110 protein-coding genes (2 of these 110 running past the window's edge) are annotated in these 115343 nt (G+C 50.8%); 45 read left to right on the forward strand and 65 right to left on the reverse strand.

Features of this window, described 5'->3' with window-relative positions; genetic code table 11:
- The 4 genes from AC5SV9_RS09845 to AC5SV9_RS09860 form a co-directional block, all read right to left on the reverse strand.
- Positions 1 to 539: the 5' portion of an LLM class flavin-dependent oxidoreductase gene (locus tag AC5SV9_RS09845; protein ID WP_475152036.1), read on the reverse strand. The gene continues 448 nt to the left of window position 1, outside the view; only the first 539 of its 987 coding nucleotides appear in the window; the start codon lies at positions 537 to 539; the stop codon falls past the left edge of the window.
- 163 nt (positions 540 to 702) lie between these two features.
- A complete protein-coding gene (gene ssb / locus AC5SV9_RS09850) occupies positions 703 to 1317 on the reverse strand; it encodes a single-stranded DNA-binding protein (protein ID WP_475152038.1) in 615 nt (204 codons plus the stop codon).
- Positions 1318 to 1338: 21 nt separating this feature from the next.
- On the reverse strand, positions 1339 to 2721 hold the full coding sequence (locus AC5SV9_RS09855; RefSeq protein ID WP_475152041.1) for an MFS transporter: 1383 nt from the start codon (positions 2719 to 2721) through the stop codon (positions 1339 to 1341).
- Positions 2722 to 2788: 67 nt separating this feature from the next.
- Positions 2789 to 4018 carry an MFS transporter gene (locus AC5SV9_RS09860; RefSeq protein WP_475152043.1) on the reverse strand — a complete coding sequence of 410 codons (1230 nt, stop codon included), beginning with the start codon at positions 4016 to 4018 and terminating at the stop codon, positions 2789 to 2791.
- 164 nt (positions 4019 to 4182) lie between these two features.
- Here AC5SV9_RS09860 and AC5SV9_RS09865 point away from each other — a divergent pair, with 164 nt between their 5' ends.
- On the forward strand, positions 4183 to 6516 hold the full coding sequence (locus AC5SV9_RS09865) for a glycoside hydrolase family 65 protein (RefSeq protein ID WP_475152046.1): 2334 nt from the start codon (positions 4183 to 4185) through the stop codon (positions 6514 to 6516).
- Positions 6513 to 7160: a beta-phosphoglucomutase gene (pgmB, locus tag AC5SV9_RS09870; RefSeq protein WP_475152049.1), complete on the forward strand. Its 648-nt coding sequence runs from the start codon at positions 6513 to 6515 to the stop codon at positions 7158 to 7160. The genes AC5SV9_RS09865 and pgmB overlap by 4 nt, the downstream gene beginning before the upstream one ends.
- A gap of 166 nt (positions 7161 to 7326) precedes the next feature.
- On the opposite strand, the gene AC5SV9_RS09875 is transcribed toward pgmB, so the two are convergent.
- Entirely contained in the window at positions 7327 to 8334 is a 1008-nt protein-coding gene (locus AC5SV9_RS09875; RefSeq protein ID WP_475152051.1) for a LacI family DNA-binding transcriptional regulator, read from the reverse strand.
- Between the two features lie 296 nt (positions 8335 to 8630).
- On the opposite strand from AC5SV9_RS09875, the gene AC5SV9_RS09880 reads away from it, so the two are divergent.
- From AC5SV9_RS09880 to AC5SV9_RS09895, 4 genes are all read left to right on the forward strand, one after another.
- A complete protein-coding gene (locus AC5SV9_RS09880) occupies positions 8631 to 10907 on the forward strand; it encodes a TonB-dependent receptor (protein WP_475152053.1) in 2277 nt (758 codons plus the stop codon).
- Between the two features lie 171 nt (positions 10908 to 11078).
- The gene (uvrA, locus tag AC5SV9_RS09885) at positions 11079 to 13901 is read left to right on the forward strand and encodes an excinuclease ABC subunit UvrA (RefSeq protein WP_475152055.1); all 2823 of its coding nucleotides are present in this window, start codon (positions 11079 to 11081) and stop codon (positions 13899 to 13901) included.
- A 160-nt stretch (positions 13902 to 14061) separates the two neighbouring features.
- Positions 14062 to 14289: a type II toxin-antitoxin system RelE/ParE family toxin gene (locus AC5SV9_RS09890; protein WP_475152058.1), complete on the forward strand. Its 228-nt coding sequence runs from the start codon at positions 14062 to 14064 to the stop codon at positions 14287 to 14289.
- The gene (locus tag AC5SV9_RS09895) at positions 14286 to 14576 is read left to right on the forward strand and encodes a helix-turn-helix domain-containing protein (protein WP_475152060.1); all 291 of its coding nucleotides are present in this window, start codon (positions 14286 to 14288) and stop codon (positions 14574 to 14576) included. The genes AC5SV9_RS09890 and AC5SV9_RS09895 overlap by 4 nt, the downstream gene beginning before the upstream one ends.
- An 18-nt stretch (positions 14577 to 14594) precedes the next feature.
- Here AC5SV9_RS09895 and AC5SV9_RS09900 read toward each other — a convergent pair whose 3' ends face one another.
- The 5 genes from AC5SV9_RS09900 to AC5SV9_RS09920 form a co-directional block, all read right to left on the reverse strand.
- Positions 14595 to 15056, reverse strand: coding sequence for a methyltransferase family protein (locus tag AC5SV9_RS09900; protein WP_475152061.1), 462 nt, complete (start codon positions 15054 to 15056; stop codon positions 14595 to 14597).
- Positions 15057 to 15162: 106 nt separating this feature from the next.
- Entirely contained in the window at positions 15163 to 15912 is a 750-nt protein-coding gene (locus tag AC5SV9_RS09905) for an HNH endonuclease (RefSeq protein ID WP_475152063.1), read from the reverse strand.
- A gap of 115 nt (positions 15913 to 16027) precedes the next feature.
- Positions 16028 to 16813, reverse strand: coding sequence for a putative porin (locus tag AC5SV9_RS09910; RefSeq protein WP_475152065.1), 786 nt, complete (start codon positions 16811 to 16813; stop codon positions 16028 to 16030).
- 195 nt (positions 16814 to 17008) lie between these two features.
- On the reverse strand, positions 17009 to 17398 hold the full coding sequence (locus tag AC5SV9_RS09915; protein ID WP_475152068.1) for a hypothetical protein: 390 nt from the start codon (positions 17396 to 17398) through the stop codon (positions 17009 to 17011).
- Positions 17398 to 17997, reverse strand: coding sequence for a peptidoglycan recognition protein family protein (locus tag AC5SV9_RS09920; protein WP_273023110.1), 600 nt, complete (start codon positions 17995 to 17997; stop codon positions 17398 to 17400). Before AC5SV9_RS09920 ends, AC5SV9_RS09915 begins: the two co-directional genes overlap by 1 nt.
- A gap of 124 nt (positions 17998 to 18121) precedes the next feature.
- Between AC5SV9_RS09920 and AC5SV9_RS09925 the strand changes: the two genes are divergently transcribed.
- Positions 18122 to 18508: a DUF4920 domain-containing protein gene (locus AC5SV9_RS09925; protein WP_475152072.1), complete on the forward strand. Its 387-nt coding sequence runs from the start codon at positions 18122 to 18124 to the stop codon at positions 18506 to 18508.
- Positions 18509 to 18531: 23 nt separating this feature from the next.
- On the opposite strand, the gene AC5SV9_RS09930 is transcribed toward AC5SV9_RS09925, so the two are convergent.
- Entirely contained in the window at positions 18532 to 19965 is a 1434-nt protein-coding gene (locus tag AC5SV9_RS09930) for an amidohydrolase family protein (protein WP_475152075.1), read from the reverse strand.
- A 195-nt stretch (positions 19966 to 20160) separates the two neighbouring features.
- On the opposite strand from AC5SV9_RS09930, the gene AC5SV9_RS09935 reads away from it, so the two are divergent.
- Genes AC5SV9_RS09935 through AC5SV9_RS09950 form a run of 4 tightly spaced genes read left to right on the forward strand, consistent with a single transcriptional unit; the run spans position 20161 to position 24491 of the window.
- Positions 20161 to 22434, forward strand: a complete 2274-nt coding sequence (locus tag AC5SV9_RS09935; protein WP_475152077.1) for a TonB-dependent receptor — start codon at positions 20161 to 20163, stop codon at positions 22432 to 22434.
- A gap of 7 nt (positions 22435 to 22441) precedes the next feature.
- Positions 22442 to 22708, forward strand: coding sequence for a hypothetical protein (locus AC5SV9_RS09940; RefSeq protein WP_475152079.1), 267 nt, complete (start codon positions 22442 to 22444; stop codon positions 22706 to 22708).
- Entirely contained in the window at positions 22698 to 22961 is a 264-nt protein-coding gene (locus AC5SV9_RS09945) for a hypothetical protein (RefSeq protein WP_475152081.1), read from the forward strand. The genes AC5SV9_RS09940 and AC5SV9_RS09945 overlap by 11 nt, the downstream gene beginning before the upstream one ends.
- A complete protein-coding gene (locus AC5SV9_RS09950) occupies positions 22962 to 24491 on the forward strand; it encodes a PepSY-associated TM helix domain-containing protein (protein ID WP_475152083.1) in 1530 nt (509 codons plus the stop codon).
- Positions 24492 to 24496: 5 nt separating this feature from the next.
- Here the strand turns inward: AC5SV9_RS09950 and AC5SV9_RS09955 are convergent, their stop codons facing one another.
- Complete coding sequence (locus tag AC5SV9_RS09955; protein ID WP_475152085.1) at positions 24497 to 24976, reverse strand: hypothetical protein; 480 nt, start codon at positions 24974 to 24976, stop codon at positions 24497 to 24499.
- The gene (locus AC5SV9_RS09960; RefSeq protein WP_475152087.1) at positions 24963 to 25508 is read right to left on the reverse strand and encodes a DUF6942 family protein; all 546 of its coding nucleotides are present in this window, start codon (positions 25506 to 25508) and stop codon (positions 24963 to 24965) included. Before AC5SV9_RS09960 ends, AC5SV9_RS09955 begins: the two co-directional genes overlap by 14 nt.
- Before the next feature lie 116 nt (positions 25509 to 25624).
- On the opposite strand from AC5SV9_RS09960, the gene AC5SV9_RS09965 reads away from it, so the two are divergent.
- Positions 25625 to 26488 carry a DUF817 domain-containing protein gene (locus tag AC5SV9_RS09965; protein ID WP_475152088.1) on the forward strand — a complete coding sequence of 288 codons (864 nt, stop codon included), beginning with the start codon at positions 25625 to 25627 and terminating at the stop codon, positions 26486 to 26488.
- A 46-nt stretch (positions 26489 to 26534) separates the two neighbouring features.
- Here the strand turns inward: AC5SV9_RS09965 and AC5SV9_RS09970 are convergent, their stop codons facing one another.
- The 4 genes from AC5SV9_RS09970 to ccoG are packed head-to-tail and all read right to left on the reverse strand — an operon-like array spanning position 26535 to position 30295.
- Entirely contained in the window at positions 26535 to 27170 is a 636-nt protein-coding gene (locus AC5SV9_RS09970; protein WP_475152090.1) for a thiol:disulfide interchange protein DsbA/DsbL, read from the reverse strand.
- A 13-nt stretch (positions 27171 to 27183) separates the two neighbouring features.
- Positions 27184 to 27822 carry a thiol:disulfide interchange protein DsbA/DsbL gene (locus AC5SV9_RS09975; protein ID WP_417704649.1) on the reverse strand — a complete coding sequence of 213 codons (639 nt, stop codon included), beginning with the start codon at positions 27820 to 27822 and terminating at the stop codon, positions 27184 to 27186.
- 50 nt (positions 27823 to 27872) lie between these two features.
- Positions 27873 to 28868 carry a serine/threonine protein kinase gene (locus AC5SV9_RS09980; protein WP_475152093.1) on the reverse strand — a complete coding sequence of 332 codons (996 nt, stop codon included), beginning with the start codon at positions 28866 to 28868 and terminating at the stop codon, positions 27873 to 27875.
- Positions 28865 to 30295 carry a cytochrome c oxidase accessory protein CcoG gene (ccoG, locus tag AC5SV9_RS09985; RefSeq protein ID WP_475152094.1) on the reverse strand — a complete coding sequence of 477 codons (1431 nt, stop codon included), beginning with the start codon at positions 30293 to 30295 and terminating at the stop codon, positions 28865 to 28867. Before ccoG ends, AC5SV9_RS09980 begins: the two co-directional genes overlap by 4 nt.
- A gap of 266 nt (positions 30296 to 30561) precedes the next feature.
- Between ccoG and AC5SV9_RS09990 the strand changes: the two genes are divergently transcribed.
- Both AC5SV9_RS09990 and AC5SV9_RS09995 read left to right on the forward strand, forming a co-directional pair.
- A complete protein-coding gene (locus AC5SV9_RS09990) occupies positions 30562 to 30924 on the forward strand; it encodes a hypothetical protein (RefSeq protein WP_273023070.1) in 363 nt (120 codons plus the stop codon).
- Between the two features lie 15 nt (positions 30925 to 30939).
- Positions 30940 to 31362, forward strand: coding sequence for a DUF3010 family protein (locus AC5SV9_RS09995; protein WP_134053276.1), 423 nt, complete (start codon positions 30940 to 30942; stop codon positions 31360 to 31362).
- 13 nt (positions 31363 to 31375) lie between these two features.
- On the opposite strand, the gene AC5SV9_RS10000 is transcribed toward AC5SV9_RS09995, so the two are convergent.
- The 4 genes from AC5SV9_RS10000 to AC5SV9_RS10015 form a co-directional block, all read right to left on the reverse strand.
- On the reverse strand, positions 31376 to 31696 hold the full coding sequence (locus AC5SV9_RS10000; protein ID WP_134053278.1) for a replication protein RepA: 321 nt from the start codon (positions 31694 to 31696) through the stop codon (positions 31376 to 31378).
- On the reverse strand, positions 31653 to 32351 hold the full coding sequence (locus tag AC5SV9_RS10005) for a nucleotide-binding protein (protein WP_475152097.1): 699 nt from the start codon (positions 32349 to 32351) through the stop codon (positions 31653 to 31655). The genes AC5SV9_RS10000 and AC5SV9_RS10005 overlap by 44 nt, the downstream gene beginning before the upstream one ends.
- A gap of 197 nt (positions 32352 to 32548) precedes the next feature.
- Positions 32549 to 33322, reverse strand: coding sequence for a peptidylprolyl isomerase (locus tag AC5SV9_RS10010; protein WP_475152099.1), 774 nt, complete (start codon positions 33320 to 33322; stop codon positions 32549 to 32551).
- A 67-nt stretch (positions 33323 to 33389) separates the two neighbouring features.
- Positions 33390 to 35393: a DNA topoisomerase III gene (locus AC5SV9_RS10015; RefSeq protein WP_475152100.1), complete on the reverse strand. Its 2004-nt coding sequence runs from the start codon at positions 35391 to 35393 to the stop codon at positions 33390 to 33392.
- A 165-nt stretch (positions 35394 to 35558) separates the two neighbouring features.
- Between AC5SV9_RS10015 and AC5SV9_RS10020 the strand changes: the two genes are divergently transcribed.
- On the forward strand, positions 35559 to 37361 hold the full coding sequence (locus tag AC5SV9_RS10020; RefSeq protein ID WP_475152102.1) for a coiled-coil domain-containing protein: 1803 nt from the start codon (positions 35559 to 35561) through the stop codon (positions 37359 to 37361).
- 23 nt (positions 37362 to 37384) lie between these two features.
- Here the strand turns inward: AC5SV9_RS10020 and AC5SV9_RS10025 are convergent, their stop codons facing one another.
- Complete coding sequence (locus AC5SV9_RS10025; RefSeq protein WP_475152104.1) at positions 37385 to 38704, reverse strand: sensor histidine kinase; 1320 nt, start codon at positions 38702 to 38704, stop codon at positions 37385 to 37387.
- Positions 38694 to 40049, reverse strand: coding sequence for a sigma-54-dependent transcriptional regulator (locus AC5SV9_RS10030; protein WP_475152106.1), 1356 nt, complete (start codon positions 40047 to 40049; stop codon positions 38694 to 38696). Before AC5SV9_RS10030 ends, AC5SV9_RS10025 begins: the two co-directional genes overlap by 11 nt.
- Positions 40050 to 40284: 235 nt before the next feature.
- Here AC5SV9_RS10030 and AC5SV9_RS10035 point away from each other — a divergent pair, with 235 nt between their 5' ends.
- From AC5SV9_RS10035 to AC5SV9_RS10050, 4 genes are read left to right on the forward strand one after another with little or no spacing between them, the layout of a single operon-like run.
- The gene (locus tag AC5SV9_RS10035; protein WP_475152108.1) at positions 40285 to 41535 is read left to right on the forward strand and encodes an efflux RND transporter periplasmic adaptor subunit; all 1251 of its coding nucleotides are present in this window, start codon (positions 40285 to 40287) and stop codon (positions 41533 to 41535) included.
- A 10-nt stretch (positions 41536 to 41545) separates the two neighbouring features.
- Positions 41546 to 42235 (forward strand): ABC transporter ATP-binding protein, encoded by a 690-nt coding sequence (locus AC5SV9_RS10040; protein WP_475152110.1) that lies wholly within the window; start codon positions 41546 to 41548, stop codon positions 42233 to 42235.
- Complete coding sequence (locus tag AC5SV9_RS10045) at positions 42228 to 44645, forward strand: ABC transporter permease (RefSeq protein WP_475152113.1); 2418 nt, start codon at positions 42228 to 42230, stop codon at positions 44643 to 44645. Before AC5SV9_RS10040 ends, AC5SV9_RS10045 begins: the two co-directional genes overlap by 8 nt.
- A 33-nt stretch (positions 44646 to 44678) precedes the next feature.
- A complete protein-coding gene (locus AC5SV9_RS10050) occupies positions 44679 to 45767 on the forward strand; it encodes an MBL fold metallo-hydrolase (RefSeq protein WP_475152115.1) in 1089 nt (362 codons plus the stop codon).
- Positions 45768 to 45771: 4 nt separating this feature from the next.
- On the opposite strand, the gene AC5SV9_RS10055 is transcribed toward AC5SV9_RS10050, so the two are convergent.
- Genes AC5SV9_RS10055 through AC5SV9_RS10065 form a run of 3 tightly spaced genes read right to left on the reverse strand, consistent with a single transcriptional unit; the run spans position 45772 to position 47727 of the window.
- Positions 45772 to 46050: a superinfection immunity protein gene (locus tag AC5SV9_RS10055; protein ID WP_475152116.1), complete on the reverse strand. Its 279-nt coding sequence runs from the start codon at positions 46048 to 46050 to the stop codon at positions 45772 to 45774.
- A 3-nt stretch (positions 46051 to 46053) separates the two neighbouring features.
- A complete protein-coding gene (locus tag AC5SV9_RS10060; RefSeq protein ID WP_475152119.1) occupies positions 46054 to 46209 on the reverse strand; it encodes a hypothetical protein in 156 nt (51 codons plus the stop codon).
- 42 nt (positions 46210 to 46251) lie between these two features.
- On the reverse strand, positions 46252 to 47727 hold the full coding sequence (locus AC5SV9_RS10065) for an amidohydrolase family protein (RefSeq protein ID WP_475152121.1): 1476 nt from the start codon (positions 47725 to 47727) through the stop codon (positions 46252 to 46254).
- Between the two features lie 176 nt (positions 47728 to 47903).
- Here AC5SV9_RS10065 and AC5SV9_RS10070 point away from each other — a divergent pair, with 176 nt between their 5' ends.
- Together AC5SV9_RS10070 and AC5SV9_RS10075 are read left to right on the forward strand one after the other, a co-directional pair.
- On the forward strand, positions 47904 to 48428 hold the full coding sequence (locus tag AC5SV9_RS10070) for an RNA polymerase sigma factor (protein ID WP_475152123.1): 525 nt from the start codon (positions 47904 to 47906) through the stop codon (positions 48426 to 48428).
- Positions 48418 to 49002 carry a hypothetical protein gene (locus AC5SV9_RS10075; protein WP_475152126.1) on the forward strand — a complete coding sequence of 195 codons (585 nt, stop codon included), beginning with the start codon at positions 48418 to 48420 and terminating at the stop codon, positions 49000 to 49002. The genes AC5SV9_RS10070 and AC5SV9_RS10075 overlap by 11 nt, the downstream gene beginning before the upstream one ends.
- Positions 49003 to 49126: 124 nt before the next feature.
- Here AC5SV9_RS10075 and AC5SV9_RS10080 read toward each other — a convergent pair whose 3' ends face one another.
- From AC5SV9_RS10080 to AC5SV9_RS10095, 4 genes are all read right to left on the reverse strand, one after another.
- A complete protein-coding gene (locus AC5SV9_RS10080; RefSeq protein ID WP_475152128.1) occupies positions 49127 to 50230 on the reverse strand; it encodes an SLC13 family permease in 1104 nt (367 codons plus the stop codon).
- A gap of 3 nt (positions 50231 to 50233) precedes the next feature.
- Positions 50234 to 50770, reverse strand: a complete 537-nt coding sequence (locus AC5SV9_RS10085) for a hypothetical protein (RefSeq protein ID WP_475152131.1) — start codon at positions 50768 to 50770, stop codon at positions 50234 to 50236.
- A gap of 126 nt (positions 50771 to 50896) precedes the next feature.
- Positions 50897 to 51847 (reverse strand): glycoside hydrolase family 16 protein, encoded by a 951-nt coding sequence (locus AC5SV9_RS10090; protein WP_475152134.1) that lies wholly within the window; start codon positions 51845 to 51847, stop codon positions 50897 to 50899.
- Between the two features lie 97 nt (positions 51848 to 51944).
- Positions 51945 to 52745, reverse strand: a complete 801-nt coding sequence (locus AC5SV9_RS10095) for a kinase (protein WP_475152136.1) — start codon at positions 52743 to 52745, stop codon at positions 51945 to 51947.
- A gap of 35 nt (positions 52746 to 52780) precedes the next feature.
- On the opposite strand from AC5SV9_RS10095, the gene AC5SV9_RS10100 reads away from it, so the two are divergent.
- The 6 genes from AC5SV9_RS10100 (at position 52781) to AC5SV9_RS10125 (ending at position 59954) form a co-directional block, all read left to right on the forward strand.
- Positions 52781 to 54088, forward strand: coding sequence for a short-chain fatty acid transporter (locus AC5SV9_RS10100; RefSeq protein ID WP_475152137.1), 1308 nt, complete (start codon positions 52781 to 52783; stop codon positions 54086 to 54088).
- Positions 54089 to 54295: 207 nt separating this feature from the next.
- Entirely contained in the window at positions 54296 to 56452 is a 2157-nt protein-coding gene (locus tag AC5SV9_RS10105; RefSeq protein WP_475152140.1) for a TonB-dependent siderophore receptor, read from the forward strand.
- Positions 56453 to 56595: 143 nt separating this feature from the next.
- Entirely contained in the window at positions 56596 to 57747 is a 1152-nt protein-coding gene (locus tag AC5SV9_RS10110) for a PepSY-associated TM helix domain-containing protein (protein WP_475152141.1), read from the forward strand.
- On the forward strand, positions 57734 to 58204 hold the full coding sequence (locus AC5SV9_RS10115) for a PA2404 family protein (protein WP_475152142.1): 471 nt from the start codon (positions 57734 to 57736) through the stop codon (positions 58202 to 58204). Before AC5SV9_RS10110 ends, AC5SV9_RS10115 begins: the two co-directional genes overlap by 14 nt.
- A 68-nt stretch (positions 58205 to 58272) precedes the next feature.
- Positions 58273 to 59250 carry an NAD(P)/FAD-dependent oxidoreductase gene (locus tag AC5SV9_RS10120; RefSeq protein WP_475152144.1) on the forward strand — a complete coding sequence of 326 codons (978 nt, stop codon included), beginning with the start codon at positions 58273 to 58275 and terminating at the stop codon, positions 59248 to 59250.
- Positions 59247 to 59954: an SDR family NAD(P)-dependent oxidoreductase gene (locus AC5SV9_RS10125; RefSeq protein WP_475152146.1), complete on the forward strand. Its 708-nt coding sequence runs from the start codon at positions 59247 to 59249 to the stop codon at positions 59952 to 59954. The genes AC5SV9_RS10120 and AC5SV9_RS10125 overlap by 4 nt, the downstream gene beginning before the upstream one ends.
- A 19-nt stretch (positions 59955 to 59973) precedes the next feature.
- Here AC5SV9_RS10125 and AC5SV9_RS10130 read toward each other — a convergent pair whose 3' ends face one another.
- Positions 59974 to 61635, reverse strand: a complete 1662-nt coding sequence (locus AC5SV9_RS10130; RefSeq protein WP_475152147.1) for an isovaleryl-CoA dehydrogenase — start codon at positions 61633 to 61635, stop codon at positions 59974 to 59976.
- A 178-nt stretch (positions 61636 to 61813) separates the two neighbouring features.
- Between AC5SV9_RS10130 and AC5SV9_RS10135 the strand changes: the two genes are divergently transcribed.
- Both AC5SV9_RS10135 and AC5SV9_RS10140 read left to right on the forward strand, forming a co-directional pair.
- Positions 61814 to 62125 (forward strand): hypothetical protein, encoded by a 312-nt coding sequence (locus AC5SV9_RS10135; RefSeq protein ID WP_475152148.1) that lies wholly within the window; start codon positions 61814 to 61816, stop codon positions 62123 to 62125.
- A 130-nt stretch (positions 62126 to 62255) separates the two neighbouring features.
- Positions 62256 to 63527 carry a T6SS phospholipase effector Tle1-like catalytic domain-containing protein gene (locus AC5SV9_RS10140; RefSeq protein WP_475152150.1) on the forward strand — a complete coding sequence of 424 codons (1272 nt, stop codon included), beginning with the start codon at positions 62256 to 62258 and terminating at the stop codon, positions 63525 to 63527.
- 10 nt (positions 63528 to 63537) lie between these two features.
- On the opposite strand, the gene AC5SV9_RS10145 is transcribed toward AC5SV9_RS10140, so the two are convergent.
- From AC5SV9_RS10145 to AC5SV9_RS10155, 3 genes are read right to left on the reverse strand one after another with little or no spacing between them, the layout of a single operon-like run.
- Positions 63538 to 64266 (reverse strand): ABC transporter permease, encoded by a 729-nt coding sequence (locus AC5SV9_RS10145; RefSeq protein ID WP_475152152.1) that lies wholly within the window; start codon positions 64264 to 64266, stop codon positions 63538 to 63540.
- Positions 64263 to 65180, reverse strand: a complete 918-nt coding sequence (locus tag AC5SV9_RS10150) for an ABC transporter ATP-binding protein (RefSeq protein WP_475152154.1) — start codon at positions 65178 to 65180, stop codon at positions 64263 to 64265. Before AC5SV9_RS10150 ends, AC5SV9_RS10145 begins: the two co-directional genes overlap by 4 nt.
- Positions 65181 to 65187: 7 nt before the next feature.
- Positions 65188 to 66102 carry an alpha/beta fold hydrolase gene (locus tag AC5SV9_RS10155; protein WP_475152156.1) on the reverse strand — a complete coding sequence of 305 codons (915 nt, stop codon included), beginning with the start codon at positions 66100 to 66102 and terminating at the stop codon, positions 65188 to 65190.
- A gap of 197 nt (positions 66103 to 66299) precedes the next feature.
- Here AC5SV9_RS10155 and AC5SV9_RS10160 point away from each other — a divergent pair, with 197 nt between their 5' ends.
- The 4 genes from AC5SV9_RS10160 (at position 66300) to AC5SV9_RS10175 (ending at position 70686) form a co-directional block, all read left to right on the forward strand.
- Complete coding sequence (locus tag AC5SV9_RS10160; RefSeq protein ID WP_475152159.1) at positions 66300 to 67373, forward strand: sensor histidine kinase; 1074 nt, start codon at positions 66300 to 66302, stop codon at positions 67371 to 67373.
- Positions 67370 to 67966 carry a response regulator gene (locus AC5SV9_RS10165; protein WP_475152160.1) on the forward strand — a complete coding sequence of 199 codons (597 nt, stop codon included), beginning with the start codon at positions 67370 to 67372 and terminating at the stop codon, positions 67964 to 67966. The genes AC5SV9_RS10160 and AC5SV9_RS10165 overlap by 4 nt, the downstream gene beginning before the upstream one ends.
- Positions 67967 to 68230: 264 nt before the next feature.
- Positions 68231 to 69685: a dGTPase gene (gene dgt, locus AC5SV9_RS10170; protein ID WP_475152161.1), complete on the forward strand. Its 1455-nt coding sequence runs from the start codon at positions 68231 to 68233 to the stop codon at positions 69683 to 69685.
- A 23-nt stretch (positions 69686 to 69708) separates the two neighbouring features.
- Positions 69709 to 70686 (forward strand): aldo/keto reductase, encoded by a 978-nt coding sequence (locus AC5SV9_RS10175; protein WP_475152164.1) that lies wholly within the window; start codon positions 69709 to 69711, stop codon positions 70684 to 70686.
- Position 70687: 1 nt separating this feature from the next.
- On the opposite strand, the gene AC5SV9_RS10180 is transcribed toward AC5SV9_RS10175, so the two are convergent.
- On the reverse strand, positions 70688 to 71335 hold the full coding sequence (locus tag AC5SV9_RS10180; RefSeq protein WP_475152165.1) for a TetR/AcrR family transcriptional regulator: 648 nt from the start codon (positions 71333 to 71335) through the stop codon (positions 70688 to 70690).
- Positions 71336 to 71337: 2 nt separating this feature from the next.
- Positions 71338 to 72807 carry a coniferyl aldehyde dehydrogenase gene (locus AC5SV9_RS10185; RefSeq protein WP_475152166.1) on the reverse strand — a complete coding sequence of 490 codons (1470 nt, stop codon included), beginning with the start codon at positions 72805 to 72807 and terminating at the stop codon, positions 71338 to 71340.
- 156 nt (positions 72808 to 72963) lie between these two features.
- Here AC5SV9_RS10185 and AC5SV9_RS10190 point away from each other — a divergent pair, with 156 nt between their 5' ends.
- A complete protein-coding gene (locus AC5SV9_RS10190) occupies positions 72964 to 74166 on the forward strand; it encodes an MFS transporter (RefSeq protein WP_475152168.1) in 1203 nt (400 codons plus the stop codon).
- Positions 74167 to 74284: 118 nt separating this feature from the next.
- On the opposite strand, the gene AC5SV9_RS10195 is transcribed toward AC5SV9_RS10190, so the two are convergent.
- From AC5SV9_RS10195 to AC5SV9_RS10205, 3 genes are read right to left on the reverse strand one after another with little or no spacing between them, the layout of a single operon-like run.
- Positions 74285 to 75283: a LacI family DNA-binding transcriptional regulator gene (locus AC5SV9_RS10195; protein WP_475152170.1), complete on the reverse strand. Its 999-nt coding sequence runs from the start codon at positions 75281 to 75283 to the stop codon at positions 74285 to 74287.
- Between the two features lie 21 nt (positions 75284 to 75304).
- The gene (locus AC5SV9_RS10200; protein ID WP_475152171.1) at positions 75305 to 76666 is read right to left on the reverse strand and encodes a glycoside-pentoside-hexuronide (GPH):cation symporter; all 1362 of its coding nucleotides are present in this window, start codon (positions 76664 to 76666) and stop codon (positions 75305 to 75307) included.
- A 44-nt stretch (positions 76667 to 76710) separates the two neighbouring features.
- Entirely contained in the window at positions 76711 to 78048 is a 1338-nt protein-coding gene (locus AC5SV9_RS10205; protein WP_475152174.1) for a GH1 family beta-glucosidase, read from the reverse strand.
- 154 nt (positions 78049 to 78202) lie between these two features.
- On the opposite strand from AC5SV9_RS10205, the gene AC5SV9_RS10210 reads away from it, so the two are divergent.
- Genes AC5SV9_RS10210 through AC5SV9_RS10220 form a run of 3 tightly spaced genes read left to right on the forward strand, consistent with a single transcriptional unit; the run spans position 78203 to position 82958 of the window.
- Positions 78203 to 79450: a sugar MFS transporter gene (locus AC5SV9_RS10210; protein ID WP_475152175.1), complete on the forward strand. Its 1248-nt coding sequence runs from the start codon at positions 78203 to 78205 to the stop codon at positions 79448 to 79450.
- A gap of 10 nt (positions 79451 to 79460) precedes the next feature.
- Positions 79461 to 81986 carry a glycoside hydrolase family 3 protein gene (locus tag AC5SV9_RS10215; protein ID WP_475152177.1) on the forward strand — a complete coding sequence of 842 codons (2526 nt, stop codon included), beginning with the start codon at positions 79461 to 79463 and terminating at the stop codon, positions 81984 to 81986.
- 3 nt (positions 81987 to 81989) lie between these two features.
- Entirely contained in the window at positions 81990 to 82958 is a 969-nt protein-coding gene (locus AC5SV9_RS10220) for a glycoside hydrolase family 16 protein (protein ID WP_475152179.1), read from the forward strand.
- On the opposite strand, the gene AC5SV9_RS10225 is transcribed toward AC5SV9_RS10220, so the two are convergent.
- The 3 genes from AC5SV9_RS10225 to AC5SV9_RS10235 form a co-directional block, all read right to left on the reverse strand.
- Entirely contained in the window at positions 82955 to 83956 is a 1002-nt protein-coding gene (locus tag AC5SV9_RS10225; protein WP_475152181.1) for a cupin-like domain-containing protein, read from the reverse strand. The genes AC5SV9_RS10220 and AC5SV9_RS10225 overlap by 4 nt on opposite strands.
- A gap of 30 nt (positions 83957 to 83986) precedes the next feature.
- Complete coding sequence (locus AC5SV9_RS10230; RefSeq protein ID WP_475152183.1) at positions 83987 to 84709, reverse strand: SapC family protein; 723 nt, start codon at positions 84707 to 84709, stop codon at positions 83987 to 83989.
- An 86-nt stretch (positions 84710 to 84795) separates the two neighbouring features.
- Complete coding sequence (locus AC5SV9_RS10235) at positions 84796 to 87747, reverse strand: TonB-dependent receptor (protein WP_475152185.1); 2952 nt, start codon at positions 87745 to 87747, stop codon at positions 84796 to 84798.
- A gap of 349 nt (positions 87748 to 88096) precedes the next feature.
- Between AC5SV9_RS10235 and AC5SV9_RS10240 the strand changes: the two genes are divergently transcribed.
- Together AC5SV9_RS10240 and AC5SV9_RS10245 are read left to right on the forward strand one after the other, a co-directional pair.
- Positions 88097 to 88438 (forward strand): FKBP-type peptidyl-prolyl cis-trans isomerase, encoded by a 342-nt coding sequence (locus AC5SV9_RS10240; protein WP_134053370.1) that lies wholly within the window; start codon positions 88097 to 88099, stop codon positions 88436 to 88438.
- A gap of 80 nt (positions 88439 to 88518) precedes the next feature.
- A complete protein-coding gene (locus AC5SV9_RS10245) occupies positions 88519 to 88710 on the forward strand; it encodes a hypothetical protein (protein WP_475152186.1) in 192 nt (63 codons plus the stop codon).
- A gap of 8 nt (positions 88711 to 88718) precedes the next feature.
- Here the strand turns inward: AC5SV9_RS10245 and AC5SV9_RS10250 are convergent, their stop codons facing one another.
- Complete coding sequence (locus AC5SV9_RS10250; RefSeq protein WP_273023963.1) at positions 88719 to 88892, reverse strand: hypothetical protein; 174 nt, start codon at positions 88890 to 88892, stop codon at positions 88719 to 88721.
- Between the two features lie 2 nt (positions 88893 to 88894).
- Positions 88895 to 89320: a Tse2 family ADP-ribosyltransferase toxin gene (locus AC5SV9_RS10255; RefSeq protein ID WP_475152189.1), complete on the reverse strand. Its 426-nt coding sequence runs from the start codon at positions 89318 to 89320 to the stop codon at positions 88895 to 88897.
- Positions 89321 to 89483: 163 nt separating this feature from the next.
- Here AC5SV9_RS10255 and AC5SV9_RS10260 point away from each other — a divergent pair, with 163 nt between their 5' ends.
- From AC5SV9_RS10260 to AC5SV9_RS10270, 3 genes are all read left to right on the forward strand, one after another.
- On the forward strand, positions 89484 to 89993 hold the full coding sequence (locus tag AC5SV9_RS10260) for a hypothetical protein (protein WP_475152191.1): 510 nt from the start codon (positions 89484 to 89486) through the stop codon (positions 89991 to 89993).
- A 71-nt stretch (positions 89994 to 90064) separates the two neighbouring features.
- Positions 90065 to 90715: a hypothetical protein gene (locus AC5SV9_RS10265; protein ID WP_475152193.1), complete on the forward strand. Its 651-nt coding sequence runs from the start codon at positions 90065 to 90067 to the stop codon at positions 90713 to 90715.
- Entirely contained in the window at positions 90699 to 91184 is a 486-nt protein-coding gene (locus AC5SV9_RS10270; protein WP_475152196.1) for a DUF2269 family protein, read from the forward strand. Before AC5SV9_RS10265 ends, AC5SV9_RS10270 begins: the two co-directional genes overlap by 17 nt.
- A 147-nt stretch (positions 91185 to 91331) precedes the next feature.
- Here the strand turns inward: AC5SV9_RS10270 and AC5SV9_RS10275 are convergent, their stop codons facing one another.
- The 5 genes from AC5SV9_RS10275 to AC5SV9_RS10295 all read right to left on the reverse strand — a co-directional run bounded on the left by AC5SV9_RS10275 (position 91332) and on the right by AC5SV9_RS10295 (position 96522).
- Positions 91332 to 91922, reverse strand: coding sequence for a hypothetical protein (locus AC5SV9_RS10275; protein WP_475152197.1), 591 nt, complete (start codon positions 91920 to 91922; stop codon positions 91332 to 91334).
- A 256-nt stretch (positions 91923 to 92178) separates the two neighbouring features.
- Entirely contained in the window at positions 92179 to 93015 is an 837-nt protein-coding gene (locus AC5SV9_RS10280; protein WP_475152199.1) for a DUF3037 domain-containing protein, read from the reverse strand.
- Complete coding sequence (locus AC5SV9_RS10285; protein WP_475152200.1) at positions 93012 to 93731, reverse strand: HipA family kinase; 720 nt, start codon at positions 93729 to 93731, stop codon at positions 93012 to 93014. Before AC5SV9_RS10285 ends, AC5SV9_RS10280 begins: the two co-directional genes overlap by 4 nt.
- 142 nt (positions 93732 to 93873) lie before the next feature.
- Positions 93874 to 95703 (reverse strand): glutamine--fructose-6-phosphate transaminase (isomerizing), encoded by a 1830-nt coding sequence (gene glmS, locus AC5SV9_RS10290; RefSeq protein ID WP_475152202.1) that lies wholly within the window; start codon positions 95701 to 95703, stop codon positions 93874 to 93876.
- Between the two features lie 51 nt (positions 95704 to 95754).
- Positions 95755 to 96522 (reverse strand): DeoR/GlpR family DNA-binding transcription regulator, encoded by a 768-nt coding sequence (locus AC5SV9_RS10295; protein ID WP_475152203.1) that lies wholly within the window; start codon positions 96520 to 96522, stop codon positions 95755 to 95757.
- Positions 96523 to 96766: 244 nt separating this feature from the next.
- On the opposite strand from AC5SV9_RS10295, the gene AC5SV9_RS10300 reads away from it, so the two are divergent.
- Positions 96767 to 98557 (forward strand): flavodoxin domain-containing protein, encoded by a 1791-nt coding sequence (locus AC5SV9_RS10300; protein WP_475152205.1) that lies wholly within the window; start codon positions 96767 to 96769, stop codon positions 98555 to 98557.
- On the opposite strand, the gene AC5SV9_RS10305 is transcribed toward AC5SV9_RS10300, so the two are convergent.
- Positions 98554 to 99114, reverse strand: coding sequence for a YceB family lipoprotein (locus AC5SV9_RS10305; RefSeq protein WP_475152208.1), 561 nt, complete (start codon positions 99112 to 99114; stop codon positions 98554 to 98556). The genes AC5SV9_RS10300 and AC5SV9_RS10305 overlap by 4 nt on opposite strands.
- Positions 99115 to 99351: 237 nt before the next feature.
- Here AC5SV9_RS10305 and AC5SV9_RS10310 point away from each other — a divergent pair, with 237 nt between their 5' ends.
- Positions 99352 to 100491, forward strand: coding sequence for a dicarboxylate/amino acid:cation symporter (locus AC5SV9_RS10310; RefSeq protein WP_475152210.1), 1140 nt, complete (start codon positions 99352 to 99354; stop codon positions 100489 to 100491).
- A gap of 177 nt (positions 100492 to 100668) precedes the next feature.
- On the opposite strand, the gene glmU is transcribed toward AC5SV9_RS10310, so the two are convergent.
- The 15 genes from glmU to mioC form a co-directional block, all read right to left on the reverse strand.
- The gene (gene glmU / locus AC5SV9_RS10315; RefSeq protein ID WP_475152212.1) at positions 100669 to 102033 is read right to left on the reverse strand and encodes a bifunctional UDP-N-acetylglucosamine diphosphorylase/glucosamine-1-phosphate N-acetyltransferase GlmU; all 1365 of its coding nucleotides are present in this window, start codon (positions 102031 to 102033) and stop codon (positions 100669 to 100671) included.
- A gap of 191 nt (positions 102034 to 102224) precedes the next feature.
- Positions 102225 to 102641, reverse strand: coding sequence for a F0F1 ATP synthase subunit epsilon (locus AC5SV9_RS10320; RefSeq protein WP_027670541.1), 417 nt, complete (start codon positions 102639 to 102641; stop codon positions 102225 to 102227).
- A 22-nt stretch (positions 102642 to 102663) separates the two neighbouring features.
- Positions 102664 to 104049, reverse strand: a complete 1386-nt coding sequence (gene atpD, locus AC5SV9_RS10325; RefSeq protein ID WP_166838269.1) for a F0F1 ATP synthase subunit beta — start codon at positions 104047 to 104049, stop codon at positions 102664 to 102666.
- Positions 104050 to 104082: 33 nt separating this feature from the next.
- Positions 104083 to 104946 (reverse strand): F0F1 ATP synthase subunit gamma, encoded by an 864-nt coding sequence (gene atpG, locus AC5SV9_RS10330; RefSeq protein WP_475152216.1) that lies wholly within the window; start codon positions 104944 to 104946, stop codon positions 104083 to 104085.
- A 52-nt stretch (positions 104947 to 104998) separates the two neighbouring features.
- Complete coding sequence (gene atpA, locus AC5SV9_RS10335) at positions 104999 to 106540, reverse strand: F0F1 ATP synthase subunit alpha (RefSeq protein ID WP_475152217.1); 1542 nt, start codon at positions 106538 to 106540, stop codon at positions 104999 to 105001.
- A gap of 14 nt (positions 106541 to 106554) precedes the next feature.
- Positions 106555 to 107088, reverse strand: a complete 534-nt coding sequence (gene atpH, locus AC5SV9_RS10340; RefSeq protein ID WP_134053428.1) for a F0F1 ATP synthase subunit delta — start codon at positions 107086 to 107088, stop codon at positions 106555 to 106557.
- Between the two features lie 12 nt (positions 107089 to 107100).
- Positions 107101 to 107571, reverse strand: a complete 471-nt coding sequence (gene atpF / locus AC5SV9_RS10345; RefSeq protein WP_134053430.1) for a F0F1 ATP synthase subunit B — start codon at positions 107569 to 107571, stop codon at positions 107101 to 107103.
- Positions 107572 to 107620: 49 nt separating this feature from the next.
- Positions 107621 to 107854 carry a F0F1 ATP synthase subunit C gene (gene atpE, locus AC5SV9_RS10350; RefSeq protein WP_134053432.1) on the reverse strand — a complete coding sequence of 78 codons (234 nt, stop codon included), beginning with the start codon at positions 107852 to 107854 and terminating at the stop codon, positions 107621 to 107623.
- Positions 107855 to 107899: 45 nt separating this feature from the next.
- Positions 107900 to 108760, reverse strand: coding sequence for a F0F1 ATP synthase subunit A (gene atpB, locus AC5SV9_RS10355; protein ID WP_475152221.1), 861 nt, complete (start codon positions 108758 to 108760; stop codon positions 107900 to 107902).
- A gap of 14 nt (positions 108761 to 108774) precedes the next feature.
- Complete coding sequence (locus AC5SV9_RS10360; RefSeq protein WP_134053436.1) at positions 108775 to 109155, reverse strand: ATP synthase subunit I; 381 nt, start codon at positions 109153 to 109155, stop codon at positions 108775 to 108777.
- A gap of 132 nt (positions 109156 to 109287) precedes the next feature.
- On the reverse strand, positions 109288 to 110163 hold the full coding sequence (locus tag AC5SV9_RS10365; RefSeq protein ID WP_475152223.1) for a ParB/RepB/Spo0J family partition protein: 876 nt from the start codon (positions 110161 to 110163) through the stop codon (positions 109288 to 109290).
- Positions 110164 to 110192: 29 nt separating this feature from the next.
- Positions 110193 to 110987, reverse strand: a complete 795-nt coding sequence (locus tag AC5SV9_RS10370) for a ParA family protein (protein WP_134053440.1) — start codon at positions 110985 to 110987, stop codon at positions 110193 to 110195.
- A 19-nt stretch (positions 110988 to 111006) separates the two neighbouring features.
- The gene (rsmG, locus tag AC5SV9_RS10375) at positions 111007 to 111624 is read right to left on the reverse strand and encodes a 16S rRNA (guanine(527)-N(7))-methyltransferase RsmG (RefSeq protein ID WP_475152225.1); all 618 of its coding nucleotides are present in this window, start codon (positions 111622 to 111624) and stop codon (positions 111007 to 111009) included.
- Positions 111625 to 111643: 19 nt separating this feature from the next.
- Positions 111644 to 113533: a tRNA uridine-5-carboxymethylaminomethyl(34) synthesis enzyme MnmG gene (gene mnmG / locus AC5SV9_RS10380; RefSeq protein WP_475152227.1), complete on the reverse strand. Its 1890-nt coding sequence runs from the start codon at positions 113531 to 113533 to the stop codon at positions 111644 to 111646.
- A 581-nt stretch (positions 113534 to 114114) separates the two neighbouring features.
- The gene (gene mioC / locus AC5SV9_RS10385; RefSeq protein ID WP_475152228.1) at positions 114115 to 114552 is read right to left on the reverse strand and encodes an FMN-binding protein MioC; all 438 of its coding nucleotides are present in this window, start codon (positions 114550 to 114552) and stop codon (positions 114115 to 114117) included.
- Positions 114553 to 114715: 163 nt separating this feature from the next.
- Between mioC and AC5SV9_RS10390 the strand changes: the two genes are divergently transcribed.
- Positions 114716 to 115343, forward strand: the start of a protein-coding gene (locus tag AC5SV9_RS10390) for a DEAD/DEAH box helicase (protein ID WP_475152230.1). 1142 nt of this gene lie beyond the right edge of the window; only the first 628 of its 1770 coding nucleotides appear in the window; its start codon is at positions 114716 to 114718; its stop codon lies off the right edge, out of view.

Consider the following 115343-nt stretch of genomic DNA (forward strand, 5'->3'; position numbering starts at 1 on the left):
CCCAACTGCGCCGCTAATTGGGCACCATACAGGCTGGAGCCTAAAATCCACAGCGGCACATGCAGCCCCTGGCCGGGCACCGCCTGTACCAGTTGACCCGGTTGTACCTCAGCAAAATATTGCTGCAATTGGGCGATATCGGCCGGAAACTGAGCTTCCGTTTCAACCTGATTACGCCGCAGTGCCCGGGCTGTTACCTGGTCGCTACCCGGTGCTCTGCCCAAGCCTAAGTCGATACGGTTCGGGTATAAAGTTGCCAGAGTGCCAAACTGCTCGGCAATCACCAGCGGCGAATGATTCGGCAGCATAATGCCACCGGCTCCCAAGCGGATACGTGAGGTTGCCGCCGCTAAATGACTAATCAGCAACGACGTGGCGGCACTGGCGATGCCTGGCATATTGTGGTGCTCAGCCAGCCAGTAGCGATGGTAACCCAGCGTTTCAGCCAGTTGTGCCAGCGCCTTGCTGGCGGCAAAGCTGTCGGCCACAGTGCTGCCCGCTGATACAGGCGCCAGGTCCAGAATAGATAAAGGGATCATGAATTCTCCGCATTGCTGTACACAGTTTAATTACTTACCATGTGGTATAAAACTATAAAGGCAATGGGGGCCAGCTTGGGCAGTTTCAAGATTGACAGATGCGGAAATAAAAAAGACCCGTAAAAACAGGTCTTTGCAGATAATACTTTTAGAACTGTAAACTCTAGAAGGGAATATCGTCATCAAAGTCGATTGGCGGTTCCATCGGCGCGCGTTGCTGCGGCTGTGCCGGCTGCTGGTAACCACCTTGCGGCTGGGCCGGACGCTGCTGATAACCACCGCCTTGTTGCTGTGGTGCCGCTTGCTGATAACCACCTTGTGCCGGTGCCTGGTAAGCCTGCTGTGGTGCCGCTTGCTGGTAACCACCTTGCTGCGCGGCTGGTTTCTGGTAACCGCCTTGCTGGCCGCCCCCCATACCACCCCCTTGTTGCTGGCCTTCACCACGGCCATCTAACATTTGTAGCTCGTTAGCAATAATTTCAGTGGTGTAACGCTCTACACCATCTTTATCCTGCCATTTGCGGGTTTTCAGTTTACCTTCAATATAAACTTTGCTGCCTTTACGCAGGTATTCACCGGCAATTTCGGCCAAACGCTGGTAAATCACCACACGGTGCCATTCAGTTTGCTCTTTACGTTCGTTCGTCGCTTTATCTGTCCAGCTTTCTGATGTCGCCACCGTTAAGTTAGCCACAGCACCACCTTGCGGCATATAGCGTACTTCCGGGTCAGTGCCCAGATTACCAATCAGAATGACTTTATTAATGCCACGCGCCATGCGAATTCTCCTAAAAAATAATTAAGCCCCGGCAGCGGCGATCACCGCCTGCGCCTGCGCTGTGTCAAATTGTGCTGAACTGACTTTCAGATAACAGCGCTGCTCTGCCAGTAGCAATGTCACTTCCTGCACCCCGGCTAACGCCGTTAGTTGCGCAGCTAACTGATTAGCCTGATGTTCCGTCTGTACCGATACCGCCAAAGATAAGCGCTGCGCGCGTGGCGGAATAGAAAGGGTGCTGGCCACTGCCAGCCATATTAAACCAATAACCGCCAGTACAGCAAACAGAGCTTGGTAGCCAAAATGTTGCACGACGGCACCACCGGCCGCGCCGCCTAAAAAGGCACCGAAAAACTGGCTGCTGGAATAAATGCCCATAGCGCTGCCACGCTGCCCGGCCGGCGCTATGCGCGATACCAACGCCGGTAAACTGGCTTCCAGAAAGTTAAAACCAATAAAAAATAACAATACTGCCAGCGTCAGCGCCATAAAACCCGGCAATACCAAAACCATCAGCATGGAGCTTACCAGCAAGGCTACCGCCAGCAGAAAAAAGCCTTTTTCCTGTGACTTGCGCATAGCAATAATCATCATCGGGATCATCAGCACAAAAGAGCCCAGCAACACCGGCAGATAAAATTGCCAGTGTTTTACCGGCTGCACCCCGTAGTTCTGTAGAAGCGACGGTAATACCACAAACATTGCGGTCAGCATTAAATGCAGCAGCATGACGCCCATGTCCAGTTGCAGCAGCTGGCGGTGTTTTAGCATAGCGCCGAGGCTTTGCGGCAACGCCAGCGTTTCTGCCATCGGCGCTTTACTGACACTTTTCGGCACCACAAAAGCCACCAGTAACATAGCCGCACAGGCCAGCACGGCTGTCGCCCAGAACACACCGCTTAAACCGGCCCATTTCGCCAGCAGTGGCCCCAGTACCATAGCCAGCGCAAAGCTTAAGCCAATACTGGCACCGATAATCGCCATCACTTTAGGCCGCTGTTCATCGCGGGTAAGATCTGCCGCCAATGCCAGCACGGCACCGGCAATAGCACCAGCCCCCTGCAGCACCCGGCCCAACGTCACCAGGTACACCGAGTCAGCCAGTGCCGCTACCACAGAGCCACAAGCGAACAACGCCAGGCCACCCAGCATCACTTTATGCCGGCCTATGCGATCAGATAACCAGCCGAGCGGAATTTGCAGTATTGCCTGAGTAAGGCCATAAGCACCAATGGCCAGGCCAATCCATAAAGGTGAAAAACCGGTTAGCTCGCGGCCATACAACGCAAACACCGGTAGCAACATAAACAGCCCCAGCATGCGGCTGGAAAACACCAGCGCCAGTGCAACCGCAGAGCGTTTTTCTAACGAATTCAAATGATGCATCAGATAAGAATTAACCACTGAAATAAGCGCGCCAGTGTAGCACAGAACACACTGGCTTTAAGCGTATTTCCATCGCATTTAACCGCTAGCAGGGCGTAGCAAGTTTGCTCTGGCGATGAAATAAACCAACTGATAACAGCAGCAAGGTTAAGGGTAACAAACATAAATAAAATGCCGTCTGACCATTAAAATGCGCAAAGGTATAGCCGGTTACCATTGAACCGGTGGTGCCGCCAAGGGCAGAGAACACCACAATAAGGCCAGTCATAGCGGCATGCTGCGCCTTGGGCAGCGCGCTTAAGATAACCGAGTTAATTACCGGGTACACAGGTGCCATAAATAATCCAATCAGCGGGAACAGATAGGCTGCCAGTGGCGCGCTGAGCAGGCTGACATCAGCATCGACGTGAATATCGTGCGTCAGCGGCAATGTCAGTATGATCAATAATGCCATTGCCAGCAGGCAGCAATTTAACAGGCTGTACCAGGATATTTTTTTTAACACCACCCCGGCCAGAATCCGGCCAAGCGCCAGGCTGGCGGCAAAAATACTGGTCAGTTGCACACTCAACTGATTGGGCAGCGCCAGCACTTCATTGTTAAAGGTTGGCAGCCAACTGCCAATACCCTGTTCAATCAACACATACAAGAACGCCGACAACACAAACACAAACACCAGCGGTTTATATACCAGCTGCAGCATGGCGATAAAATCCTGCCGAAACGGCTGCACTGCAGGTAACTCCGGCGTTGGAAAGGAGGTACTGCTTAGCAATACCAAATTAGCCACGCACAGCAAGGCCAGCAGCCAATATACCTGCAGCCAACCGCTGGATTGCGGCGCAGCAGGGTCCATAAAAGCCGAAAACAGCCAGTAGCCGGATAGTACTCCCAGCATAAAGCCGCCTTCGATAAAGTTCAGCAGCGATGCATGTTCGGCCTTACTACGGGTTACTACGCCAATGCTGGCGTATACCGACACTTTAACCAGCGCAAAACTGGCACCAACAGTAAAGAACAGTAGCTTGGTGGTCCAGAATGCCGGCACCAGCGGCATAAGCACACAGGCCAGTGTCACGAATAACAGCGCACCTTGCAGTGCCCGCTTGTAGCCGAGACGGGGCAAATAAGCTGCAATAAGAAAAGACACAACGGCAATCGGAATATCTTTAAAACCTTCCAGTACGCTGGCGGCAGATTTACTGATCTGATAGGTATGGATAACCTGCAATATCACAGTGCCGACACTGTTTAGCAAAATAGCAAACACAAAATACGTCAGTAGCAAAGACAAGCGGATACGCAAAGTGGCCATAGTCTGGTTCTCGTTTTATGCCGTTGATACAGCTATTGTTGTTTTACCCTGTTGTCAGTCTTTCTGCTGACATTTTGCACTATACAACGGTTTTATTGCATATTGCAATCGATTGCAAAAACTGTATATTAGACGTATTTACTGCAATTTATCAGGTGTGCTTTATGTCGTTACATCCTGTCGCTACAGTGCGGCCTCTGACCGTTGCCCCCTGGACGCTGACCGACAGCCATTATCAGCCGCAGCATCTGTTGCTGCAGGAAACCCTGCTTAGCCTGGCGAATGGCTATATCGGCAGCCGTGGCACACTGGAAGAAGGCGCGCCAGAGGGCGTCGCCAGCTGCGAAGGCACTTATTTAAACGGGGTATTCAGTAGCGAGCCAATCCACTATGGCGAGTCAGCATACGGTTTTGCCCGCAATAATCATAAAATGCTGCAGGTCGCTAACGGTAAAGTGCTGCAACTGCAGCTGGATGGTGAAACTGTCAGCGTTGCCACAGCAAGCTCACATCAGCGTACGCTGGATATGCAGCAGGGTGTGCTGCAGCGCGACATGCACTGGCGTAGCAAAAGCGGCAAGCAGCTGCATGTACAGAGCCGCCGTTTCGTGTCACAAGCCAATACACACCTGATGGCAATTGAACTGACGATCACGGCCCTGAATTTTTCCGGTGATATAACGCTGATAAGCAAGCTGGACGCCGCTTACCCGGGCTTTTATAAAAAAGATGACCCGCGCGTGGGTGAAATGTCGATTGCCGACAGTTTAACGCTGCTAAGCCAGCAGTTTCAGCAGCAACATGGCCTGATGTTACACCGTGCTAAAGGCGCCGATTTTCTTGTTGCGGCGGCAACAACACACTTGCTGCCCGCCGGTGCTACGTTAATCGGTCAGGATCAACAGCAGGCGAATACACTGACACAGCAATTTAGCTTGTCACTTGAGCAAAACGTTGCCCAAAGTGTGCATAAGCTGGTGATTTACTGCCACAGTGCCGGCACTGATGAAAACACGTTAAGCCAGCAGGCGCTGACTTTACTGGATGCGGCAAAGCAGCAAGGCTTTGGCGCTTTATTAACCGCACACCAAAACTGGTGGCAACAGTTCTGGCAGCAAGCCGATGTACAGATCAGCGGTGACATCGCGCTGCAGCAGGCCATTCGTTTTAATCTGTTTAGCCTGGCGCAATCGGCTGGCCGTAACGGCAGCAGCAATATCGGCGCCAAAGGCTTAACCGGGCCGGGATACGATGGCCATTATTTCTGGGACACTGAAATTTATGTCGTGCCGGTGATGAGCCTGACCCGGCCGGACATTGCCAGGCAGCTACTAACACAGCGCTACAGCCAACTGGATGCCGCCCGTGAGCGGGCCAGGCAAATGTCGCACAACCAGGGCGCACTGTACCCGTGGCGTACTATTGGCGGAGAAGAATGCTCGGCCTATTTCCCGGCTGGCACCGCGCAGTACCATATCAACGCCGCCATAGCCTACGCGATACGCAGTTACTACCTGGCGACAGACGATTGGGCTTTTATGCAGCAGATGGGCGCCGAAATGCTAATCGAAACGGCCCGTTTATGGCTGCAGCTCGGCTTTTTCTCTGCCAGCAGTGGTAAGTTTGAAATTCATATGGTGACAGGGCCGGATGAATATTCGGCACTGGTGAATAACAACTTCTACACCAATGCGATGGTACAGTTACAGCTGCGTTTTACACTGCAAATTATGCAGCAGTTGCAACAGGAAAACAGCCCGTTGCTGGCACAGCTTGGCGTAACCACGTCAGAGCTGCAGCAATGGCAACAGGCCGCAGATAACATGCATCTGCCATTTGACGACAGACTGCAGGTGCACCCGCAGGACGACAGCTTTCTGCACCGTAAGCCCTGGGATTTCGCAAATACACCGGCCGACAAATATCCGCTACTGCTGCACTACCACCCACTGGTGATCTATCGTCATCAGGTATTAAAACAAGCCGACGTGGTACTGGCGTTAATGCTGCTGGATGATGCTATTCCGACTGTGCAGAAACAGCGCGATCTGGCTTACTATGAACCGCTGACCACGCATGACTCCAGCTTATCCAGCTGTATTCACAGCATTATGTTCGCCGAAACCGGAGATACCGGCCGGGCGCATGAGTTTTTTGGCGACAGCGCACGGATGGATCTGGATAACCACCACGCCAACACCGAATTTGGCGTACACATTGCCTGTATGGCTGGTAGCTGGATGTCGTTGGTGATGGGCTTTGCCGGTGTACGCTCACGGCCGTCAGGTTTGTATTTCAAGCCGCAGCTACCGCCACAGCTACCTGGCCTCAGCTTCCGCTTATGTTACCGCGGCCGGGTGCTGCAATTCAGCGCCGACAGCCGTCAGGCCAGCTATCAGCTACTCAGTGGCGAACCGTTAACGCTGCACCACGGCGCAGAAGCCATTACGCTTAACCAGGGCGATAGTATCAGCCGCGTAATAGGAGCATCCACATGAGCTGCCGGGCCGTTATTTTTGATTTAGACGGCGTGCTGACCGACACCGCCATTTACCATTTTTACGCCTGGAAGGCCTTAGCCGACAAGTTAGGCATTGCCTTTGACGAGCATGACAACGAGCAGTTAAAAGGCGTTGACCGCTTAGGCTCACTGCGCTGGATCCTGCAAAAAGGCGGCGTAAGCCTGAGCAGCGCCGATGAAAACCGGCTAATGCAGCAAAAGAACGCGCATTATCTTCAGCTGATTGACCATATTACGCCGGACAACCTGTACCCGGGCGTACAGCCATTGTTTACTGCATTACGGCAAAGCGGTATTAAAATTGGCCTCGCCTCAGCCAGTAAGAATGCCGCCTTTGTCGTTGAGCGTTTAGGTATAGCGGCACAGTTTGACTATATTGCCGACGCCAATAAGGTCATAAACAGCAAACCCGACCCCGAGGTGTTTTTACTGGCAGCGAAGGGGCTGGGTGTCGCGCCACCGCATTGTATTGGTGTCGAAGATGCTCAGGCTGGCATCGAAGCCATTAACCGTGCCGGTATGAAGGCCATAGCTATTGGTGATGCCGCAGTATTAAACGGGGCATTAAAGATTTACCCGGACGTAGCTGCAATTACACTGACAGATTTGCTGAATGTTTAGTGTGCTCCTAAGCAGTGGCGGTTAGCACTGCTGACGGGGCGACACAGAGTGTCTGAGCCCTGCCGTAGGCATAAGGGCGAGTTGCTGTGGCGGGCCCGACGGCAATGGTAACGCAAGCCACGGCAAAGTTTAGCTCTCCATCTGGCTTCATAACCTGTAAGAAAAGCTAACTTTTCCGCAAGCTGGACTGGCGCTGTATCAACTTCACCGGCAATAACTGCGAAGCCGCTTTGTTGCCATTGATCCGCTGTAGCAGCTGCGCCACCAGCAATTTACCGCCGGCATGGGTATCCTGCTTTACCGTACTCAGCGACGGTGTACAGTACGCCGACATCGCAATATCGTCAAAGCCGGCAATCGCCACCTGCTGTGGCACCTTAATACCATGCTCCAGTAAGGCTTTCATCGCCCCCATTGCAATAGCGTCACTGGCAGCAAAAATGCCATCGAGATTGTTAAGCTCTTTAAACAGCGCCTGCTGTGTCTGCAAATAACCGTCCTGCGCGGTAAAATCGGTATTCAGTTGCAGTGCTGGCTCGGGTTTAATACCGGCCGCTGCAAGCGCATCCTGATAGCCTAAATAACGCATTTCAATTTCGCTGTGCCGTATGTCACCCAGAAAAGCAATACGCTTACAACCCTGCGCCAGCAGATGCGCAACGGCTAGCTGTGCGCCCTGACGGTTATCGCTGCCAATAACCGGAAACGGCTCGTTACCCGTTGCAGCGCCCCAAACCACAAAAGGCACACCTGCGGCACTTAATTGCTCAACCCGCTCGTCGTGCTCGCCCTGGCCTATCACAATCAGGCCATCAGCGCGTTTAGAATCAAAGTAGTAACTGCGCCAGTCTTTGTCGGTGGTTTTGCTGGTGCTGAGCAGCATGTCATAGCCCTGATGCGTCAGCTCATCAGCAATCACGCCGAGGATATCGAGTAAAAACGGGTCAGTTATTGCCTGCTGGGTTTTGGCATCAAACAAAATGATAACAGCGATGGTATAGCTTTTTTGCGTACGTAAGCTGCGGGCCGTGGCATTAACTTTAAACTGATGCTCAGCCGCTATCTGCTGTACTTTCTGCCTCGTTTGGGCATTGATCACCGGGTTATCGCGAAGTGCACGCGATGCCGTCGATTCAGATACGCCGGCCAATCTGGCGATATCGGATAAAGTCATAGCTTTTGCTGGTGTAATAGCCACAATACCTGCTTTTTTAACGCTGATTCATTGTCGGCCCTTAATAATGCCCGAACAGACTGCACACGGCAATGTTAAGCGGCGCTTTACCTTTCCCATAAGACAAACCCACTTTGCAATCGTATGCAAAAACATCAATCACACTATTGCAATCGATTGCAATATCACCTATGTTTAGTTTCGCACGGTATCAGGCACGCCAGACAGAGCATTAAAATGCCCGGCAAATAACAATAGACCGTGCCATCATCGACAGGATAGCAGGAGAAGAATAAATGAACGCACGACTCAATAAGATCAGTGCCGCGCTGGCATTGCTCTGTAGCATGCCGCTTATTGCCCAGACCAGTACCGAACAAGCCAGCGACACCCAACCGCAGGGTGATATTGAACAGATCGTTGTGACCGGTAAAGCCAGCGGTATGTCTGGCTTTAAGGTAGATACCAGTTACGCCATTACCAATGTGTCGGCCGAAAACATCGGCCGGCTGGCACCGAAAAGCACAGCAGAGCTGTTTACCGTGGTGCCCGGCGTCTGGGCTGAAAGCTCGGGCGGTATTGCCGGTGCTAACGTCTTTGTGCGTGGTTTTCCCAGTACCGGTGACGCACCATTCTTAACCATACAATTAAACGGCGCCCCTATATTTCCGCCGCCAACCTTATCGTTTTTAGAAAACTCATCTATTTTCCGGCTGGATGAAACCGTGCATTTTATGGAAGCCCTGCGCGGCGGCTCTACGCCGGTGTTGTCCAACGGTCAGCCCGGTCTAACCACCAACTTCCTGTTAAAAGAAGGCAGTGAAGTAACCGAAGGCCTGGTGAAATTCTCTACCTCCAGCTACGGCCTGCGCCGGGTAGACGGCGTAGTGAGCGGCGAAATTGCCGACCGGCTATATGTGATGGCAGGCGGCTATATCAGCCGTTCTGAAGGGCCACGTGAAACCGGCTTCAACTCGGAAAAAGGCCACCAGTTCACCATTAACGTTACCAAAGAGCTGGATAACGGCAGCATTAATGTTTATACCCGCCAAACCGACGACCACGGTGTCTGGCATTTACCGGTTGCGCTGAACGTGGCCGGGGTTGATAACAGCTACAGCCAGATTGGCCCGAATAACCGCTTCGGTGAGATAGCCTATGGCCCGGATAACGAGCGGCAAAGCTATGACTTTGGCGATGGCCGCGGCTGGAAAGGCGGCATTACCGGCGGCACTGTCGATTTAGACCTAACCGACAGCTGGCGCTTAATGTACCGCTTCAGCCATATTGATGGCGAAGCCAATACACTGGGACTGGTGCCGGAAGGCGGCGCCACCACCCTGGGTAACGTGGCTGGTGTTAATGGCCCGGTAACCGGCGTCACCACCGGCACAGTGTACGATGACGATACCGCAGTGCAGCAAATTGGCCGCTGGGTAGTCTTAAAAGATATCGATGCCTTTACCAATGATCTGTCAGTCAGTAAAACCACTGACAACGCCGTCTTTACACTCGGTTATTACGCGACCAATTTCTCAGTGCAGGATTGGTGGTCTATCGGTAACCAATCCTGGTTTGTTGTAGAAAAAGGCGGCGAAACGCTAAGCGGCATCGACTGTAACGACAGCCTAACCACTTGCGGTTGGGACTATGATATTGACGCCACCGGCGACGGTGACACCAGTGCGGTGTATGCCGCGGTAGAGTATCAGCTGAACGAGCAATGGCGGGTAGACGTTGGCGCCCGGCGCGAAAACCACAAAATAACCTATGTGGTAGACGAAGGCTTAACCGGCGATATCAGCAAAGCTGTTGACTACGATGAAAGCAAAACCGCCTGGACTGCCGGTGTAAACTGGATGTGGCAGCGCAACATGGGCGTATTCGCGCGCGTTAACAAAGGCAATAAAATGCCGTTTTTCGACGATTTTCGCGACAATTTCGGCGCCTTTGAAAGCGGTGACAAGTTAATTAAAGAAGTCACCCAGTATGAGTTCGGCTACAAATGGGCCGAGCAAAACTACAGCATGTACCTGACCGCGTTTTACAACGAAGTCGACGGTGAGCTGTTTGTACCCCGTCCTGGCGGACCGGTTGAGGTGTTAACCACCGAAGCCAAGGGTATCGAGTTTGATACCAACTACCGTGCTGATAATGGCTTTGCGGTAAACCTGAACGCTACCGTGCAGGATACTGAAATCACGGAAGTTTCCAATGAACCAGACTCTCCGATTATAGGTAAGCAGGTATTACGTCAGCCCAAATGGATGCTGCGGATAACACCAAGCTACGGTTTTGACGTCGGTGATATGTTTGCCACGCTATATGGCACAGTGTCAGCAGTAGGCGACCGCTATGGCGATAATGCCAACGGCGTCACACTGGATGGTTACAGCAAAATTGATCTGGGTGTGCAGCTGGATATTACCGAGCAGTTAAAAGCCCAGTTATCTGTCGCTAACCTGACCGATAAAGATGGCATTACCGAAGGCGATCCGCGTAATTCGGGCAGCCCGAATGGCCGTTACATTATGCCGCGTAGTATCGAGCTCAGTATCAGTTATACCTTTTAAACCTTACTCCCTCTCTTCACCCATATTGCCTCCGACCCGTTCGGAGGCTTTTTTTCGCTAAAAATAAATGTTAGCCGCCAATCAGAACCCGTACGGGTGGTTTTTTATTAACCTTATGTAGTGTATATTTGTACAGCCTCAAAGCCTTCGTTGTCATAACCGGAAATCACAATGGATAAAATCGATATTCGCGGTGCCCGCACCCACAACCTGAAAAACATCTCGCTGACGATACCGCGTGATAAGTTGATTGTGATCACCGGTTTATCCGGCTCGGGTAAATCGTCACTGGCATTTGATACGCTGTATGCTGAAGGCCAGCGCCGTTATGTTGAATCCCTGTCGGCCTATGCGCGGCAGTTTTTGAGTTTGATGGAGAAGCCCGACGTCGATCATATCGAAGGCTTATCGCCGGCGATTTCAATCGAGCAAAAATCTACCTCGCACAATCCGCGCTCGACTGTCGGTACCATTACCGAAATTTACGACTATCTGCGTCTGCTGTTTGCCCGTGTAGGCGAGCCGCGCTGCCCAACACACGATTTACCACTGGCAGCGCAAACTATCAGTGAAATGGTTGATAAGGTTACCGCCTTCCCCGAAGGCACCAAACTGATGGTGCTGGCACCGGTGGTGCAAGAGCGCAAAGGCGAGCACGTTAAAACGCTGGAAACCTTAGCCGCACAGGGTTATATCCGCGCCCGCATCGATGGCGAAGTGTGTGACTTATCTGATCCGCCAAAGCTGGACTTACATAAAAAACATACTATTGAAGTGGTGATCGACCGCATTAAAGTGCGCGACGATATTAAAACCCGCCTCGCTGAATCGTTTGAAACCGCGCTCGGTTTATCCGGCGGTGTGGCGCGGGTGGCGCTGATGGACGAGCCAAACGCTGAAGAGCTGGTATTCTCGGCCAATTTCGCCTGCCCCAGCTGCGGCTATTCAATGGTCGAGCTGGAACCGCGGCTGTTTTCCTTTAACAACCCGGCCGGCGCCTGCCCCAGCTGTGACGGTTTAGGCGTAAAACAATATTTTGACCCGAATAAAGTGATTGTCAGCGACGAACTGAGCCTGGCCGGCGGGGCCATTCGCGGTTGGGATAAGCGCAACTTCTATTATTTTCAGATGTTAAAATCGTTAGCTGATCACTACGGTTTTGCGCTCGATGTGCCCTTTAACAGCCTGAGCAAAAAGCAGCAGGACGCCATTTTGCGCGGCAGCGGCAACACGGTAATCGACTTCAAGTACTTAAACGACCGTGGCGACATCGTGCAGCGCAGCCACCCGTTTGAAGGCATTTTGCCGAATATGGAGCGGCGCTACCGCGAAACCGAATCGAATGCAGTGCGCGAAGAGCTGAGCAAATACCTGGCGCATCAGGCCTGCCCCAGCTGCCACGGCACGCGCTTACGCGAAGAAGCGCGGCATGTGTTTATCGGTAAGGTTAACCTGCCCGAAGTGGTCGAGCTGTCTATCGGCGACTGTATGGCGTTCTTCCGGCAGCTAACCTTAACCGGGCAGAAGGCACAGATAGCAGAAAAGGTGCTGAAAGAAATTCAGGATCGGCTGAGTTTTCTGGTTAACGTTGGCCTGAACTACCTTAACCTGTCGCGCAGTGCTGAAACCCTGTCCGGCGGCGAAGCGCAGCGTATCCGGTTGGCCAGCCAGATTGGCGCAGGTTTGGTGGGCGTGATGTACGTGCTGGATGAGCCCTCTATCGGTCTGCACCAGCGCGATAATGACCGTTTACTTGGCACCTTAACCCATCTGCGCGATCTCGGTAACACCGTGATCGTAGTAGAGCATGATGAAGACGCGGTACGCCTTGCTGATCATATTATCGACATCGGCCCGGGCGCCGGTGTGCACGGCGGTAATGTGGTGGCACAGGGTACGCTGGAACAAGTGATGGCGTCGCCGGAATCACTGACCGGCCAATACTTATCGGGCAGCCGTAAAATTGAAGTACCACAAAAGCGGCATAAACCCGGCAAAAAGTGGCTGGAGGTATTAGGCGCCAGCGGCAATAACTTAAAAGATGTCGATATTGCCATTCCGTTTGGCTTAATGACCTGTATTACCGGTGTATCCGGCTCGGGTAAATCCACGCTGATTAACGACACCCTGTTTCGGGTGGCACACCGTGTGCTGAACAAAGGCGAGGGCGACGACCCGGCCCCGCACCGCGAAATTAAAGGCCTGGATCATTTCGATAAGGTGATCGACATCGACCAGAGCCCGATTGGCCGTACACCGCGTTCGAACGCCGCCACCTACACCGGTATTTTTACTGCGGTGCGCGAACTGTTTGCCGGTACGCAGGAAGCCCGTTCCCGTGGGTATCAGGTCGGCCGTTTTAGCTTTAACGTTAAAGGCGGGCGCTGCGAAGCCTGCCAGGGTGATGGCGTAATTAAGGTAGAAATGCATTTTTTACCCGATGTGTATGTACCGTGTGATGTGTGTAAAGGCAAACGCTACAACCGTGAAACGCTGGAGATAAAGTACAAAGGCAAAAATATTCACGAAGTGCTGGATATGACAGTAGAAGATGCGCTCGACTTCTTCGAAGCCATACCGGCTATTAAACGCAAAGTACAAACACTGATGGACGTGGGCCTGACGTACATTAAGCTAGGCCAGTCGGCTACCACGCTTTCCGGCGGTGAAGCACAGCGGGTGAAACTCGCGCGCGAGTTAAGTAAACGCGATACCGGTAAAACGCTGTACATACTGGATGAGCCTACTACCGGCCTGCATTTTTACGATATTCAGCAACTGCTGAACGTACTGCACCGCCTGCGTGACCACGGCAATACGATAGTGGTCATAGAACACAACCTGGATGTGATTAAAACCGGCGACTGGATTATTGATCTCGGCCCGGAAGGCGGCAGCGGCGGCGGGGAAATTCTGATCGCCGGCACACCAGAGCAGGTAGCAGATTGTGAAAAATCGCATACCGGCAAATACTTAAAACCGTTGCTCAGTTAACAGAACAATAATTCGACAGCCCGAAGCTGGAGAGTTATCATATAAAGCAACTCAAGAGTCATCTATGAACTGGAAAATCGACTTTTACAAAGGCGTAGATGAACAGATCCTGGCCATGCCGCCAAAGATTCAGGCGAGAATGCTGAAATTGCTTGAGTGAATGGAGAAACATGGTGCGAACTTAGGGCCGCCACATACCGAGTCTATGGGTAGCGACCTGTTCGAAATAAGGGCTAAAGCAGCGGAAGGTATCGGCCGGGGGTTGTTTTGTTATTTAAAGGGCAGGCATATATTTGTGTTACATGCCTTTATTAAAAAGTCGCAGAAAACGCCAAAAGCGGATCTGGAATTAGCCAGACAGCGGCAAAACGAGGTACAGAAGTTATGAGCCTGCAAAAATTTAAGCAACGCGCTTTAGCTAATGCGGAAGTAAAGGCTGAGTACGATTTACTTGAAAATGAATTTGCCTTTATTGACCAACTACTGTCAATGCGAACTCAGGCAGGGCTGACTCAGGCGCAAGTCGCTGAAAAAATGCAAACACAGAAAAGCAATGTAAGCCGTTTGGAGCGGGGAAACGCAAACCCCAGCTGGTCGACCTTACTCAAGTACGCTCATGCCTGTGGCTTCGAGTTAACCATTAAACCAGTAAAAGCACAGAGCCATAATCACTAGTTATAGGCTGCAGAGTTTTTATACCCAGCGCCGCACTCTTTCGCAGTAAACCTGATACTCAGCGCCAAACTTTTGCAGTAAAAAGCGCTCTTCCGGCGCTATCTGAAACCGGTTCATATACAGCACAAACAGCGGCAGCAGTGCAATAGCTGCCACATTCATCAAATAACACGCTAACGCCAACAGCAGCAATAAAAAACCTAAATACATAGGGTTGCGGCTAAAACGGTAAATACCACGAATCACCAGGCTGGAGCTTTGCTGCGGCACGCGCGGGTCTACCGTGGTATTGGCGCGGCGAAACGCCAGTACACCCGACAGCGCAATAACGGTACCGGTAACAGTAAAGATACCAGCCAATACCTGCCGCCATAATAGTGGTACTGCAAAAGACGGCGTTAGCTGTGCCAGCAGCCACATAGCCAGCGCAAATAACACTGCCAGAGCCACTGGTGGAATTTTAAGTTCAAGTGCTAGCATTGCTGTTATCCATTGATTTTTTGTAGTTGCATCATAATGCTTAGAGCTGAAATTTTTTGTGATTGCGCTTCTAGGTGCATATTAAAGGGTCGAGCAGCCGTTCGGATTACTGAAAAATATGCTCACGGTGAAACGCCAGGAACTGTGCTGCTGGATAAAACTTTTCAGGCAATGTTATAGGTTTGCCATGAAAGCTGGCGATTGCAGCAGTATAAAACTGGTCGCTTTTATCAGTATTTCGACTGGACACGACGACTCGATAGTCTTCATCAACAGTAATCAAACCCAAATCAAAAGCCTTATCATGCAAAGCCGATAAGGCTAACCCGTTATGTGGATTTAACCTATTTTGTTCATCTGTCTTCCACGGCACTATATGGCTGGCCACCAGTAGTTTTGGATTAGCCAAGCCACTGATACAACAGCGCTGGTTGTAGGCACTTAGTACTGCACTGCGAAAAAACTGCTGACCAATTCGTACTTTCACTGATGCCAATTTAGTTGTCTCTGCATTGTCCGCTGTATTCACACAATCAGTAAAATTATCTGCACCCAACTCTTGTTCAGCTTGCGCCATAGCGACAGAAAATGCTGCCCAGTCTTGCTGCATTTCTTGCCACATCGCTTTATCCGCACTAGAAGCCCCAGTCAGACCAGAGCGACCACTTTGAGTGATAGCAGGGTCAAGACTTGCGATATTAGACAGTTTCATCGCAACAGCTGAAGGAGTCCGGCCAATCAAATTAGCATATTGAATAACGTCAGGATTGCGGGAATGAAACCGGCCAAAAGGTAAACGGAAATAAAGACTAAACACGACTAAGCTTTGTTGTCTCGTCCAGCGTACTGTTGCCATATTATATTTACATATCTCAGCCTTCCTTTATAACCAACATAATGTCATTGAAATTACAAATAAAAAAGGGGCAACAACTGTTGCCCCAAAACGCTAGTGTAACTCCCCGTTAAACTTAGAACTGGCCGGTGACGCTTAAGCTGTATACCTTGGCATCAGACGTATCGGTGTTGCTACCAAAGCCGGCTTCAAGTGCCCAATTCTGGTTAAAGAAGTGCTTGGCATTCAGGCTGTAGTTATCATCTTTGTTGTAAGACACGCCAACCGATGTCATTTTACTGAAGTAGTAATCAGCATTGGTTGCCCATGTTGAACGGTCGAATTCTTCTTTCAGTGATACACCTAAGGCAACAAAACGGTCTGAACCCAAACTGGCGAAGTATTTGCTGCTGATTCCATACTGATCAAACTCATCATCGGTGTGGGCAGTAAAACCAATGTAGTCGTTACCCTGCAGCTGGTGATTATAGCTGGCAGAGAACAGGTAGCGTGTATCACCTTCTTCAGGCTTTGCGGCTTGCGCACGGATAATAAAGTCATCTGAAACCAGGTAACCTATACCCACTGTTGTGGCGTGAAAGCCAGCATTTTCGGTATAGCGGGCTGAAACCACCAGATTGTTTTCAGCAAAATATTCGCCGCCAACCGCCCAGAAATTTTCATCATCAAACCGGCTAAATGCTGCATTTACATTAGTTACTTTATTAATGTATTCAAACTGGTCTAACGGGCCTAAGGTTTGTTTCTTATCGAAGAAGTAAGAGCCGTTTACAGACCATGTATTATCGCTGCTGTAGTCGATATGGCTGGCGCGAAGTTCAGTAAACAACTGATACTCTTCAGCAGTAACAGCGGCAGAGCCTGCCAGCGCAATCGCAGGTAATAAGTACTTGAACATCATTGTTAAATTTCCCTAAGTTGGTAATAACGGCGCGCATAGTACAGACAGCAGAAACAAATGTAAAACAAAAGATAATTAATTTATCAATAAAAACACCTTTGCTTTACTTTGTGAGCTATGTAACGGAAGTGTAGAACGCAGGCAAAGAACAACAGCATCATTTGATGCTGTTGTCAGGCGTGGAAATAACCCGTGTTATTTTTGTACAGAGGAATTAAACAGCTGTTCGCAGCTATCGCAGGCGAAGTAATGATAGTCGCCGGCGCATTGAATATAACCTGTGCCGCCGGCGCGGACCTGCCAGTTACAACTTTGTTTCTGATACGTCAGCGTGCCTTCAATGGCACAGGGGGCATAGTTGTAATGATCATGCAGTGTTTTATGTTCCACTTCTGACGCCTGCTGAAAGAACTGCTTTACCTGAATATTACTTAAATCGACATCGGTCGGTTTACATTGTTGCGGCGCGTCTGAAACAAAATCGGCGATATAAACATTGTTGATATCTGCCCAGTTAAATGTCTGCGGCTGACTGCCGCACGCCTGCAAGACAATACAGACACTGGCTAGAATAATACTGCGCATTACCAACTGGCTCCTTTAGCTTCGCCCGGGTTTTTATACGATACCTCGGGGTGGCGGTAAATATCAGCTTTGGTTAGCGAAAAGTGACTGTATAACTCACCAAGCAGCCATTGCAGTGACGTATTTTGTGCCGGGGTTACGGCTTCATACTGAGTGTCATCCAGGTGCTTACCGACAATTTCGATACCCAGCGCATCGGAGTTTACCGGGTAACGATCCGGGTAAGCTTTTTGCCGCTCATGTGCATCCAGCGCTTTTATCTGATTGCTCCAGGATTTGGCCAGAATGACGGCCATTTCAGCGCTGTCGCAACTGTTCTTGTCCAGCGTAAGGCACTTGGACTTAATCAGCCGCCCGACATGATAACAGCGCTTTTGTGTGCTGGCGGTCTGGTAAATGTCCCCATTCTTCGCGATCAGAAAATGTGCACCATTACCTCCGGCGTTGTAACCGTTAAAGGTATGCTGCGCCGTTGGTGCATCGGTCTGATGCACCACCACAGCTTTTACCGCGGATAAATTGCCGTGCTCAATACTGGTGTAACGCTTTAGTGTGATTTTGGCATCGATCAGCATGCCGTCTTTATCTACTGTAGACATTGCGCTTTCCAAACCTGTTAAGCTAAATACCGTATCAGGTATAGCGTAAAACACTTAAAAGGTAAACTTTATGTTTATTTTTTGTATATTAAAGATGCAGATGGCTGCTTCCAGGAGAAATGCTATGTTGAAAACCCTTTATGCTTTGCTGTTAACCAGCCTGCTGTTATCAGCACAAGCCGCGACACTGTTTGGTGAAACGGTAGACAAAACGGCGGTGCTGCCGGTAAGCCAGCTGCTACAGCAGCCCGCTGACTATCTCGATAAAACAGTAACCATCAGCGGTACTGTTGATTCAGTCTGCAGCAAGCAGGGCTGCTGGATGAAGTTCAGCACTGACAATGCGACGCTGCCGTTTCGGATAAAAGTGCGCGATGGCGATATGGTATTTCCACTCAGCGCAAAAGGTAAAACCGCTTATGCCACGGGCACGGTAAGGTTATGGCCACAGGGAGAAGAAGAGCCGGACGCTTACCAGCTGTACCCCACTGCAGTGGAGATCAGTGAATAACAGCGGTAAGCAGGGTGTTGATGTTACCGGTGCTGGCCGGTAAGCTGCTGCCGGCGCTCGGCGGCTTTTTTCAGCAATGCATCAAGTTGTTGCCGGTCATACACTGTGCCCTGATAAATCAGCATAGCTGGCTGGCGCACTGCGCTGATGTCCTGCAACGGGTTTTGCTGCAACAGCACCAAATCGGCCATTTTACCGGCAGTTATGCTGCCGTAATCCTGCTCCAGCTGCATAAAGCGGGCACCGTTTAGCGTGGCACTTTGCAGTATCTGCGCTGGCGTTAAACCGGCTTGTTGAAATAACTCCATTTCATCATGCAGTGCCTGTGCCGGGTAAACATAAGTATTTAGCGCGGCAGAGTCACTGCCAGCGAGTAGCAACACACCCGCCTGTTGCAAATAAGGCAGTTGGCTGGCAATTAACTGATAACGCTGTTTGCGTGCAGCACTTTGCTCTGCGGTTTCGTCCGCCATCCGGTTTATGCGCCATTGGTAGTTATCGGTAAACTGCGGTGTCAGATACTGCAGAAAGCTGTCATGACTGTGATCCGTATCAGCCAGATGCGCCAGCTGCCGCCCGCCAATTAATGTGGGCGTTACCGCTACCTGCTTTTCTGCCAGCATTTTATAGCCGGCCAGCGCCTGCTGCTGGTCAAAACCATCGGCGTAATGTGCGCTGGCGTCGGCATTACTCATTTTGCCCTGCCGCACAGCAGTGGCAACGGTTTGTTCATCGGCAAAACCTAAACGCAGCAGATAAGATGCATGTTCAATGCTACTCAAACCGGCATCAGCCAGCTCGGCAATGCTGGTGCTATACGGTACATGGCTGGACACCAGCATACCTCTGCGGCGTGCTTCTTTAATGGTTTTCAGGTACAGATCGGCGGCCAACGCATTTTCAGTGATTTTAATAAAATCTACCTGTTGCTGCTGCAGCATATCCATGCCGGCTAACATGTCCTGCTCATTGGCAATTTCCAGATCGCCATCCCATATCGACCCGACACCTTCAAACTTTTGGCCTGCAGTGAAAATTCGCGGCCCCAGGCGCTCGCCGTTGGCGACTTCGCTGCGCCACTTCAGCACCACAGGGGCAAGGTTGCTGGCAGCTTCACGCACCGCCGTAATGCCATAAGCCAGATACACCGGCAGCAATAACGCGTTGTCTTCTATCAGGTCCCGGCCTTCAAAATGTACATGCATATCCCACAGCGCAGGGATCAGGTAGCGGCCCTGTCCATCGACTAAGGTAGCAGCACTGTATTCAGTGAGGCGGGAAACTGGCAGCACGGCACTGATGCGGTTTTTCTCAATCAGCACCATCTGATCAGGCACTAAGGTGCCGCGTTCTACATCAACTAATTGTATGTTGTGCAGTAACACTGGCTTTGCCTGCAATGTAAACACCGTAGATAGCAATAATGCGAGTAGCAAAAAACGGAACGATAACAACATAGCTATTCTCTGTTTATTCAATTCTGTAGCAGTGTCGCCGTTGCACAGTCAGTCGGCCAGTGCTGTTATCGAGTCAGATATCCGTTCTATCGCGTTTTATAATCAGAAACAGTATATTTCTTTTTGAAGCATTATTGAGATCCATTATCATTCGCGTTATTGTTTGCGTAGTTGAAATAAATACATGGAGCTGTAATGTTGTTCCCATCCCGTTTCAGGCTATCTGCCGTCGCTGTCGCTTTAAGTTGTTTACCCGTATATGCACAAACTACTGCTGATATCAGCGCAGAGCGGCAGATTGAAACCATTACTGTCAGGGGTGAAAAAACTGACCGATCGATACAGGACACCACCAGCAGTGTGGCGGTAACCACAGCACTTAAAATTGAGCAGGAAAACCTGCAAAGCCTGGACGATATTTTAAACCGCACCGCCAATGTGTCGGCCATGTATGGCAGCCGTGGTTTTACTATCCGCGGTATTGCCGATGAAGCCGGCGCCTCTAATCCGCTGGCGACCATTTATTTAGACGGTGCCGCACTGCCAAGCCAGATTGCCGATGCCGGCCCGACTGACCTTTGGGACATTGCCCAGGTAGAAGTAATGCGTGGGCCGCAGTCGACCATTCAGGGTGAAAACGCGCTGGCCGGTGCCATTGTGATGCGCTCAGCCGAGCCGACAATGGATTGGGCAGCTAAGGCCAGAGTACAGTTTTCCGACCCGTCTGATCGCCGTATTGCCTTTGCCGGTGGCGGCCCGCTGATTGAAGACGAGCTGGCATTTCGTGTTGCGCTGGAAAAGCGCGATTTTGACGGTTACGTACACAACATTACCCGTAACGAGCCAGAAGATGAAGTAGATGCGCTGTCGGCACGGATAAAACTGCTGTGGACACCCAAAGCACTGCCCGGTTTCAGTGCCAGACTTACCCATTTACGCGACGATTCTGAAGGGCCTTATATGTATGTATACAGCGCCATTGACCAGGATGATTACTACAACAACCGTATCAACCGCTCAGATGCAGAAAGCAAAACCGATATTGTTACCGATGTCACCACGCTGGAGCTGGATTACCAGCTGAATGATATATGGTCTGTTTCGGCAACTACTGCTAAAACGCGCTCTGATGCGTTTCGTAGCTACGACAACGACCAGACTGAGCAAAACCTGGCCTATGGCCTGACCGACGGTGTTTTCGATACTTTATCGCAGGAACTGCGGCTGCACTACAGCGGCGACAGCTTGCGGGCGCTGGCGGGCCTTTACTGGTCACGCCGCGAAATGGACAGCAAGACATCTACTCTGACCAATGTTGTCACGCCTCTGCCAACCATTGCCGCCGTGCTACAGGGCAGCGGGCTGGATGCCACCACAGCGCAGCAACTCGCCGCGTTATACGGACAGGCGCTGCCGGTGATCCCGGTGGACTACAACAATATCAGCCCGACACAATCAGAAAACCTGGCAGCTTTTTTTGACCTGGAATATCAATTATCAGCGCAGTGGACTTTGCTGGCCGGCGCCCGTTTTGATACCGAGCAATACGATTATCAGTCAAACACTACTGCGGTTTTTGCTGGCACCCTGCCAGACCCGGCCAGTTTTGGCGCACCGGGAACGGCACTGTACGCCGCCTTTACCGGCATCAATAACGCCGTACTTGGCATGGTTAACGATGCGGCCAGCAGCGTACCGGCCAGCAGCCGTGATTTTAATGCCTTTTTACCCAAACTGGGTGCGCGCTGGCAGTATAGTGCTGAGCAATCGCTGGCATTTACCGTGCAGCGCGGCTACCGCTCGGGTGGCAGTTCGTACAACATTGCCCGTGGCGAAGTATTTGGCTATGAGCCAGAATTTACCACTAACTACGAGCTGGCGTGGCGCAGTAACTGGCCGGATCAAAACCTGACGATTAATAGCAACCTGTACTACATCGACTGGACAGACAAACAGGTTATTGCCAATTTTGGTATCAACAGCTTTGACTCGCATACAGTTAATGCCGGTAAATCACACTTGTACGGCGCCGAGTTTGAGTTACGCCAGCGCATCAATAATCAGCTTGACTGGTACGGCTCTTATGCCTATTCCAAAACCCAGTATGACGAATTTGACGCCATTGCCGGTGCGATGATCAGCAACTTTTCCGGCCAGCCATTTGCTTATGCGCCGCGCCATACCGCCGCACTGGGTGCAAACTGGTACCTGGCAGACAACTGGGCGCTAAACGTTAACAGCAACTTCAGAAGCAAAGTCAGTACCGGCCCGCGTGATAGCACCTTGTGGCTATCGTCCCGGGCGCTGTTTAATGCCCGGATAAGTTACGACAGCACTAACTGGTCGGCGTATCTGTTCGTTAACAACATATTCGATAAAGGCTATACGCAGTATCACTGGGCCGGTGAACAGGTGGCTATTTTCGGCGCACCACGTGTAGTTGGCGCTGGTTTACAGTGGCAATGGTAACCGGCTTATGATGCTACTTCTGGCCGCTATCTGCCTGGTTGTTTGTGCGCTTGCGGTGTACTTGCTGGCACCGCAGCAACAGCTGCTGCAAAAGAAACTGCCTGGGCCAGCGCTGCTGATTGTCGCGATAACCACTTTGCTGATAGCCCTATGGTTACTAACCCCGGGCTATGGTTTCTGGCCAGCGGTTTACCTCACGCTGACATTACTGATGCTGTACTGGGTAGTGCTGCCGTTTCTGATCCGGCGTAAAGGAGTGAAACATGGCCGCTAAACACTGGGCGGCACTGTTATTCGGCCTGCCGCTTACCATAGCGCTGATTGGCATACTGGCGCTGCTGTTTCCGGGTGAAGCACAGCGCTCTGTGATGCCGTGGTTGCTGTTCACCTTTCCGGTATGGGTGCTGATCATGGCGCTGATGTACTTAAGCCGCAGCAACAAAAAACTGTGGCTGTTACTTACCGTGTTAACCGTGTTTAGCTACAGCCTGTTATGGCTGATCAAAACTTATGTCGTGGCGGGATAAATGAAAGTCAGCACCCAGAAAAGCTTCCGTAATCTGCATACCTGGACCGGCTTACTGACCGGCTTGCTGCTGTTTATTGCCTTTTATGCCGGGGCTATCTCGGTATTTGTGCATGAGTTACAGCAATGGCATGGCACCGTACAACAGCGCAGTGCCCCGGCATCGCTGGCTCAGGCCCAGCCGCTGATCGATCAGGTATTGCAACAGCATCCACATGCAGCGCACGGCTTTAACCTGCTGTTGCCCGGCGCGCACGGCCCTGAGCTGGCGCTGCTGTGGTACGACGCAGAAAGTGGCAAGCAGTATAAATTTATCGCCGATGCTCAGCCTGACGCCACACCACAGCTTGCCCGGCAGGACTTTATCAGCCTGATTTACGATCTGCACTTTACTGCCGGCTTGCCAAGGCAGACCGGTTTGTACCTGTTTGGCATAGCCTGCATTTTATATGGCCTGGCGCTGCTAAGCGGTATCGTGATTTATGCACCGGTGTTTCTTAAAGACTTATTTGCCTTCCGCTCTGATCAAGGTACCAAACGCAAATGGCTGGATATGCACAATGTCATCGGCGTGTTATCACTGCCGTTTCACATTATTTTCGCCTGGAGCGGCGCGGTGCTCACCATTGGTTTTTTAATGCTGGCGCCATTTCAGTTTCTGGTGTTTGACGGCAAGCTGCTGGAGATTTTAGAACCGGATTTTGATGTGGTTGCGCATGTTGAACCATCAGGCGTGCAGGCAAAAATGTTACCGCCAGATCAATTATTGGCGCTAGCCGCTGAACATATGCCAGCCATGCAGCCGGAAATGCTGTATTACCACGATGCAGACGATACCAACGGCACCGTAACTATTTATGGCCACCTGCCATCGGCTACCTTAACCCAAAATGCCGCCGTAGTGCTTAACAGTGCCAGTGGTGAACTGGCCGGAATGTTAAGCCCGCAGCAATTCCGGCCAGGTACAACTTTTCTGCGTGGTTTACAAAACCTGCACTACGGCGACTTTGCCGGTTATGCCTCAAAATGGCTGTACTTTGTACTGGGTCTGGCGGGTGCGCTGCTGTTTTACAGCGGCAACCTGCTGTGGCTGGAAGTACGGCGGCGCAACAGCGGCGCACAGCCAGCCAAAGTACGCCTGATGGCATCACTTACGCTGGGTGTTTGCCTGGGCTCTGTGGCGGGCGTTTCTGCGCTGTTTATTGCTGGTTCTGTATTGGCTGAAGCCTGGCACAGCACAGTGTATTTCAGCGTATTCTGTGCCGCTTTAGTCTGGGCTTTTATCCGCCAGCCAGCCAAAGCCGGTGCAGAACTGCTGTATGTGTGTGCGCTATTAACAATGCTGGTACCTGTTGCGGCCTGGTATAGCAGCGGTGCGTTTTTTCTAACCCCGCTGCTGCAAGGCGCTCTGCTGCGGCCCGCGGTGGAAGGCACGGCGGTGTTGCTGGCGGTGTTATTCTGCTTACTGGCCCGTGCCAGCCAGCGCCGGGCCAATCGGCAGGACAACAGCATCTGGGCAAAAACAGCCTGAAGCCGCTAGCTGTTATTCAGGCTTTGCAGCGTTAACTCCAGCAGGTAACGCTTTAACTGCGCTACCCGCTGTGGCCGGTTAAACAACTGATACAGCTGCAGCCAGTCGGCCGGTGGCATCCAGCAGATCTGGTTTTGCCAATGGCATTGCCTGGGCTTAAATGCCCAGTGCACAAGCTCATCGTGCTGCTTCACCGCAATACCGGCCATCAGTTCAATATCCGGCCAGCCTTTTTGGCTGAAACGACAAAAATGTGCCGACTTATACTGCGGGTGAGGCGCTGCATTTTGTGCCGTAAAGCCATCCGCCTTAAGTGCATCGCAGATAGCGGGAAAATCTGCTTCTGTACAGACAATATCAATATCATTGGGTGAAGCTTCCAGCCCCAGTTGCCACAGCAGACAACTGCCGCCGATGCCAAACTGAAACCGTTGCAGCGTTGTACAAAGCTGTTGCAGCTGCGTTTGTAACTCAGGGTGTCTCATTAAGATCCTTAATCAGCTGCGCCAGAAAGAGCAGCTTTTCATTGTTAAGCTGACGATAGTCAAAGTAAGGGCATACTAACAACCGGTGATAGCTATCGACCGCGAACTCGTTATTCAACCAGTTCAGCTGAGCGCTCAGGCCCGCATCCAGCAAAGCTTTAGCATAAGTGCGGCCAGCAATAATATGAATTTTCTGCCGGCAGCCGTCCAACAACGGGGCACTAAACCACAGAGCTGTATTACTTTGCGCCTGCAGTAAATACTGGTCGCGAAACAACTGCCAGCTTTTTGCCTGTGCAGTAAATGAAAACTGCTTAGCATCCAGTGCAAACAACAGTTTAGCGTAAACATTAAACACCTTGCGCCAGCCGTTACCACAAGCGCGGTTAATCAGCTCAATTTCACCGCTCTGCAACGGCTCAACTGCCGCTAAATCGGCGTATTCAGCCATTGGCGGCCTGTTGGCGATATAAACATTAACCTGTGCATGCGCATCACCAAAGCCTGCGCCACATTGTGAAAAAGATATCATTGCACGCGAATCCGGATATGCACTCAGCTTTAATTCAGCTGGCTACTTTAGCATAAGCAGTTGCTCTGTTTCTGATTGCAGGGTAATTTTGACCGCTACTTTGCCAGGGAATGCTTATGTCATCTGTTGCTACCGCGGCCGTTAACCGGCTTGATAACTGGTTAATGCAGGTTACCCCGCCTGCAAATACTGAAGGTTTTCGCCGCTTTTGCTGGGAATTTTGGTTTTTCGGCCTGAAGCAGGCCAGGGCCTGTTTGTTCGTTGCATTGTTTTTTGCGTCCGTGTTGCTGGTGCCTCGCAGTGGTATTCTGGCGATTCCGCGCTATGACGTGCTGCTTATACTGGCGCTATTGATCCAATTCTGGATGGTGTGGAGCAAACTGGAAACCTTAGATGAGCTTAAAGCCATCTGCCTGTTTCATTTGGTTGGTTTTGCGCTGGAGGTGTTTAAAACCTCAGGCAGTATACAGTCGTGGAGCTACCCGGATTTTGCCTACAGCAAAGTATTCGGCGTGCCGCTATTTGCCGGTTTTATGTATGCCGCGGTGGGCAGTTATATTATTCAGAGCTGGCGTCTGATGCAGCAGCGGGTCGTACATCACCCGCCATACTGGATGGCAGTGCTGGTGGCGCTGCTTATTTACGCTAACTTTTTTACTCACCATTATATCGGCGACTACCGCTGGTATATCGCCGCCGCGACACTGGGGTTATATGCCCGTACCGTGGTGTATTTTACGCCGCTGGATCGCGAACGCAGTATGCCGCTATTACTCGGTTTTGTGCTGGTCGGCTTTTTTATCTGGCTGGCGGAAAACATCAGCACCTTTATGGGGCTGTGGAGTTACCCGAATCAGCTCGGCGCCTGGTCGGTGGTGCATTTGGGTAAGTGGAGTTCGTGGTCGCTGCTGGTGATCATGACATTTACCATAGTGGCGCAGCTAAAGTACGTAAAACAGCGTATTGATGTGCCGCGCTAGCCATAAAAAAGGCTACCCTCAGGTAGCCTTTTTCGTAACGATAACTTTATGCATCTTTGTCCAGCAGAAAGGTAATTAACTGCTGCAGCTCTGCTTCCATATTTTTTGCGCTCAGCGCTGCATTATTAATCTTGTACTTACCGTTCACAATCAGCATCGGTACACCTGTCAGTACCCGGCGGTTAGACAAATCATCCTGCTCTTTCTTCATCTGATTTGCTGCACCACGAATAGAAAAGCTCTTCATCGCTTTATCGTAGGTGTCGCCGTCGATGTCATGCAACAGCACCAGGCTGCGAATATCATTCTCGTTGGCAAAAGGCGCACGGTTACGGTGGATCTGATTAAAGAACGCGCTGGCCACCGCATCACCTTTACCCAAACCTTTCGCGACCAGATAGGCCCGGGCCAGCGTATTTTGCAGCTCGGGCGACGCGGCACGGATAAAATCGACATGCGATTTTTTAAACTCAACACCGGCAGGTAACTTCTTTGCCACGCTTTGAGCTATGGGTTCAAATGCATTACAACCACCACAGTAGAATGAAAAGTACTCTTTCACCTCAGGTTTGGCGGTACCTTGCTCGGCAATAACGTCGTAATGCTTGCCTTCTTCAAACTGTGCGGCTTGCGCCACAGGCAACAACAGTGTCAGTGCCAATACAGCAAATAGCTTCTTCATCAGTAACGTGCCCTTACGCGTCTTTTGCCAGCAGGAAAGCGATCAAGTTCTGCAGATCCTGCTCAACATTTTTTCTGTCCAGTTCTGCCAGGTTGATCCGGTATTTACCATTGACCAACAGCATAGGCACGCCAGTTAAAATACGACGATCGCTCAGTTCGGTTTGCTCTTTTTTCATCTGCTTCACGGCAGCGTTTACCGAAAAGCTTTTCAGCGCTTTATCGTATGTGGCTGCATCAAAATCATTAATCAGCATCAACTGGCGGATATCGTCAGCATTGGCGAAACCGGCACGGTCGCGGTGGATACGGTTGAAAAACGCCATCGCGATTTTATCACCCTGATGCTGAAAATCGGCGACCACATAAGCCCGTGTCAGCGCTTCCTGCAATTCAGGTGATGCGGCACGTAAAAAATCGACATGCATTTTTTTAAAACTGGTACCTTCAGGCAGCTTATGCTCCACGCTCTGCATTATCGGTTCAAACTGGTAGCAATGCGGACAGTAAAACGAGAAAAACTCTTTCACTTCCGGTTTGCTGGTAGCGACATCAGCCACCACATCGTATTGCTTGCCTTGCTCATACTTCGCTTCGGCGCAGGCCGTCAGCGGCAGCAGTAAAGCCATTGCTAACACAAACAGTTTTTTCATGCTCAGTAATATCCTCTGATGCGGTAAGTTGGACACAGCTTAACAAAAACTCAGTAGTCTGGCACTAATGAAAGCGGCGGCTGCTGTAACAGAAATAATTGCTCTTTTAATGCCAGCACCTGTTGTTCCCAGTATTTGTCTGTACCGAACCATGGAAAGTTCATCGGGAAAGCCGGATCCTGCCAACGTCTGGCCAACCAGGCCATGTAATGTATCATTCGCATTGCCCGTAAAGGCTCGATCAGCTTAAGCTCGGCCGGGTCAAACTCACAGTACTGCTCATACTCTTCCAGCATCATTTCCAATGTATCGCGCTGCTGCTGTCGATCACCGGATAACATCATCCATAAATCCTGAATTGCCGGGCCCGAGCGGCAGTCATCCAAATCAACAAAAAAAGGCCCCTGCTCGATGTAGAACAGGTTGCCGGCGTGGCAGTCGCCGTGCAGCCGGATCATATTAGTGGGTTGGTATTGTTCTGCGCACAATGCAATGACCTGATCCAATACACTATCAAATGCCGGACGCAGGTAGCCGGGGATCAGCGACAGTTCAGCCAGCAGTTGCCGGCTCTGGAGTAAATGACTATCGATACTGAATGCCGGACGATGCACAAAAGCGGTTGCTTTACCGACCTGATGTAAACGGCCGAGAAAACGCCCCAGCATGGCCAGTTGCTCGTCATTGTCGATCTCGAGCGTGCGGCCACCACGGCTTGGAAATAATGCAAAAGAGTAACCGGCAAACTGTAGCAGGCTGTTACCCTTTACTGCTAAAGGCGCAACAACCGGCACATCGGCCGCTGCCAGCTCTGCTGCGAACTGATGCTCTTCCAGCAATTGCGCTTGTGTCCAGCGCTGTGGCCGGTAAAACTTGGCGACAAACTTCTGCAGCCTGTCATTGCCGGCCTGATACGCGCTGAACTGGTAAACGCGGTTTTCATAACTGTTCAATGCCAGCAGGCCTGAACATACGTCCAGGCCTTGCTCGGTCAGCGCATCCAGGATCAGATCCGGCTGCAGTGTACTGTAGTCAAATGTGGTCATCGGTTGCCCAGGAAAAACTTCGTCGCCTGCTGCAGCTGGACTTCAGCGTTATCCTGCTGCTGAACGGTAAACGTAATTTCCAGTGAGCGCTCTTTCGTGCTGTAGGGATCCAGTGCCAGACTGATTGGCACACTACCGGTTTCACCACCATTTAAACTGACCTGATGCGGGCCTATCCAGTTAAAGCTGGCATCTGCCGACACGCTTAAATCAAACACCACTGTATGCTGGGATTTATTGGAAATACTCAGCGTATAGGTATTTTCGACCAGGCCATCATTGTTGGTGCGGAACAACGCACCACGGTCACGGATAATATTCATCTCCAGCGGCACCCGGCTATATAGCGTCCAGGCGAACGCAGTACATACCGCCAGCAACACCAGCAGATAACCTAACAGCTTAGGCCGTAACACCCGGGTAGGCTTGCCATTTAAACTGTGCTCAGTGGTGTAACTGATAAGCCCCGGCGGATAGCCCATTTTACTCATGGTATCGTCACAGGCATCAATACAGGCGCCGCAGTTAATACACTCATATTGCAGGCCGTTACGAATATCAATGCCGGTAGGGCACACATGTACACACAAGTTACAATCGATGCAGTCACCTAAGCCTTTTTGTTTGTAGTCTTTATCTTTGCGGCTACGCGGGCCGCGGTTTTCACCGCGTTTTTCATCATAGGTCACGGTGAAAGTATCTTTATCAAACATGGCTGACTGAAAACGGGCGTACGGACAAATATGCGTACACATGATTTCCCGCATCCAGCCGGCATTACCGTAGGTGCACAGCGTAAAAAACAACACCGATGTTACTGCCCAGAAACTGGCTTCCAGCGTAAAAAACTGCATAAACAAATCGGCCACAGGTGTGAAATAGCCAACAAAAATCAGCGACGTCAGTAGTGAAAATGCCAGCCAGCAAAAATGTGTGGCGGCTTTTTTAAAGAATTTAACGCCCGACCAGGGCTCGGCATCCAGCTTCATCCGCTGGTTGCGCGTACCCTGAATTTTTTCTTCAAACCAGATAAAAATAAAGGTCCACACTGTTTGTGGGCAAAGATAGCCACACCAGACCCGGCCATAAAAGGCGGTAATAAAAAACAGTGCATAAGCGGCAATAATAAAAATCCACGCCAGAATGGTGAAGTCCTGTGGCCATAATGTCAGCGCGAAAATATTGAATTTCTGCTCGGTGATATCAAGCAAAATGGCCTGATGCCCTTCGTACTGTAACCAGGGCAACAGCATAAACAAGCCCATGAATACAAAACCCATATAACGGCGAACCGCCTGATGTAGCCCTTTTACCGCCCGCACATAAATGCGGTTACGCGGTGCATACTCTGGTGCCTTGTTTGCGCTGGGTGTATGCACTTCAACATGCACCGGAATATTTTTAATATCTATCTTTTGCTGATCCACTACCGACCCCGATACTGCTGTCTGCACTTGCCGCTGATTATAACAGCTTACACGCTGAATTCTTTGACCTGTGACAAAGCAAATTCTGTGCCTGTTGCTGATACCTTGCCAAATCGCGCTTTATAGCAAAAACCGACAACGTGGTTTACAGTTACAGCTGAATATTGTCATTCAGGTTTACGATTTTCAGATATCAGCACAGTGCCGATGCATGCGCCGCTGCAATCCGATACAATAGCGGCGTGTATTACCGGAGTTCAGACGTAATGAAAAAGTTTTTCTGGTTAGTGGTGATAGTGCTGTTAGTGATTACCTTTTCGGATCACGAAAAGATTAAGCCGTATAAAGAGCAATTGTTTGAAGCGATTTTAGATAAGGCCGCGATAGCGGGTGACAGCAAAGAAGGCGCCCTGCGTAAAACCCGCAAGCAATTACTTGAGTTGTCAGAACAATGGGGCGAAAGCCAGCGCGCTCAGCTGGAAAAAGCAACCAGTAGTATCGACAGCCTGAAACGTTTTCGTCTTAATTACTGCGTAAATAAAGACTTCAGCCCCATCTTGTATGGTGAGCCGTTACAGCAGACCTGTGCAGTCATTGAAAATAACTATCATAATTTAACCCAACCTTAAGCAGAGGGCTGTGCTATGCGTACTTGTGGAATCGAGATCAAAGGTAGTGAAGCCATCGTCTGCCTGATGACGTTAAAAAATGGCTTGTTCGAACTGGCCGACTGCCGGCAGAACCGCTTTGCATTAAGTAAGGATGCCGACCAGCAACAGATGCGTCAGTTTCAGTTTACGTTTGCCAAATTTATTGAGGATTACCAGATAAGTCAGCTGGTGATCAAAGAAAGACCGCAGAAAGGCAAATTTGCCGGTGGCGCAGTAGGGTTTAAAATAGAAGCCGCGTTACAGCTTATTGCCGGCTGCAACTGTACCATTATCAGCGCCACGGAATTAAAAGAAAAACTAAAGCGCCACCCGTTACCAATCGACTTTAAAGATACCGGTTTAAAAGTGTTTCAGGAAACGGCGTTCCTGGCCGGCTATGCCTTTTTAATGAAATAGCCGGTTTCACCCACTATTTTTTCTTTCTGGCCAGCTGCCGTTTTACCGGCTTGCTGGCCTGTAAAATCAATTTGCGGATTAACTTGGATTTGGCTTCACCGGTTGCCTGGCTTAGTTCGTTTAACGCATCTATCGCTTCCTGACTTAACGTGAAGGTGGCATGACGCATCGGCAGCCGGGTAGTGTCGTCAGTATCATCCGCATCCGGCAGCCGTAAACTCACGATACGCGGCATGCCCATCGCATAATTATTAGCATCGTCAATAAATTCGTCTGCCGTAAAACCGGATTTACCGTGCGGCTGCGACTTTTTCTTCAGATCGGTCAGCGCCATCTTCTTGTATCGCCTTCATTGCCAGTAACTCGGTCACTATATCACGGATCTCCTGCGCTGCTTTACCGTCAGGCTCTACATCCATTACAGACAAACCTTTTTCTTCGCTGTCATCATAAGCATTGCGATTGTAAGTAATAGCATCCAGCACCCGGATGTTAAACGACTTACACACTTCTTTTGCATCCAGAATGCGGCTCGCCTGATTTGGCAGCGACGGGCACTGCGTAATGACGCAACCAACAATCATGTCCGGATTTACCACGTTGCAGGCACTGACCAAATCTTCGAGGTGCTCCAACGTTTTCAGGTCGCGCCGCTTAGGCCGTAATGGAAACAGCACATGAGATGCCACCACCATCGCGGAGCGCAGTGCGACGCTGTCCTGCCCACCACAATCGACGATGACCACATCGTAATGCATTTCAAGGCTTTTCAATTCATAACGGATTTTGCCATACATTTGCACGCAGTTTATCCAGGGTAAAGCAGCATCGAGGTGCCGCTCCTGCACCCAATCGGACGAGGTGCGTTGCGGGTCGCAATCAACCAGCATGACATTGGCCTTCTTCTCACGGGAAAAGTACACCGCAATATTCTGTGCCAGACAGCTTTTTCCGCTGCCACCTTTTTCTCCACCCACTAACAAGATCATCAGGCTACCCTCATTTACACCAATTAGCTGTCATAATTTCAGACAGGGCTGTGGCATAAGTGTAGATGACATCACTGACTTGACCAGCGACACAGTAGAAAGATTTCTGCTAAGCGGATGCTTTAAAACATAATAGTGCCCGGTTAAAACAAAAAGCGGAGCTGTTGCTCCGCTTTTATACTGTGATTTTTCGGCTTTTAACCGCGACGACGTCGCAGCGCCAATAAACTTAGTGGTAACAGCAACCAACCAAAGCTGCCGCCACTGCTGCCACTATCACCACCAGAGCCGCCAGAACCACCGGTATTGGTGGTAGGAACCAGCGTCAGGCCAGAAACGGTATTAGTGCGGTTATCCACAACCACGACCGACTCAACAACTACAAAGTTATCTAGAACCAGTGGCTTGTTATCATCGCGATCACTAGAACTATAGTTGCGCAGCGGTACGTTACTTAGTCCGGTAAAGTTATAGCGAGGCAAACCGGCAATTGCATCAATCACATCCATATCAGTGCTACTAATCTGACCAAATACGGTAAAACCATTGTTTTGAAAGTCCAGATTAGACGCATTGTTTCTCAGGTTGATGAACCACTGGTTAGTCGCACTATTCGGGTTGTTGGCTTGCTTAGCCATTGCAATGGTAGCGCGTACATTAGACCATTTCGGTTCATTAACAATCGCAGGGTTTGTTGCGGTTGCTTTAAGTGGCAACGCCTGATCAAACACAAAACCACCGCCCTGAATCACAAAATTAGCCTCTGAACGATGAATAACAGTGCCATCATAGCGACCGGAACTCACATAATTTAAAAAGTTCTGCACTGTTACCGGCGTACTTTCATCGTACAGGTTAATTTCAAACTTACCCACATTGGTAGTCACCTCAACGATAGTGGCCTGCGCCAGGCCACTGCAGCCTAGCACTGCGGTCGCTAATAAGGCTTTAAAGCGTTTTGTTGCTGTCATTATTGTTCTCCGTAATTTGTGCTGCAGCTTAAATCAGGCTACAAAACAAAATCCAGCAGGATAACAATTAATTACGTTTAGCTTTTGCCACTGCCGCGCCAGTGGTCTTACGCCGGTAGCGGCGGTTTGCCTGAGCGCCTTTTACCGCAGCGTTTTTTCTACCGCGCCAGCGTTGCGCGGGCTGCGTTGGCAAACCAACAGGAGTTGCATTGGCCGCTCCCTGAATTAACAGCTGTAGCTGCTGCAACAGCGGTTGCATAAAAGCCTGATAACTTTGCTGACGCTGGCAGATAGCATTGAGGGCGGCCTCCCAGCGCGCTGTCATATCCGGCGTCACCGCTTCAGCAGGCAGCGCGTTAATCAATGCAACACCTGTTGCAGTGGCATGGATTTGTTTGCCGCTGCGCTGCAGAAAGCCACGTTTAAACAGCAATTCAATAATGCCGGCCCGCGTTGCTTCAGTACCAAGCCCATCGGTATCGCGCAGGATTTTGCGTACTTCTTCATTGGTCACATAACGGCTAATCCCCGTCATTGCAGCTAAAAGTGTGGCGTCAGTAAATGGCTGCGGTGGGCTGGTATTTTTGTCCAGCACCTTTGCCGCAATACATAACAAAGGTTGACCAATCACCAGAGCGGGTAAAGTAGTCTGTAACTGGCTTTGCTCGGCTTCATCAGCGGTAAGCGCTACTTTATCGCCGCTATTATGCTGTCTGAACAGCTTCTTCCAGCCTGCACTGCGCTCCACTCGTGCTTTGGCAACAAAACAGCCACCGGCAATAGTGACTTCTGCCAGCGTATCGCGGTAGCAAAATGGTGGATAAAACTGCGCCAGATACTGGCGGGCTATCATCTGATATAAACGCTGCTCAGCAACACTGAGCCGCCCGGCTGGCATGCGTTTTTCAGTCGGAATAATGGCATGATGCGCATCTACCTTGCCATCATTCCACGCTCTGCTGATTAACGCAGTATCTGCTTGCTGCGCGGCCAGCGCTAACTCAGGTTCATTCACTGCAACAGCCTGAGATACCGCTTTAACCTGCTTCAAATGTTCTTTTGGCAGATAACGGCAGTCAGAGCGGGGGTAAGTAATAAGCTTGTGCTTTTCATACAACTGCTGACAACTATCCAACACCTGCTGTGCCGTCATGCTATAACGCTTCGCCGCCTCTATTTGCAGAGTTGACAGGTTATAAGGTAACGGCGGTGCCTGCTTAGCCTCTTTGTGTTCAAGCTTGCTGACCACGGCCGGTTGCTGACAGATTTTCTGCTGCACTTTCTCAGCAAGCGCCTTTACCAACACCCGGCCTTCGTCATCCTGCCAGGGCGCACAAGCACTGCTCGGTTGCCATAGCGCAGTGAAGCGCTCCTGTTGCTCTGTTTCCAACTCAGCCAGTACCTGATAAAAAGGTTTGGTAACAAAGTTTGCAATGTCCTGATCGCGTTTTACCACTAGACCTAATAGCGGCGTCTGTACCCTGCCCACTGATAACACGCCCTGATAGCCGGCTTTCTGCCCCTGCAGGGTATAGGCTCTGGTCATATTCAGCCCATACAACCAATCTGCCCGGCTGCGCGCCAGAGCCGACGTCGACAACGGGATAAAATCACGGTTTGGCTTTAACTGGGTAAGCGATCGCTTTACCGCAGCCGGATTCAAATCGCTGATTAACAGCCGCTGGGTGCCCGCCAGCTTGCTTTCACTGACACCACAATATGCCAGCACTTCATCTACCAACAACTGGCCTTCGCGATCCGGATCACCGGCATGAACCAGGCTATCAGCCTGTTTTAACAATTTTTTAATTACGTTAAGCTGCTGTTCAGCTGACTTTCGTACCTTTAACAGCCATTTGTCCGGTACTATCGGTAATTGTGCCGCTTGCCAGCGTTTGTAGTCAGGGTTGTAATCCTGTGGTTCAGCCTGTTCCAACAGGTGCCCGATGCACCAACTGACCACATCACCGTTGGCCAGGCGGATAAAACCTTTGTCTTTATACTGAGGTTTGGGCAATACCGCAGCAATAGCCCGGGCGAGGCTGGGTTTTTCAGCAATATACAAGATCATAGCGACACCAAACTGTTTTTATATACAGTATATTAGGCGGCAAGATAGCGGGTTGCAAAGAAAATGTAATTAAAATTTGGTTTTAATAAAAAAGTGCTTAGAATGAGGGCGTAGTAGTACTCTGTATTTGACAGTCATTCCACCCGGTCAGTTGGATAAATAGCAATGCAATATAGTGAAGTTAAGAAGATCTGTGATGAATTGCACAAAACAGGCAAACCTGTTTCATTAGATTATTTAATTTCTAAAGTGCCCGGTGCACAGGCCAGCCTGGTCGTGCATTATCAAAAATGGCGAAACGAACAAGCAAACAGAGCACCTGCCCCTGTCAGTACAGACAGTTTTTTTAGTGAAGACTTTGTCTCTGCCTTTCAGCGTGAATCTGAGCAACATGCGAAAAAGCTAACAGATCAGCTAAATCAGCAGCTGCAACAAGCGATGCAGGCCGAAGTGCTGGCAGCAGAACATAACCGAGAGCTGCAACTGGAACTGGAGCAACTGCAACAGCGCAAAGCCGAGCTGGAAAACAGTTTGCAGCAGCAACAACAACAGCTTTCAACTCAGGCAGAGAAATATGCCAGCCTGGTCAGCGAGCGGGATCAGGTTCAGACTCAAAACCGCGACCAGCAAACCAAGCTGGAACAATACAGTGCAGAACTAGAGCAGCTAAAATCTGAACTGGCGCTGGCAGATCAAGAAGTAAACGACAGTAAAACGAAACTTGCTCAGCTGGAAAAAGCACTGGAAACAGCCACTCAGCAGGCCACAGATGCCAAGAGCCAACTTGGCGAAGCCAAAGCAGACGCCGAACAGCTCCAGCTGAAACTGATTGCTTCCCAGCAAGCACAGGACGAACTGGAAGAACAACTGCAAAACGAGCAGCAACTAAATCAACAGAAATTGCAGCAGCTGCAGTCTGAGCTTGCTGCGGCAGAGCAGGAATTAGAGCCACTGCAACAAAAAGCAAAGTTAGCAGAGCAGGCCGAGCAACAAATACAGGTACTACAGCAGGCTGAAGCCAGTATTAAAGCAGAACTCGACAAAGCGCGTCAGGAAAGTAAGAAGGCTCTGCAGGATTTGCAAACCCGCGATCACGATGTTACTGAGCTTGAAGCGATGCTAAGCGAGTTTGAGTCGAAGTTGCAGCAGGCTACCAAAACAGAGACTCAAGCAGTAGCACTGAATAAACGCTTACAAGCTCAGTTGGAACAGGCACAGAAAGCCCAGTCAGGCGGTGAGCAGGTTACTGTTGTTGATCAGCAGGCAATCGCCGAAGTGGAAGCCAAACTGACGGCAGAAATCGAAGCCGTGCAACAGCAACTGGAACAAACAAAGCAGTTAACTGAAGAACTGACAGCTGAGCGGGATGATGCGCTGGCAAAGCTTGAACAAGCGTTGCAGCAGCAGAATGAAGTAGCAGAGCAGGTACCTGCAGAACAAAATGCATTAAATCAGCAAGCGGAAGAAACCATTTCGCGGCAGGAAAAAGAGCTGGAAGCGCTTAGCAAACAACTTAGCGAACTGAATAAAGAGCTGGATCACAGCCGGCGTGAAGCAGATGTGCAGCGTGATAATGCATTTAAAGCGCAGGAACAGCTTGATGCAATGGAGAAAGCGCAACACACCGCCGATATCGACGATTCACAGGATATACAGGCAACGCTCGAACAGCTCAAAGCCAATAACGCTATGCTGAAAGAGCAAAGTGCCATCACTGCTAATCATCAGGCAGAGCAACGTGAAGTTATCCGTCAGCTGCGGGAAGAATTGCAGCAGCAACGCGATCTGGTTGCCGATCTGCAGCTGGAGAAAGACAAATTCCAGAAACAAAAAGCCCAGCTGGAACAGCAGGTTAGCTTTGTTAAAGATAACGCTGCAGCCACCATTGAGCGCTTAACCCGCTACCGTGAGCAGGCACAGGAAAAAATTGAGAAACTGGAGAAGAAGCTAAGCAAAGCCTCTGACTAGCCCTCGCCGTTAGTTACCTGACGCTACGTTTTAAATGTTATTCTGAAGCAACAGCCGGGCGCAGCGCCCGGCACATACTGCAGCTGCGCATCCTGAGCCTGCAGCAAAGCCCGCGACAAACTTAAGCCAATACCAGAACCCTGTGTTTTAGTTGTAAAAAACGGAATAAATATCTGTTTGGCAACCTGCTCACTGAGCCCCGGCCCATTATCGCAAATATCCAGCTGCCAGCCATGTTGGCGGTGTTGCTGTAATGAGATGTCTAATTGCCTGTCGGTGGTTTGCTGCAGCGCATCCATCGCGTTTTGTAACAGGTTGATAAGGACCTGCTCGGTTAACGCTTCATCCAGCCACAGCTTAGCCTGGTCGGGTAACGCAAGCTTCAGCTGAATATTGTGTTGGGCAAGCGCAGATCGCTGTAACACCAGGCAATTGTTGATAATGGTAACGAGGTCGGTCAACTCTAAGCTGGCTTTCACCGGTTGACTAAGCTGTTTAAATGACAGAATAAAAGTGGAAAGATGCTGACCTCTGCGGTCTATAGTCGCCATAGCTTCTGCTAAATCGGCATGTTCATCCGTGCTCAGTACATGACCAGCCTGCGGCAGAATATGCAGACAACTTTGCGCCAGCGACGCCATCGGTGTCACTGAGTTGGCAATTTCGTGTGTCAGCACCCGTGTCATTTGCTGATACGACTGCACTTCTTGCTGTAACAATGCCTGATTAATACTCTGCAACGTCACCAGCTTACGAACCTGCCCCTGCAACCTGGTACATACTACGCTAACGGCAAATCGGTCAGCGCAGCCGGGCTGCGTCCATTGTAGCTGCCCCTGATAATGCCCAGTTGTCGTTTGCAGCATACTGATAAGCGCCTGCAAATCTGTACTGCTGATCCGGCCTAGCTGCAATTCAGTATATTGCGCGCCCGACAACAACCGCGCCGCTGCCGGGTTAGCTTGTAATAAGCGGTTATCTGAACTGAACTCGAATACCGCTACATCGAGCTGGCTAAGCAGTGTTTGCAGATATTGAGCCCGCGCCTCAGCCTGCTGCCGGCTGCGGCTAAGCTGCTGTTGGGCGTCAGCCAGTAGAGCGCTGAGCTGCGGCTGCCCCACTAATGTCAGCGAGGTATCCTGATTGACCAGCGCTCTGAGCACCAACGCTGCCTGCCGTTGCTGTACCCGGCCCAACTGCCAGATCATTACAGTTACAAGCACTGCAGCCAGCGTAATTGTGACTGCCAGAGCAGACGGCCCTTGCTGCCATTGCAGGCAAGCCAGCACCAGCAGCACAGTGAAGCTCTGCAGTAAAAGTGGCAAACGCAGATTAGAGACCATATTTTTCCAACCGCCTGTATAGCGCTCCGCGGGTCAGCCCCAGAGCTTTGGCTGCCTGACTGACGTTACCCTGATAGTATTGCAGTGCCTGACGGATGGTTTTCTCTTCAACAAACTCCAGCATAAAATCAGCCGCTGCATCAGTTGGTGCCGATGTCGTTGCAGTTGCAGATACGGCGCTGTCTGGCTGGCTGAAATCCAGCGTATTGTTATCCGCCAGCACGACAGCACGCTCTACCACATGCGCCAGTTGCCGGACATTCCCCGGCCAGTCATAGTGCTGCAGATAACGCAAATCTGACGGGCTGATTTTCAGCCCCTCACGCTGATAATGTTCACTGAATTTCTGCAAATACCAGTTCAGCAACAATGGTATATCCTGCTGACGCTCCCGCAGCGGCGGCAACACAATTTCTACCGTATTGATCCGGTACAGCAAGTCTTGGCGGAATCGTCCCTGCGCCACCGCCTGGTGCAGGTTGTCGTTGGTAGCACAAATCAGCCGGATATCTATGGCAATACTCTGGCTGGCACCTACAGGCACCACAGTGCGCTGCTGCAATGCAGTGAGCAGTTTGGCTTGCTGCGGCAAACCAAGGTTCGCCAGCTCATCGAGAAACAGGGTGCCGCCACTGGCCTGGACAAAACGGCCACTGTAATCGGCTTTGGCATCGGTAAAAGCGCCTTTTTTGTGGCCAAACAATTCACTCTCAAGCAGGCTGTCACTGAGGCTGCCCATATCAACCGTCACCAAAGCCGCACCAGCACGGGCCGACGCCTGGTGTATCGCCTGTGCAACCAAGGCTTTACCGGTACCACTTTCCCCCAACAGCAGCACGTTGGCTTGTGTTGGCGCCACCTTCTCAATGGTGCGCAGCACCTGCTGCATTGCCGGACTATCTCCGAGTAAGGGTGTGCTGTCTGTGTGTGTTGCCGCGTGGACCGGCGCCTGTGCAGCAGGCGGGTGCTGTGATGCCTGACGCAGCGTGTCTAGCAGTTGCTCATTCTGCCAGGGTTTGGCAATAAAGCTCGCCGCGCCCAGTTGCATTGCTCGCACAGCGAGGGGCAGCGCAGCATAGGCTGTCATCATCACGACTTTCAGTGTGGGCTGAGCTGCCAATGCCTGCTTTAAATAAAACAGCCCTTCTTCACCGCTTTGCGTATCGCGGCTGAAATTCATATCGAGCAACAGCAGATCAAATGTCTGACTGGCCAGAGTGCCGACTAATAATGCCGGTTCATGCAAAGTCACGACACTGGCAAAATGCTGTTTCAGGAAAATACGGCTGGCGGTGAGGATATCCTGGTTGTCATCCAGTACCAGCACGCTAAGTGGCTGCTTCATGCTTTAATCCCCGCGTGTATTGCAGCACCCTACCTAAAACCACGCGACGAGGCAACAAGCTTTTAAATCCAATAAGTTACCGGCTTTTAACACTGTCCGTTAATGGACACCCTGTTGTACCGCCAGCGGACACCTTCCAGCTTAACAAAAGCATATGTCTCTGAATCTAAACAAATAAAAATCCGGCACGCTGATTGCGTTAGTTGCAGATATGACTATTGCAGGAGCTCACAATATGGATAAGAAAATTGCCCCCTCTGCCAGGCATCGCCTGACCAAACCCGCGGTACTGCTCGTTACGGTAGCACTCACCGCCTGGCTTGGCGTGAACTGGCAGGCCAGTGCCCGTACCTCTGTATTATTGCCGCTTAGCTCGGTCAGTACCGCCATAGTGCAACAACAGAACCTGCAGGAGAGCATTGCAATACGAGCCAATGCATTGCCGCAGCAGACGGTGTTTCTCGACGTGATTGAAGGTGGCCGGGTAGAAGAAAAGTTGGCAGAGCAAGGGCAGTTTGTTACTCAGGGCCAACCCTTGGTGAAACTAAGCAATACCGCACTGCAACTGGATTTAATCAGCCGCGAAGCTCAGGTAACCGAACAAATGAACTTTCTGCGCAACACCCAGATGACGATTGAAACCAACCGGCTGAACCTGAAACGGGACGTACTGGATATCGAGCATCAAATTGCAACGCTCAGCCGCAATCTGGCGCAAAGTGAGCCACTGGTAAAAACTGGCGTTCTGGCCAAAGAGCATTTACTGAACCTGCAGCAAGATCTGCAATATCAGCAGCAGCGGTTAGCCCTGACTAAGCAACAACAACGGCAGGAGGAGGCGATTCGCCAGCAACAGCTAAACCAGCTCAGCGACAGCGTAGCTATGCTGACAAAGAACCTCGAATTTGCAAGACAGAATGTGCAAAATCTGCTGGTAAAAGCTCCCGTTAGCGGTTACCTGAGTGAGTTTAACGTCGAAGCGGGTGAGTCGCGTTCACCAGGCAGCCGCATGGGGCAGATTGACATTCCGGACCAGTACAAACTGGTAGCAAGCGTTGATGAGTTTTACTTAAGTCGGGTTGCCGTTGGCATGCCGGCAATCGCCAGCCTGAACCAGCAGCCATTATCGTTAACGGTAAACCGCGTAGACAGCCGGGTAGTCAACAACCAGTTTCAACTCGAATTTAACCTGCCTGGCGAGCACAACGTTACACGTGGCCAGTCGGTGAATTTAACCCTGCAACTTGAAACACAGCAACGCCAGGCTCTGGTGCTGCCACGCGGCGCCTATTTAGCTGATAGCGGCGGCCAATATGTGTATGTGCTGGACAGCGATAGCGCTATAGCACGTAAGCAAGCCGTCACGATCGGCAAACAAAGTACCAATCAAATAGAAGTTATCAGCGGCCTTAAGGCTGGTGACAAAGTGATTATTTCCGGCTATCGCGATTTCGACCAAGCCGATACTATTCAATTACAACAATAAGGACTGCAGCATGATCCAGTTACAACAATTAAACCGGGTGTTCCGCACTGCCGAGCTGGAAACCACAGCACTTAATCATATTGATTTACATATTGAACAGGGTGATTTCGTTGCCATTATGGGGCCTTCCGGCTGCGGTAAGTCTACGTTGCTCAGCATCCTGGGGATGCTGGACAGCCCCACCTCAGGCGCTTATCTGTTCGAAGGCACGGATATTGCCAACTACAGTGAAAAACAACTGGCGCAGCTGCGTAAATCCAAACTTGGCTTTGTATTTCAGAGCTTTAACCTGATCGACGAGTTGACAGTATTTCAGAATGTTGAGTTGCCACTGCAATATCAGGGAGTCGCAGCCACTGAGCGTAAAAGACGGGTTGATGCAATTTTGCAACGGATGCAGATAGACCATCGCGCTGATCATTTGCCACTGCAATTATCCGGCGGTCAGCAACAGCGGGTAGCTGTCGCCAGGGCTCTGGTAATTAACCCGGCACTGATATTAGCAGACGAACCTACCGGTAATCTCGATTCGAAGAACAGTGAAGAAGTAATGCAGATGCTGCGCCAGTTAAACCGCGAAGGCACGACGGTAGTCATGGTGACGCATTCCGAGCACGAGTCGCGCTACGCCAGCCGCATTGTACGCATGCTGGATGGTCAGATCATTGCCGAGCGGGCGCTGGAGGCAAAATATGCATAACTCACTGACCATGTTAAGTAATTATCTTACTACCGGCGTGCGCGCGGTGCTCAGACATAAAACCCATTTAGCGCTGAATTTAATGGGCTTAACGGTTGGCCTCGCTTCGGCGCTGCTGATTTTGTTGTATGCCAGTTATGAGCTGGGCTTTGATAAAATGCACCCCGATTCAGCCCATACTTATCGCTTGGAGCAGCATTTTGCTTCAATGAATCAACGTTTCCCGGTATCGAGCCCGGCAATGAAAGCTCTGCTGCAAGACTATGACAAGCGTATCCGGGTAACACGCTTCAGCCCGGGGGCGCCAGCAGTTAAGTTGGCAGAAAACAGCCAGCAACTGTCGCTGGAATGGCCACTATCAGTTGACAGTAACATCACAGAATTTTTTACCATTCAGGTACTACAAGGCGATCTTGCTGCAACTTTGGCACAGCCAAACCAGATTGCGCTGGCAGAACACGAGGCGCAGCGCTTATTTGGCAGCACTGATATTATCAACCGGCAATTTCAGCTTGGCGAGCAGCGTTATACCGTAACAGCGGTATTCCGCTTACCGCAGCAAAGCCATCTTCGGGCGGGGTCGTTACGCCGTATCAGTGACAGCGCTGCCTCCAACAGCATAAGAATAAACAACGTTTACAGCTATATTCACTTACCAGATGACATTGATAAAACAACTCTGCTTGGCCAACTTACATCCACACTGAACCAGCAAGCGTATGACGGTCAGCAAATGAGCACACTGGAACTGCGGGCCCTGACCGACATTCACCTGCATTCGGCATTAGCTTATGAGTTCAAGGTGAATGGTTCAGCCAGTACGGTACGTATTTGCCTGCTGCTGGCCGCTTTGTTACTGCTGATTGCTGCCATTAACTTTATTAATATGAGTACAGCACGCGCTGGTATGCGGGCAAAAGAAGTAGGTGTTCGTAAAGCCTTAGGCGCCAGTCGCAGCCAGTTATTTTTGCAGTTTATGCTGGAATCGCTGCTGATAGCCGTTAGTGCTGGCTTACTGGCGGCCGTTGCCGTGGAGCTGGCGTTACCTCAGTTTAATCAGCTGATTAACCGTCCACTTGAGCTACACTATGCCGGCAACTTTGGTGTAATTTTAGTTAGCTGTGTAGTGGTAGTCGGCTGTCTGGCTGGTATCTACCCGGCTGTGTTTATTTCTGCTTTTGATGCCAAAAAAGTATTAAGTGGAGATTTTCAGCGCGGTAATACGGCTATCTGGCTACGCAAAGGCTTGCTGGTATTGCAAGGAGCCATTACTGTTGGATTACTGGTGGCCAGCATAGTATTACAGCAACAACTGCAACTGTTACAAAATCAGCCCACCGGTTATCTTCGGGACAGCCGGTTATTAATTAAAGGCATAAATAATCAGCATTTATTCTGGGCCGGCAACCAGGACTTACTGCAAAGCCTTGCCAAGCTAGACGGTGTCAATGCGGTGTCAATAATGGATATGCAGCTCACTGAAACGGTGTCCCAGGCGATGGATATCCAGCTACCTGGTCAGACGCAGGACAATACATTACCACCGGTATCACAGATAGGTGTCGGTTTTAATGTTGCTAAAGCCGCAGGCTTAACCTTGTTAGCTGGCCGTGATTTCAGCGAGAACTATCAAAGTGATTGGTATCAGACGCATGACGACCATGCTACCGCTTCAGTCATCATCACGGCTTCATTAGCAAAAAAAGCCGGCGTAACTAACCTGAACGATGTGATAGGCCAGCAGTGGTTATTGCCAGGTGATGAACCTGTGCTGCGTATGACTGTGGTCGGGGTGGTAGCCGATATTCAGGTCGGCTCAGCGCTGAAACAGGCCGAGCCGCTGATACTGATTTGTGGTCGCTCTCCCATGAATTACAGTAACATCATACTGGACTTACAGCCTGAATTTGCCATTGGCACTCAGAGCAAAGTACAGCAATTGCTGGCTGACCGGCTGCAACGGCAGGATCTGAGGCTGAGCTGGTTAAACGATGATTACAACGCCATGTACCATAACCAGAGACGTCAGAGCAAAGTGATCGCTATTTTTGCCAGCCTGGCCATTGCGCTAACCTGTATCGGCTTATTTGGCCTTGCTGCTTTCAGCGCAGAGCAGCGTTCACGTGAAGTTGCCATGCGTAAAGTACTGGGCGCAGGTCGCTTCAACCTGGTTAATCTGCTGGCCAGCGAGTACCTGAAACTTATGGCAGTCAGCAGCATGCTGGCTATTCCAGCAACCTACTGGACATTAAACAATTGGCTAAACGAGTTTAGTGTTCGCATCAGTCAAAGCCCATTCTGGTATCTATTGGCGGCAGCAGCAACCTTTGCCATTTGCTGGTGTACCGTTGCTACGCTGGCCTGGCAGGTTGCAGGGCGCAAGCCAGCCATGGTATTAAGACAGCAGTAACAGTATAAGCAGATGATGAATAAAGGAATATTAATGAGGCTGTCGTTTACTTCAACCGCGGTTATCCTTGGCATTGCCATAATATTGACCGCCTGCTCTGTGCCTAATACTGTGCAGCGGCAGGTGGGTGCCAACGCTATGATAGAGCAGGTTACAGAAGGTGACGAGCAAGGCCGCTACCGTAACCTGTACCGTGGCGAACGCCAGTACCCCACAACCTGCGAAGCCAACTGTTACCCGGCACACCCGCAGGTGAGCTGTCAAAGCCCGGCGCAGAATTGCCGCTATACCGGCCCTCAGCCAGTACCAGCGCTCAACACTGGCTTTAGCGTGCAGTGGCTGGGACATGCCAGCTTTATTATCCATACGCCGGATCAGCAGCAATTGCTGCTCGACCCGGTGCTGGGCCAGTTTGATTGGCCGGTAAGTTGGGCGCAGCATCTGGTTGGTATTATTCAGCGGCCCTATTTGCCAGAAATAACAGCCGGGCAATTAGCACAAACCGACGCTGTGCTGTATTCACATCTGCATTACGACCATTTCAGCCATGCCACTATTGCAAAAATTGGTACAGGCCCGACTTACTATATGCCGCTTGATATGGCTAGCTATATGCCCAGCGCTGGGTATAAGGTGGTGGAGCAGGCCTGGTACAGCCAGAGTCAGCTGGGTGAGGTGACGCTGCATATGGTGCCAGCGCACCACTTTAACAGCCGTAAACTGTTTGATGACTTTAACCGTGCACTCTGGGGCGCCTGGTTGATAGAACATAACGGTAAGAAGCTGTTTTTTGCCGGTGATACCGGCTATTCCGCGCATTTTAGCGACATTCACCAAAGGTATGGCGACATAGATATTTGTCTGCTGCCCATCGCTTCGTACTACCATGAAACCGACGGTGCCTGGTATCGCTATGTCCACACCACACCGGAAGACGCATTAACGGCAGCCACAGAGCTCAATTGCAAAGTGATGATCCCCTGGGGCTACGGCAATGGCAGCTGGCAGATGGGCGATCACAGCTCGCACTCACCATTACTGCGTTTATTGCATATGCAGCAGCAACTGCAAAGTACAGTGCCGCTGCTGATTTTAAATGAAGGTGATAGCGTAGCCTTGTAACGTATCAGGCTACCGGCTTCAACCGGGCTTTAGCGGCCAGTTTGTTGCTGAGTTTGCCTGTAACGGCCCATACCAGTAAGGCTACCCAGGCAATCCAGGAAAAGCCTGCCGGGATGTTCAACAGGGCAATTTTACCGGCATGCCGGCGGTTAAATGCCAGCGCCAGCAGGCTGGGTAAAAACCATACCGCTAAAAACAGCAGGCCAAAGCCCAGCAAAAACAACAGATCGGCTTGTTGCCAGGCTTCAGTAAACGCCACGATAAATTGATTGATAGTTTCCATATTTTAGTCCTCCCTGGAGGCTTTTTTAACCGCAGCTTCAATCACCACAGCAATCAACCACATGGCCGCAAAGAAGATGCAAAAAGAGACGAGCTGGTAGCTATCAGCCTGGTGCCAGGCAGTCGTAAAAGGTGTTATCAGGTGTTGTAAAGTTTCCATGGTTATTTCCTCGCTATGTTTAAACTCAGTTTTCAGTCAGATTTACAGTTCAACCTTGGTTAGTTTGGCTAGTTCAGCTTTAAGGGCATCAACCCGGTGGGCTTTGCCCTGCTGCACCACGGTATGCACGGTGGTCAGCGCATTAAGATCAGTTACCGGGTTAGTGGTTAGCACGATAAAGTCGGCAACATAGCCTGCTGCCAGCTGACCGGTTTCGGGCAAGTCCAGGTGGCGGGCGCCGCCTACGGTGGCCAGTTGCAGTACTTGCCAGTTGCTCAAACCGGCAGCTTTGGTAAGTTGAAGTTCGCGCAGGTAAAACGGGCCGCTGGCACTAAGATCGGTGCCTATTGCTAAAGGCACGCCAGCGTCATGCAAACGCTTAAACAACTGCAGCACCTTCGGCATTTGCTGCTGCGCGGCGGCAACATCTGCTTCAGTCCAGTTATAACTGGGTGCCGCCATCAGCGCCCGCCAGCTATTGCGCATTTGCGGGTGAAAAACCCACATTTGATCTTCCGGGTACAGTTCTTCTAACTCGCGGGCACAATAAAACAACTCGTTAACTACCAGTGTCAGGTCAACGCGGGTTTGCTGCTGCACCAAAGTACCGATTAGTTGCTGCACCGGCTCACTGTCGTAGTCGACATGCTGAAACCAGCGGTAAATAAAGCGCTGGTCAAACGGGTTTTTACGCTCAGCCAGGTAGGCAGACTTCCCCTCGCCAGTTAACAGCTCAGCGCTGGTGGGTAAAGCGTGGGTTAATCTGTCGATACCCAATTCGGCAGCGTAAAGCCAGCTGACGCTATCAAGGTGTGCAACCGTCTTTAAACCGGCCTGTTTTGCCAGACGCACACCAAGGGCGACCTCGTTCTTGCTCAGGCCAGCATAAAGTTTGATGTACTCGACCCCCTGAGCTTTTTGCCGGCTGATTTCAGCCTGCCAGCCAGCTTCATCCTGCGGATGCACAGAGCCACCAATAATGGGCGTAGGTTCAAAGATAAAGCCTGCATAGCTCAGTTTTGGCCCAACCCAGTGACCAGCCTGCTGCTGACGTACATACTCAGCATTGGCTTCTGGCTCACCGGCAGGGCTAAACGCTGTTGTTACGCCGGTTGCCAGCGTACTGATAGCATGATAGCGGGTGAGCTCACTGTGGCCTTTCACTGTCATCACCGGTTTGCCATCTTGCATCTCCACCCGATGCGGCCCGGCAGTCAGGTGCAGATGCACATCAATCAAACCAGGCATCACGTACTGGTCCTGTAAATCAACCGTCTGTGATGCCTCGGGCAATGCGGCAGTATCCTGCTGCTGGCCTATTTGAACAATGCGGCCATCTTTTACCAGCAACCAACCATCGTTAAGCTGTTGCTCAGTGGCAGGGTTTATCAGCGTTGCGTTGTGGTACAGCACAGTGTTGGCTGCAGCGTAATGTGGTTCTTCCGCACCTGCTAAACCTGCAGTGGCTGTCAGGTTCAACAAGGTTGCGATCAGTGTTAGCGAAAATGTGTGTTTCATCGAAGTGCTCCGGCATTATCAGGTTGTTGTCAGGTAAGTCGTTGATTTTTTGTTAGGTGTTACAGATTATTTTTTTATTTTTTTGTGTAACACTTGGCAAAGTTCAACAGACTGAACAGGTGAGCGCGGTAAAAGCGGCGCCCCCAGACAACCACTTAACAGCAGGGCAGCAGCGTTTGATAACAGGACCCAACAGCACGCAAAGCGCGATCCATTTCGTATTGCAGCTATGGCAGCAGTACCAGGGCGCTATCAGCCGCACCTTATTGGCCAGCGAAGCCGATCCGGCGGCGCGGCAGGATTTAAAACAGGATATTTTTCTTGCGCTGCACCAGGCGGCAGAACGGTTGCAAGCGGCGGAATTGCCACGGGCCTATTTGTTTCGCATTGTGCACAACGTGACGGTAGACCATATTGCCCGGGCACAGCGCCACAAATGGCAACCTTTGGATGATGAGGTACAGCAACATATGCTGGACGATTGCCCGTCAGAGCAGCTGGGCGAGCAACAGCAAAGTCAGCTGTTAATGCAGGCTGTAAGGCGCTTGTCGCCAGCTAACCGCCAGGTGATTTTGCTGGCGATGGAAGATTTACCGGCGCCGGAGATCGCAGACATTCTGCAGATCAGCCATGGGGCCGTTAGGGTGCGCATCAACCGCGCCAAAACCGAACTGATGGAGTTAATGCAAGATGGCCGATAACTTTGACTTTGCCGCCCTGACTAAAAGTTGGCAGCAGCAGCCGGTCACGGAGGAAGTGCTACCCAGCGCGAACGATTTAGCACAGGCCAGTCAGCGTCAGCGTGAGCAGAAATGGCTGATGTACAGCGAATGGCTGGGTGCGGTGATTATGGCCGTTACTGCGTTGTGGCTGCTGTTTAACCTGCCCGGTTGGCTGGGCGGCATTTCCGCGCTGTTTCTGACAGTGGGGGCGCTAAGTACCGCTTATATCAGCTGGCATATACACCGGCCAATATTAGCTTATGACAACTGGAGCAGCGGTGGGCTGTTGCAATTTCGCTACCGTGCTTGCCAGCTTAGCTTGCGCTATTATCGCTATACCCAGCTAAGCTGTGCGGCGCTTATGCTGTTTACGCTGGTGTTGTGGTTATTACACCTGTGGCAACTGGACAACACGCCTATAACAATGTTGTTGTTTTATAGCCTGATTGCATCGCCAGCCTGTCTGTTTGCTATTTACCGGTTGCAGCAGAAAGTACGGGTAAAAACGGCTGAACTGGCGCAGCTGCATGCTCTGGCAGAAGATTTTGAGTAAAGCGAGTCATCCAGTGCCGTTTAGGGGTATTGGATTCGACATAAGTCAGGTTGGAAACCCGATAGCGCAGACACTCTGTGGCGAGCATAGCGGGAATTGCAACCGATCTGATATTGCGCAAACTTTACAATAATATCCAACCCAGCAATAAGCTGCCGGCAAACACCGGCAGCGACCAAAGATGAAACTCGCGCCACAGGCCGGGTTGCTTACTGAGCCTGAGCGCAATTAAATTCGCCAGTGAGCCGATGGCTAAACCAAAACCGCCAACACTGACACCCCAGCTAAGTGCACGCCAGTCGGTAGTGAAATTTTGCAGAAAAATCGCCGCTGGCACGTTGGAAATCAGCTGCGATAACAGTGCCGAACCGATATAACCCCCTTCAGGTAAGGCCATTAGCTGTGCGCCCAGTTGCTGTAGCAGCGGCAGCTGCGCCAGTAACCCAAGGTCGATAAACATCAGCATAAATACCAGCAGTAGCAGCCAGTCAATACCTGTTACCACGCTACGCTTTAGCATCACATAGCCTGCCAGCACGACCAAAGCCGCAACGGGTGCCAGCTGATATTCCATTGCCAGGATAAACAACGGATAACCGGCCAGCGACCAGCTGAATAAATGACGACTGTCAGCACTGCTATTGTGCGCCACGGTAATGGTTAATTGAGTTCGGGTAAAAGCGATGCAACTTAACAGCAGGATCATTAACAGTAAACTGAGCGCTAAAGGCGCCATCACCAGCGTAAATTGCCAGAAGCTGTAACCGGAGGCCTGCCATAGCAACAGGTTTTGTGGGTTACCTATAGCCGTTAAGCTGGAACCGGCATTCACTGCCAGCGCCAGAAAAATAATCAGCCTTCCCACTGGCAAGCCGGTTAACCGCCTAATGCTTAACGTTATAGGCAGCAAAATGAATAGCGCTACATCATTAGTGACCAGCGCCGAAAGCAATGCCGCAAATAGCACCAGCAGTAGCGCTAACTGCCGTTCAGAATGACAGCGCGTTAACAACCACGCCGCAAAGCGGGCTAAATACCCGCTATCTTCCAGTGCCCGGCTCAGTAGCATTAAGCCAGCTAAAGCGGCCACGGTATGCCAGTCGATGAATACAGCTAGACCAAGCAGTTGCGTTGGCTGCAGCCACAATAACGGCGGCAGCAACAGTAGCAGCACCAGTAGCAGATAGTCTTCGGTAACACGGGACAGCAGATGGCGCAGCCGCTGCATGGCTTACTGCAAAAACCGTTGGCTGTCGTCTATGTGGCACTGTTCCACAGGCTGCGGCTGGTTTTCACGATCGACCAGCCAGCACTCTTCGTAGATAGAGCAGTAGCACAACTCTATGCCTATTAAATGATCCTGAGCGTAGTGTTTACTGAAGAAAGCGGTGTTATTGATTTCTACCGGATTAATTTGCTTTTGTGCCGGTAACACCGTAGTACCAATATGCGACTGCACCATACCTTCGTTTTCTAAGCCATATTTGCTAAACAAGGTTTGCCAGGTTGGGATGGTTTCACCGTCATAGGTTACGCGGGCATACTGAATAAGCGCAGGGCCGGTGCCGTTATTAGATACAATGTAGCGAAAAGAACTCTTCGTATCATGACCCCTGGCAAGTTCTATCCGCGGCCATACAGAAGAGCGGGCATAGGCCCGGTCAATAAAAGCCGAGTAAATACTGACAAAAGCGGTAATTAAGCTGACGATCAGTGCCGAGGCAGCAATGATCATTTCCGGGTTTCTAAAACTATAACGTGTTGTCATATCTTAACGTTTTTATTGCATCCTTGTGCCCGCCACTGTAACGCAGGTATGCAGACAGCAACAAGTGCCCGCCGTAAAAACGGCTACCTTAAGTAGCCGCGATAACACCTATCAAATATAGCTTTATTACAAGCCACAGTAGGGGGCTAAGCCTTTATCCGGTACCTGATCAATATGCCGCTGTTCTGATGCGCGCAGCGCTGCAACTTTAGCTTCAACCTCCGCGGTGGTCAGCTCAGCATTTTCGACATGCAGCACCCAATCGATATCCTGTTGATACTGCCGTGACTCTGGCGAGTCAATCGGGCCAACCGAGCCGTCAGCGCCTTTGGGCATAAACCACAGGTTAAAATTCATCGACATCGGTACTTCCGGCGCCACGGCGTTCGTGTGGTCGCCAACTAAGTTACCGTCGACATAATAGCGTACTGCATCGGCGCTTACATTCATCACCAGCGTATGCCAGCCGGCATAATCACCAGGCACGCGGCTGAATTCGTTTACCTTGGTCCAGGGTTCCAACTGGAAGGTTTCCCAGGTTGTGGTCCACATCGCACTGTCGCTGTTCTCACCCCAGCCGCCATTTGGCAGGTATTCAAAATCGACCTCGCTGTAAGATGGGTCAAGTGGCGCAGCCAGCGGGCTGATGGCATAAAACGTCTGGATTACTTCATCACCGTCCGGGCCGTAAGTCGGCTCGTTGCGGAAAAATACCCGCGCAGCATAGGTGCCATACAGGTACTTACGCGCATGGCAAATTTGCGTATGGCGGGTACCTTCACCGGTGCCATCAGTGATGGAACTCATGCGGGCAATGCCGAATTGAGCACCGTCTGGTGCTTCGTGGGTACTAATACCCTCTGCCGACCAGGCTGCACCGGCAATACCCGGATGGCCGGTTTCGGTACGGGCAGTCCAGCCATTAGCAAACAAAGCGTCGGCACTGCCATAGGTAAAGTCATCAAACATCAGAGCTGGTTCGGCAGCGTCTGCTGCCGTCTGTGATGGCACAGCTGTTGTCGTGGCCTGTTCGCAGCCGGTTAGTAATAGCAGTAAAGCTAAAGATGAATAGCGCATAATTCCCCCGTTTTATTGTTTAAAAAACAGCCTACCGGCAAAATGACAACGCTGTCAATTAATAACTTACGGCTTTTTTAAACATTGCATAACGGAATTAGCCAGCGGAAAATTCGATGTTATGCCGGCTATCCAGCAAAACAGTATAGTCGCCCTGCTGCGGCAATTGCTGCCAGCTGGCTAGTGTTAAACGCTGAAATGGCAACATAAAGCGTGAAAGCTGCTCTGGCGTCATGCCCTTGCCACGCTGCTGCCACAGTTGTTGCTCTTGCTGTGCCCGCCAACGGCAAACGCAGTTCCAGTCTGGTGCTTTAAGCCAGATAAGTGGCCGCAGTAACTGCCAGTATTCGGCATAAGGCCCGGCTAGCTGACTATTGACGAACTGTCGCCAACGGCCATCTTTATCTTCGCGTTGTTCCAACTGATTAACCGGCTCTGTCAGCTCCGCTTTAGGTTGCGCCGCCACGCCTAAACACCAGCCTTCGACGATTAACAGATCCAGCCGCTGTGCTGCCAATGCTGCAGCAGGTTCATCCAGCGCTTTGTCAAACTGCGGCAAGGCGACGTTAAACCCGGCTAATACCGCTTTAGCGTCAGCGATAGCGCGGGCAATATCGTGCGTACCCGGCACGCCACGTTGCGCCAGTAACGGATGCACCTGCCCGGCCAGGTGCTGACGCTGAGCCTTACTCAGGTAATAATCATCCAGCGATACCGCGGCAGCCTGAATATCATGCAGTTTCAGCTGTGCGACTAATTCGGCGGCTAAAGTGCTTTTACCACTACCCTGCGCGCCGCTGATACCAACAACAGCCGGTAAACTAAGGTCGGATTGCAGTTTTTCGGTTAACTGGGCTAAGGTTGTCTGATACTGCGCACTGGCACGAAAATCTGTCATGTTGCCATCCTTAAAACAATAATAATGAGTCTACTATGCTAAATGCCGCTGCCAAACCCTTAGTTAAACTGGTAGAACGCTACCTGCCGGACCCTTACGTTTTTGTACTGCTACTGAGCATAGTGGTGTTCTGCGCCGCTATGTTGTTTCAACAACAAAGCCCATTGCAGGTATTGCAGTACTGGGGCGACGGCTTCTGGGGGCTGCTGAGCTTTTCGATGCAAATGCTGCTGGTGCTGGTTACCGGTTTTATGTTGGCCAACACCCCGCTGATAAAAGGTATCCTCGATCGTCTGGCCAAACTGGCCAGCAGTGCCGGGCAGGCAATAGTGCTGGTTACCTTGATTTCGCTTATCGCCAGTTGGCTGAACTGGGGCTTTGGGCTGGTGGTCGGTGCGCTGTTTGCCAAAGCACTGGCGAAAAAAGTAAAAGTGGATTATCGCTTACTGGTGGCAAGCGCCTACTCCGGCTTTGTGGTGTGGCACGGCGGTCTGGCAGGCTCTGTACCATTGACCATTGCCACGCCCAACCATTTCAGCGCCAGCCAGATTGGCGTCATTCCCACCAGCGACACTATCTTTGCCGGCTTTAACTTGCTGTTGGTGGCCATACTGTTTGTCGCAGTGCCACTGGTCAATTATCTGATGTTGCCCAAAGCAGTAGACAGTGTCTATGTCGACCCGGCCAAACTGCGCGATGACGCCCACACAAAAAGCCCGGCAAACCGGCCGGCCGATAAACTGGAAAACAGTGTCGTGTTGGGCCTGCTGGTGGGGCTTGCTGGCCTGGCGTACCTGGTGCAGTATTTTGTTAAAGGCGGCAGCTTAAACCTTAACATCGTGAACTACCTGTTTTTGTTTCTTGCCATAGTGCTGCATGGCACGCCAAGCCGGCTGCTACACAGCCTGCAACAGGCGATCAAAGGTGGTGCTGGCATTGTTATCCAGTTCCCGTTTTATGCCGGCATTATGGCGATCATGGTGCAATCAGGCCTGGCCCAGAGTATGTCGCAGTGGTTTGTCAGCTTTGCCAGTGCAGAATCACTGCCGTTCTGGACCTTTATCAGTGCCGGTATTGTCAATATATTCGTACCCTCCGGCGGTGGTCAGTGGGCTGTGCAGGCACCGGTCATGATACCCGCTGCACTGGAGCTGGGTGCTGATATCAACCGTATCGCTATGGCAGTAGCCTGGGGCGATGCTTGGACTAATCTGATACAACCGTTTTGGGCACTGCCGGTGCTGGCGATTGCCGGTTTAAAAGCCAAAGACATCATGGGCTACTGCCTGCTGCAGTTAGCAGTAACCGGCGTTATTATCAGCCTGGTTTTAAGCTTTAGCTAGATTCGGGTATATGCCTGCTCACCTGGCGGCGCCAACCGCGCCAGGTGGTGCAAGCAAAAAGCTGCATTTATCAGCCAAATGTCACTACAGCGTTTAAATTTATTTACCTCACTGCACTAGGCATACTTTCAGCAGTTTGATGCTACTAATACTATTGATAATGGTTATCATTAATGTATGATCATCGGAACTTTTCCGGAGGTAAGCATGCAGTTAACCATGAATAAATTAAAACTGGCTTTGGCAGTGCAACTGGCCTGTTTGCCAGCCGCCGCCATTGCGGCTGATACGCAGAATAAAGATGAAAAAGAGGTAGAAACCATTACCGTACGTGGTCAATACACCGTTAGTGAAACCATAGATACCGCCACCGGGCTGGGTTTAACGCTGTTGGAAACACCACAATCTGTCAGTGTTCTGACAGAACAACGTATGCGCGACCAGAATATCAACACCGTGCTGGAAACCGTGCAAAATGCCGTTGGTGTATCATCAACTGAGCTGGACAACGTACGAAGCTCCTTTAAATCACGCGGTTTTGAGGTAACAAATTACCAGATCGATGGCGTACCTTTAGCCTGGAGTTTAGCCGGTGATTCTGGCGAAACTGTTGCTGATGTCGCAATTTATGAGCGGGTTGAATTTGTACGTGGTGCCACTGGTTTATTAACAGGCGCTGGCGACCCATCAGCCTCTATAAACCTGGTGCGCAAACATGCAGATAGCAAAGAACTAACCGGTTATGTAAATCTGGCTGCTGGCAGCTGGAGTAAAAAACAGATAACCGCTGACGTTGCCAATAGCCTGAACAGTGATGGCTCAGTGCGGGGCCGCGTTGTTGCCAAATACCTCAATAGCGACTCTTACTGGGATCTGTATGAGGAAAACAGCACTGTTTTATACGGTGTACTGGAAGCGGACATAGCGGAAGCCACTACTCTGCGCGTGGGCGCTAGTTACCAGGACCGTGATCCAAAAGCCGCAACCTGGGGTGCCATACCTGCAGTATTCACCGATGGTACCTATGCTGATTGGGATGTATCTACCACTACCGGTACTGACTGGACAAAGTGGGACACGTCAAACACCAATTATTTCGCCAGCCTTAACCATGGCTTCAGCAATGGCTGGCAGTTGGTGGTTAACTACAACCGCATGGAATATGAAAAAGACAGTAAGCTACTGTACGTATACGGCGCACTGGACAAAGATACCGGTGCGGGTTTAAGCGCACAGCGCTACCGTGCTTATGGTGAAACTACACAAGACAGCTTTGATGCTCAGTTAAAGGGCGACTATCAACTGTTTAACCAACAACACGAGTTTGTTATTGGTGCGATTTCAAGTAAACAGGACATCGCTACCGATTCTTATACACCAATTGGCGGTGACATGAGCGGCGGTTACGACCGCGTAGACATCGATAACTTCTATCAGTGGGGCGGTTTAACCGAGCCAGAATGGGAAACAACCCCGGTACGTGCAGAAGATGTCAGCATTAAACAAACCGGTGTCTATGCTGCCACCCGGTTATCTGCAACTGACGATCTGAAGTTTATTCTGGGTGGTCGGGTATCAAGCTGGGATCGCGAAGGTATCTGGTACGGCGCAGCCGAAGACTATGGTAACAGCGGTGCCTTTGTGCCGTATATTGGTGCCTTGTACGACCTGACCAGCCAGCATCGCCTGTATGCGAGCTATACCGAAATTTTCAAAGCGCAGAATGTGCGTGATACCAGCAACCGCTTGCTGGACCCGGTTGAAGGCAAAAGCTATGAATTGGGCCTGAAAAGCGCTTTCTTCGACGACCGCCTGCATACCACCGTTGCCGTATTCCAGATACAGCAAGACAACCTGGGTGTAGTTGACCCGAATTTCGTACCAACAGCCGAGCAACAAACAGCCTACTACGGAGCTGATGGCACAGAAAGCGAAGGTTTTGAACTGGAAGTGACCGGTGAACCAGTGCAGGGCTGGAATATCAGCGCGGGTTATTCGCAGTTTGAGGCGGAAGACGCTGCAGGTAGCAAAGTAAATACCGACAGCCCGCGCAAGCAGTTTAAGCTGTTTACCACTTATCAGTTTGTTGAGGATCTGCCTGAATTAACTATTGGCGGCGGTATTAACTGGCAAAGCAAAACGTATCTTGAAGGCGGCGGTGCAAGGTTAGAACAAGATTCTTACGCTCTGGTTAATCTGATGGCGCGCTACGATATTGCTGACGATATGAATGTACAGCTAAATGCCGCGAACCTGTTTGATAAAAAGTACTACAACTACATGACTGTTTTTGGCACTGCTTACACTCAGTACCGTTATGGCACCCCACGTAACGTGACGTTGAGCTTTAACTACGCATTCTAACCAACTATATAGCCTGCCTGTTCAAATAGCCGCTTTTTGCGGCTATTTTTTTATCTGACAAGCAATGTTGATAATTATTCTTATTAACATTAATATGGCGGCATGAATTAAGGTACATCGTATTCTTCACAGGCAGCAGCGTCATGGCAAAACTCAGCAATCGTTTTTGGTTTCAGCTACATGGCTGGTTTTCATTGCCAATATGGCTGATTTTCTGTTTTGTCTGTTTAACCGGCACCATCGCCGTATTCAGCCATGAACTGACCTGGCTGACCAACCCGGCGTCTCGTGCGACTAACCCGGATAATTTGCCGGCGAAACCGGCGGCAGAATTGGTTGCCAGGGTGCAGCAGGCCTACCCGACGGCCGACGTTAGTATGGTGATGGCGTTTGAGCCATATCTGGTTAATGCAGTAGCGTTCACGGATCATGACAAGCCTTACGCACTGGCTTATATCAATCAATACACCGGTGAAATTCAGCAGATAAATGAAGGCATTACCTTTATCGGCTTTATGCGCAGCCTGCATGGCTGGCTGTTATTTCCGTGGCCTGGCAGTTACAGCGTGGGCTATTACCTGGTATCGGCAATGGCGCTGGTGATGCTGGGAGCTTTAGTGACCGGCCTCGTTATCTATAAAAACTTCTGGCGCAGCTTTACCCAGCCCAAGGTTCGCTTACATCAGGGCAAGAAAACCATCCTGGCCGACTTACACCGCCTGGCGGGTGTCTGGTCTATCTGGTTTTTAATCGTGATGAGTGCTACCGGCCTGTGGTATCTGGTGCAGGCCGTGATGTGGCATGCTGATATCGATATTGAACCACATGCACCGCTGGTCAGTGCCGAACAATTATCGGCAACCACCCAAACGCCTCCGTTCAGCTTCGCTGATGCGATGGCAAAGACCTTACAGCGCTACCCTGATTTCCGGCCAAGCTACCTGATGCTGCCTGAGCATAACCGCGGTATGTATACCTTAATGGGTGGCGGCGACCATATTTTTTATGACGAGCAGGCCTACACGCTGAGCATTAACCCCTGGACCGGCGATATTGCCCAGGAAAAAACACCGGCTACTATGACAGCGCTGCAAACTGTTATGCATATTGCCGATCCACTGCACTACGGTACTATCGGCGGTATCTGGACTAAAGCTATCTGGTTCCTGTTTGGCCTGATTTTGTCCGGCATGTCAATTACCGGTTTTATGATTTGGGGCAGCCGCACCGTGAAAGCAGTGCGGGAAAGCCGCAAAGCTGCCACACTGACCGAGGTGAATCATGGCGCGCAATAACACCTTCTGGCAACGTCACAAGTACAAACTGAATGGCCTGGTGCTGGTGCTGCCATTCTGGTTTTTGTATCAGTCGCTGACACCCGAGTTCCCGCCCGCCTGGCCGGCACAGCAAGTCGGCGATTTTGAAATTGCCCCTATGCCGCTAAATCTGAAGCCACCCTATGCGCATCATGATGAGTACGTAAAAGACTTTATGCTGATGTTCAGTAAAGGCGATATCGGTACCATTCGTCAGGGCTATCTGAATATCGGCCCGCAAGCATTGCCGCTTAGGCAGCTGCAACAGGGTGAGGAAGGTATATTGCATGGCAGCCGCCACGGCCAGCACGTGCATGCGATTGCCCCGAAAACACTGACCGCCGGTGACAAAGTCTGGTTAACCCTGCAAACCTGGCAGGGCGATACCCTCACCACCAGTTGGGAGCTACCTACCGAGCTGTTAACCCAACACTGATTTTTATCTGATCGTCCCGCCTACACGATGCGTAACCTGTACAAGGCAACACACAAAGAGGACAGGGCGTGACAATTGCAATTATCGGTGCCGGTATCGCAGGCGCAGCCTGTGCTGCCGCACTGACAGAGCAGGGCCAGCAGGTTGTAGTGTTTGATAAAGGTCGCCGTGCCGGTGGCCGTATGAGCAGCAAACGCACCGAGCATGGCTATCTTGATTTAGGCGCGCAGTACTTTACTGCCCGTGACCCGGCGTTTCAAACTCAATGCCAGCAGTGGTTAAGTAGCGGCATAGTCACCCATTGGTACGGCCGCCTGGCGCAAGTCACTGCAGAAGGCCTGCAGGCATCACCGGATGACACGCTACGCTATATCGGCATGCCGTCGATGCAGGCGCCTGTTACCCGCTTACTGGGTAATGTTGACGTTAGCTTAGGCTGCCAGATTGACGATATTCAGTTTGATGGCCAGCACTGGCAGTTACACAGTAATGGCGCTGTTATCGGCCGCTTTAACAAGCTGATACTGGCAATCCCCCAGCAGCAAGCCGCTGCGCTGCTAAACACTGCGTTGCCATCCAACCAGGCGCTAAGCAAAGTTTTCGCTTCGCCTGCGCTATTGCCCTGCTGGGCGGTGAACGTACAACTAGACCAGCCGCTGTGGCCGTTTGATGGTATTTTTTTCAAACAAGACAGCCAGCTCAGCTGGGCGGCCAGACAAGGCTCTAAACCCGGGCGTTGTAACGCCGGCCACTGGTTGCTGCATTTCAGTACTACTTTTTCGCAGCAACAGCTCGAAGCTGACGGCAGCACCATAGCCCTGCATGCCATGCAGGCTTTACAACGCCTGACAGGCCAGCCTGTCACCGGCCAGGTAAGCCACTATCATCGCTGGCGTTTTGCACAGCAAAACCCGGATTATCCGGTACAGGGCGCCGTGTATCTGCCCGAACTGGCACTTGGCATGGCAGGCGACTGGTTAAACGGTGGCCGGGTAGAAAACGCCTGGCTCAGCGGCCGGCAACTGGCCCAGAGCATACTGGCATGACCGCATCAGTACTGATCATCGGCGGCAGCAGCGGCATAGGCGGCGCTTTAGCGAAGCATTACCTTGCCAGCGGCACACAGGTTAGTGTGATCAGCCGCCAGCCTGCGCCTTCGCAGCCACAGCTGACATGGTTGCAGGACACGCCAGAGAGCGAGCATCGCAGTGCCAGTGTGATAGCTGAAGCACTCACCCAACAGCCAGAGATTATTTTTATCTGTAACGGTGTACTGCACGATAAGCACGCCATGCCGGAAAAAACTATCCGCCAGCTCGATATCGACGTTTTAAGTGCACGCTTTGCCAGCAATGTGCAGGTGCCCGCATTGTATCTGAAGTTACTGTTTAACTATTTGTGCAAACATCCGGCAGTAAAACTGCTGGCTCTCAGCGCTAAGGTAGGCAGTATCGGTGATAACGCCCTTGGCGGCTGGTACAGCTACCGCATCAGCAAAGCGGCGCTGAATATGCTTATTAAAAACCTCAGCATTGAAGTAGCCCGGTTAAATAAAACCGCCGCTATTGTAAGTGTGCACCCTGGCACCACCGACACCGCACTATCCGCCCCATTTCAAACCAATCTGCCCGACGGCCAGTTGCAAAGCCCGGCTGCCACCGCCGAACGTTTAGCCAAAGTGGCGCAAGGGCTAACAGCAGAGCAAAGTGGCAGCTTGCTGAATTGGGATGGCAGCGTATTGCCATGGTAAGTCATCGCTAAGCTGACATTTAAACCTTCGGCTGTGCTCTTGCCATTAACGCCACACAATCAATATCCGCAGGCAGAGTGCCGTAATTACTGCAAATGCCCGGTATCAGCCGGGCGCGGATAAAAGCTTCAGCCACCATAGGCTCGCCGTATTGTAATAACACACTGGCCTGTAGTAGCAGCGCCAGCTTATCGACTATGCTGCGGGCGCGGTATTCCAGCCTTGAAGCATCCTGCAAGGCTGTTTGCAGTCGGGCAAAGGCGGCATCGTAATCGTCGCTGCGGCCGGTTACTGCTTGCAGCTCGTTCAGGCAAGCCTGCAAGGCTGCCGGTTCTTTTTGCATGGCACGCAGTACATCCAGGCACTGAATATTGCCCGAACCTTCCCAGATAGCATTAACCGGTGCTTCACGGTATAGCCGTGGCAGAATGTTTTCTTCAACGTAGCCAACGCCACCCAGGCATTCCATGGCTTCATAGCAAAACTGTGGCGCACGTTTGCAAATCCAGTATTTGCCTATAGCCGTGGCCAGGCGGACAAAATGCTGTTCGCTGACCACGCTTTGGTTATCCAGCGCATAAGCCACCCGTAAACTCAACGCTGTTGCGGCTTCGCTATCCAGCGTCAAATCAGCCAGCACATTTTGCATCAACACTTGCTGCTGCAGCGGTTTACCAAAGGCGCTGCGCCCGGCAGTGTGATGTAACGCCTGTGCTAACGCCGCACGCATTAAACCGGCAGAGCCGAGCATGCAGTCAAAGCGGGTTAACGACACCATATCAATAATGGTGCGCACGCCCCGACCTTCATCACCGATACGCCAGGCAAAGGCACCGCGAAATTCTACCTCTGATGATGCATTAGAGCAGTTGCCCAGCTTGTCCTTTAAGCGCTGAATATAAAACTGGTTTTTACTGCCATCGGGGCGCCAGCGCGGTAATAAAAAGCAGCTTAAGCCGGTGTCGGTTTGTGCCAAGGTTAAAAAGCCATCGCACATCGGCGCCGAGCAGAACCACTTATGCCCCACCAGTTCATACTCGTCAGCCGATAGCGGATAGGCGCGAGTGGTATTGGCACGCACATCCGATCCACCTTGTTTTTCGGTCATCGCCATGCCAATAGTCAGGCCAGCCTTGGCAAAATAGGGTTTATTAGCCGGGTCATACCCGGGGGTTAATACCTTGCCCAGCCAGTCTGCTGCACCCGGCGGGGCCTGCTGTAGCACCGGCACGGCAGCATAAGTCATTGTTAGCGGACAACCCGAACCGGCATCGGCTTGCATATGCTGATACACCAGTGCTGCACGGGCAACCTGAGCGCCAGCACCGGGTTTTAGCCAGGGCGCTGCGGGCAGGCCATAAGTGATCGCTGTTTGCATCAGCTGATGATAGGCTGGGTGAAATCGCACTTCGTCAATGCGGTTGCCAAAGCGGTCATGGCTGTGAAATTCGGGCTTGTATTTATTCGCTAAAAAACCGGCCTCGGCCAGAGTGCCACCACATAAGTCACCATAACTGGCAAGATCAGCGCTGTTCGTCACGCCAAAACGGCTGCTCCAGTACTGCAGTGTGCCGTCGCTGTGCCAGGTATTAAACGGCAGCAAAGATGCAGGTTGGTTTAGCACCTGATGTGTCTCGGCCTGTGCGCTGTATGGCGTTGCTGCTGGGGTTTTATCTGACATTGGGCGCCTCCTGCTGCTGTAATAGCAGTGAAGCATGGCACCGGGCAGAACTCAAGTGCAGGGCATTGCTATAAAATTTTTACGCATAAGCGTAACAGCAAATCACTGCGTTAAATTGCTAAGGGCACAGCAATGTATTAGCCTGATGGCCGGTTAAACTTCGAATCAGGACTGCGGCATGGGCATTACTGCCATCATTTTTGCATTGGATGTGCTGTTAACCGCCGGCTGTGTTTATCTGGCCAGCCGCCTGGCCTGGGTAAAGGCCGGCTTAAACGTGTTACTGCCGATTGTGTTTGTGGTATCGCTTATTTCTCTTATCCCCACTTACGGCTGGTTGCTGGGTATAGTGGCATATATTTACCTGTTAGTACGGGCTACCAGCGCCGATTTTAAAGATGCGGTTTGTATTGTCATCTTTACCAAACTGCTATCGGCACTGGTACTGTTGTTTTTATCTCAGGCAGGTGTTCTGAGTATTACGGTGTAATCTGCAGGCCCGCAAACATTGCAAACCCTATCTGTTCAATTTTTAACCGCCGCTGAGCTATACTTACTTTTTCTCACCGGCGTTGTCGGTACCCATGCCAGGCCGGCTCTTTGTGAACAGGAGCATAGTTATGGCTGCGGCAAAACGCATTATTATTTGTTGTGACGGAACCTGGAACGAACCAGACGAAATTCCTACCAATGTCACCAAGTTGGTCAGGGCGATAACACCCCAAAGCCCGGAAGGTATACATCAGGTGGTGTTTTATGATCAGGGTGTCGGCACCGGTGGCAGTATTGATAAATTTATCGGCGGCGCTTTTGGCAGCGGGCTGGAAAAAAATGTACTCGATTGCTACCGCTTTCTGATCCACAACTATCAGCTGGGCGATGAAATATACACCTTTGGTTTCAGCCGCGGCGCCTATACCGCCCGAGCCTTTATTGGCCTTATTCACGCCGTTGGCCTGCTGGAAAAAAGCACGCTGGATAAGCTAAAACAAGCCTACAAATTCTACCGCACTGAACCCGACAAAAGGCCGGAAGGCCATTACGACGATAACTACCGGCCGGAGATCCGTATGGTAGGCGTGTTTGATACGGTAGGTGCCTTGGGTGCACCCACACCGCTGCTGGGCAAGTTTACCCGTAACCGGGTTGGCTTTTTTAATACCCGTATCTGTGCTCAGGTAAAATATGCTTACCATGCACTGGCACTGGATGAACGCCGTGCGCCGTTCCAACCTGATTTATGGACCGGTTCGCTGCAGGAAGATCAGTACATGGAGCAATGCTGGTTTGCCGGTGCACATTCTGATATTGGCGGCGGTTATGCCGAATGTGGTTTATCTGATATCGCGTTGCAATGGATGGTCGATAAAGCCATGGCGCTGGGGCTGGAATTTAATCAGCGCTACCTCGATATCCTTTACCAACCCGATTTACATATGCAGCCGCATGACTCCTATTCTTACGGTTACAGGTTGCTGGAAAAAATCGGCTCAGGCGAATCCGTGCGGCGTATTTACGGCGACCCGGCCGACCCGCCAATTAATGTCAGTATTCACGACAGCGTGTATCAGCGCGTGGCGGCAGGCAAGTACCGGCCACAAAACCCCGATTTTCCGCCGGCCGATAAATGGACAGACCGGCGCAGTAAAATCCGCTCGTTGGCCACCGACAGCCCACTGGCCCAGCTGACACTGAAAGAGTTTGCGGCGCAGTGCCAGCTGCTGGACTTCAGCGCCGGCAGCGGTGCCCGCATTCAGTACAACGGGGAGTTAAATGCTGGCGACAATATCAGTATCGAGTGCGAACGGATTGGTAAAAACACCGCTCTCTGTGTCTGGAAAAAAGGCAACCAGTACGGGTTACTGTTTAACAACCAAATGCTCGATAGTTAACATCAAGGTTTTATCTGCGCCGGAACAGCCTGGCGCAGATAGTCGCCAGCACTGCAGTGAGCAGCGCCAATACCCCCAGATGAGCCAATACACTGTTGCCCTGATCCTGAGCAATCACTTTTAGCCCCAACTGCGACAGATGAAAACTGGGCCACAGCCAGGCCAGTTGCTGCAGCCAGCCCGGAAATAAAAATAGCGGCAGCCATAAGCCGGATAAAAACGCCATTGGCAGATAAATCAGGTTTACCACACCGGGCGCAGCTTTGTCAGATAAGCTCAGCCCCAATAACAACCCCAGCAAGGCAAAAGGTACGGAACCGGCCAACATCACAGCAGCAAGCAACAGCCACTGGGTGCTATGCAGCCTGACGTCACCGAACATCGTAGCAGCGCTGAACAGCAAGATCAGAATACAGATTGAAAACACCAGACTGGTGCTGAGCTTGCCCATTAGATAGGCACTAAACGGCATCGGCAACAGTTGTTTCAACGTGAGCCAGCCGTGGGCACGGTCGCTGGCAATGCCGGCAGCAAAATTAAACATCGCCGGCCCCATAATGCCAAAGCAGCTGTAGGTTACCAGCAGGTAGTCGGCACCGGCTCCGGCGCGAAAAAATACGCCAAAAAACAGGTAGAACATCAATGGAAACGCCAGCGCCGGCAGTACAAAACCCGGCGTGCGCATAATACTGAGTAAATCGTAGCGGGCTTCTTTGTAGTACAAATTCATGCTGCTCATGCGGCCTCCTTCTTCGCCGTTAGTTGCAAAAATGCCTGCTCCAGCGCTACCGCTTTCACTTCTAATGCGCTGACGCTGGCATCGGCCTGTAATAACGCCAGTACAGTTTGTTCTGCGGCCTGGCTTACCAGGCAAACATGTTGTTGCTGCCGTTCCAGCTGCAACACGGCTGGCAGGGCTCTAAGTTGCTGATCAGTCAGCGCCGTGGTGCAATAAATGCGTTTGCCGCTAATTTGTGCGGTCAGCTCAGCCGGGCTGCCCAGCGCAATAATCCGGCCCTGCTGCAACACAGCAATACGATCGGCCAGTTGCTCAGCTTCCTCCAGATAATGCGTGGTCAGCACTACGCTGACACCACCGGCTTTTAGCTGACGGATTTGCTGCCACAGCGCATGACGCGCCTGCACATCCATGCCCAGTGTCGGCTCATCCAGAAACAGCAAGTCTGGCTTGCCGGCCAGTGCCAGCGCAAACAGCAGCCGTTGTTTCTGGCCGCCGGACAAACTGCTGAAGCGGCTATTGGCCTGGCTACCGAGCCCGGCGATATCCAGCAGCTCAGCCACGGTTCTGCGGTTACGGTAATAACTACTGAATAAATCGCATTGCTCGCGCACGGTCAGGTTTGCGCTGGCGGCACCTATCTGCATCATTACGCCCAGCCGCTGGCGCAGCGCGGTACTGCGTTTCGTGCCACGCTGTAACTGGCCAAACAAGCTGATTTCGCCGCTATCAATAGCGATAAGACCTAAAATGGCCGATATCAGGGTGGTTTTGCCGGCGCCGTTTGGCCCCAGTATTGCCAGCACTTCTCCCGGCGCCATCTGCAGGCTAGCCCCCTGCAAGGCCGCTTTACTGTGGTAGCTTTTGTGCAAATTACTAATCTGCAGCACAGCCTGGGGTTGTGATTGCATCATGCCCTCCTTACCCTTGCTGCTTAGCCAGAAACTGCTGAATTTGCTGGTTAAGCCAAGCTGGCGCATCGGCCATAATAAAATGCTTAGAATCACGGGCGAAGGCAAAGCTATGGTATTGCGCTGGTGCGTTGGCCAGCTGGCTTTCATAACCGGCTTGCACCTGTTCTGGCGTGGAATAGGGAGCGCCATGCTGCAATGCGCCAAGCGTTAGTACAGGTACGCGGATATGACTGAGCTTTGGCCGTAAATCAGCCTGCATCAGTTCGCCCATGACCCGGCCGCTGGTCATGCCGTCTGAGCGGTACATATCGGCAACAATGCGTTGCTGCCAGTTTTCGTCGCTGGCCATGCTTTTGGCCATCGCCATAGGGTCGAAACCACCCTGCGGCTGACTATTATTGCCGCTACTCTGGCTGCTACCACTGGCGGCAAACAAGGCTCCCAGTGCCGGTAAACCATCCACATTAATAGCCGCGCCGATTTGTTCAGGCGCTTCAGCGGCTAATGCCAGTGCCAGATAACCGCCTAATGAATGCCCAATCACTACCGGCTTATTCAGCTTTTGCTCGCTGATGTAGCGCAGAATGGCTTGCTGTTGTGTGGCCAGATAGCCCTCACCCCAGCTTTGCATCGGTATCGGTTTTACCCCGGCAAAACCGGCCAGCGTAAAAATATGCAACTGATAATCTGCTTTTAACGCGTCTACCGTGCTTTGCCAAACCTCGCCGGACGACGCCACGCCCGGAATTAACAACACCGCCGGGCCCTGGCCAACCACCGTAACGTCGAAGCAGGCGCAGGCCTGTTGTGGCGCCGGTGCTGTTACTTCGGCTTGTGCGGCAACGCTGTTCAGGCTAAGTAAGGTACTGCTTAAACCCAACGCCAGTACCAAAGTGCGTAAAGTGCTGTTTAACTGTGTCATAAGTAATTCCCCGTTGATTGTGTGTGCTGTTGATGGGGCCAGTTTAGGCTGATGGGGCTGACAACACAGCTCACGCTTGTCACCTGTTTGCCATGACAAATGCCACGATAAAACATGACCTTTGTCACTGGCACTGCACAGTCGCTTTTTACTACACTGAGCACCTGCCCGAAGCGGGCAAGCAGCAGGATAACGCGATGGCACCCTTGACGAAGCTGGACAGTAAACTCAGCTGGGTTTATCTGATAAACCTTATTTTCTATATTATTCCGCTATTTACCGTACGGTTTGCGCTGTGGCAGTACATCAGTATGGCGGCGGCCTTGCTGCTGTTTCTGCTGTGTTATTTCCAGGCTTATCGCTGCAATCGCCGCGACATACACTGGCCGATAGTCGGCATAGTACTGGTAGCCGCGCTGATCACGCCGGTAAACCCCGGCTCTGTCTCTATGTTTGCTTATGCCGGTTTTTTTATTGGTTTTGCTTACACTCTGCGGCTTTATGTACTGTTAATGACGCTGCTGCTGGCGGTACTGGTATTGTTAGAGCTTACCCTGACTATTCACTGGAATCTGTTTTTGCTTATGGGTGTGCCAATAGTGTTGGCAGTCAGTTTTCTGGGCCGCGCCGAGCAGGCAAAATTGCGCCATCGTATGGCAGAGCAACAAAGTGAAGATGAAATTAAACAGCTGGCCACCATGGTAGAACGCGAGCGTATTGCGCGCGACATGCACGATATTCTTGGCCATACGCTGTCCTGCATTATTTTAAAGGCTGATTTAACTGAAAAACTGCTGGCTCGCCAGCACACACAAGCAGCACAGCAGCAGCTGACGGAGTTAAGCCAGATAGCCCGCGACGCGTTAAGCCAGGTGCGGCAAAGTGTGTCGGGTTACAAACACCAGGGGCTGGCAACAGAGGTTGCCAGATTGCTCAGCCGCTTGCGCGATGCCGGTTTTCGCGCTGTGTTGCAAGGAGACGTGCCGCAGTTAGATGCCCGGCGCGAAACAGCGCTGATCCTGGCGCTGACCGAATTGGTGACCAATGTGATCCGTCACAGCAAAGGCGACAGCTGCAGCCTGAGCTTTTTGCAGCAGGGCGATGAATTTACAGTTTGTCTGAGCGATAACGGCCAAACCAGTGACATTAAAGAAGGCAACGGCATCAGCGGCCTGCGTGAGCGTTTAGCCGCCATTGGTGGCACACTGGCGATGCAACAACAAGATGGCGTAACGGCCCGTATCCAATTTCCGCTACAGGAGCACGCATGAATATTTTACTGGCAGAAGATCAGGCGATGATCCGTACAGCCCTGGCCAGCTTGCTGCAACTGGAGGCTGATTTTACGGTAACTGAAGCAGCTGATGGCACAGCGGCACTGCAACTGTTAAAACAACAACGCTTTGACCTGCTGCTAAGCGATATTGAAATGCCCGGCCACAGCGGCATTGAACTGGCGCAGTATATTCAGCAACACAAATTGGCGACCAAATTGGTGATTATTACTACCTTTGGCCGCGCAGGCTATGTGAAACGGGCAATGGATGCAGGCGTGGGTGGTTTTTTACTAAAAGATGCACCGGTAGATCAGCTGGTACAGGCGATACATCAGGTCGTGGCCGGTAAGCGCGTGATCGACAGTGAACTGCTGTTAAATTCGCTGGGCGAGCAAGACCCGCTCAGTGACAAAGAGCGTCAGGCACTGCGGCTGGCTGCCGACGGCCAGAGTACCAGCGAGATTGCTGCTGCGCTTTATATTGCCGAAGGTACAGCGCGTAACTATCTGTCAGAAGCCATTAGCAAACTAAGCGCTGCCAACCGCATCGACGCCGCCCGTATCGCCCGGCAAAAAGGCTGGTTGTAATCCTACGCCTCCCTTGTGAACTAAACGGCTTACCCTAAACCAACCGTTGGAGCCCTGGACGGGCGGACAAATGTGTCTGGAACACATTTGAACATCGAAGATGGCCCGCAGGGTGAATTGCTGGAAGCAATTCATAAACGAGCCCCCAAGGATGGGTTTACGGCGTGTTGGTGTGGGTAAACCGGTTAGTGCTACAGCGAATACTTTACAGCCGCTTAGTTTTTCAGCCAAACTAAACCGCTCACTGCCACTTCGGATGCTGTAATGGATTTTCGCAATAAGATCAAAGCTGACCGCGTGCTGCAAAGCAGCCGCACGGACTTACAAAGTGCACTGGAAAGCGACCGCGGCCGCATCATTAACTCTGCTGCAGTGCGCCGCTTACAGCAAAAAACCCAGGTCTTTCCGCTGGAGCGCAACGCCGCTGTGCGCAGCCGCCTGACCCACTCACTGGAAGTGCAGCAAACCGGCCGTTTTATCGTGCAGTCGGTGTTTCGAGCCCTCAGCCCGGAAAAGCTGGAGCAATATGGGCTTACTGAGCTGGAACGGCCGGCAGAGTCACTGGTAGAAATGGCTTGCCTGCTGCACGATGTCGGCAACCCGCCTTTTGGCCACAGTGGCGAAGCCGCCATTAACGACTGGTTTAGCCGCGAGCTGCCGTTGCTTAGTAAACACCATAACTTAGAAGACAATAACCACTGGCAAACACTCTGTAAGGAACTGGCGCAATTTGAAGGCAATGCCCAGGCCATCCGGTTGGTATACAGCCTGCAACGGATGAACCTGACCTACTCGCAGCTGGCCTGCATTTTAAAATACACCCGGCTGGCCAGCGCTGCGAAGCCAGATAAAACCGACCCACTGAGCTACCTGCAAAAGAAACCCGGCTACTATGCAACTGAGCAGGCAGTGGTAGAAAGACTGTGGCAGGAGCTGGGTACCGAGCCGGGTTGCCGCCACCCGCTGACCTACATTATGGAAGCGGCAGATGATATCTCTTACTGCCTGGCCGATATTGAAGATGCCGTGGAAAAGGGCTTGCTCAGCCTGAGCCAACTGGCTGATGAGCTCAATAAAGCCTTTACTGCACTGGAACCGCAGCAGCGGCTGATTGCTACCCATAACGGTGCCAGCGCCAGCTTTTCAGTGCTGATAAAAGCCGCGCTGGACAAAGCGCAAGAAGAACCGATTAACACGACCTCAGCGTTCTTTATTAAACTGCGTGTCGATATGATCCACCCACTGGTGCGCCATGCCGCACAGCAGTTTATCGATAATATCGCCGCCGTTTATTCTGGCCAGCTAAACCGCGCTCTGCTTGAAGACAACAGCCAGTACCATGCCATTACCAGCAGCTTTAAACAGGTCGCCCGGCAATTTGTGTTTAACCAAAGCGAGGTAGAAACGCTGGAGCTGCAGGGTTTTCGTATTATTGCCGGCCTGTTTGACAGCTACCGGCCACTGCTGTATTTATCGCAAGCCGATTTTACCACACTGTTGCGCAGTGACGGTTATCACTGGCCGCAACAGCAACGGCTGGTGCACCGGCTACCTAACAAGCATTTGGCCGCGTATCAGCTGGCAGTGGCGGATCTGGCTACTGACGACAGCGCGCTGGAGCTGTATTATCGGTGCCGCCTGCTGCAGGACTTTATCAGCGGTATGACCGACCATTTTGCCTTTGATGAGTATCAAACGCTGGTACAATGCCAGCAGTAATACATTTAATATCAGGATCTTATATGACAGCCAAACAGCACCCACTCAGCAATTACGTGACGCATAACAGCCCGTTGGTGTTTGGTTGTATGGCCCTTGGCGGTGGTTGGAATGACAATCCGGTCAGTGCCGGTGATATCGCCAGTTGCCACCAGGCCATTGATACTGCGCTGGAGGCTGGTATCTGTGTGTTTGACCATGCCGATATTTATGCCCGAGGCAAAGCCGAGCAGGTGTTTGGTAAGGTGCTGCAACAACGGCCAGAACTGCGCGGTTTAATGACACTGCAGTCTAAATGTGGTATTCGCTTCGCCTCCGATACGGCGCCGCAGCGCTATGATTTTTCTGCGCAGTGGATAGCACAGTCGGTTGATGGCATTTTAGCCCGGCTGCAAATTGAGCAGCTGGATGTGCTGATGCTGCACCGGCCAGACCCACTGATGCAACCTGAAGAAGTGGCAGGGGTGTTTAGCCAGTTGCAGCAAGCCGGCAAGGTAAAGCAGTTTGGCGTGTCGAATATGCAGCAACATCAGATGGCACTGCTGCAGGATGCGCTGAGTATGCCGTTAGTGGTTAACCAACTGGAATTAAGCTTAAGCCATCTGGCCTGGCTGGATGAAGGCACTACAGCCGGTTGCAGTGGTGAAACCCTGGTGAACTTCGGCAGCGGTACTCTCGAATACTGCCGCCGGAATAACGTGCAGCTGCAAGCCTGGGGCAGTTTAAGCCAGGGCCTGTTCAGCGGCAAAGATGTCAGCAGTGAAGCGGCGCATATTGCTAAAACAGCAGAGCTGGTTAAGCAACTGGCTGCAGAATATCAGGTTAGCCGTGAAGCGATCGTGCTGGGCTTTCTTATGCGCCATCCGGCGCAGATCCAGCCGGTCATAGGCACAACCAATATTGAGCGCATCAAAGCCTGTGCGCAGGCCACGCAGATACACCTTAGCCGTGAACACTGGTATGCGCTGTATTTATCCGCCCGTGGTAAAGCCCTGCCTTAATTCAGGCAAATGCACCTGACCACAGCTGACTGATGGCTTGCGTCAGCTCAGCATTAAAATCACGCTGCAGGCTTTGTAACTCAGGTTCCTGCTGCAGTAACGCCTGCACCGCAGGCGGATACTGCAGCGTTTGCCAAAGCCCCAATGTCAGTGCATAGCTGCGCAGCAATAAATCAGCTGACTGTTCTGCCGATACCACTTTAACCTTAGCTGCCAGCAACTGACCAAGCTGCGTCAGGGCGCCAGCCAACATCTGCTTAAACTGCTTCAGCACCGGCAAAGCCAACTTATGCTCCAGCACGGCATTAAGCATAGCCGCCAACGGCAGCAGCGCTGGTAATTGTTGCAGCTGCTGGCAGTAAGCGGTAGCAAACCGGGTTGCCGCTTTGTCCGGCGCCGCAGGTAAAGCAGAAATAATGTCGTGGAGTGCGCTGAACAAGGTGGCGAACTCCGCCTGCAACAGCGCAATAAAGATTTCCTCTTTACTGCGAAAATAGCGGTACACGGTGCCTTTGGCCAAACCGGTATCAGCAGCGATATCCGCTACGGCCGGCAGACGCCGCTGCTGTAAAAACAGGCGCTGCGCAGCAATAATAAAATCCTGACGCCGCTGCAGTTTAGCGGCGTCTGTCATCGCATTTTGTTTCATTATCAGCCTTTTAGACGGATCAGCCAATCGGTCATCTTATGCGCCAGCTTACCGTAAGGTGGCAGCAACATACTGACGCTGTTATAAGCGCCCTGCACAAACACCGGCCGCAGTTTGCTGAAGGTTAAAAACCCCTCGTAACCGTGATATTGCCCCATACCACTTTCACCGATACCGCCAAAGGGCAAGTCATGCTGGCCCACATGCAATATGGCATGGTTAATGGTAACGCCACCCGACATCACCTGGGTTAAATAATATTGCTGTAACGCTGTGTCATGGGTAAACGGATAAAACGCCAGCGGCCTTGGCCGGGCGTTAATATACTGCACCACCTCGCTGGTATCGGTATAGGTTTTTACCGGCAGCAGCGGGCCAAAAATTTCGCGCTGCATTACCAGCATATCGTCGCTTACGTTAAACAGCAGTGTCAGTGGGAACTTACGTAGCCCGGCGGCAGGCGTTTGCCCGTGCATCAAATTCACTGCAGTCGCACCTTTGGCAATAGCATCGTCCAGGGTGTGCTGCAAGCGCTGATAAGCACGCTCATCAATGATGGCGGTATAATCATTGTGGTTAATATCCGGATAGCGTTTTGCCACCAGCTTCAGCGCCAGCTCGGTAAATGGCTGCTCGCTACCGGCAGGCAGAAACAGGTAATCAACATTGGTACAGATTTGGCCAGCGTTAAAGGCCTTTGCCCATAAAATGCGGTCTGCCGCTTTATCGAGTGGAAAATCTGCTGCGACTACCGCGGGTGATTTACCGCCCAACTCCAGCGTGACCGGCGTCAGATTTTTTGCTGCATTGGCCATTACGGCACGGCCGGTTTGGGCCGAGCCGGTAAAAAACAGATGATCAAACGGCTGCTGTGAAAACGCCGGGCCGCTACCGTTCTCGTCGGCGAAAAACTGCAGTTTTTCAGCCGGCAAGTACTGCGGTGCCAGCTTGATCAACAACTGCGCCAGCTGATCGGAGTTTTCAGACATTTTTACCATTGCCCGGTTACCCGCGGCAAAAATGGCTACCACCGGCGCCAGCGATAGCATAATAGGAAAATTCCAAGGCACTATTACCCCGACCACGCCTAACGGCTGCGGCACAACTTTGCAGGACGAGGTAGGAAACAATAAGCGATCAATATGCCGCTTTTGAGGTTTCAGCCACTTTTTTAGCTGTTTTTGGGTACGGCTGATATCTTCCAGCACCATCAGAATTTCTGAAAAACGGGTTTCAAAACGGCAACGACTGCCGTAATCGGCATTGACCGCATCGACCAGAGCTTGCTCATTATCGCGGATCAATGCTTTTAGCGCCTCAAGATCGGCCAGCCGTTGTTGTAATGCAGGCACCGGATCAGCTTGCTGAGCCAAACGCTGTTGCGCCAGACAATCGGCGAAGCGGCTAAAGGCGGTGTTATGGTCGACCACATTGCCAGTGGCGTCATCACTTACTGAGCTTGTTGCATGCATTGTTCACCCCAAACTGACCAAGAGTCATTTTTACAACAGACTAATGACCAACGGTCATTTTGTCAATAAACCGGCCAATCTAAGACATTCAGCCAGTAACACCGGCCGGCAGAAACTGATATGCTTTGTGTTTCTGTGCCAGGTACCGGAGCGGATATGTCGTCACGGGTGCAATCTGCGTTTTATATTATGCTTGGTGGCTCTGTCGTGCTGACGATAGCGCTGGGTATTCGCCACGGTTTTGGCCTGTTTTTAACGCCGATGAGCAACGAGTTTGGCTGGGGCCGGGAAACCTTTGCACTGGCGATAGCGCTGCAGAACCTGATTTGGGGTTTAACCCAGCCACTAACCGGCGCGCTGGCTGATCGGATCGGCGCGAAAAAAGTCGTGCTGGCAGGTGGCCTCTGTTATGCCGCGGGTCTGATAACGATGGCTATGGCCAGCAGCGGCGTTACGCTGGCACTCAGCGCAGGTCTGTTAATTGGCCTGGCACTGTCCGGCACCTCTTTTACCATTATTCTCGGCGCTATTGGCCGCGCCGTGCCGGTGGAAAAACGCAGTATGGCGATGGGCATAGCCAGTGCCGCGGGCTCTTTTGGCCAGTTTATTATGTTGCCCGGCACACTGGCACTGATCACTCAACTGGGCTGGGCTGCGGCATTGACCACACTGGGTATGCTGGCGCTGCTGATACTGCCACTGGCGCTGATGCTGCGCACGCCGGATACGGTGTCCCACAGCGGGCCGGAGCAAAGTATTGAACAGGCGCTGCGACAAGCATTGGCACACAAAGGTTTCTGGCTGTTGTCATTGGGCTTTTTTGTCTGCGGCTTTCAACTGGTATTTATCGGTATTCATCTGCCGGCCTACCTGGTGGATCAGCAACTGACACCGGCTGTCGGTACCACAGTGCTGGCTCTTATTGGCCTGTTTAATATCTTTGGTACTTACACTGCCGGCGCTTTGGGCGCGCGTTTATCCAAGCCACTGTTGCTCAGTGTCTTATATGCGCTGCGGGCTGTGGTGATTGTCGCGTTTTTACTGTTACCACTGACTAACTGGAGTGCCTACCTGTTTGGTATGGCGATGGGCTTTTTATGGTTGTCTACGGTACCGCTGACTAACGGAACTGTCGCCAGTATTTTTGGTGTGCGCTATTTATCGATGCTGGGCGGTATAGTGTTTTTGTTTCACCAGTTAGGCGCTTTCCTTGGCGGCTGGTTTGGCGGCTATGTGTATGACAAAACCGGTAACTATGATTTAGTCTGGCAGATAGCTATCGGTTTAAGCGTAGTAGCAGCCTTGCTTAACCTGCCGGTGAAAGAACAAAGTGCAACGCCTGAAGTGGCAATGACATGAAAAAACATCTGTGGAAACTGCTGTATTTGTTACTGGCGTTATTGCTGGCAGCGGCCTGGTGGGGTTGGCAAGCAGGCGGCGTGCAGTTATTAATGCCGGGCGCCGCCTGGTGCTGAGGTTATAAACTACAGGCCGAGTCGCGGCAAACCAAAGCCGGTTCAAATACATTTTTCAGCTGCAGAGCCTGCTGCTGATAGATGTTTTTCAGCACCCAGCGTGCCGCCATGCGGCCCATTTCGCCAATCGGATAATCAATGGTGGTCAGTTTAGGGTAGATGTAACGCGCCAGGATCAGGTTATCAAAACCCACTATTGATAAATCCTGCGGCACCCTTAGGCCCTGCTCGCGGGCGACTTCCATCGCGCCGGCGGCCATTTCATCGTTGGCACAGACCAGAGCGGTAAACGGCAGCTTGGTCGCCAGCAATTTCTGCATACAGGCACTGCCGCCGCTATCACGAAAATCACCTTCAGCCAAAAGCGCCGGGTTAAATGTCAGGCCATGTTCAGCCATAGCGCGTAAGTGGCCGGCGTAACGGTCTTTAGCATCACTTTTCCACATTGGCCCGGCAATATAAGCCAGTTGAGTATGGCCCTGCTGTAATAACTGTTGGGTTGCCAGGTAACCACCCAGCTCATTGTTCAGGCTGATACAGTTATCAGCCAGTTTGGCAATGTAGCGGTTAATCAGCACTACAGGTAGCTTGCCGCCTGCCAGTTTTATCAGGTAGTCATCCGATACCGCTTCAACATGCAGGATCAGCGCATCGCAGTTACGGCTGATCAGAAACTCAATGCCGTCTTTTTCGCTTTCAGCTTCACTGTGGCCGGCAGCAATAATAACGTGCTTGCCGGCCGCGCGGCATTCGTTCTCTATGCCGCTTAACATTTCACCATAAAACGGGCCGTGCAGCTCGGATACCAGAATGCCGACGCTGTTTGAGCGGTTTGACGCCAGTGACTGCGCAATAGAGTTGGGCCGGTAACCCAGTTGGGCCATAGCATCCAGCACTTTGTTGCGGGTGGCTTCGCTGACGCGGGCGTTGTTATTCATCACCCGCGACACTGTGGCTAACGATACGCCTGCCAGCTCTGAAACTTGGTAAATGGTTGCCATTGCCTGCCTGTCTTAATAGATTCAGGCATTTACTCTAGCATGCTCCGGCGCCGTTTCACCAGCACGCTGCTGCAACTGCTGATGAATATCCAGCACGGTATTGCTGCGCAGCCGGTAACGGCTCATCACCAGCGCAACCAGCACTGAACCGACAGCGGGTAGCACCGTAAAGCTGAGTAAAATGCCCTGTTGTGTTGCTGTGGTTTGTACACTGTCGGCCTGATACTGATAGAACGCCAATAACCAGCCCGCCAGCGCACCACCCAGTGCCAGCCCCAGTTTAATAAAGAACACGATTGACGAATACACCAGGCCGGTAATGCGAATGCCGGTCTTATAGTGGCCATAGTCAACGGTATCGGCCATCTTTGCCCACAGCAGCGGCGTAGCCATTTGTAAAAAGAAGCCCCACAGAAAATACAGTGCAAACGCCAGTTCCAGTTGCGCAGCGCCAACAAAGAAACTGAGCGCACTGATAAGCGCAGCAATCAGTTGCAGGCCGATATACGCATTTACTTTATCGACATAACGGCTCAGCCACTGCGCAGCTGCACAACCGGCAATATTGCCCACCATACCGAGCGTAACAAACACCGTGATCAGATCTTCTCGGCCCAGAAAATACTTTACGTAATAAATAGCCAGCGTCGTGCGCAGCACCATGCCGGTTAGCAGAAAAAACGCCGCCACACACAATACCCGCCACTGATCGTTTTGCCACAGCGACGCAAAACTGCGCTTTAATGTAAGCTGTTGATCCACCGGTGCATTCACCCGCTCACGGGTACCGGCAAAACACAGTAAAAACAACACCAGTCCCAATGCGCTCATGGCAACTATAGTCAGCTGGTAGCCTTTGGCGTTATCGCCGGCACCAAAAAAGTTAACCAGCGGTAAGGTACAGGCCGTAACCAGCAAGCCGCCCAGCATGCCGAACACAAAACGGTATGACTGCACCGACACCCGCTCGGTCGGATCAGCTGTTAATACACCACCCAACGCGGAGTACGGAATATTAATAGCGGTGTAAGCCAGCATCAGCAGCGTGTAAGTGGCAAAGGCATAAATAACTTTGCCATTGGCCGACAAATCGGGCGTAGTAAACGCCAGTACACTGCACAGCGCAAAAGGTAGCGCCAGCCACAGAAGATAAGGCCGGTATTTGCCATGCCGGCTTTGGGTTTTGTCTGCCAGCGCGCCCATTAACGGGTCGGTTACCGCATCAATAATCCGCACCAGCAAAAACATCGTGCCCACCACAGCCGGTGAAATACCGAAGATGTCGGTGTAAAAGAAGGTTAAAAACAGCATCACCGTCTGAAACACAATATTGCTGGCGGTATCGCCCAGGCCGTAGGCCACTTTCTCCCGCTTTGTTAGCATGCTATCCCCGTAATATTCTGTTTATTATTATTTTTTTGCTGTTGCTACTTAGCGCGCCGAGTAGCAAATAAATCGCGCAGTGCTATGGCGCTGGCTTTCAATGTGCGCTGCTGCGTGACGTAATCGACATACACTATGCCAAAGCGTTTGGCATAACCTTCGGCCCATTCGAAATTATCCATCAGGCTCCAGGCAAAATAACCATCAATCCGCATGCCAGCCGCCATGGCGTCTGCAGTCGCCTGTAAATGCTGCTCGAAATAACTGACGCGACGCGTATCGGCCACCTGATTATGCTGCAATGTATCAGGCATGGCTGCACCATTTTCGGTGATATACACCGGCGGCAGGTTATAACGCCGGTGCATTGCCAGCAACACTTCTGTCAGGCCTTGCGGGTAAATCTCCCAGCCCATGTCTGTCAAAGGTTGCGCCGTGGGGGGTACATCACTGAACCAGCCTTTTGCGTTAGCACGGTAAACGGTGCGGGTGTAGTAATTTACACCGAGAAAATCCAGCGGCTGGGCAATAATAGTCATATCGCCATCTGCAATGACTGGCCGCTCCGAAGCGGGCAGTTGCTGCAGCAGCTCAGGGTAGCGAGCTTCCATCAAAGGCTGGATATACCATTGGTTGTGGTACTGGTCAGCCATATCTGCAGCGCGGATATCGGCCTCGTTGTCGCTGGCCGGATGGCAGGGGCTGAAGTTCAGCACTATGCCGTTTAATGCGTTTGGCGCGTTTTTTTGCAGCACCGGCATTGCCAGACCATGCGCCAGCAACAAATGATGCGCCACCTGGCGGCCATGTTGCCGGTTTTGCACACCCGGCGCATGAATGCCGGCTTCATAACTTAAGTAGGCACTGCAGAAGGGTTCGTTCAAAGTGGCATACGAATACACCCGGTCACCGAATGCCTGCGAAACGATGTCAGCATAGTCGGCAAACTTATAAGCGGTATCACGGTTCAGCCAGCCGCCTTCATCCTGTAAGTACTGCGGTAAATCCCAGTGATACAGCGTGACAAAGGCTTTAATATTGCGCGCTTTCAGGGCATCAAGCAGCTGAATGTAAAAGTCCAGCCCGGCCCGATTAATGCTGCCATCTGCCCGGATAACCCGGCCCCAGGCCACCGAAAAGCGGTAAGCATCGACACCCAGTGCCGCAATCAACTCCACGTCTTCGCGCCAACGCGCCACATGATCACAGGCTGTCAGGCCGTCTGAACCATCTTTAATCCTGCCCGGCTGTGCACAGAAGGTATCCCAGATACAGGGTTCCCGGCTGTCGGCGGCACCTTCAATCTGAAACGACGCGGTTGCCACCCCAAACACAAATTCAGGTTTAAGCAAAGGAGAGCTGTCGGCTAAGGTAATTTTCATTGGCTGTACTATCTTCCGGTCAGGCTGTTATGGGCTGCTGGACGATAAAATGATTGCCAACAGCGTGATATATGCTATAAATGAAAGCGCTTACATAATACTAGACGGCGCAATTGCAACCGTCAATGAAAAACATTTATCGCCGGGGGGCAAGATGGCAGCAACACCAATAATCAGCGAGGCTACACCAGAGGCCGCATCATCTCAGAGCAACTATCGCTTTGCTTTGACATCTCTGACCACACTGTTTTTTATGTGGGGCTTTATTACCTGTCTGAACGACATTCTGGTGCCTTACTTAAAGGGGTTGTTTGACCTGAACTACACCCAGGCGCTGCTGATCCAGTTTTGCTTTTTCAGTGCCTATTTTGTCGTGTCAGTGCCAGCCGGTTTGCTGGTAAGCCGTATTGGCTACCAATCCGGCATTGTCACCGGCCTGCTGATTGCCGGCGCCGGTTGTTTGCTGTTTTACCCGGCCGCTGCTGCCCATTACTACCCGCTGTTCTTGCTGGCATTATTTGTTCTAGCTTCCGGTATTACCATACTGCAGGTTGCCGCTAACCCTTATGTCAGCGTATTGGGTAAACCCGAAACAGCATCCAGCCGCTTAACCATGACACAGGCCTTCAACTCTTTGGGTACCACAGTAGCGCCGTTTTTTGGTGCCTGGCTGATTTTCGGCGGCATGCAAGCGCCAACACCAGGTGAAGTAACCGAGTCGACAGTACAATTACCCTACCTGCTGCTGGCTGCGGCACTTATCATCATGGCGTTGATTTTTGCCTTTTTACGCCTGCCTAAACTGGGCAAGAAAGACGCCAGTATCACCGTCACCGGCGCGGCCTGGCAGTACCGTCATCTGGTGCTGGGTGCGTTAGGTATTTTTGTTTATGTCGGTGCCGAAGTGGGTATTGGCAGCTTTTTGATCAGTTTTATTACTCAGCCTGATATCGGCGCGCTGGAAGCCCAAACGGCGTCACACTATATTGCCTGGTATTTCGGCGGTGCTATGGCCGGGCGCTTTATCGGTGCTGTCGTAATGCAACATCTGGCGCCGGGTAAAGTGCTGGCATTTAATGCGGTCTGTGCGGTGGTTTTACTTGCCATTACTATTGCTACCGGCGGCAGTCTGGCCATGTTTGCCATCTTGCTGGTGGGTCTGTGTAATTCCATTATGTTCCCGACAATTTTCAGCCTGGCGATTCACGGCCTGAAACAGCACACCAGCCAGGGTTCAGGTATTTTGTGTCTGGCCATTGTCGGCGGCGCAGTATTACCACTGGCACAAGCCGCACTGGCAGACGCCATCAGTGTGCAATTAGCCTTTATTATTCCGTTATTTTGCTATGTCTATATTGCCTGGTACGGCGCTGTCGGCAGCAAACCCCGCAACGTCGCTTAAGGAGAACCGGATGACATTTCGCCTGCAACTTTCTGCATTAAGTATCAGCTGCGCACTGGTATTAAGCGCCTGTGCCAAAGCGCCGACAGAGCAGACTGAACCCTCCGGCAAAGCGGCGGCTGTCTGGCCAGAGCTGACATTACCGGTGGCTCAGGACCCGGCTATGGAGCAGCGTATTACTGATATGCTGGCCGATATGACCCTGGCGCAAAAAATTGCCCAGATGATCCAGCCGGAAATCCGCGATATTACCGTTGAAGACATGCGTAAATATGGTTTTGGCTCATACCTCAACGGCGGTGGCGCTTTTCCGGATAATAACAAACATGCCACCCCGGCCGACTGGATAGCGCTGGCCGAGGCTATGTACCAGGCATCAGTTGACGACAGCCTCGACGGCAGCACCATTCCAACCATGTGGGGTACCGATGCGGTACACGGCCACAATAATGTGATCGGCGCGACTCTGTTTCCTCATAACATAGGTTTGGGTGCAGCAAATAACCCGGCGTTAATAGAGCAGATTGCTGCAGTAACGGCGCGTGAAGTGATGGTAACCGGTATTGACTGGGTATTTGCTCCCACCGTGGCGGTAGTGCGCGATGACCGCTGGGGCCGAACCTATGAAGGTTATTCGGAAGATCCAGACATTGTACACGACTATGCCGCCGCTATCGTTACCGGTTTACAGGGCGCAGCCGATAAGGATTTTCTCGGCGAGCAGCGGGTAATCAGTACCGTTAAGCATTTTCTCGGCGATGGCGGCACCGAAGGCGGTGACGATCAGGGCGATAATATCGCCAGCGAAGCTGATTTATTCCGTATCCACGCCCAGGGTTATGTCGGCGGCTTACAAGCCGGTGCACAAAGCGTGATGGCATCGTTTAACAGCTGGCATGGCGAAAAAATTCACGGCAGTAAGTATTTACTCACCGATGTATTAAAAGATCGCATGGGCTTCGATGGCTTTGTTGTCGGCGACTGGAATGGCCACGGCCAGATCCCGGGTTGCAGCAACGATAACTGTGCTCAGGCAGCCCTGGCCGGGCTTGATGTGTATATGGTGCCTACACCTGCCTGGAAACCCTTGTATGAAAACCTGCTGGCACAGACCGAAAGTGGCCAGATACCGCTAAGCCGGATTGACGATGCCGTACGGCGTATTTTGCGGGTGAAACTGCGTGCCGGCCTGTTTGATAAACCCAGCCCGGCTAAGCGGCCATTATCGGGCAAAACCGAATTGATTGGCTCTGCCGAACACCGCGCTGTCGCGCGCCAGGCCGTGCAGCAATCGCTGGTGTTACTGAAAAATAACGACGCAACCTTGCCACTTAACCCCAAGCAGCACATTCTGGTGACTGGTATTGGTGCTGATAATATCGGTATGCAATCCGGCGGCTGGACTATCAGCTGGCAAGGTACCGGCAATAGCAACAGCGACTTCCCCGGCGGCAGTTCTGTTTATGCCGGTATTGCACAAGCCGTTGCTGCAGCAGGTGGCAGCACTGAGCTGAGCACGGATGGCAGCTACAACAGCAAACCAGATGTTGCCGTCGTGGTATTTGGTGAGCAGCCCTATGCCGAAGGCAATGGCGATCTGGATAACCTTGAGTATCAGCGTGGCAATAAAACCGATTTGGCCTTGCTTAAAAAGCTAAAAGCCGATGGCATTAAAGTGGTTTCACTGTTTATCAGTGGCCGGCCAATGTGGGTTAACCCGGAGCTCAATGCGTCTGACGCCTTTGTCGCGATTTGGCTGCCGGGCAGTGAAGGGGGAGCGATAGCGGATGTCATCGTTGCCAATACTGATGGTAGTGTTAACAAAGACTTCCACGGCAAATTGTCGTTTAGCTGGCCAGCCACACCGCAGCAAATCGTCAACCGCCACGACGCTGACTACCAGCCACTGCTGCCATATGGCTTTGGCCTGCGCTACGGTGATACCAGCACGCTGAGTAATGCACTACCGGAGCAGGTAGAAACCAGCCACAACCTGCAGGACCTGGTGCTGTTTGAACGCGCAGTTAAACCGCCTTATCAGCTGATGCTGCACACCGATGGCAGCAGTAAAGCCATGAACAGCAGCGTCGAACAGCTGGGCAATATTGCTGTACGCACCTTCGACAAAGCCGTGCAGGAAGATGCCCGCCGCCTCAGTTTCAGTGGACCGGCTAAGGTAAGCTTAAGCAGCGCCTTTCCTGCCGATTTGCGCTCTTATCAGGAAGCCTCAGCAGCACTGGTGCTACAACTGAAACGGACAGGTGAAGTGCCGGATAACGTTATGCTGGGCATGGACTGCGCTCAAAGCTGTGACAGTGCACTGAATATAACGCCGCAACTGCAGGCGATGGCCGATGACAGCTGGCAGACGCTGAGTGTCGATTTAGCCTGCTTTGGCCGCGCCGGAGCAGATTTCAGTCAAATCTTCACACCCGTGTCGTTGACCAGTGCCGCCCCGTTAGTGTTAAGCTTGGCCGATATCCGGCTGGTGCCTGCTGCTGCAGACACGGCCAGTATTTCCTGTCGCGGAGACTAACCTATGCGCCGTCAGCTTCTGTCATTGTTTACCTGTACTGTTTTGGCTGGCTGTCAGCTGGCACCACCGGCCACGCAGCAGCAAAGTAAGCCGGCAGAACCTGTTCTGCCCGCTGATACTCCGGGTTGGCAACTGGTATGGCAGGACGAATTTGACGGCAACAGCATAGATTCAGCCAAATGGAGCTTTGAGCAAAACTGCCAGGGTGGTGGTAACAATGAACTGCAGTGCTACACTAACCGGCGTGAAAATGCCTATGTTGAAAACGGCATACTGCACATTGTTGCCCGCCAGGAAACTTACACCGGCGCGGCGCTGAATGAAGACGACCCGGCGCACAGCCCGCACCAGCGTAAAACCCAGCCCTATACCTCGGCCAGGCTGCGTAGCAAAGGCAAGGGTGACTGGCTATATGGCCGCTTTGAAATCCGTGCCAAATTACCACGCGGGCAGGGCAGCTGGCCGGCGATCTGGATGCTGCCCACCGACTGGCAGTATGGCAGTTGGCCGCTATCGGGCGAAATCGACATTATGGAAGCCGTGAATCTGGGCACTATATCTGACGAACCCAGTGCGCTTGCCGACGAGCGCGAGCGCCGCGTGCACGGTACTCTGCATTACGGCAAACTGCCGCCGGATAACGTTTACAGCGGCAAAAGCTACAAGCTGCGCGATGGCAAAAGCCCCTCAGATGCGTTTTATACTTATGCTATCGAATGGGAAGCCGGTGAAATCCGCTGGTATGTTGACGATGTGTTATATGCCACCCAACGCAGCAGTGACTGGTATACCGCGGCCAGTTACAGCCGCAATGATATAGGGCCGCATGCGCCTTTTGATCAGCGCTTTCATCTGCTGCTAAATTTAGCCGTCGGCGGCAACTGGGCCGGTAATGTGAATGAAAAAGGCGTTGATGCCAGTGCCTACCCGCAAAGCCTACAAATAGACTATGTACGGGTTTATCAGCGCTAACGGTTTAGCCGGTTAAGCAGCATTGCCCGAAGCTTGCGTGCCGTTTGCTCCAGCATCGGCGCCAGTACACCACGTTTATCTGCCGGCAAATGGGCGCTGGTCTGCTCATCTGCGTTAAACACATAATGCTCAAACTGCTGCTGCCAGATTTGCCGCTGCGCCGGCGGCAAGTCGCGGATACTCAGCATCGCATGCAGCAAGGCATCTGTTGGCAAACCGCAGTACGACGGCGTTTGGCGCCACCAGTAATTAACCAGCACATTCAGCTCGCTTAACCCTTCTACCTGATGCCACCACATAGACGGAATATAAATAGCATCTCCGGCTTCCAGCTCGGCGACCAGCGCATGTTGCTGCGCGTCACGGTATTTCGGATAGCGCGCAAAATCGGGCTGGCGGGCATCTACCATACTGACCGGCTGTCCGGCAGGGGTAAAATCGAATGGCCCGGGGTACAGGTTAGCCAGCTGCTGTGGCGCAAACAGTGTAAAGCGCCGCCTACCGGCGCCAACGCAGGCAATGTTATCAGGCACGTCATAATGCGCCACTACATGGCTGCGGTTACCCAGCCATAAACTTACCAACGGTGTTATACCGTCAAGCGTCAAAGGGTTCTGAGCGGTCAGGCCTGGCGTGCAATAGTCAGCGGTGGTCGAGCCCATGTAAAATACCGGCGCATCGCTACAGCCGCTATGCTGCAAAATACCATCGAGCACCGTATCTAACCGGGTTTGCCGCTGGCTGAAGTTAAAGCCGCTCATATCAGCGTTATAAAAAAAACGGCCGCCAGCTTCGGGCTCAGCAAAAAACGCCTGCACCGGCACGCCCGGATACAGGCTGCGCAGATAATCAGCGACAGCCTGATCAGACCGCTGCGCCTGTTGTACCAACGGCCAGTGCTTTACCAGATTACGCAGCACCAATGGCGTAGTACGGCCACTTAGTTGGGTGCTCAGTGCAAAATTAATGTCGCAATCTATCTGTTCAATGCTCTGCATCGTCAATCAGCCTCTGTAGCCCGCGTAGTCTCAGCCGGGCTGATTTTCCATCTTACTCAGCAGCTTGGCAATATTGCCGGTCGATGCCTGCACCAGATACAGCGCCTGCAAATAGCCCTGATGCTGCAGCTGCTGCAGCTGTTCTGCTGTTAACGCATTCAGTTTGTCAGTCACGATACTGTGCAGCCCGGTCAGCTTATGTACAGCACCGTGGTAACTGAGCTCCAGCGTGGTACTTTGCAGTAACTCCAGCTCTGCCAGGGTCTGGCAGAATGCCTGGTTTTGCTGATGACCATGCTGAATTTGCTGTAGTACCGCAGTGGCCTGCTGCAACAGCGGGCTACTGCCACCATCCGGCAGAAACACCGGTTCGCCCTGTGTCTGGCTAACACGAGGGTGATCCAAATCGATACACACTACCGGTACCTGCTGCGGTACGCCGTTTTCAACCTGTTGCTGAAAACCGATTAAAAACGGTTGCCGCTGCATACTCAGCGGCACATAACCGGCCTGCCAGCCTTGCGGCTGCAAAAACAGATTTTGCCCCGGTTTCAACCCCAGCAAAGCAACCGGTTCGTAACTGTTGTTGTCACTGTTATGGCGGAAAAACAGCGGATACCAGCTTTGCAGCTGCATAAATTCGCTGATAAAGGCGGTGGTCAGGCTGACATTGTCGCCAAAACCTGCGCCACGCTGGCTGATAATTCTAATGTCTTTGTGGCTGATATTGTCCAGTACGGCATGCTGTGCCATGGCAACTCCTGTCAATGTTGTAACGCGCGGCTAATAAAAAGCCGCTGGTGTCAGCGGCTTTTGAGCGTAGCAAACTGCATGGCAGCTTAGAAAGTATAACGTACGCCTAAATTGTAACGGGCGCCATACTGGTAACCACGCAGGAACTGCTCAGGAAAGCGGACAAAGATACGCTGCGTTTCTTCAGTAATGTTTAGGCCTTCAACAAATACCGTCAGGTTGTCGGTGACCGCGTAGTTCACATTAATATCCCATTGGCCGTAAGCTTCCGTAAATACCGGGGCCTGATGTTGATCAAAGTTCGACAAGAACTCGTCACGCCAGTTATAGGAAACTCGCATTGACAAACCATCCAGGTCATAAATCAGTGACAGGTTGGCGGAGTCACTCAGACCAGGTAAGGCAAACTGATAACCAACAGCGTTGCGGTCAGCTTCAACATCACCGTACACGAAGGTAGCATTAGCTTGGACACCAAAGCCGGTTTCCCCGAACATATGTTGCGCTGCCAGCTCCCAACCCCATAAGTTACCGGTTTCAACGTTGTTTTGCCGCAGAACAGAGAACACTGTCAGAGGATCATTTTCATCGCTGAATAATGGGCCTGATGGGTCTGTACCCTGATTTTCATGGATACGGGCAAAAATTGCTGGATCGGTAGGTTGAATGCCTTCAGCAACCAGCTCTGCGATAGCTTGCTCTGCTCGCGGGCCATTAAAGATATCTCGCAGATCGCCCATGGTTTCTTCTGTAGTCACTCCCACCAAGAAGTTGTCTACCTGCTTACGGTAATAGCCTGCTGACACATAGCTTCCCGGGGCATAATAATATTCAAGCGATAAATCAATATTATCTGATGTATAAGGTTTCAACTCAGGGTTACCGACGGTGACCTTACGTTGCCCCACTTTCGGGTTGCCGTCAAAAGATGTTATTGAACGCAGATCATTTACTGGAGGCCGTGTCAGTGTTCGGCTGTAAGAGAATCGACCAATAAGGTCATCAATAATTTCAACATTCACATCTACACTTGGCAGAAACTCGCGGGTTTTACCACGGCCGTCTGAGTATGACTGGTCATTGGTATAACTATATGCCCATTCGTTACCATTAACCCACTGCATACTGATGGCAGGGGTTTCCAGACTGTTTGCTGTTAAATCAGTTTGCTCGTAACGTAAACCGGTAACGATATTAACCGGCATACCGTTAAACTCAGTTTCAAACCGGGCCTGGGTATAAACAGATATGGTTTTCTCGTTAACTTTATGTTTTTCCAGAATTGCATTTGATCCGTAACGACCATTTAACGATGCTGGCCAACTACAGGCACCAATGCCACCATCTGGGTGATCGCAGTTAATGCTTTCGGCGATATCAATGATCTGACCAAAATCAGCAGCATAGAAATAGTTAATCTGCTTATCGGCGCCGCCACCAGCGAACTGGTCCAGTAAGCTGCTGGTATCGACACGGTAAAATAAATCATCCGGATACCAGTCTGCCGACCATAACCACCAGCCTGCAGCCAATTGCCCCGAATAAGCATTTGAATAGTTGAAATCCATGTTGGTGTACGACGCACCAAAATCCAGTGCCACAAGAGCGCTGTTGCTGCTGTTTAACCACTGACCTTTTAACTGCACCTGATCCATGGCGTTTTCATTATGGTTTTTGCTGACGCCACCAAATAATGAACCCATATCTTGTGGCAGTAATTCTGCCTGACCATTAGTTAATGTAAAGTCGATAACCGGAATACCGCCAGTGGTAAAATCGGCACTCTTGGTTTCCAGGTTAGCTGTCGCATTAGGGTGATCATCGTCGCCAGCCCAAGACGTATTACCAATAATCATATAGGCATCGTGGCCATAGCCAGTGCCTTTGCTAATGGCCTTAGAACTGTGTGCATCGAGCTCCAGTTCCAGATTATCTGTAACCTGCCATTCCAGATTAAAGCCCAGTGATTTTGTTTCACTGGCCGTACCATTACGGTTCAGGTTAGTTGCAAAGTCACCATTTACTTCAGTTACATCAATGTAAGTACCGTTTTCATTGATGGTAGCACTTTGTACGTTACCGCCGTTGTTAAACCACACACCAAAGCCATAACGCTCTACGTCCAACTCTTGCTTGGCGTAGGTATAATCCAGTGTGGCTTTTACTCTGTCATTTGGCGCAAACTGCAGCACAATTTGGCCATTGGTACGCTTACGCTCATTGTCCAGAATTTCATAACCGGCATTTTGCGGATACCAGGTGTTGCCATCGGCACGTTGGTTGTTATCGGTCAGTTGTAAATTTGGCGAAATGGATAAATCCACATTCGGGATCCAGTTATCAACTGCCATGCCCTCAGCACGGTTATTACGCTCCTGCACTGAGCCGGAAATCAGAATACCGAACTTATCGTCAGCAAAGGTGTTACTGAAGATCGCCGACACTTCGGGAGTCAGATCATCACCGCTTTCATTTGCAGTGTCATATACTGCTTTGGCACCCACAGCAGCTTTCAGACCTGGGTTATCCAGCGGGCGGGCGGTAGAAATATTTACTGTGGCACCGATGCCACCGCTTGGCACATCAGCTTTAGCGGTTTTATGCACCTGCACACCCGACACACTCTCTGTTGCCAGATTGGCAAAATCGAATGAACGGCCATCGTTAGTCGGCATCTGACGACCATTTAGGGTAACCAGGTTAAATTGTGGACCAAAGCCGCGTACGGTAATGCGGCTGCCTTCATTGTTGCTACGGTCTATTGATACACCGGTAATACGCTGCAACGACTCAGCAAGGTTGGTATCAGGGAACTTACCGATATCTTCCGCCGTGATGGCATCTACCACGCCGGTTGATTCACGCTTAACATCCATCGACTTGGCCAGACTGCCGCGAATACCGGTAACCTGGATCACTTCAACGTCAGTGGTTGCTGCCACATCGTCATTAGCAGAAACCGGCGCCAGTGCACCCGCTCCCGTAATCAGTGACAAACTGAGCGCCAAGCGCGACAGTTTGAAACGTGTCTGGTTCATACCCTCTCTCCCGTGTTTGCTGAGTATTTAGTGTTTTTGTTGTTTGGTAGCGCTTACATGTCTCCGTAAGCGGCGGAAAGCTGAAATGTAAGCGCTTACAAAGCGTAGATGATTAAAAATCGCCCGTCAATAGTGCCGCCATAAAAAGCCGTACCAAATTGGGGCAAAACATGAAGCCATGATTACTTTTACATTAAGATTCAAAGATTAAGATTGCACCAAATAAAAACCAGCAACAGCGAGCCGCCCTGAATTAGTGCAACAGACAGATGCGATATATATATGTTTTTCAGCATCTTTTTGCAGATGCTTTATACTGCCGCAAGCTGAAACAACCACATTCATTATTATGAACGCAGAAGTAAAAATTGAAGACTTGATTGAAGGCAACGGTAAAGCTGCAGAACGCGGCGCGCTAATCACTGCGCATTATCGCGGCTGGTTAGAAGATGGTACCGAGTTTGATTCCTCCTACAAGCGCGGCGAGCCGTTTCAGATAGTGCTGAGTAACAATCGCGTTATTCAAGGCTGGATTTTAGGCTTAAAAGGCATGAAAACCGGCGGCAAGCGTAAACTCTGGGTACCGGCGGAGCTAGCCTACGGCGAGCGCCAGATTGGCACTATGATCCCACCGAACAGCAACCTGATATTTGAAATTGAACTGCTGGAAGTGCTAACCCGGGATGATTGATAGCAGTAGTCGATGCCGCATTACACATTGCTTTTCGGCATGAACCGGCTAACAATTAAGCCTGTACCGGAGAATTAACTATGCCAAGCCCGTTAAGAAAAGATGAAGCCCATAAGCTGATCGATCAGTTGCCAGCCAATGCCACCTGGGAGGATTTGATGGAACAGATTTATGTGCGCCAAGCCATCGAACAAGGCCTTAGCGATAGCGAGCAAGGCAAACTGCAATCGGTGCGGGAACTCCGTAAAAAGTATGGTTTAACAGACGCTTAAAATCCTTTTTAATCAAGCTCTCGGTCAATTTTAGCAATAATGCTATCCAGCACCATTAAATCATTCGCTTTTTCCATATATTCGTCACTATCTTCATCCAGCTTTACCAACTCAGCACGCCCGGCAGCAAGCTGTTTTGTAAGACATAAACGTATGTGGCGTAATTCAACTGTTGAGAACATAACTAACTTACCTCTGATTTTGGCACGCTGAGGAAACTTGGAATTGCAGCAGATTCCAATTGCTTCAGCTTTTCAATATACGAATAGTACGGCATATCGTGTAAAGGCCGAATAGTGAAGTGGAATTTTCCTTCTCTGCCCCCTTTATCCAAGGAAATATGTAGGCCAGTTGGCAACTTTGTGCTTTTCGGTATTTTCCACCATAAGTTGCCGAATTGAGGATTTCGATAATTGAATAAAGATAAACCGCCTGATTGACTATCAACATAACTCACGCCATTTTTCTCATAAAGCCTAACATCCCATGTATCGTGTTTTTCGTCACGAGGGGGAGTTGGACGAATATAATCAAGCTTGGGTGTGGTTTTTCGGCCCAAACGAAATAGATCTTCCGGTATCGCCATATAAAACTGAACAGGAGTGTGCATTTTTTCTCTCGAAATGTTGTCGATTCACCAAATATACCTCACACTGCGCCGAATGTTAAATAATTAAAAGTAATGTTAAATATTGAGGATATTGTCTGTGCTTAAAGACGCTATAGCTTTCTTGTTATTCAGTTTGCTTTTAGTTACAGGCTGCTGGACGCTATTGCACGAAGTACAAACGCAATTTGCCGAGCTAATCAGCGCAAAGCCACTTATCGTATTAAGCAGCTTTCATGGTTACTTGCCGGGTGCACTACTGGCGCTGGTATTTATAACAGGCTATGCCGCTAACCGGCTTTGGCGGGGTCTGCGCCAGCAAACGTTATCTGCAAATAACGGTAAGCTGACAGCAATCGGTGTGCTAACCGGTTTAGCTTTGGTGGTTATCGGTAACTTTGTCATTAACGCTTATTGGCAGAATAAAGCCGAGTATGCCGGCTACAAGCCTTGCCCGACACTGACATTGCTAACAAACCGCATAACGATGCAGGCCTGGAGTAAAAACGAGGCATTGTGTTTTGATACTGATGTAAGACGGATTATCGTCCGCGGCACACCAGATGAAACACGCCAATTAGCTGCGCACCTTAACGCCCGAGCAAAACAACAACAGGCTAAACAGCAGTTTTTGCAGCAAGAAGCACAAAGAAAACCCGATAACTCAAAAGGTTAAATAACACAAAGCATTCCACTTGTGTTGTTCAGCCGCTAAGATAGCAGCCTGTTTGCTATGGATAGCCCGTTATGACCAAACCACATTACTTTTACGCCACGCTGTTCATTGCACTGCTGATATTTATCGCCTGCCTGATGATGAACGGCCCGATGCGGCCAGGCTTACCGGTAGGTGATGACCTTGCTACCAGACTTAATTACATCAATAACAACCTGACGTTATGGCAATGGGGCTGGCTTAGCTGGATGCTGGCCGCGCTGAGTTTGCTGGCGTTTGCAGTAATGCTGTCCACCGAGCTGCAAGCCGGCGCCGCCCGCCAGTATGGCGTGTTGTTGGTGGCGCTGGGTATGGCGCCCGATCTGATGGCCGAAACCCTTTATGCTTTTGTCATGCCGCATATCGCTACTGAGCAACTGGCGTTGTTGCAGTTTATCGACGTACTGGCCATGCACCTGACCGGCTTTTTGGGTAACGGTTTATACAATATCGGCGGCTTGCTGCTGACACTGGCGCTGCTAAAGCAACAACCGGCATTAAAACTGTGGTTATATCCGGGCCTTGTTGCCTGGCTGCTCGGTTTAGGCTTATCGGTGGCCATTGCGCTACAGCAGTTAAAACTGGCGGAATATTTTACAGCCGCCAGTATGATGTTAAGTACCGGCTGGTTTGTGCTAATCGCATGGAAATTATGGGGCACACCGCATGTACGCCGCACTTAAGGTTATTCATCTCGGCTCGCTGGTAATGTGGTTAGGCCCGGCGCTCGGCTCCTGGCTGGTACTGCGTTATATGCAGCAACAAGAGGGCGAGTTATCGTCCGCCACCGCCAAAGTGTACCGGGTGTTTTTCTGGACGTTAACGCTGGAACATATCGCTTTAGTCACCCTGCTGCTAAGCGGCGCTACTATGGCCTTTATGTTTGGCTTTATCAGCATGCCTTGGTTGCAGCAAAAGCTCTGGCTGGTGCTGTTAATCATAGTACCGCTGGAAATTGTCGATATCTGGCTGGGTAACTGGAAGGTAAACCGGCTAATCGCCAGGCGCAGCGCAGGTAACGCCTTAACACCGCGTCAGCAGGCACTGGTGCAGTTTTATCATAAAGCGTTTACCAATCTGGCGCTTATTACCCTACCAGTCACAGTACTGGTAATTATGTGGCTGGCAGTGTCGAAGCAAGCGCTTTGGTGAGGTTGGACAAGCCGCAACATGCACTGCTTAGCTAATTAAATTAGTTAGCTAAAGGTCTAAAAAAGATAAATGAATAGCTTTGCAAAATCGATAATTCATTGAAATCTTTTACGAAGTATTCAGTAGCAAAATCTCGTTTGCTTTCCTTTATAACACCAAATAATAAAATTTGGGTGAAATTGGTATAGCTAATGTAGATTGGTAACAGTCTGCAGAAACAAAGTCAGAGCTTTTTGATTCGAGGACCTGCCAGCAGTATCTCTGTAATTTACCTTTCTCCTTTTCAAAATCACTCTTCATATGAAGAGTGGTTGAATAAACCCCTGAAATGACTCCATTAGCACCAATTGCACACTTTTCTACGCGATTTACTGCCTCGTTTAACTCCGCTGACATGTTGCCCGTAGGTAGCTCGCCAAAAGGAGATATACTTGGTGCAGCTTGATGTTTATACCAATGCCTTATTTTCCAGAGTAAGTAGTAATCAGAAACCGCTTGATGATTCGATAAGTCGCCACCCTGCTTAACTATGTCGACCTCATCTAAAAATCTCTTTTCAATCGGATGGCTAAAACCTCGTTCCAACTCCTGTGACCAACTTTGCTGAGCTTCGAATAAAGAATACTTTCGGCGTCCAGACCTGCTGGCAACTTTTTCAAGAGACCTCGTACCGTCGATTTTTTTATGAACTTCCACACAGCCTTCTGAATTTGCAAAGTTATTCAATATTGCCCGCATGTGAAAGTGTTGCCTTTTGGTAATGTCACTGGTCAATTGATAATACCCCTAAAGACAAGCCTTTAAGTATTCCAACTGCAAGAAAACGAAGTACGACGGGTCATAACTTTCCTTTTACTGCTGGTTGGCACTAAGTCCTTTTAATATGATGGCTTTAAACTAAGCCAGGCAGCGGAAAAAGCAAAGCATTTTTTGGTACAAGGGTAAGCAAGATGTAGCAAGGCCCCGAATTTCAGGGGCCTTGGATTGGGTAGGATTACTGCAGTTTAAAACTGTCTGGTATTAAAGCCTGTTTGGCAAAGCGGCTGATACCGGCTTTGTCTTTGTGATCGAGAGTTTGCACGCCAAAGGCTGCCAGTTCGCGCTCTACTTCTTTAAACGCGCCGAGCAATTTGCTGTCGTTACCTGCTGGCCCTTGTAATGGCAGCAAAATATGCTCTTTTTGCAAAACGTTGTGATTTACCAGGCGGCGAAAGCGGCCAAGCCATTGTTCGGCATGGTCAAACACCCGAATAGCAGTTTGGTGGCGGAAGGCTAATGGCCTAATCACAAAAACATCGTTGGCTTTTGCCACCAACGGCAAAGTCACTTCAATAAAGTTGTCGTGAATTTTATCCTGCTTAAAATGCGTTAGCTTTTCATCTTTTAACTGCTGCCGAATTACCTTAACCATCAGGCTTTCCTGATATTCTTCGGTCAGGAAAGTACGGTGTACCAAGCGCTCAAACAACTGTTCAAGTACGGCTGCGGGCTTTTGCTCCAAATATAAAGAACGCAGCTCAGAGTAGCGTACCAGGGTTTCTCTTGGCCGCACTACTTCCTGCATCTGCTGTGCTAACTCTTTTGGCGTGAGCCGGGTGACATAAGTTTGCAGCCTTAGCAACTCTTGTTCTACTGTTTGCAGTGTAGCTTTGTATAGCTTGCCTTCAAGGTCTTCAAAGAAGTCGGTTACGCGGGCAAAACGGTTTGGCGCCAAACGAAAATCAAACAGGCCTAATTCCGGAGCGCACAGCACTATGCCGACGTTAGCAAATTCACCCGTCTCGACATGAGGTAAAAACCGTACTATTGCATACTGATAAAGTGTTTTCATACCAGTACCTCCCAGAATTCGTCGCTGTTAAATAAAGATAGTGTGTCGTTTATTTCTGCCAGATAACCCGGCACCTGTTCAAGCCATGCAGCTGGTAAAGTGGCAGCATACTGGGCCAGCCCTTGCAACGCAATGGCTAGTTTTGCACTGTAATGCGTGCGCCAAAGGGCATCATGTTGTGAACCAAACCACGCATTGTAGGCTAAGTGTAGCTTGGCATTAGCTTTGAAATTATAGCCGCTGTCAAAAGCTAAATTATGGTCTAACACTACATATTGCTTTGACGTTGCCCGATAAAATAAGTTTGGGTTGCCGCCGTTTTCCGTCATGGTGCGGTCTTCATTCCTAATCCAGTAATCAAACAGAAACAGATCACGGGCGCATTGCTCAGGCATAGAGACCGCACTGATTGGTGTTACTTCTAACAAGTCAGGTATCAGCTCTGATGCAAATACTATGCTATCGCCGGTACCCAAAACTCGGCTGGCAGCATCGTCGAAACGTAATAACTCTTGCGGTAAATAAGCGCAACAGTGAGCAGGTACTTTCAGTTGCAAAGCGCTACCAAGATAAGCACACACAGCTTCGTTAATTAAACCCCTGGCACCTGCCTGAGGTCCTTTTACGTAGTAACGCTTGTTGTCAGATAGACGGCACAGATAAGGTTCAGTTCGGCCCTGACTGGCTTTTTGCTGGATCTCAATTACATCAAGCACCTAAACCCTCCGAAAGAGTTATTCATACACACTGAGTTGAAAACAGCTTTTAACTTAGTCAGTTAATTAACCGCTGGCAAGATGGAAATAAAAAAGGCCATCACAGTAAACTGTTGATGGCCTTATTATTTTTAACCATAAATTATTCTACCGTTACACTCTTCGCCAGATTACGTGGCTGGTCTACGTCGGTGCCTTTGATAATGGCAACGTAGTAGCTCAACAGCTGCAGTGGCAGGGTGTAGACGATTGGCGCCAGGATGTCGGCGACATGTGGCACGTTGATTACGCGCATGGTGCCGTCAGACTGGAACATGGCATCAGCGTCGGCGAAGACGTACAGAATACCGCCGCGGGCGCGCACTTCTTCAACGTTAGATTTCAGCTTTTCCAACAAGTCGTTGTTTGGCGCTACCACGATAATTGGCATTTGCGCGTCAATCAGCGCCAACGGGCCGTGCTTTAACTCACCCGCGGCATAGGCTTCGGCGTGAATGTAAGAAATCTCTTTTAACTTTAACGCGCCTTCCATAGCGATTGGGTACTGATCGCCACGGCCTAAGAACAGCGAGTGATGCTTGTCGGCAAACTCTTCTGCCAGGGCTTCAATTTGTGGCGCCAGGCTTAAAGTTTGCTCCAGTTTTGCTGGCAGGCTCTTTAAGGCGTCGGTCAGTTCGCGCTGCTGCGCCGCGGTTAAGCCATTGTACTTACCAATGGCCATGGTCAGCATCGCTAAACCAACTAACTGCGTAGTAAAAGCTTTGGTTGAAGCGACACCGATTTCGGCACCGGCGCGGGTCATAAAGGCTAAGTCTGATTCGCGCACCAGTGACGAACCGGCCACGTTACAGATCGTTAAGCTGCCTAAGTAACCGGCTTCTTTTGCTAAACGCAGCGCAGCTAGCGTGTCGGCGGTTTCGCCTGATTGCGAAATGCTTACCAGCAGGCTGTTTGGCTGCACGAACGATTTGCGGTAACGGAACTCTGAGGCGATTTCAACGTTACAGGAAATGCCGCCTAACGACTCTAACCAGTAGCGAGCCACCATACCTGAATGGTAACTGGTACCACAGGCGACGATTTGCACGTGTTTTACTTGTTTAAACAGCTCAGCTGCGCCGTTACCGAAGGTTTCGTCCAGTACAGAATCGGCACTTAAGCGGCCTTCCAGCGTGTTGTTTATCGCATGCGGCTGCTCGTAAATTTCTTTTAGCATAAAGTGGCGGTACTGGCCTTTGTCGCCAGCGTCGTAGCTGACGTTTGACTCATGCACTTCACGCTCTACCGGCTTGCCGTCTTTATCGAAAATGTTGATGCTGTGACGGGTAATTTCGGCTACATCGCCTTCTTCTAAGAAGATAAAACGGCGGGTTACCGGCAACAGCGCCAGCTGATCCGAGGCGATAAAGTTTTCACCGATACCTAAACCAATCACCAGTGGGCTGCCTGAGCGGGCCACGACTACACGGCTGCTGTCGGTTTTATCCAATAATACCGTGCCGTAAGCGCCGTGCAGCTGCTTAACAGATTTTTGTACTGCGGCCAGCAATGAACCAGCGCTTTTCAGCTCTTCTTCGACTAAATGGGCGATAACTTCAGTATCAGTATCCGAGGTAAACACATAGCCTTTGGCTTTTAGTGCTTCACGAAGTACAGCGTGGTTTTCAATAATACCGTTATGCACCACGGTAATGTTGCTCGACACATGCGGGTGGGCATTGCGCTCGCTTGGCTCGCCATGGGTCGCCCAGCGGGTATGGGCAATACCGGTGCCGCCGGCGACTGGCTTTTCTGCTACGGCATCTGACAGTTCTTTTACTTTACCCAGGCGGCGCAGGCGGGTGAGTTCGCCGCTTTCAGTAACCACTGCCACACCGGCAGAGTCATAACCACGGTATTCCAGCCGGCGCAGGCCTTCAACCAGAATGTCTACCACATCACGTTGCGCTACGGCGCCAACTATTCCACACATGCGAGCTCTCCATAAATTTCTGATACGTTAACGTTACGACGTACAGCTGACTCAGGCCTGAACCCGGATCACCTTAACGCCCTGTTGTTCAATCTGTGCCGCATCCGCTGCAGCTAAACCTTCATCGGTAATAAGTACTTTCACCATTGACCAGGGTAATTCCAGGTTATGAATTTTGCGCCCCAGCTTGTCTGATTCCAGCATCACGATAACTTCGCGTGCTACTTCGGCCATCACCCGGCTTAAACTGTACAATTCATTATAGGTGGTGGTGCCGCGGCCGAGGTCGATGCCGTCCGCGCCGATAAACAGCTGGTCAAAGTCGTAATTGCGCAGCATTTGCTCGGCCAGCTGGCCCTGAAAGGCTTCTGATTGCGGGTCCCAGGTGCCACCTGTCATCAGCAACGTAGGTTCGTTTTCCAGCTCACGCAGGGTATTGGCAATCGCCAGCGAGTTAGTCATCACCACCAGGCCACGTTTTGTTGCCAGCTCTGGTAACAGGGCAGCAGTGGTGCGGCCACTGTCGATAATAATGCGGTAATGATCTTTAATCAGGCCGGCGGCGGCTTTGGCGATGGCTAACTTTCGGTTTGAAACCTTCTCTAAACTACTGTCGCTGACAAAATCCTGCGGTACCGGCACGGCACCGCCGTAACGGCGCAGCAGCAAACCGGCTTGTTCCAGCACTGTCAGGTCTTTACGAATCGTCACTTCAGAGGTATTAAACTGCTCGGCCAGTTGCTCTACCGACAGTTCGCCCTGCTGCTGCAGTTGGCTGACAATTAAATGTCGCCGCTGTTGAGTATTTCGCTTGTTCATATCTTTCGATTAAGTTTCAAAACGAAAGATATTGTAATCATTTCTGCGGTAGACGCAAGTGCTAAACTGGCACATTAATTTTAATGAGAATTGTTTGCATTTAATATTTAGTCGTATTATAGTCTGCTTAGTCGATGGATTGGCTGCTGTACCGGGCCCCGGATGGGCTTCTCTGGTCGTTGTTTTACTTGTCTTGCACGTTAAGGGGTGGGTTTTGCCACCCCTGCTTTTTCTCTGGTGCCTTATGTTACGACGCTGGCAATCTTTGCTGGAAAAATATCACCTGCTGGCGCTGCTGCTGTTACCTCTGCACTATGCCTATTTTTCTGCTTACCAACAGCTATACCAAACTATTGGTTTATACCTGTTATACCTTGCGCTGGTGGCGGCTTCGGTTTGGCTGAAACCCCGCACAGCGGCAGTAACGCCTGTCCGTGGTTTTGCCCGGCTGGAACAATACATGCTGCTGACGCTGCTACTGACCTTACTGTGGCTATTCTATCTGCCACAATCACCATTTTCGGCGAAGGCTTCGCAATGGGTTTGGCTAAACAGCCAACTGGCGGTAATGGGCCTACTACTAAGAATTTACTGGGCCAAACAGACAACAATCACTAACACAGCCACCCATAAGCCAACAGATCACTGGCTGATTGGCTATGCCAGTCAGTCTGGCATGGCGCTGCAGCTGGCAAAACGCAGCGCTAGCCAGCTGAAAAGTGCCGGTTTTAGTGTGCAGCTGGCGGAACTGAACCAGTTAACGCAACAGCAATTACATCAAAGCAGCAAAGCGCTGTTTGTGGTGAGCACTTATGGCGAAGGTGAGCCGCCGGATAACGCCAGCCAGTTCTATCAGCTGGCGCAGCAATGGCAGCAGTCGTTTAATCAGTTACAGTTTGCGGTGCTGGCGCTTGGTGATCGCAGCTATCAGCAGTTTTGTGCCTTTGGCCACTGGTTGCATGGCTGGTTGCATAGCCGCGATGCCAAAGCGATAAGGCCGCTGCTGGAGCTGGACAGCGCAGATAACAAAAGCCCGGCGCTGACACAATGGCAGCAGTTACTGGCAATGTTAGGCGCTGATGCTGAAACCGCTGCGGAACAACCGGTTAACGATAACTGGCTGCTGGCCGGTTTACATAGCCGCTATATCGCTAACCCCGCCAGCAGCGGCTTGCCTTGCTATGTGGTGAAACTGCAAATGCCCGCCGGTAGCCACTGGCAAGCTGGCGATTTAGTAGATATTCAGCCAGAAAACAGTAAATGTGCAGTCGCGCTGTGGCTTACCCGGCATGCAATTAATGGCTGTCAGGCGGTACATTATCAGGGCCGGCATGTACCTTTGTGCTGGGCACTGGCAGAACTGGAGCTGGATAAAGTACAACCGCCTGCAGCTAATCGCCCATTGGCTGACTGGTTAAAACAGCAACCGCGGCTGCCGCTGCGCAGTTATTCAATAGCGTCGATCCCCAGCGAAGGCCAGCTGCAATTGCTAGTCCGCCAGGTGCAGCACGAAAATGGCGCCCTGGGCATTGGTTCCGGCTGGTTAACCGCCTGGGCGATGGAGCAACAGCCGGTGCAGCTGCGGCTGCGCCAGCATACACAATTTCATTTACCGGATGACGCTCGGCCCATAATTTTTATTGCTAATGGTACCGGCATTGCCGGTATTCGGGCGCTACTGGCCGAGCGGGTAAAACGCGGGCAGCGCGATAACTGGTTGTTGTTTGGCGAACGCCGCCAGGACAGCGACTTTTTCTTTGCCCGTGATATTCAGGCATGGCAGCAGCAGGGCTTTATACGCCACTGTGATTTGGCATTCTCGCGCCAGCAAGCTGAAAAGTTCTATGTGCAGCATGCATTAGCCGCGCAGCAAGCACGGTTGCTGGACTGGCTGGCGCAGGGCGCTGCTATTTATGTTTGTGGCAGCCTGCAGGGTATGGGAAAGGCAGTGCATCAAACACTGCTGGATGTCATTGGTAGCGACGTGCTGGCGCAACTGGCACAGCAAGATCGCTACCGGCGCGATTTATACTAGTTTTTACCCGGCATAAAGCTGATACGGCCTTGTTGGACGGCCATATTCACCGGCACTGAGGTTAACAGCTTAACGGTTGGGTTTGCAGTATCTAACCGGTATACCGGGTTATTGACCAGATAGCCGTTGACCAGTTGCAATAGCTCGTTGGTTACCGGTTTTAAGCTACCGCGGTAACCCGACGCTTCGATACTGGAGTCCAGCAGTTTTACCGAGCGCAGGTAAATGGCTTTTTCGGCACCATCGTAATACGGCACCCCTTCGACCTGTAGCTGCATAGTGGCCGGGTAACTTAATCCAAACAATGACAGCGCCGCGCTGGCAGCGGTGTTTACCCTTACTACGTCAGAGTTATCCGGGCCAATTTGCACTTTCATGCTGTCTACATTCAGTTTTAGCGGTATGCCGGCCACTGTTGCTTGCCGCGTTAGTTCAGGTACTTTTTGCTGTAGTAACTGCTCCAGATCGGCTTCTGTAACATTGTAAGACGACATTTGCTGCAACTGGCTGCAGGCGCTCAGCAGCATGAAGCCCAACATAACTAAAACTTTTTTCATCGTATGTGCCTTTTGTTCTTTCGCTATTTTGTCGGTTAAGCATCAAGTGTTAACCATGGCAGCTTAGGTTAGCGCGGCGATAATAGCATGCCTTAGCTGAGTTGCCGCTGAATTGCTAATGCTCCACGTGAAACACAACCGACCAGCAAAGCACAGTATGGCTGACAAACTTATGATATGCTCAGCGGCGACCATCCAGGCTACGATAATCCAAGCAACACTATAACGAGAAACACTATGGCGCTAATACTAAAACTAATAGCCGGTATCATACTGGGCATGCTGTGCGGTCTTTATGCTCCGCACGAACTGACGCGACTGTTAATCACCTTTAAAGGCTTATTTGGCGAGTTATTGTTTTTTACCGTACCTCTGCTGATTTTATTCTTTATTACCAGCGGTATTGCTGCCTTGCCGCGTAATTCCGGCAAGCTGTTAAGCCGAACCGTCGGTTTTGCCTATTTATCTACCGTCACGGCGGGTACCTTAGCGTATCTGGTGGCCAGTGTCGTGGTACCGATGCTGACAGCAGCCAATAGCGCTGCGGCACCAACAGATGTCGCTCATTTAACCGCCTTTATTGAAATGGATATACCACCGGCGATCAGTGTAATGACAGCCTTGGTGCTGGCATTTATTTTCGGCCTCGGCATAGCCGCCACCGGCGCCCCCCAGCTAAAACAGCTGTCCGATCAGGGCCGCGATGTGATTCAGTTGCTGCTGGAAAAAGTCATCATTCCGTTGCTGCCACTGTATATCGCTGGCGAGTTCGCCCAGATGGCCGCAGCCGGTACCGTATTCAGCACACTGAAAACCTTTGGTATTGTATTACTGCTGGCAGTCGTTATGCACTGGTGCTGGATCATCACGCTGTACACTATTGCCGGTATCAAGGCCGGTAAATCACCTTTTGCCCTGATAAAAAATATGCTGCCAGCCTATTTTACTGCGCTTGGCACCATGTCGAGTGCAGCTACTATTCCGGTATCGTTGCAAGCCACCAAAAACAACGGCATCAAATTTGATGTGGCTAACTTTACTGTACCGCTATGCGCAACAATTCATTTATCGGGTTCGACCATTACTATTGTTACCTGTGCCATGGCGGTGGTAACCATGCAAAATGGCTTGGACATGCCGTCATTGCTAACGGTACTACCGTTTATTTTTATGCTGGGCGTGGTGATGCTGGCCGCCCCGGGTGTACCGGGTGGCGCTGTGATGTCGGCAGTGGGCTTGCTCGGTTCTATGCTGGGCTTTGGCGATGCCGCTATCGCACTGATGATTGCACTGTATATGGCGCAGGATAGCTTTGGTACCGCCTGCAACGTTACCGGCGACGGTGCTATTGCCGTGTTGGTTGATAAGGCAGATTAAGCTGGATGCAAAGAGTGAAGGTTGGAATCCCGATTTGGGCGTCACAGAGTGTCTGAGCCCTGCCGTAGGCAAAGGGCGAGTTGCTGTGACGAGCCAAAGCGGGAATTGCAACCGGTACTTGGCAGCTGAAGTTATAAAAAAGCCCGCATTTTGCGGGCTTCTTTTTTTAATCGGTTATTACTTTTTAATTTTCACCGGCCGTTGCCAGTCTGTTATATGGCGCTGTTTCGCCCGCGCGACCACCAGTTCACCATCCGCCGCATCACGGGTTAGCACTGAACCTGCACCAATGGTGGCGTTTACGCCGACAGTTACCGGCGCCACTAAGGCACTGTTTGAACCAATAAAAGCACCGTCTTTAATGGTCGTGACAAACTTATTCGCGCCATCGTAGTTACAGGTAATGGTACCAGCACCAACGTTTACCTTGGCACCAATCACTGCATCACCTAAGTAGGTTAAGTGGTTGGCTTTTGAGCCTTTACCCAGCGTAGTTTTTTTCATTTCGACGAAGTTACCGACATGGCTGTCGTCCAGCATCACGCTATCCGGCCGCAGGCGGGCATAAGGGCCTACCGAGCAGTCTGCGCCAACACTGGCCTTTTCAATCATCGAATTAGGCTTTATTTCGGTGTTATCGCCAATCACGCAGTCTTTCAGGATGCAGTTAGCGCCAACAGTTACGCCTTTGCCCAGTACAACTTTGCCTTCGAAAATAACGTTGATATCAATCATCACGTCGTTGCCAACCTCAACCGTACCGCGCACATCAATACGCGCAGGATCGCGCAGGTTGGCTCCGGCCAACATTAACTCTTCCGCTTTACGCTGCTGATAAGCCCGTTCCAGCGCAGCAAGCTGCACACGGTTATTAGCCCCCTCGACTTCCATCGGGTTTTGCGGCTGTGCGGTAGCAATTTCTACACCTTCGCTGTGCGCCATCGCGATAACATCCGTTAGATAGTACTCACCCTGGGCGTTACTGTTCGATAAGCGGCCAAGCCAGCTTTTCAGCTGCTTGCCCGGCAACGCCATTATACCGCTATTTACTTCGTTGATTTTCAGCTGTTCAGCATTAGCATCCTTTTGCTCAACAATACCAACCACTTTGCCGTTTTCACGCACGATACGGCCGTAGCCGGTAGGGTTGGCTAAATTGACGGTTAAAATGGCCAGGCCATTGGCCGGCTTTGCCGCCAATAACTGCTGTAGAGTTTCAATGCGGGTTAACGGCACATCGCCATACAACACCAGTACCGTATCGTCGTCGGCAATATTCGGAATAGCCTGTGCTACCGCATGGCCGGTGCCCAGTTGCTCAGCCTGTAACACCCAGTGCAACGGCTGTTCGCCCATGGCGGTTTTTAACGCTTCAGCACCATAGCCGTACACCAGTTGCGGTTTTTCTGCGCCTAAAGCACGGGCGGTATCAATCACGTGCTGCACCATCGGCCGTTCAGCCACTTTGTGCAACACCTTGGGTAAATCGGATTTCATCCTTGTGCCTTTACCGGCCGCCAGAATCACTACATTTAATGCCATATAAAGAATCCCTGTAATCGCGCTTTCATTCGACAGACGCGGTTATTCTAATAGATAACGCCGCAGATTACAGGGCCAGGGTGAAGTTTTGCTGAATATGTTAAAAACTGCCGTTACGGAATGAATACAGGGCTGCTATCAACCAATAAAAAAGCCACCTTGCGGTGGCTTTTTCATTTCGGAACCCGAACTTATTTTTTACGCATTTTCTGAATAATGCGCAGCTGAGCAATGGCTTCGGCCAGTTGCGCGGCAGCTTCAGCATAGTTGAAGTCTGCACCAGCGTGCTGCATCGCTTCTTCAGCACGTTTTTGTGCGTCTAAAGCGGCTTGCTCGTCTAAGTCTTCGCCGCGTACCGCTACGTCGGCCAGTACAGTGATGGTATCCGGTTGTACTTCAAGTACACCACCAGCTACGTAAATCACGTGTTCTTCGCCAAACTGTTTCACGATACGGACCATGCCAGGTTTCAGGGTGGTCAGTAACGGGGCGTGGAAAGGTAAAATACCCAGCTCGCCCTCACTGCCTGTGACCTGCACGGATTCGACAAGGCCGGAGAAAATTTTCTCTTCGGCACTTACTACATCCAGTTGCACTGTCATCGCCATCTCGCTCTCCTAAAGCCTGAACTTACAGTTTCTTCGCTTTTTCGATCGCTTCGTCGATTGAACCAACCATGTAGAACGCCTGCTCTGGCATATGGTCGAACTCGCCGTCCAGAATGCCTTTAAAGCCACGGATAGTTTCTTTCAGCGGCACGTATTTACCTGGTGAACCAGTAAATACTTCAGCTACGAAGAATGGCTGAGACAGGAAGCGCTGAATCTTACGCGCACGGTATACGGTAGTACGGTCTTCATCAGACAGTTCGTCCATACCCAAAATCGCGATGATGTCTTTCAGCTCTTTGTAACGCTGCAGTACAGACTGCACGCCACGTGCTACTTCATAGTGCTCTTTACCGATAACCAGCGGGTCTAACTGACGTGAAGTAGAATCCAGCGGGTCGATCGCCGGGTAAATACCCAGTGACGCGATGTTACGGCTCAGTACTACGGTCGCATCTAAGTGCGAGAACGTGGTGGCTGGTGACGGGTCAGTTAAGTCATCCGCAGGAACGTATACGGCCTGGATTGACGTAATAGAACCGGTCTTAGTAGAGGTAATACGCTCTTGCAGCGCGCCCATCTCTTCTGCCAGCGTTGGCTGATAACCTACTGCTGATGGCATACGGCCCAGAAGTGCTGACACTTCAGTACCGGCCAGGGTGTAACGGTAGATGTTATCAACGAAGAACAGTACGTCACGGCCTTCATCACGGAATTTTTCCGCCATAGTTAAGCCGGTTAACGCTACGCGTAAACGGTTGCCTGGTGGCTCGTTCATCTGACCGTACACTAACGATACTTTATCCAGTACGTTAGAGTCTTTCATCTCGTGATAGAAATCGTTACCTTCACGGGTACGCTCACCTACACCGGCGAATACAGAGTAACCGCTGTGCTCGATCGCGATGTTACGGATCAGTTCCATCATGTTTACGGTTTTACCTACACCGGCACCACCGAACAGACCAACTTTACCACCTTTGGCGAACGGACATACCAGGTCGATAACCTTGATACCCGTTTCCAGCAGCGCGTTAGACGCAGCCTGATCTTCGTATGAAGGCGCAGCGCGGTGGATTGACCAACGCTCTTCTTCACCGATTGGGCCCGCTTCGTCGATTGGCTCACCTAATACGTTCATAATACGGCCCAGCGTGGCTTTGCCCACCGGAACCTGAATTGCTTTACCGGTATTCGCTACAGCTGCGCCGCGACGTAAACCGTCAGTTGTACCTAGTGCGATAGTACGTACAGTACCGCCACCCAGCTGCTGCTGAACTTCCAGCACCAGACCAGCCAGATCACCGTCGGTCACGTTTAACGCGTCATAGATACCAGGTACCGCATCTTGTGGAAAATCGATATCCACAACGGCGCCAATGATTTGGACGACCTTACCTTGACTCATGATGTTTCCTCAAATTTCTCAAAACTGTTTACCTTAGCCTACAGCTGCCGCACCGGCGACGATTTCGCTAAGCTCCTGGGTAATCGCGGCCTGACGTGCTTTGTTGTACACCAGCTTCAGGTCGTCCATCAGGTTACCGGCGTTGTCAGTTGCAGCTTTCATTGCTACCATCCGCGCCGCGTGTTCGCTGGCAGAGTTCTCTACCACGCCCTGATAAACCTGCGATTCGACGAAACGGTCCATCAACATATCGATGATAGGTTGTGGATCCGGCTCGTACAGGTAATCCCAGTTATGCTCTTTTTGTGCTATGTCTGCTTTTGGCAAAGGTAAGAGTTGATCGATCACTGGCTCCTGCTTCATGGTGTTGACAAACTTGTTGTACACCAGAAATAAGCGGTCAATCCGGCCTTCGTTAAATGCATTAAGCATTACTTTTACCGAACCGAGCACATCAGCCAAACGTGGTACGTCACCTGAACCCGCCTGTTGCGCGACGACCTTACCACCGAAACGCTTGAAGAAGGCCGTCGCTTTGTTACCGATAACGGCAAACTGAGCGTCAACACCTTTTTCCTTCCAGCTTTTCAGCTCAAGGGCAACTTTCTTAAACTCGTTGGTATTCAGGCCACCGCAAAGACCACGATCAGTAGAAATGACAATGTAACCAACCCGTTTTACCTCACGCTCCGCTAAATACGGATGGCGGTATTCCAGGCTGCCATTGGCAACGTTACCAATCACTTTGCGCATACCTTCAGCGTATGGGCGAGTTGCAGCTACGCGGTCCTGCGCTTTGCGCATTTTGCTGACCGCAACCTTTTCCATAGCACTGGTGATCTTGCGAGTATTGTTAATACTCCCGATCTTACTTTTTATCTCTTTACCACCGGCCATGACTGTCTCTCCGATTCATTCAACGAATGGGGTGGCATACCACCCGCATTGATTACCAGGTCTGCGTTGCCTTGAATTTCTCAATGGCAGCTTTGAACGTAGACTCGATTTGGTCGTTGTAATTACCGGTTTTATCGATATCAGCCATCAGCTCAGCGTGCTCTGCTTTCATGAAAGCGATTAAACCGGCTTCAAAATCCAGGATTTTGGCCACGTCTACATCTTTCATAAAGCCTTTTTCGATAGCGAAAATAGATACACCCATTTCGGCAACAGACATCGGGCTGTACTGTAACTGTTTCATCAGTTCAGTAACCTTTTGGCCGTGCTCTAACTGAGCGCGGGTCGCTTCGTCTAAGTCAGAAGCGAACTGCGCGAACGCTGCCAACTCTGAGTACTGGGCTAATGCCAGACGAATACCACCACCTAATTTCTTGATGATCTTAGTTTGTGCTGCACCACCAACCCGCGATACCGAAATACCGGCGTTAACCGCTGGACGGATACCGGCGTTGAACAAGTCAGTTTCTAAGAAGATCTGACCGTCAGTAATCGAAATTACGTTAGTTGGTACGAACGCAGAAACGTCACCTGCCTGAGTTTCGATAATAGGCAGCGCGGTTAAAGAACCGGTTTTACCTGTTATTTCACCCTTGGTGTAACGCTCAACGTAGTCAGCATTAACGCGTGATGCACGCTCCAGCAGACGTGAGTGTAAATAGAAAACATCGCCCGGGTAAGCTTCACGGCCTGGTGGACGGCGTAACAGTAACGAGATCTGACGGTAAGCAACAGCTTGCTTAGACAAATCATCGTATACGATCAGCGCATCTTCACCGCGGTCGCGGAAGTATTCGCCCATGGTACAACCAGAGTAAGGTGCCAGGAACTGCAGTGCAGCCGCTTCTGACGCAGACGCAACAACCACGATAGTGTGGGCCAGCGCGCCGTGCTCTTCCAGCTTACGTACTACGTTAGCGATAGTAGAGGCTTTTTGGCCTACTGCTACGTAAATACATTTAACACCAGTGCCTTTCTGGTTAATGATCGCATCGATTGCTAATGCGGTTTTACCGGTTTGACGGTCACCGATTAACAATTCACGCTGCCCACGACCGATAGGGATCATCGCATCAACAGACTTGTAACCCGTTTGCATTGGCTGATCAACCGATTGACGGTCGATAACGCCTGGTGCAATTTTTTCTACCGGCTCAAAACCAGCAGCATCAATCGGGCCTTTACCGTCGATAGGTGCACCTAAGGTGTTAACCACACGGCCTAATAGCTGTGGGCCAACCGGCACTTCTAAAATACGGCCGGTACTTTTTACTTTAGTACCTTCAGTTAAGTCCGCATACGGACCCATCACTACGGCACCAACTGAGTTACGCTCTAAGTTCAGTGCGATAGCATAGCGGTTGCCAGGAAGCTCAATCATTTCACCCTGCATACAATCTGCAAGGCCGTTGATACGGATAATACCGTCAGTTACCTGAACAATAGTACCTTCGTTACGAGCTTCACTGACCACTTCGAACTGAGCAATACGACTTTTGATCAGTTCTGATATTTCAGTGGAATTCAGTTGCATTCTCTGTTCCCCAATTAAGACTGCAGCGCAGTTGCTAAACGGTCCAGCTTACCGCGGACCGAGCCATCAATAACCATGTCACCTGCTTTGATCAGCATACCGCCGACCACTGCAGGATCTTCGCTACAGTTCAATTTAACTTTGCGTGCCAAACGTTGCGATAATGCCGTGGCTAACTTGTCCTGTTGTGCTTTAGAAAGCTTGGTAGCAGAAACCACAGTAACGTCGATTTCCTTTTCATACTCCGCTTTTAACGCAACAAAGGCAGCTAACACTTCAGGCAACGCCAACAAGCGATGATTTTCTGCCATCACTTTAATAAAGTTCTGGCCGTGCTCATTGAGTTGCTCACCACATACCTGAATAAACAGACCGGCCTGCTTATCAGCAGCGCCATTGGCACTTAAATAAGCACCAACCTGGTCATTCTTTGCTACTTCTGCAGCAAAGGCCAACATCTGCAACCAGGCATCTAACGCGTTTTGCTCTACAGCAAAATCGAAAGCTGCCTTGGCGTAAGGACGAGCAATATTAGTCAAATCAGACATAGCTCATCCTCATTACAGTTCTTGAACCAGTTTTTCCAGAATGTCGCTGTGAGCAGCTTCATCAATAGACCGTTGCAGAATTTTCTCTGCGCCGGCTACTGCCAGAGCAGCAACCTGCTTGCGCAGTTCTTCGCGTAAACGGTTACGTTCCGCTTCAAGTTCTGCGCGGCCAATCGCCAGAATGTTTTCACGTTCGGCATTAGCTTTGTGCACGGCTTCATCAATCATCTTGGCTTCGCGCTTTTTCGCTTGCTCAATAATTTCTGCTGCTTGCGCTTTAGCTTCTTTTAACTGATCTTTGGCTTTATCCTGAGCTAAAGCCAGGTCTTTTTCCGCACGATCAGATGCCGCTAAACCGTCAGCAATTTTTTTCTGGCGCGCTTCGATCGCGTTGATCAGCGGCGGCCAAACAAATTTCATACAGAACAGCACGAACACCGCAAATGCGATTAATTCGCCGATCAGAGTGGCGTTTAAATTCACGACCGCTCCTCCTTAGTTAACAGTTGTTCGGATTAACACAAACCTTCAATTACAGTGCGAACAACATGTACATGGCGATACCCACACCGATCATCGCAACGGCGTCGATCAGACCTGCCAGGATGAACATTTTAACTTGCAGTGAAGGGGCCAGTTCTGGTTGACGTGCACAGGCTTCTAAGAACTTACCGCCCATGTTACCGAAACCCAGTGCAGTACCGATAGCACCGAAACCGATTAACAGAGCAACTGCGATTAATTTCAGACCTAATACTAGTTCCATTTTTTTCTCCGATATTTCAATAGTTAAAGTTAAAGTTTAAAAAAATTAGTGATTGTCTGAACTGGCCATACTTAAGTAAACGATGGTCAGCATCATAAATACGAACGCTTGTAACACGATGACCAGAATATGGAATGCCGCCCAGATAAAGTGCAGTGGTAACTGCGCTAAACCGATGGCACCAATCAGAATAAAGATCATCTCGCCGGCATACAGGTTGCCGAATAACCGCAGGGCCAGTGAAAACGGCTTAGCAACTAAGGCTATGGTTTCCAGGATCAGGTTAGCCGGGATAAGTATAATCTGCAGTGGCACGCTTTTACTGCTGAACGGATGCAGCGTTAGCTCTTTAATAAAGCCCAGCACGCCTTTAATCCGGATTGAATACCCGATCATCAGAATAAATACACCGATGGCCAGAGCAGCAGTCAGGTTCACGTCAGTCGTGGGTACAATTTTCATGTACACATCGTGTGAATCCATGCCAAAACTGGTCGCGCCAACCCAACCGGCAAACGCCGGCAGGAAATCAACCGGAATTAAGTCCATCAGGTTCATCAGGAACACCCAGACAAAGATGGTCAGTGCCAGTGGTGCGATGAGCTTACTTTTGCCGTGATAAGTGTCTTTAACGTTGGTGGCAACCATCTCGACTACCATTTCGATAAAACACTGAAACTTTCCGGGTACACCGGTTGTTGCTTTTTTTGCTGCGCTGCGGAAAATCCACAGGAACAACAAACCCAGCCCGATAGACCACGCTAATGTATCGACATGCCATGTCCAGAACCCGGCCTCGCTACACGCTTTATTAAATGCAACACTGCCATCGACAGTACACATTTTGGCGTTAGTAAGGTGGTGCTGAATATGGCTAGAGAGAGTTAACTCTTCACCTGCAGCCATGTTTCATCCCATTGTTAATGTTTAAAAAAAAACGGTGCTGACCATTGTGCTAGCAGAGTGAGCAGAAAACCGGTTAAAAACACTTCAGGTACCAGTTGCTGCTGTGAAAAAACCACGGCTAGTAACACAGCGGTTAAAATTAGTTTTAGTGACTGCCCCCGCATAAAGGCGGCCACTACAATATTTGCGTTGTCTAATGCACTGAAACGAAACGCGAAAAACGCAAATACACAATTTGGTATCACGGCAACTAAACCACCTTTAATGGCTGATTTGGCCGCGGCTGCGTCGGCAGCTAAAAAAAAAGCCAGTGCGATAACCCCGGCTACTACCAGCTGGCATAACACCAGCTTATAGGCTGATTTACGTTGCTCAGCCACACTTTTATCTGTCACTTTTTGGCCCCCTGAAATCGCCCTTGTAGGGGGTTATGAAAACTTGCGAAAGTATACTTATTTGCCTTTAATTTGCAACAAAAAGCGGCGGCAGCACTACGATAGTACAGAATTCTGGTACATTTTGGTGCATTATTGTTCAGTTATATTTAACTTGCTAATAATGCCATCTAACTCATCCAGACTGCTGTAGGCAATCTCCAGTTTACCCTTACCTTTGCTGTTGTAGCTAATTTGCACCGGTGCGGCAAAACGTTCGCTTAAACGCTGCTCCAGTGAGATGACGTCCGGATCACGAGGTTTCTCGGCAACGGCAGGTTTAGGTTCCAGGATGCGTCGTACTAAATTTTCGGTTTCCCGCACGGTAAGCTGTTTTGCGGCCACCAGGCGTGCCGCATCAGACTGTTCAGTCTCTTTTAATGCCAATAAAGCCCTGGCATGGCCCATTTCAATATCGCCATGCTCTAGCAATAATTTAACATCTTCATTTAACTGGTTCAGACGAAGCAGATTTGTTATCGAGGCACGGGATTTACCTACAGCATCAGCCACTTGTTGGTGAGTAAGCGCAAATTCGTTCAGTAAGCGCTCCAGTGCTACCGCTTCTTCCATCGCATTCAGATCTTCACGCTGAATGTTTTCTATCAGCGCTATAGCAACTGCCGCTTCGTCCGGCACATCTTTAACAATACAGGGTACTTCAGACAACTGCGCCAGCTGACTGGCACGCCAGCGTCGCTCGCCGGCAACAATTTCGAATTTGTTTTTAGCAAGCGGGCGCACAACTATCGGTTGGATCACCCCCTGGGCACGAATAGAACTGGCTAAATCTTCCAGTGCTTCCTGTGACATATCTTTACGCGGCTGATATTTGCCCGGGCTGAGAAATTCTACCGGCAACTGCTGCAGTTCGCTGCTGATCACAGTGGCAGTATCGCTGTTGCTGGTTCTGTTGGATGTAAGTAAGGCATCCAGACCCCGGCCCAAGCCGCGTTTCTTTACCGACATGCTAAATTGCTTCCCTAAAAAATTAACGCTCAGACAGCGGCGGGGCTGTTAACCGTTTTTTTATCGGCCCGGCGTAACATTTCGCCAGCCAGCGCCAGATAGGCTTTAGCCCCGGTTGAGCTCTTGTCATAATACATTACCGGTGCACCAAAACTGGGTGCTTCGGCAAGGCGCACATTGCGTGGAATAACGGCGCGGTAAACTTTATCACCAAAATGTTGTTTTAACTGCTCTGATACATCATTTGCTAAGCGGTTACGAGGATCGTACATCGTTCTTAAAATGCCTTCGATCTTTAACTCTGGATTAACAGCCGCAGCCAGCTGATTAATAGTTTCAACCAAAGCGGTTAAACCTTCCAGAGCAAAATACTCGCACTGCATTGGCACCAGTACAGTATCTGCAGCAGCCATGGCATTGACCGTAAGCATATTGAGTGAAGGTGGGCAGTCGATAAAAATAAAATCGTAACTGTTGCGGTAATCTTTCAGTGCATTGCGCAAACGCAGTTCACGGGCAAAAACATTCATTAAACGCACTTCAGCGGCGGTGAGATCGGCATTAGCGCCAACCAGATGATAACCACCACTGGTTTCTTTGACCAATACATCAACTAACGGTTTGTCATCTACCAGCAATTCATAGGCAGTCGCTGGCAGCTCATATTTATCGACCCCGCTGCCCATAGTAGCATTGCCCTGAGGATCTAAATCGATCAGAAGTACCTTGCGCTTGGTCGCAGCCAGCGAGGCAGCCAGATTCACTGCCGTAGTGGTTTTACCTACACCACCTTTCTGGTTAGCTATTGCGATCACTTTCGCCACAAGATGTCCTCGTTATCAGTTAGCAGGGGTCCAGTATTACCAAATGCCGTTGCGCTTGCAACTGTGGTACCAGTAATGGCTGAACGGACGCTACTTTAACAAAATCAGGCAAAGCTGCAATTTCTTCTTGTACAGCAGCACCTTTCATGGCGAAAAAGCGCCCAGTTGGGGCGGGTAAATGCCTGCACCAGTTCAGCATATCGTTCATCGAAGCAAAAGCACGACTGATCACGCCATCATAGCCTTGTTCTGGCTGATGGTCTTCCACCCGGCTTTGTAACGGGAAAATATTGCTCAACTTCAGCTGCAATTTCACCTGATTGAGAAAACGAATGCGTTTACCCAGACTGTCGAGCAAAGTAAATTTTTTATCCGGATAGTAGATCGCCAGTAATACACCGGGTAAACCCGGGCCGGTGCCAACATCGATAAAGCTGTCGCCAATCAGATGTGGCGCCACCACCAGACTATCCATCACATGTTTGAGCAACATTTCTTGTGGATCGCGCACAGATGTCAGGTTATATGCACTGTTCCATTTATCCAGCAGCTTTACATATTCTACACATTGCTGCAGTTGTTGTTCTGTCAGCGACAGGTCGGTTTGCGCAATCAGCGCACGTAGTTGATCTAACATCCGGTTTTCCATATTCAAATCAGGCTGTCTTGCGCAATAAACCCTGCTTTTTCAGATACACCAACAGCAATGAGATTGCTGCCGGCGTAATACCTGATATGCGTGAAGCCTGGCCAACCGTTTGCGGCTGAGTCTGATTCAACTTAACGATAACTTCGTTTGATAGGCCTTTTACTGCTTTATAATCAAATTGTTGTGGCAATAACGTTTGTTCATTACGTTGCTGTTTAGCGATTTCGTCTTGTTGGCGATGGATATAACCTTCGTACTTGATCTGAATTTCCACCTGCTCAGCCGCTGCAGGGTCAGCTAATGCAGGACCAAGGTCGGCTATTTGCATTAACTCGCTGTAATTCACTTCAGGCCGGCGTACCAGTTCTTCTAAACTGGCCTCTTTGCTAAGAGGGGTTTTTACCAAGCCATTAACAGCGGCTAATGCCGGATGCTGTGGATGGATCCAGCTTTGTTTTAAGCGCTGACGCTCCAGCGCAATTTGTTCCATTTTTTGGTTAAAGGCTGCCCAGCGGGTATCATCTACCAGCCCCAGTTCCCGGCCTTTTTCAGTTAAACGTGCATCAGCGTTGTCTTCACGCAGCATCAAACGGTATTCGGCCCGGCTGGTAAACATACGGTACGGTTCTTTGGTACCCAAGGTAGTCAGATCATCTACCAGCACACCCAGATAAGCCTGATCCCTGCTTGGCGACCAGCCTTGTAGCTCCTGGCTGAATAAGGCGGCATTTAAGCCAGCCAGTAACCCCTGTGCACCGGCTTCTTCGTAACCCGTCGTACCATTAATCTGGCCAGCAAAAAACAGACCACTGATAAACTTGGTTTCCAGCGTGCTTTTCAGATCGCGTGGATCGAAAAAATCATACTCAATGGCATAACCAGGGCGGGTTATATGGGCATTTTCCATACCCTTAATTGAACGGACTATGCTCAGCTGAACATCAAATGGCAGGCTGGTTGATATACCGTTTGGATAAAGTTCGTGGGTAGTCAGGCCTTCTGGTTCGATAAAGATCTGATGCTTATCTTTATCGGCAAAACGCATGATCTTATCTTCGATTGATGGGCAATAACGTGGACCTATACCTTCAATTACGCCGGTATACATAGGGGAGCGGTCAAGGTTATTACGGATCACATCATGGGTTTTTTCATTGGTATAGGTGATGTAACACGGTATTTGTGGCGGATGATCGGCGTGTTTGCCAAGGAACGAAAATACCGGTGTTGGGTTGTCACCTGGCTGGGCTTGCATTACCGAGAAATCAACCGTCCGTGCATCAATGCGCGGTGGTGTACCGGTTTTTAATCTGTCGACCCTGAAAGGTAATTCACGCAGGCGTTTTGCTAATGCAATTGAAGGCGGATCACCGGCGCGGCCACCGGAGTGACTTTGCAAGCCGATATGTATTTGCCCACCCAGAAAAGTACCCACGGTCAGTACAACAGCATTTGCCTTAAATTTCAGGCCCATTTGGGTAACAACGCCGGTAACTTTATCATTTTCAACAATTAAGTCATCACAGGCCTGTTGGAAGATACTTAAATTAGGTTGGTTTTCCAGCATATGCCGGATAGCTGCACGATACAATTGACGATCAGCCTGTGCCCGGGTAGCACGAACTGCCGGGCCTTTTGAACTGTTCAGCGTACGAAACTGAATACCGCCTTTGTCAGCAGCAATAGCCATAGCGCCGCCCAGGGCATCAATTTCCTTTACCAGATGACCTTTACCAATGCCGCCTATTGCCGGGTTGCACGACATCTGTCCCAGTGTCTCAACATTATGGGTAAGCAATAGGGTATTACGACCCATGCGGGCTGCTGCCAAAGCAGCTTCAGTGCCTGCATGGCCACCGCCTACAACGATGACGTCGAATGTCTGCTGGTACAGCATAGTTGCCTCAGTATCTGGATTAATAGGATCACGTTTTCAAAGAGGCGTATTGTAGCCTGATCTGAGGTTAAGTGGAATGCTGCAGAGGGCAGAGGATCTTCTAAATTAAATAAGATCTTTTTAGAGATCTTTTTATTATTTTTACTATTAGGGAGCGTCTGATAGGTGCATAAGTAGATCTTCACGAAAAGGATCAGCAGGTTAGGTTGGATCAGATCCTGTGATCAAACTAGGATCTGCTGACATTGAACCGGTGATCAACTTGGGGTGTTATCCACATATCAAAAAAATATTTTTTTTATAACTAGGATAAATACAGCTTAATCACCACTTTTATCCTTAGTTATGCACAGATGAACTGATATATTTTAAAGTCTGTATATAACTTGGGGGTAAGCCGATCTTAGCTGATCTGTCACTTATCATGGCTTTATCATGCCGATATCAGGACAACGTTGCGGGTACGCTGTACTGTGGCGTCAAGTTGGTTTTATTGCTGAGGCCAACCCGGGAGAAACTAACGTTATCCTGTTCTTCCTGAGAGATACTTGTGTTTGCGGGTGTTGTGCACCCGCTTTTTTTTATGGCAGCTTTTTTTGCAGCTGAGGTAGCCAGACCAGGGCAGTGTCTTCAGGTAACTGCGGATCCTGAGCATCAATTTCTAATGCTGTAATTAAACGGCGAGCGCCCTTTATCTGTAATAAATGGTCTATTTTTCGTCCAGCTTCGCAAAAAGTATCGTAGCCTGAGTCACCTAAAGTGATCACGGCATAAGAAAGTGTGGTAAGATCACGCCGATCTTGTGCTAATTGATCCGCAAAGGGTTGAATATTATCAGGCAGATCTCCTGCGCCATAGGTGGATGTGATTACTAACCAAACGTGATTTTGGTGAAGGTGATCCAGTTCGGGTTTCAGATGTAGTTTAACGTCATAGCCCGCTTGTACCAGTGTTTCAGCAACTTGTTCTGCCACATATTCCGCTGCGCCCATTTGGCTGCCAACGAGGATGTCGATCATGATAGGCCTCTTGTCATAAGAATGTTTGGCTATACTACTGGAATAAAATCGGTCATTACTATGTTTTTGACCTGATTTACGTGTTTTTACTGCTTTGCAGGCTAAGTAAAAACAACAATAGCACTACCACTACGCCTGCGTGTTATTGAGGTTTAAACAACGTATGTCTGACACTGTGTCATTTTCCCAGCTTATGCTGCCTGAAGCTATTGTTCGTGCTGTAACTGAACTTGGCTATGAATCACCTTCGCCTATTCAGGCGGCGGCTATCCCAAAATTATTAGCTGGTGAAAACGTGCTTGGCCAGGCGCAAACAGGTACCGGTAAAACAGGTGCTTTTGCTTTGCCATTACTGGCCCGTCTGGATCCTTCGCAGAACGATCCACAAATTCTGGTGCTTGCACCTACCCGCGAACTGGCTATTCAGGTTGCGGAAGCGTTTCAGGCGTATGCCCGCTACATGCCTGCGTTTCATGTGTTACCTTTATACGGTGGGCAAAGTTATACCAATCAGCTGAAATCGTTAAAGCGCGGTTCTCAGGTGATAGTCGGCACTCCGGGCCGTATTCTGGATCACTTAGACCGTGGCACCTTAAAGCTGGATAAGCTGCGCGCTATCGTGTTGGATGAAGCTGACGAAATGTTACGCATGGGCTTTATTGATGACGTGCAGACCATTATGGACGCAACGCCGGCAGGTCGTCAGGTCGCAATGTTCTCTGCGACGATGCCTGCGCCAATCCGTGCTATTGCACAGAAGCATTTAAAAGATGCTGAAGAAATTAAGATTG

The sequence above is a fragment of the Rheinheimera sp. ATLC3 genome (assembly GCF_059429535.1).

Coding starts and splice junctions, on each gene's coding strand:
- ssb (WP_475152038.1), bottom strand. CDS start 1,317: ATGGCGCGTGGCATTAATAAAGTCATTCTGATTGGTAATCTGGGCACT.
- AC5SV9_RS09860 (WP_475152043.1), bottom strand. CDS start 4,018: ATGGCCACTTTGCGTATCCGCTTGTCTTTGCTACTGACGTATTTTGTG.
- AC5SV9_RS09865 (WP_475152046.1), top strand. CDS start 4,183: ATGTCGTTACATCCTGTCGCTACAGTGCGGCCTCTGACCGTTGCCCCC.
- pgmB (WP_475152049.1), top strand. CDS start 6,513: ATGAGCTGCCGGGCCGTTATTTTTGATTTAGACGGCGTGCTGACCGAC.
- AC5SV9_RS09875 (WP_475152051.1), bottom strand. CDS start 8,334: ATGACTTTATCCGATATCGCCAGATTGGCCGGCGTATCTGAATCGACG.
- AC5SV9_RS09880 (WP_475152053.1), top strand. CDS start 8,631: ATGAACGCACGACTCAATAAGATCAGTGCCGCGCTGGCATTGCTCTGT.
- uvrA (WP_475152055.1), top strand. CDS start 11,079: ATGGATAAAATCGATATTCGCGGTGCCCGCACCCACAACCTGAAAAAC.
- AC5SV9_RS09890 (WP_475152058.1), top strand. CDS start 14,062: ATGGAGAAACATGGTGCGAACTTAGGGCCGCCACATACCGAGTCTATG.
- AC5SV9_RS09895 (WP_475152060.1), top strand. CDS start 14,286: ATGAGCCTGCAAAAATTTAAGCAACGCGCTTTAGCTAATGCGGAAGTA.
- AC5SV9_RS09900 (WP_475152061.1), bottom strand. CDS start 15,056: ATGCTAGCACTTGAACTTAAAATTCCACCAGTGGCTCTGGCAGTGTTA.
- AC5SV9_RS09905 (WP_475152063.1), bottom strand. CDS start 15,912: ATGGCAACAGTACGCTGGACGAGACAACAAAGCTTAGTCGTGTTTAGT.
- AC5SV9_RS09910 (WP_475152065.1), bottom strand. CDS start 16,813: ATGATGTTCAAGTACTTATTACCTGCGATTGCGCTGGCAGGCTCTGCC.
- AC5SV9_RS09915 (WP_475152068.1), bottom strand. CDS start 17,398: ATGCGCAGTATTATTCTAGCCAGTGTCTGTATTGTCTTGCAGGCGTGC.
- AC5SV9_RS09920 (WP_273023110.1), bottom strand. CDS start 17,997: ATGTCTACAGTAGATAAAGACGGCATGCTGATCGATGCCAAAATCACA.
- AC5SV9_RS09925 (WP_475152072.1), top strand. CDS start 18,122: ATGTTGAAAACCCTTTATGCTTTGCTGTTAACCAGCCTGCTGTTATCA.
- AC5SV9_RS09930 (WP_475152075.1), bottom strand. CDS start 19,965: ATGTTGTTATCGTTCCGTTTTTTGCTACTCGCATTATTGCTATCTACG.
- AC5SV9_RS09935 (WP_475152077.1), top strand. CDS start 20,161: ATGTTGTTCCCATCCCGTTTCAGGCTATCTGCCGTCGCTGTCGCTTTA.
- AC5SV9_RS09940 (WP_475152079.1), top strand. CDS start 22,442: ATGATGCTACTTCTGGCCGCTATCTGCCTGGTTGTTTGTGCGCTTGCG.
- AC5SV9_RS09945 (WP_475152081.1), top strand. CDS start 22,698: ATGGCCGCTAAACACTGGGCGGCACTGTTATTCGGCCTGCCGCTTACC.
- AC5SV9_RS09950 (WP_475152083.1), top strand. CDS start 22,962: ATGAAAGTCAGCACCCAGAAAAGCTTCCGTAATCTGCATACCTGGACC.
- AC5SV9_RS09955 (WP_475152085.1), bottom strand. CDS start 24,976: ATGAGACACCCTGAGTTACAAACGCAGCTGCAACAGCTTTGTACAACG.
- AC5SV9_RS09960 (WP_475152087.1), bottom strand. CDS start 25,508: ATGATATCTTTTTCACAATGTGGCGCAGGCTTTGGTGATGCGCATGCA.
- AC5SV9_RS09965 (WP_475152088.1), top strand. CDS start 25,625: ATGTCATCTGTTGCTACCGCGGCCGTTAACCGGCTTGATAACTGGTTA.
- AC5SV9_RS09970 (WP_475152090.1), bottom strand. CDS start 27,170: ATGAAGAAGCTATTTGCTGTATTGGCACTGACACTGTTGTTGCCTGTG.
- AC5SV9_RS09975 (WP_417704649.1), bottom strand. CDS start 27,822: ATGAAAAAACTGTTTGTGTTAGCAATGGCTTTACTGCTGCCGCTGACG.
- AC5SV9_RS09980 (WP_475152093.1), bottom strand. CDS start 28,868: ATGACCACATTTGACTACAGTACACTGCAGCCGGATCTGATCCTGGAT.
- AC5SV9_RS09990 (WP_273023070.1), top strand. CDS start 30,562: ATGAAAAAGTTTTTCTGGTTAGTGGTGATAGTGCTGTTAGTGATTACC.
- AC5SV9_RS09995 (WP_134053276.1), top strand. CDS start 30,940: ATGCGTACTTGTGGAATCGAGATCAAAGGTAGTGAAGCCATCGTCTGC.
- AC5SV9_RS10000 (WP_134053278.1), bottom strand. CDS start 31,696: ATGGCGCTGACCGATCTGAAGAAAAAGTCGCAGCCGCACGGTAAATCC.
- AC5SV9_RS10005 (WP_475152097.1), bottom strand. CDS start 32,351: ATGATCTTGTTAGTGGGTGGAGAAAAAGGTGGCAGCGGAAAAAGCTGT.
- AC5SV9_RS10010 (WP_475152099.1), bottom strand. CDS start 33,322: ATGACAGCAACAAAACGCTTTAAAGCCTTATTAGCGACCGCAGTGCTA.
- AC5SV9_RS10015 (WP_475152100.1), bottom strand. CDS start 35,393: ATGATCTTGTATATTGCTGAAAAACCCAGCCTCGCCCGGGCTATTGCT.
- AC5SV9_RS10020 (WP_475152102.1), top strand. CDS start 35,559: ATGCAATATAGTGAAGTTAAGAAGATCTGTGATGAATTGCACAAAACA.
- AC5SV9_RS10025 (WP_475152104.1), bottom strand. CDS start 38,704: ATGGTCTCTAATCTGCGTTTGCCACTTTTACTGCAGAGCTTCACTGTG.
- AC5SV9_RS10030 (WP_475152106.1), bottom strand. CDS start 40,049: ATGAAGCAGCCACTTAGCGTGCTGGTACTGGATGACAACCAGGATATC.
- AC5SV9_RS10035 (WP_475152108.1), top strand. CDS start 40,285: ATGGATAAGAAAATTGCCCCCTCTGCCAGGCATCGCCTGACCAAACCC.
- AC5SV9_RS10040 (WP_475152110.1), top strand. CDS start 41,546: ATGATCCAGTTACAACAATTAAACCGGGTGTTCCGCACTGCCGAGCTG.
- AC5SV9_RS10045 (WP_475152113.1), top strand. CDS start 42,228: ATGCATAACTCACTGACCATGTTAAGTAATTATCTTACTACCGGCGTG.
- AC5SV9_RS10050 (WP_475152115.1), top strand. CDS start 44,679: ATGAGGCTGTCGTTTACTTCAACCGCGGTTATCCTTGGCATTGCCATA.
- AC5SV9_RS10055 (WP_475152116.1), bottom strand. CDS start 46,050: ATGGAAACTATCAATCAATTTATCGTGGCGTTTACTGAAGCCTGGCAA.
- AC5SV9_RS10060 (WP_475152119.1), bottom strand. CDS start 46,209: ATGGAAACTTTACAACACCTGATAACACCTTTTACGACTGCCTGGCAC.
- AC5SV9_RS10065 (WP_475152121.1), bottom strand. CDS start 47,727: ATGAAACACACATTTTCGCTAACACTGATCGCAACCTTGTTGAACCTG.
- AC5SV9_RS10075 (WP_475152126.1), top strand. CDS start 48,418: ATGGCCGATAACTTTGACTTTGCCGCCCTGACTAAAAGTTGGCAGCAG.
- AC5SV9_RS10080 (WP_475152128.1), bottom strand. CDS start 50,230: ATGCAGCGGCTGCGCCATCTGCTGTCCCGTGTTACCGAAGACTATCTG.
- AC5SV9_RS10085 (WP_475152131.1), bottom strand. CDS start 50,770: ATGACAACACGTTATAGTTTTAGAAACCCGGAAATGATCATTGCTGCC.
- AC5SV9_RS10090 (WP_475152134.1), bottom strand. CDS start 51,847: ATGCGCTATTCATCTTTAGCTTTACTGCTATTACTAACCGGCTGCGAA.
- AC5SV9_RS10095 (WP_475152136.1), bottom strand. CDS start 52,745: ATGACAGATTTTCGTGCCAGTGCGCAGTATCAGACAACCTTAGCCCAG.
- AC5SV9_RS10100 (WP_475152137.1), top strand. CDS start 52,781: ATGCTAAATGCCGCTGCCAAACCCTTAGTTAAACTGGTAGAACGCTAC.
- AC5SV9_RS10105 (WP_475152140.1), top strand. CDS start 54,296: ATGCAGTTAACCATGAATAAATTAAAACTGGCTTTGGCAGTGCAACTG.
- AC5SV9_RS10110 (WP_475152141.1), top strand. CDS start 56,596: ATGGCAAAACTCAGCAATCGTTTTTGGTTTCAGCTACATGGCTGGTTT.
- AC5SV9_RS10115 (WP_475152142.1), top strand. CDS start 57,734: ATGGCGCGCAATAACACCTTCTGGCAACGTCACAAGTACAAACTGAAT.
- AC5SV9_RS10125 (WP_475152146.1), top strand. CDS start 59,247: ATGACCGCATCAGTACTGATCATCGGCGGCAGCAGCGGCATAGGCGGC.
- AC5SV9_RS10130 (WP_475152147.1), bottom strand. CDS start 61,635: ATGTCAGATAAAACCCCAGCAGCAACGCCATACAGCGCACAGGCCGAG.
- AC5SV9_RS10135 (WP_475152148.1), top strand. CDS start 61,814: ATGGGCATTACTGCCATCATTTTTGCATTGGATGTGCTGTTAACCGCC.
- AC5SV9_RS10140 (WP_475152150.1), top strand. CDS start 62,256: ATGGCTGCGGCAAAACGCATTATTATTTGTTGTGACGGAACCTGGAAC.
- AC5SV9_RS10145 (WP_475152152.1), bottom strand. CDS start 64,266: ATGAGCAGCATGAATTTGTACTACAAAGAAGCCCGCTACGATTTACTC.
- AC5SV9_RS10150 (WP_475152154.1), bottom strand. CDS start 65,180: ATGATGCAATCACAACCCCAGGCTGTGCTGCAGATTAGTAATTTGCAC.
- AC5SV9_RS10155 (WP_475152156.1), bottom strand. CDS start 66,102: ATGACACAGTTAAACAGCACTTTACGCACTTTGGTACTGGCGTTGGGT.
- AC5SV9_RS10160 (WP_475152159.1), top strand. CDS start 66,300: ATGGCACCCTTGACGAAGCTGGACAGTAAACTCAGCTGGGTTTATCTG.
- AC5SV9_RS10165 (WP_475152160.1), top strand. CDS start 67,370: ATGAATATTTTACTGGCAGAAGATCAGGCGATGATCCGTACAGCCCTG.
- dgt (WP_475152161.1), top strand. CDS start 68,231: ATGGATTTTCGCAATAAGATCAAAGCTGACCGCGTGCTGCAAAGCAGC.
- AC5SV9_RS10175 (WP_475152164.1), top strand. CDS start 69,709: ATGACAGCCAAACAGCACCCACTCAGCAATTACGTGACGCATAACAGC.
- AC5SV9_RS10180 (WP_475152165.1), bottom strand. CDS start 71,335: ATGAAACAAAATGCGATGACAGACGCCGCTAAACTGCAGCGGCGTCAG.
- AC5SV9_RS10185 (WP_475152166.1), bottom strand. CDS start 72,807: ATGCATGCAACAAGCTCAGTAAGTGATGACGCCACTGGCAATGTGGTC.
- AC5SV9_RS10190 (WP_475152168.1), top strand. CDS start 72,964: ATGTCGTCACGGGTGCAATCTGCGTTTTATATTATGCTTGGTGGCTCT.
- AC5SV9_RS10195 (WP_475152170.1), bottom strand. CDS start 75,283: ATGGCAACCATTTACCAAGTTTCAGAGCTGGCAGGCGTATCGTTAGCC.
- AC5SV9_RS10200 (WP_475152171.1), bottom strand. CDS start 76,666: ATGCTAACAAAGCGGGAGAAAGTGGCCTACGGCCTGGGCGATACCGCC.
- AC5SV9_RS10205 (WP_475152174.1), bottom strand. CDS start 78,048: ATGAAAATTACCTTAGCCGACAGCTCTCCTTTGCTTAAACCTGAATTT.
- AC5SV9_RS10210 (WP_475152175.1), top strand. CDS start 78,203: ATGGCAGCAACACCAATAATCAGCGAGGCTACACCAGAGGCCGCATCA.
- AC5SV9_RS10215 (WP_475152177.1), top strand. CDS start 79,461: ATGACATTTCGCCTGCAACTTTCTGCATTAAGTATCAGCTGCGCACTG.
- AC5SV9_RS10220 (WP_475152179.1), top strand. CDS start 81,990: ATGCGCCGTCAGCTTCTGTCATTGTTTACCTGTACTGTTTTGGCTGGC.
- AC5SV9_RS10225 (WP_475152181.1), bottom strand. CDS start 83,956: ATGCAGAGCATTGAACAGATAGATTGCGACATTAATTTTGCACTGAGC.
- AC5SV9_RS10230 (WP_475152183.1), bottom strand. CDS start 84,709: ATGGCACAGCATGCCGTACTGGACAATATCAGCCACAAAGACATTAGA.
- AC5SV9_RS10235 (WP_475152185.1), bottom strand. CDS start 87,747: ATGAACCAGACACGTTTCAAACTGTCGCGCTTGGCGCTCAGTTTGTCA.
- AC5SV9_RS10240 (WP_134053370.1), top strand. CDS start 88,097: ATGAACGCAGAAGTAAAAATTGAAGACTTGATTGAAGGCAACGGTAAA.
- AC5SV9_RS10245 (WP_475152186.1), top strand. CDS start 88,519: ATGCCAAGCCCGTTAAGAAAAGATGAAGCCCATAAGCTGATCGATCAG.
- AC5SV9_RS10250 (WP_273023963.1), bottom strand. CDS start 88,892: ATGTTCTCAACAGTTGAATTACGCCACATACGTTTATGTCTTACAAAA.
- AC5SV9_RS10255 (WP_475152189.1), bottom strand. CDS start 89,320: ATGCACACTCCTGTTCAGTTTTATATGGCGATACCGGAAGATCTATTT.
- AC5SV9_RS10265 (WP_475152193.1), top strand. CDS start 90,065: ATGACCAAACCACATTACTTTTACGCCACGCTGTTCATTGCACTGCTG.
- AC5SV9_RS10270 (WP_475152196.1), top strand. CDS start 90,699: ATGTACGCCGCACTTAAGGTTATTCATCTCGGCTCGCTGGTAATGTGG.
- AC5SV9_RS10275 (WP_475152197.1), bottom strand. CDS start 91,922: ATGCGGGCAATATTGAATAACTTTGCAAATTCAGAAGGCTGTGTGGAA.
- AC5SV9_RS10280 (WP_475152199.1), bottom strand. CDS start 93,015: ATGAAAACACTTTATCAGTATGCAATAGTACGGTTTTTACCTCATGTC.
- glmS (WP_475152202.1), bottom strand. CDS start 95,703: ATGTGTGGAATAGTTGGCGCCGTAGCGCAACGTGATGTGGTAGACATT.
- AC5SV9_RS10295 (WP_475152203.1), bottom strand. CDS start 96,522: ATGAACAAGCGAAATACTCAACAGCGGCGACATTTAATTGTCAGCCAA.
- AC5SV9_RS10300 (WP_475152205.1), top strand. CDS start 96,767: ATGTTACGACGCTGGCAATCTTTGCTGGAAAAATATCACCTGCTGGCG.
- AC5SV9_RS10305 (WP_475152208.1), bottom strand. CDS start 99,114: ATGAAAAAAGTTTTAGTTATGTTGGGCTTCATGCTGCTGAGCGCCTGC.
- AC5SV9_RS10310 (WP_475152210.1), top strand. CDS start 99,352: ATGGCGCTAATACTAAAACTAATAGCCGGTATCATACTGGGCATGCTG.
- glmU (WP_475152212.1), bottom strand. CDS start 102,033: ATGGCATTAAATGTAGTGATTCTGGCGGCCGGTAAAGGCACAAGGATG.
- AC5SV9_RS10320 (WP_027670541.1), bottom strand. CDS start 102,641: ATGGCGATGACAGTGCAACTGGATGTAGTAAGTGCCGAAGAGAAAATT.
- atpD (WP_166838269.1), bottom strand. CDS start 104,049: ATGAGTCAAGGTAAGGTCGTCCAAATCATTGGCGCCGTTGTGGATATC.
- atpG (WP_475152216.1), bottom strand. CDS start 104,946: ATGGCCGGTGGTAAAGAGATAAAAAGTAAGATCGGGAGTATTAACAAT.
- atpA (WP_475152217.1), bottom strand. CDS start 106,540: ATGCAACTGAATTCCACTGAAATATCAGAACTGATCAAAAGTCGTATT.
- atpH (WP_134053428.1), bottom strand. CDS start 107,088: ATGTCTGATTTGACTAATATTGCTCGTCCTTACGCCAAGGCAGCTTTC.
- atpE (WP_134053432.1), bottom strand. CDS start 107,854: ATGGAACTAGTATTAGGTCTGAAATTAATCGCAGTTGCTCTGTTAATC.
- atpB (WP_475152221.1), bottom strand. CDS start 108,760: ATGGCTGCAGGTGAAGAGTTAACTCTCTCTAGCCATATTCAGCACCAC.
- AC5SV9_RS10365 (WP_475152223.1), bottom strand. CDS start 110,163: ATGTCGGTAAAGAAACGCGGCTTGGGCCGGGGTCTGGATGCCTTACTT.
- rsmG (WP_475152225.1), bottom strand. CDS start 111,624: ATGTTAGATCAACTACGTGCGCTGATTGCGCAAACCGACCTGTCGCTG.
- mnmG (WP_475152227.1), bottom strand. CDS start 113,533: ATGCTGTACCAGCAGACATTCGACGTCATCGTTGTAGGCGGTGGCCAT.
- mioC (WP_475152228.1), bottom strand. CDS start 114,552: ATGATCGACATCCTCGTTGGCAGCCAAATGGGCGCAGCGGAATATGTG.